Genomic DNA, 110,615 nt, shown 5'->3' with positions numbered 1-110,615 from the left:
CCAGAGACTGAGATGAAGGAACGAATTAAAGACAACCGAGTGCACTTTGGAAGTGATCACACTACGATTCCGAAAAACAAAACATATCTAAAAGACACAGAATATCAAAGCCTTACCAGCATGCGATTCGTTGACGGCAGGTCTGCATCAAACAGGCTTCAAGACTTATTCGGCAGTAAGGTTTTTACAAATCCCAAAGATGAGTTTCTGTTGGCGGATCTATTCAAAGCTATAGGACTAAAAGGGGAAGATATTGTCTTGGATTTCTTTGCGGGGTCAGGTTCTACGGCCCACGCGGTCCTCGAACTTAATCGAATCCAAGGAAGTAATTGCAGAATAATAACCGTACAAATCGCAGAAAATTTGGCTGACTTGCTTACCACGGCAACTGGTGGGACCAAGAAGGTTATCCAGAATGCCATTGAATTTCTTCGGAGCAAGCAACTCCCGAATACGATAGCCGAGATTTGCAAGGAACGCGTTAGGCGTGTTGGGCAAAGAATTAAAGAGGCTCAATCGCACGAGGGCTGGAGTGGCGACGTGGGTTTTCGCGTTCTGAAAATAGATACGTCAAGCATGGCTGACGTCTTCTATGCGCCTGATTCGCTGGACAAAGGCAAATTCGACCTGTTTGTTGACAACATCAAACCCGACCGCACGCCCGAAGACTTGTTGTTCCAGGTGATGCTTGACTGGGGCGTCGATCTGACTCTACCAATTAGTAAGGAGTCTGTTCAAGGCAAGGACGTGCTATTTGTCGATGGCAATGCACTTGCTGCTTGCTTCGATGCCAGCGGCAGCGTAGACGAAGCCCTCGTGAAGGAGCTGGCCAAGCAGCAGCCGCTTCGTGTGGTTTTCCGCGACGCAGGCTACAAGGACAGCTCCGTCAAGATCAACGTCGAGCAGATTTTCAAGCTGTTGTCGCCGGCCACCGAAGTGAAGTGCATCTAGAAGGCCTTAGATGAAGCTCAAATTCAAAACACAGGCCTACCAGTCCGCAGCAGTACAAGCTGTGATTGACTGCTTCAATGGGCAGCCACATGCTTCTGCCGAGGCCACCACTTATCGAATCGACCCAGGCAAAGCTAGGAAAGGGATGGAAGACCTGTTTTCCGAGTCCGGATTTAAGAACTCAGATTTGGCACTAACCGACCTGCACTTGCTCGACAACATTCAGCAGGTCCAGCGTGGCCAGAACCTGCCTGTGGATAACGCGCTGTGCAAGACCAAAGTCGCCCGCATTAATCTCGATGTAGAGATGGAAACAGGCACTGGCAAGACTTATTGCTACATCAAGTCAATCTTTGAACTGAACCGGCGCTACGGTTGGAGCAAGTTCATCATCGTTGTGCCCAGCATTGCCATTCGTGAGGGTGTTGCCAAGTCGCTGGAGATCACCGCCGAGCACTTCTTGGAGACCTACCAGAAGAAAGCGCGCTTCTTCATCTACAACTCCAAGCAGTTGCACCATCTGGAGAGCTTTTCCTCTGACGCTGGAATCAATGTCATGGTCATCAACGTGCAGGCCTTCGCCGCCCGTGGTGCCGACAACCGTCGCATTTACGAGGTGCTGGACGACTTCCAGTCGCGCCGCCCGATTGATGTCATCAGCGCCAATCGCCCTATCCTGATCCTGGACGAACCCCAGAAGATGGAAGGCGCGCAAACCTTGAAGTCTCTGGAGGAGTTCAAGGCTTTGATGGTGCTGCGCTACTCCGCCACCCACAAGACGACGCACAATAAGATTCACCGCTTGGATGCACTGGACGCCTACAACCAGAAGCTGGTGAAGAAGATCGCGGTGCGCGGCATTGCTGTCAAAGGCCTGGCTGGCACAGCGGGCTACCTGTATTTGCAGTCCATCGAGATTTCGAGCAAAAAGCCGCCCGAGGCCCGCGTCGAGTACGAACAGAAGCTGGCGGGCGGCAACATCAAACGGATCGTCAAGAAGCTGTCCAAGGGCGACAACCTCTTTGACCTGTCCAACCAACTGGACCAGTACCGCGACGGCTTCGTGGTGTCTGAAATCAACGCCAACACCGACACCTTGAGCTTCACCAACGGGCTTGAGCTGACTGTGGGCGACGCCACTGGCGATGTAAACGAGGCCGCGCTACGCCGCATCCAGATTCGTGAGGCCATCAAGGCTCACTTCGACAAGGAACAGGCACTGTTCCAGCAAGGCGTGAAGGTCTTGACGCTGTACTTCATTGACGAGGTGGCGAAGTACCGTGACTACACCTCGGCCGACGAGAAGGGCGACTATGCACGCATCTTCGAAGAGGAATACAACCAGTACCTGAACGAGGTGCTGGACCTGGACGAGACGCCATACATCAAGTACCTCAAGGGCATTCCCGCTGAGCAGACGCACAGCGGTTACTTCTCCATCGACAAAAGAACCAAACGCCTGGCTGATCCAGCCGTGGCTGCACGCGGTGAAAACGCGGGGCTGTCAGATGACGTAGACGCCTACGACCTCATCTTGAAAGACAAGGAACGCCTGCTGTCCTTTGCAGAACCTGTGCGCTTCATCTTTTCGCACTCTGCCCTGCGCGAAGGCTGGGACAACCCCAACGTGTTCGTGATCTGCGCCCTAAAGCACAGCGACAACACCGTTTCACGCCGCCAAGAAGTGGGGCGTGGCTTGCGTCTGTCCGTAAACCAGCACGGCGACCGCATGGATCACCCCGCCATCGTCCACGACGTGAACGTGCTGACCGTGGTGGCCAGCGAGAGCTACAAAGACTTCGTAGCGGCATTACAGAAGGACATCAGCGATTCGCTGTCTGCACGCCCGAAGGTGGCCGACGCAGAATTCTTCACCGGCAAGGTGCTAAAGACTGCGGCTGGCGATGTGGCGGTCACGCCGCAACTGGCCAAGCAAATCTACAAGTACCTGCTCAAGAACGACTACACCGACGATGCAGACCGCATCACCGGCACCTATCACGATGCCAAGAAGGCCGAGACATTGGCTGACCTGCCCCAAGATCTGAAGCCCTACGCCACGCAGGTCTACCAACTGATTGACAGCGTGTTCAGTGCGAGCCAGCTCCCCGACATCAGCGACGACCGGCGCCCAAAGAAGAATCCGCTCAATGCCAACTTCGACAAGCAAGAGTTCAAGGCGCTGTGGAGCCGCATCAATCGCAAGGCAGCCTACAGCGTGGCCTTCGACTCTGACGAGCTGGTTCAGAAGGCAGTCGCGGTAATGAACGACAAGGATGCTGGCCTGCGCGTCACGCCCTTGCAGTACACCATCCAACATGGTGAACAGGCCGAAGCCGTCACCTACGACGGCATCAAGGAAGGTAACGCCTTCAAGCTCAAGGCCACGGAAACCGAAACCAATCGGCAGTCGGTACATTCGGCAGTCAAGTACGACCTGATCGGCAAGCTAGCGGAAGGCACTCAACTGACGCGCAGGACGGTGGCCGACATCCTGAAGGGGCTGAGCGCTGCTGTCTTCGCCCAGTTCAAGACCAACCCCGAGAGCTTCATTGCCGAGGCCACCCGCTTGATTAACGAGCAGAAGGCCACGGTCATCATCGAGCACTTGGCCTATGACCCCGTGGAGGATAAGTTCGACCTCGACATTTTCACGGCCGGCCTGACCAAGCAGGACTTCAGCAAGGCCGGTGACAAGCTGCACCATCACATCTACGACTACCTGCTGACAGACTCCAACGTCGAACGCCAGTTCGTCAAGGAACTGGACACCAGCAGCGATGTCGTGGTCTACGCCAAGCTGCCGCGCGGCTTCCTCATTCCGACACCGGTAGGCGACTACAACCCCGACTGGGCCATCTCGTTCAAAGAGGGCTCCGTCAAGCACGTCTACTTCGTGGCGGAAACCAAAGGCTCCATGTCATCCATGGAACTGCGCGAGATTGAGAAAACCAAGATCAAGTGCGCCCGCAAGTTCTTCGATGAAATCAACCAGCGCTTTGCGCCCGAGGCCGTCAAGTACGACGTGGTAGACAGCTTCGGAAAGCTGATGGAGTTGGTGAAGTAGCGTGGCTCGCACGACTTCACATCACAAACAGCAGGGGCTGAAAACCAAGGCTGGAACACCATGCAAATGCGACTGATCCCAGCCTTGATCCTGTTTCTAGGCTCCTACTTCCCGCTGAGCCTGATATTGCTGATCCAGGACATCAAGGAATCGTCGTGGAAAGCTCCGCTGTGCAGGTTTTCGGCGGAATATTCGTGCTTCTTGCCTGAACTGACCAACCCATGGCGGGCCGTTGGATTGCTGTTTATCTGCGCGGTGAGTTTGGTTGCCTTCATGGTGATGATGAAGCGGCTATCGGCGTATTCGAGTCTTGATGTCGTGGACTCCAAGTCCGTCCCAAACGACCTCATTAACTACGTCTTCCCTTACGTGGTCTCCTTCATGGGACTCGACTTGGGTGCCGATGGAAAGTTCTATGGGTTCATGCTCTTCATCGTCCTGATGTTCATCATCACTTACCGATCAGGGCAGATTCTCATGAATCCGTTCCTGTTGGTTGCTGGTTGGCAGCTCTACGAGCTGAATATTGTGACCGAAGGGCACAAGCGTTGCGTTAAGGCGCTTTCCAAAGATCAGATCAAAGCGGGCGATCATCTTGAATCCTGCTTGGTTCATGGGATTTACGTTTTGCATCGGGGAGAAAGATGACAGTTGCGCAAGACTTGCAGGCCTTTGGTGAATTCAATGTCGACCAGGCCGTGGCATCGCTGTGGGTGTTCAAGAAGCGCCCAGCCACAGGACAGATGAACCCATTCACGGCTGTGTCCGTGGTGATGAGTGACACCTTGCGAGATCAATTGAAGGCCCTCGCCTCTGGGTATCAAGCCAGCCACACGGCGTTTGACGAGTACAGCCTGCTCAGTCAGCCCGGCGAAGGTAGCTTTCTCGCCATGGCCAGCGAACAGACTCTTTTCCAACCCCTTAAAGGGCTGATCGACCAGCCTTTGGAAGAGTGCTTGGTCAAGAACGTGAAGCAATTGAACAACGCTGCTGGATACATCCTTCGCCTGCGCCACGGTGAAGCCATCGTTTACTGCGTGAAGAAGGCCAATTCCGACTGGGCCACCCGTAAGAAAAAAGGGATGATGAACATTGTCTTCAACGGGGCCGGGCTGGACATCGTGGAGAACCCATCGTTCAGCATCTCTCGCAGCTTTGACTTCTTCGTTGCGGGCGTCAGTGTCCTGATGGTGAATAAGGCAGCATTCGAATCGGTTCTAAGCCACAAGGACACTTACGAGGAAGCCTACGCCGAACTTAAACAAGAACAGGGGTTCGTAGCAGCAATTGCCGACTTTGCGGTCTTTGATACCTTCATCGGACGGAATGCCACTCACTTGCGGAGAATGGCCGTTATCAAGGCCCGTGGCTATTACCAGAACCCGAATTACATGGCCCGGCTGCGTGAGATCAATGGCTTGCGCAACTGGGGCATCCAGTTCGACGCGGAAGGTCGAGTCGTGGCTACACCGGAGACCATGAGCGACATCTTGCATGTGCTGTTAGACCATCGTCTGCGTTCAGAGCTGTCCGACAACGACTACGACGTGCCATCGACTACGCCTGTTGGTCAGTAGAGTTCGGCGGCGTCGGGACGCATTGAGCCGGCCCTGATGGGACGCGTTTTAGCAGCTGCAAGCGTGCTCGCAGGTGCTGATGGTTCACACAGAATGGAGAGGAGACGCCCCTCGAAACACCTCGTTGAAGGCGTGCTCTGAGGTGGGGGTGGCGGGCTCGTTTTGAGCGTGGTTTAAGGCCGCTTTTGGCTCATGCGGGGCGTCTCAAGTTGACGGCAAAGTGCGCCCAAGTGCGACGTCAAATTCGTATCGCATCTGTAGCTCAGTTCCCGGAAAATAGGCCAAAAAGTGCGCTTTACAGGGGGAAGCTTCTTGTCACCTACATGATGCGCCATCATCGGCGTGTGGGGGGAGGCTGCCGGCTTCACCATGTCCTTGGCGAGGTCCCTGGCTTTGCCCGAATTCTTGTCATCAGCCATGGATTGGTGGGGTATTTTTCTGGCCTGTCAGCGGTTGCGTCCTGCATTATCGATGGCAAGCCAGATGCGGGAATCCGCGACCCGTGCGGGACGGGTCAACCCATGTGGACCCGCCGTCTTTCGGTCACCAAAACGGCCTCAACGGCGCGCACGCCGCTTCATCCAGACGCGAAGGCGCCAGACCAGTTTGACCACGACGTAGCCGACGGCGGCGCCGCCGACCGCAAACAGGCCCATGCCCAGCACGGTGGGCCAGCCAAACTCTGCCAGCCACGATGGTGCGCCCTCACTGACTTGCACGGAAGGGCCCACAAACAGCGAGCCAGCCTGGTAGGCAAGCCAGAGCCAGAAGCCGATGGTGAATGGGTTGGTCACCATGGTCATGGCGGCAGCGACCGGGATGTTGGCGCGCCACAAGCTGCAATGGGCCGCTGCCGCCAGAATTTGTGCGAACGGAATCACAAAGGCCCAGAAGATGCCCACGGCGACGCCACGGGCCACGGCCTCGTGCTGGAGCCGCCACAGCTGGGGATGAAGCAGCCGGTTCGCGACTGGCTTGAGCCACGGGTGTGCGGCCAATGCGTCGCGATTGGGCATGGCCTCGTTGAGCCGGGCCCGCCAATCCTTGGGTTGACCTGTCATGCCAGGCAGCCTTTCTGTTTCAAATCCATGCCGTATTGTCGCCTGCGGCGGAATACCAGAGTCAGGAAAAAGCTCAAAAATATTCTTGTTTTTTCGAAGTTAAATGATAAATCAATCAGCATAAACATGGTGTTATTTGATTAAACTTGCGGCAACGCGTGCAGCGAGCCTTAGGCTGCTGCACACATGCGCACCCCCGCACGGCGGGTGACTGATTTCAAACTTGCAAGGCTGATCATGGAAACAATTGCTCCCCTTTGGCTTTGGGCCATCTTTGTCGTGATCGTACTGGTGTCGCTCTTCATCGACTTTGTGGTGCTCAAAAAACAGGGCGCACAGGGTGTTGGCGTGAAACAGGCGCTCAACTGGTCGCTGGTCTGGATTGCGCTCAGCTTCCTGTTCAACTGCCTGTTCTGGTGGGCGGTCAGAGACACCACCGGCTCGGTCGAAATCGCCAACACCAAATCGCTGGAGTTCCTCACGGGCTACCTGATCGAGAAGTCGCTGGCGGTCGACAACATCTTCGTCTTCCTGTTGATCTTCACCTACTTCGCTGTCCCTCCGGAGTTCCAGAAACGGGTGCTGATGATCGGGATCGTCGGCGCCATCGTCCTGCGCACCATCATGATTCTGGTGGGTGGCTGGCTGCTGGCCGAGTTCCACTGGATCCTGTATGTGTTCGGCGGTTTCCTGATCCTCACGGGTGTGAAGATGTGGCTGGCTGCCGGCCAGGAGCCCGACCTGGATGACAACCCGGCCCTGAAACTGCTGCGCAAGGTGCTGCCGGTGAGCAAGAACTACGATGGCGAGAAGTTCTGGACGGTTGAAAACGGCAAGAAAATCGCCACCCCGCTGTTCATGGTGATCTGCCTGATTGCGCTCACCGATGTGATCTTCGCGGTCGACTCTATCCCTGCCATTTTTGCCATCACCAGCGACCCGTTCATTGTTCTGACCAGCAACGTGTTTGCCATCCTGGGCTTGCGGGCCATGTACTTCCTGCTGGCTGCGGTCGCCGAGAAGTTCCACCTGCTCAACTACGGACTGGCCATCATTCTGGTGTTCATCGGCACCAAGATGTGCCTGATCGATGTGTACAAGATTCCAGTGGGCGTATCGCTGGGCGTGGTGGTGGGCATCCTGGCAGCAACCATGTGGCTGAGCGTTCGCAGCGCAAAGCCCCAGTCTGGAGCCGAGGTCACTGCCGCGTCCAAAGACCCAGTTCAGTGACGCAGCGCCTGACTGGCCTCTCAGAGCGCTGGTTGCAGCAGGCGCTGCACCAGCGGATGGAGCACTTTCTTTTCGGTGCCAATCGCAAAGAAGAACTCTGTCACCCCAGGGCAGGAGCCCAGCCGCTGCACCGCATAGTGGGCCAGCAGATCGTCATGCACCCACTCTGCCGCCGGGAACAGGCCCATACCGCTGGCGCCAAAGGTCTTGAGCAGCGCGCTGTCTTCAAACTCGCCCACGATGCGCGGCCGGATGGCATGCTGCTCGAACCAGTGGTCGATGCGCGTGCGCACGGCCGTCTGCGCGGTGGGCAACAGCAGGGGCATCCTGGAAAGGCTGTGGGGGAAATCTTCCGCGGCGGCCTTGACCATGTCGGCGGTGCCGTACCAGGCGATGTTGGATGAGCCCATGCGATGGCTGTAGAGCTTGATGTTCGGGTTGGCTGGCGCAGGGCGGTCGGACAGCACGAGGTCCAGCCGATGCAGGGCCAGATCGCCCAGCAGGTCGTCGAACTCCCCTTCATGGCACAACAGGCGCAGGTGCTGTTCGGTCACGACAGGCTGCATCAGGCGGCGCACCACCAGCTTCGGAAGGCCATCTGAGATGCCGACCGCTAGGCGCACAGCCGGTGTACTTTCTGCATCGCGAACCAGGTCCGGAAGCTTTTCGCCCAGCTGGAAAATCAGATCGGCCTGCTGCAGAGCGACCAGCCCTGCATCGGTCAGGGCTAGCCCGCGACCGGCCGGTTTGAGCAGTGAATGGCCGAGCGAGCGTTCCAGCTCACGCACCTGTGCGCTGACCGTCTGGACAGCCATGTCCAGCTTGTCGGCCGCACGCGAGATGCCGCCTTCCTTCGCCACGACCCAGAAATAGTAGAGGTGCTTGTAGTTGAAGGGCGTGCTCATGGTCAGATACGTTGAATCAGGTTTTCTGTGACTGCATTGAGCAAATTATCTGTTTTTCCGGAGGTGGTCTTTTTCCGGATCCTGCATCGCCGTGCGGGCCGTGAGGTCGACAAGTGATTGCGGCAGATGCGCCACAGCTGACAACATCCAATGAACTTACGGCCCCTCAAGCACTCAGTAAGAGGTACTTTGCAACACATCTCAAGGAGGTTTTCATGAAATGTCCCACCTGTCCCGACACCACCCTGACGATGAGTGAGCGGCAAGGCGTCGAAATTGACTACTGCCCCAGTTGCCGCGGGATCTGGCTTGACAGAGGCGAGCTGGACAAATTGCTGGAGCGGGCGACTTCCGCCGCCGCTGCGCCTGCCCCACAGGCACCCGCAGCGGTACAGGCGCCTGCGGGCTCCATGGCCCCCAGAGGCCGGCACCCTGACTTCGAGGATTCGGATTACCGCAGTGGGCAGCGCTACTACCAGAGTCGCAAGCGCTCCTGGCTGCACGATATCTTCGACTGAAGCGCGCCTGGTGTTATCCGGCGCGATGATTGTTCACGATAACTGTTCGCGGTGACTGCGCACCGCTGGTGCCCGGCAGAGGGTCAGAACGGCGCGTCGGGCAGCGGTGTTTCGGGTGCGTTGGGCGACTCCGGTGAGTCAGCCTTCACGCGACGGGACTTCAACGTTGCTTTAGCTGGCGGTGCGGATTCGGCATCGGCAGCAGGCGCGTTGTGGCTGTCCTGCACGGCCTGCCGCACCACGGCCTTGTCGCCAGCGCCGGCAAACTTGCTGTACTTGCCCAGGCTGGCCACCATCTGGCCGTAAATGCGCGGGTTGGCGGCGAGGCACTCGCCGTGGTCCATGAAATCGGCTTCACCAGTGAAGTTGCCAATCAGGCCACCTGCTTCGGTGACCAGCAGCGAGCCGGCGGCGACGTCCCAAGGCTTGAGGCCGCTCTCAAAAAATCCGTCGCTGTAGCCTGCGGCCACGTAGGCCAGATCGAGTGCGGCCGCGCCCGGTCGGCGCACGCCGGCGCACTGGCTCATCACTTCGCCCAGCATGTTCAGATAGGTCTTGAGTTTGTCGCCCGGCCGGTAGGGAAAGCCGGTGGAGATCAGGCATTCCTGCAGGCGGGTGCGTTTGGCCACGCGGATGCGGCGGTCGTTCAGGTAGGCGCCGCGCCCTTTGGTGGCGCAGAAGATGTCGTTGCGGGTGGGGTCGTACACCACGGCCTGTTCGATCTTGCCCTTCACGCTCAGCGCAATGCTGACGCAATAGACCGGAAAGCCGTGGATGAAGTTGGTGGTGCCGTCCAGCGGATCGATGATCCACACGAAGTCGGAATCCTTGGCGCCATGCTCGCTGCCGGATTCTTCGGCCAGGATGCCGTGGCCGGGGTAGGCGGTGAGCAGCGTTTCGATGATGGCGGCTTCTGCGGCCTGGTCGATCTCGGTGACGAAATCGTTGGTCTGCTTGACCGAGATGCGGACCGACTCCACATCCAGCGCGGCGCGGTTGATGATGGCGCCTGCGGCGCGCGCAGCCTTGATGGCCACGTTGAGCATGGGGTGGAGATTGCTGGACATAAAAGATAAGAAAGAGCGGGCAGAGCTGCGTGGCCGCTCAATAGCGGGGCAGGACGGTGTCAAGCGACAATAACGCCATTTTACCGGCTCCGCGCTGCCTGCCACCCGCTCAGTGGCCCCGGCCAGAAATCCCGTATGAATCCCGCATGAAAACCCGTTTTGTCCTGATCCACACCAGCCATGCCGGCAATGTGGGCGCCACCGCCCGCGCCATGAAAACCATGGGTTTTGATGATCTGGTGCTGGTGGCGCCGCGCTGGGCCAATGTGCTCAACCGGGAGGAAACCATCCAGCGGGCCAGCGGCGCGCTCGATGTGCTGAAAAACGCCCGCATCGTGCCCACGCTGGATGAGGCGCTGGACGGCATGACGCATCTTTGCGCTACCGCGATGACGCCGCGTGATTTTGGTCCTCCGACACGCGCGCCGCGGGATCACTTCGCGCAGTTGCTGTCAGCGCCTGAAGGGCCGGACGCCGCTGCCCGGCCGGAGTCTGTGGCTTTCCTGTTCGGCTCCGAGCGCTTCGGCATGCAGAACGACGATGTCTACCGCTGCCATGTAGCGCTCAGCATCCCGACCGATCCGTGTTTTGGCTCGCTCAATCTGGCGGCAGCTGTGCAGCTGATTGCCTATGACTGGCGGCAGGCGCTGGGCGGGTTCGCGGTGCAGTCGGCGACCTCCCCACCCGCGCAGGCCGATGCGGCTGCAGTGGCGGCCATGCTGCGCCACTGGGAAGAGGCGCTGGTCGCAGTGGATTTTCTGGACCCTGCGGCTCCCAAGAAACTGATGCCGCGCCTGAACCAGCTGTTCAACCGCGCCAGCCTGAGCCCGGAGGAGATTCACATCCTGCGGGGCGTGGCCAAGGCCATGCTGCAGAAAGCGGCTGTTGCCGAGCCGCCCAAAGCGTGACGGCCTGCGGGATACTGCCAGCCGGTGGTGTCAGAGCATCACCGACTCAGAACATCAACGGGTTGTCAGGCAGCGCAGGTGCAGCAGGCCGCGACGGCGCGCCGGCAGGTGTCATGCCAAGTTCCTCTTCCAGCTTGAGGTTGACCTGCGCCATCAGGCGAAGCTTGCGGTTGCTGGCACGCAGACGGCGTGAGGTGCGTTGCAGCAGCGTCACCAGCAGCTTGCAGGCCGCCGCCGGCTCGTGGGCGATGAGTTGAGTCAGGGCGTCCTTGTCGAGCACCGCGACATCCATGTCGGTCGACGCGGTGACGGTGGCTGAACGCATTTCGCCGTCCAGCAGCCCCATCTCGCCGATGATCTGGCCCGCCGACACCATGCCAAACACCAGCGCATCGGCGCGCTTGAGGCCTTCACTGTGCACCACGCCTTCGCCGCGCAGCACCAGCAGCATGTAGTTGCTGTTCGACGCCCCTTCCTGAACCAGTACTGCGTCCCGTTTGACCGAGACGGTGTGCATGCGCCGCACGATGATGAGGGCCTCTTCCAGCCCCAGCTCGACCAGGCCGTTGTGTGAAACCAGCAGCCTGGCGACATCCGTGTGACTCCATTTCGCCTGGTCAGTGGAACGGGCATCCATCGTGGTTTCCTTTGGTGAGAATTCCGAAATCGGCAATTCCTTCGTTATAGCCCAAAAGAATGGCCGCGAATGGCTGCAGTTGTCAGTTCTGTCTGACTTTCATGAGTGTCAATAGGGCGGTGATCCGGGCGTCGGCAGAACACGCCCCGTGCCGGTAGACTCTGCGCATGTTCTCCCGACTCCGCTCTGACATTCAATGCATTCTTGACCGGGATCCGGCCGCGCGCACGGCGTGGGAAGTGCTGACCTGCTACCCCGGTCTGCATGCGGTGGTGCTGCACCGCCGCGCCCACTGGTGCTGGAACCATGGCTTCAAGTGGCTGGGGCGATTCATCTCGCACGTCACGCGTGGACTGACCGGCATTGAAATTCACCCGGGCGCGAAGATTGGCGAGCGGGTGTTTTTCGACCATGCAATGGGTGTCGTGGTCGGCGAAACCGCCGAGATCGGCGACGGCTGCACGATTTACCAGGGTGTGACGCTGGGCGGTACCTCGCTCTACAAGGGCGCCAAACGCCACCCGACGCTGGGCCGTGATGTGGTGGTGGGCGCCGGTGCGCAGGTGCTGGGTGGCTTCACTGTCGGCGACGGCGCGCGCGTGGGGTCGAACGCGGTTGTGGTCAAGCCGGTGCCAGCAGGCGCCACGGCGGTGGGCAATCCGGCGCGCATCATCCAGGCCGATGCGGACGTGAAGCGCGAAGAGGCGGCCAGCCAGATGGGCTTTTCGGCCTACGGTATCACCCAGAACGACGACCCGCTGTCGCAGGCCATGCGCGGCCTGATTGACAACGCGGCCGGGCAGGAACACCAGATTTCGCTGCTCTGGCAGGCGATTGAAAAGCTTTCCAGCCAGCAGGCCCACAGCACCAAAGATTGCGTGCCGACCGATGCCGCGCTGAAAGAGACCTTTCAGGCCGACAAACTGAATCAGCTGGTGGGTAAGTAGCAGGCCGCAGGCACCTCAATGCGGGTGCCCGGCCGTCGTAGCGTCAACGCTTCAGTGCGGCTTCGAGAAACGCAGCGACTTGAAGGCACATCGCATCGGTGCGCACACCGGTGATGACCTGCAGCCCCATCGGCAAACCGTTCACACCCACTGCTCCGGGCACATTGATGCAGGGCACGCCCAGCAGTGTCCAGGCCCGGTTGAAGCTGGATGCCCCCGTGCTGCCATAGCCGGCCGGTGCTTCGTCAGGTGCGCTGGGCGTCATCACGGCATCCCACGGCGCCATCCATGCCAGCAGATCGTGACGCGCCTGGGTGGCCAGTTGATGAGCGGCCTCGTAGGCCTGTGGCGTGATGTCGCGTGCAGCCAGCAGGTAGTTGCGCAGGATGGGTGACAAGGCCTCGGCATGCTCGTCCACCTCGCGCGAGAGCGCGCGCCAGACTTCATAGCCCTGAATGACGTCCTGCGCCTCGAAAACGTCCCGCATCCAGCCAGGCAGCGTGATGCGCTGGACTGTTGCGCCAGCTACTTCCAGTGCGCGGCAACCCTGGTCCAGTGCCTTGCGCGCACTGGGTGTGACTTCGCCCCAAGGGTAGGCATCCGGCACGCCGATCACCCAGGGCCTGGTGCGGGGTGTGGCGCCATCCAGTTGCAGTGTGTGACCGCTGACCGCTTCGGAAAACCAAGCCACGTCGTCCACGCTGTTGGCAAACAGCCCCACGGTGTCGAGCGACCACGAGAAGCATTTGAAGCCGGGCGTGGGCAGCAGGCCAAAGCTGGGTTTGAACCCGACCACGCCGCAGTAAGACGCGGGGCGCACGATGGAGCCACCGGTCTGGGTGCCAATCGCCAGCGGTACCAGGCCTGCCGCCACAGCGGCCGCCGAGCCGGCCGACGAACCACCGGGCGTATGGCCCGGTGCGCGGGGGTTGTGGGTGGCTGTCGGGTTCAGAAAAGCGAACTCGGTGGTGGTGGTCTTCCCAATGACGAGACCGCCCGCACGGCGGATGGCACTGACCATGGCGGCATCGCTGCGTGCCGGGCCGGTGTACAGCGCCGAGCCATAGACAGTGGGCAGGTCGCGAGTGTCGAAGATGTCCTTGACGCCCACTGGCACACCTTGCAGCGGCCCGATGCCGCTGGCCTGCATGGCGCCCAGTTGCTGGAGCGCTGTGGGCAGCTCCAGGCAGGCGGTGAATGCACCCACGCTGGATTGGCTGGCCTGAATGCGGTCCAGCGTCTGGCGAATTTCATCGCTGGCCTGCAGGCTGCCTTCAGCGATCCGGGCTGCAGTGTTTCTGGCGGAGTTTGCAGCGGTGTTCATGCGGGAAAGGTGCGAATCGCTGTCTTGGGGCGGAAGGCCTTGCAAACGGCGGCATCGGTTTCAAGGTAGGGGCCGCCAATCAGATCGATGCAGTACGGCACGGCGGCGAAGATGCCGGGCACCACAGATTCGCCGGCCTCGTTCTTAAGGCCTTCCAGCGTTTCTGCAATCGACTTCGGCTGGCCGGGCAGGTTGAGGATCAGGCTCTTGTCCCGGATCACCGCGCACTGGCGCGAAAGAATGGCCGTGGGCACAAACTTCAAGCTGATCTGGCGCATCTGCTCACCGAAGCCGGGCATTTCCTTGTGGGCCACAGCCTGCGTGGCTTCGGGCGTCACGTCGCGCAGGGCGGGGCCGGTGCCGCCGGTGGTGAGTACTAGCGAACAGCCGGCGTCGACCAGCTCGATCAGTGTGGCGCTGATGCGCGCCTGTTCGTCGGGGATCAGGCGTTCTTCAAAAGTGAGCGGATTGCGCAAGGCGCGGGTCAACCATTCCTTGAGGGCGGGCAGGCCTTTGTCCACATACACACCGGTAGAGGCGCGGTCGCTCACTGAGACGATGCCGATTCTGACGGCATCAAACGGGTTGTTGTTCATCGTTGCAGTCATGCCGGGTCTGGTGGCTCTGTTGGTTCGCGGGTGTCGGTGTCCTGCATGGCGTGGCGGACCAGCTGGAAGATTTCGCGGTAGGACTTGCCGTGGCGCGGTGCCTCGCCCGGCTTCTCGGGCTTGGCATCCTTGCGGGCCTGCCGGATCAGCGCGCGCAGCTGCTGCGAGTCGGTGTCGGGGTGTTCTGCAAGCCAGGCACTGAGAGCGTCGTCGTCAGCAATCAGTCTGTCGCGCCACTGCTCGGCCAAGTGCAGGGCCAGCGTCAGTTCTGCCGAACCGTTGAGCTGTTCGTTGATGGCCTCGCGGATCGGCTCCGGGTCGAGCGGGCGCATCAGCTTGCCGATGTACTGCATCTGGCGGCGTTTGCCTTCAAAGTTGGTGATGCGTTTCGCATCGGCAATCGCATCGCGCAGTTTTTCAGGCAGATCGAGGCGCGCCATCAGGTCGGCGCGCAGGGTCAGTAGCGCTTCGCCGAGCGCCTGTTTTTCGTCGGCCTCTGCCTTGAGCTGGGTCTTGCTGGGCGGGCCTACCGACTCCAGTGCGATTTCCTCTGGCTTGATGAATCGGCCGTTGGACCAATAGCCCTTGATGGCCTTGGGAATCGCCTTCGTGGTTTTGTTGTTCATGTCAGTCAGTATCATAGCTACCCATATGACCTCCAAAGCGACCTCCCCAGAGACATCCCGCGTGTCCCCGCGTTCGGCCAGCACCTCACACGCCGCACCACGGACCGTGTCACGCCAGCCGGAGTCCGGCTTCAGCTACCACCGCGATTTCTTTGAGGACCTCGTTGACACCGCGCTCAACCACGCGAAGAAGCTCGGCGCCACCGATGCGGCCGCTGAAGCGTCTGAAGGCTGCGGCCTGTCGGTGAGCGTGCGCAAGGGCGAGTTGGAGAATGTCGAGCGAAACCGCGACAAGTCGCTGGGCATCACCGTGTACATCGGCAAGAAGCGCGGTAATGCGGCCACCAGTGATTTCTCCACCGCCGCCATTCAACAGACCGTCAAGGCTGCGTACGACATCGCCCGCTTCACGGCGGAAGACGACACCTCCGGCCTGCCCGATGACCGCGATATTGCCCGCCAGCACCCGGCGCTGGATTTGTTTCACCCTTGGGCCATCACCTCTGAAGAGGCCGCCCAACTGGCGCTGCAATGCGAGTCGGCAGCCCTGGGCACCAGCCGCCTGATCACCAACAGCGAAGGTGCGGGCGTGTCGGCCCAGCAAAGCCATTTTTTCAGTGCTCACACCAAAGGCTTTCGCGGTGGCTATGCCAGCTCGCGCCACAGCATCTCGGTGGCACCGATAGCCGGCAAGGGCGACCAGATGCAGCGCGACGCCTGGTACAGCTCCATGCGCGATGCGACCGAGCTGGCACGGCCTGAAGCCGTGGGCCGCTACGCCGCAGAGCGTGCACTGGCACGGCTCAAGAGCCGCAAGATCCCGACGACCGAATGCCCGGTACTGTTCGAGTCCCCACTGGCTGCTGGCCTGCTGGGCGGCTTTGTGCAGGCGGTGAGCGGTGGGGCGCTGTACCGCAAAAGCACCTTTTTGCTGAACAGCCTGGGCAAGCCGGCGTTTCCGAAGCACATCGACATCGTGGAGGACCCGCACCTGCGCAAAGGCAAGGGCAGTGCGCCGTTTGACGAAGAGGGCGTGAAAACCCAGGCGCGCAAGGTGGTGGACGCTGGCCGGGTGGCAGGCTACTTCCTCAGCACCTATTCAGCCCGCAAGCTGGGTATGCGCACCACCGGCAATGCTGGTGGTTCGCACAATCTCACGCTCACCAGCCGGCACACCCGCGCCGGCGACGATCTTGAAGCCATGCTGCGCAAACTGGGTCGCGGCCTGTTCGTCACCGAGCTGATGGGGCAGGGCGTGAACTACGTGACGGGCGACTACTCGCGCGGCGCGTCGGGCTTCTGGGTCGAGAACGGCCGCATCGCTTTCCCGGTGGAGGAAATCACGATTGCTGGCAACCTCAAAGACATGCTGATGGGCATTGAGGCGGTGGGCGCTGATGCCTACAACTATGGCGCGAAGACCGTCGGGTCCATCCTGGTGAACCGGATGAAGGTGGCGGGGTCTTGATCTGACCCCCACGGTCGTTCGCTTCGCGTAACTCCCTGCCCCCAGAGGGGACCGTCCGCCTGTGGTCCGGCTAAGCCGGTTTCACGGCTCCGCTGGTGCAGACACAGGCCACTGCAATCCGCCGTGGGGGCGGGCGGCGCTTGGGTTTCGCTTTTTCAGCCAGCCAGAGCAGCCTTTACCGCAGCGGATACCTGCCCCATGTCGGCTTTGCCAGCCAACTTGGCCTTGACGGCGCCCATCACCTTGCCCATGTCGCCCGGACCGCTGGCGCCTACTTCTGCGACGATGGCCTTGACGGCGGCGGTGACTTCTTCGGCGCTCAGGCGTGCTGGCAGGTAGGCCTGCAGCACCGTGAGTTCGGCGGCTTCCTTGTCGGCCAGGTCCTTGCGCTCGGCTTTCTGGAAGGCTTCGAGCGAGTCCTTGCGCTGCTTGATCAGCTTGTCGACGATGGCGACGACGGCCGCGTCGTCCAGCACCACGCGTTCATCAACCTCTTTTTGCTTCAGGGCGGCGAGCAGCAGGCGGATGGTGCCCAGGCGCTCCGAGTCCTTGGCGCGCATGGCGGTTTTCATGTCTTCGGTGATCTGGTCTTTGAGGGACATTGCGTGCTCCTGAGGCGGCGGATGGGTGTGGAAAGAAGAGGTCTGAAAAATGAAAAAGCCCGCAGAGCGTCCTCGTGCGGGCTTTTTGTTGCCGTGAGGCAGGACTGAAAATCAGTACAGCTTCTTGGGCAACTGCATCGAGCGGATACGCTTGTAGTTGCGCTTGACGGCGGCTGCCTTCTTGCGCTTGCGCTCGGCGGTGGGCTTCTCGTAGAACTCGCGCGCACGCAGGTCTGTCAGCAGGCCGAGTTTTTCGATGGTGCGCTTGAAGCGGCGCAGAGCCACATCAAATGGCTCGTTGTCTTTTACACGAATGGTGGTCATTGATGAATTGATCCAAAAGGGTGCGCCGTTGATGATCTGATCAGGATCAGGCCAGACGCGGGTTTGCTAGCAAAGCCTGAGATTATAGCACCCCCACGCTCCCCACTTCGTGTGGTTCGCTGCCCCCCGAGGGGGCCGTCCGCCTGTGGCCCGGCAAAGCCGGGTCCACGGCTCCGCTGGTGAGGGCAAAGCCGCTGCCTCTCCCGAGGTGCCCCTGCTTGTGTGAAGGGTCCGGATTGCGCAAACCAGCAGGTGCCGCGGGGCTGGCTTTGCCAGACCGCAGGCGCCGCCCCCCGAGGGGGGAACAGGCTACACGCAGTGAGCCTAGACGGGGGTGGTGGTTAAAGCCTGGGCGCAGGCGTGTGCACTTGCCCACGCCCACTGGAAGTTGTAACCGCCCAGCCAGCCGGTCACGTCGACCACTTCGCCGATGAAATAGAGGCCTTTTTGCTTCGATTCCATCGTCTGTGAAGATAAATCGCGCGTATCGACCCCGCCCACCGTGACTTCGGCCTTGCGGTAGCCTTCGGAGCCATTTGGCAGCAGCGTCCAGTCGGCCAGTTGCCCGGCCAGGCTTTGCAGGGACTTGTCGGTCGCGTCGCAGATCGGGCGTTGCAGTGCCGGGTTTTGCGCTGTCCAGGTGTCTGCCAGCCGGTTGGGCACCAGGCTGGCCAGCTCGTTGGCGATCAGCTTTTTGGAGGTGGCCTTGGCCCGCAGCAGCAGGGTGGGCAGGTCCACCCCCGGCGCCAAGTTGATGTGGATGGGCTGGCCTTCCTGCCAGAAGCTGGAAATCTGCAGCACCGCCGGCCCGCTGAGGCCGCGATGGGTGAAGAGCAGGTCTTCCGCGAACACCACCGCCTTCTTGCGGTGTTTGGGCGTGGCGTCAGCCGGACAGGTGTCGATCAGCACCGGCAGGGCGAGCCCGGCCAACTGGGCGTAAGGCAGCCAGGCTTCGGCGTCGAAGGTGAGCGGCACCAGCGCAGGGCGGGGTGTGACCATGCGCAGCCCGAACTGCTGAGCAATGCGGTAGCCGAAATCAGTGGCGCCGATCTTGGGGATCGAAAGGCCTCCCGTGGCAATCACCAGTTGCGGTGTGCTGATGAGGCCGCGGTCGCTGTCGATGCGGTAGAGCGGCGCGTCGGCATCGCTGGTACTGGACACATCCCGCACCTGGCAGGGCTGCCAGCGGGTGACCCCTCCGGTATCGCACTCTGCCAGCAGCATGTTGATGATGTCCTCCGCCGAGCGGTCGCAAAACAGCTGCCCCTTGTGCTTTTCATGAAACGGAATCTGGTGCCGTTGCAGCAGGGCGATGAAGTCCTGCGGTGTGTAGCGCGACAGGGCCGAGCGGCAAAAGTGCGGGTTCTCGCCAAGAAAGTTGACCGGCGTGGTGCCGATGTTGGTGAAGTTGCAGCGCCCGCCGCCCGAGATACGGATTTTCTCGGCCACCTTCTCGCTGTGGTCGAGCAGCAGCACCTTCAGCCCGCGCTGACCCGCCTGCGCGGCACAAAAAAGACCGGCCGCACCAGCGCCGATGACCACGGCGTCAAAGTGATGGGTCAAGCACGGCTCCAGTGTGGCCCGATGGCCATTTCGCGGTGCTGTTCAGCAGGGAGTGGGGTGTCCGCGACAAGCTTCATGGCGGGGTGTTTCTTCGGCGTGGCAAAGCCGAAAGTGTAGCCCCGCGTTTGATGCCGGCCCTGTGGCTGGCATGCTCCGGATTCAGGCGACCCGCGCGTTCTTTGAGGCGTCAGGATGTGCTGCAGCCAGCGCCACGCCGCTGATGACATCACCCACGACGATCACCGAGGGGCTGGCCAAGCCTGCCTGCTTGATGGCTTGCGCGAGTTCACCCAGCGTGGTGGTGATGTGACGCTGCGACGGCAGCGATGCGCTCTGGACCACCGCCACCAGGGTGGTGGCGGGCAGCCCGGTCAGCAGATCGGACTGAATGCGCTCGGCACCGCTCACGCCCATGTAGATCACCAGCGTCAAACGGGCGCTGTGTGCTGTGGCGGCCAGTGCGCGCCAGTCGGTGCCTTCGTCGCCGGGTTTGGCGTGGCCAGTGACGAAGACTACGCCGTGGGCATGTTCACGGTGGGTGAGCGGCACGCCGAGCGACGTGACGGCCGCCAGCCCGGAGGTGATGCCGTTGATGACCTCCACCGCAATGCCTGCAGCGCGCAGGTGTTCGACTTCTTCGCCGCCCCGGCCAAAGATGAACGGGTCGCCGCCCTTGAGGCGCACCACCGATTCGCCTTCGCGGGCGGCCATCAGCATGAGTTTTTCAATGAAGGCCTGCGGCGTGGATTTGCAGCCACCGCGCTTGCCCACATGCACGATGCGCGCACCGGCCGGCGCGAAGGCCACGATCTCGTCGCTCACGAGATCATCGACCAGCAGCACCGAGGCGCTCTGGATTGCCTTGAGCGCCTTGAGTGTGAGTAGTTCCGGGTCGCCGGGACCTGCACCGACGAGAGTGACTTTTCCGTGGTTCATGGTGTGATTGTGATCTGCGATGCGAGATGCAAGATGTGTTCCACCTGCCTTGCAATCGGGGCGGGTACGGGCTGCTCGCCGGCCAGCACATCCTGAATGTAAGCCGCTGTGACAGCGGCGTCCACGGTGCGAGGCAGGTCGGGCACCGATGCGAGTGTGCCCGACTGTGTCTCTTGCAACAGGGTGCGTTGACCTGCCAGAAAACCGTCCATCTGCGGCATGCGGCGCGCATCGGCTACCACCTCGCCTTCGGTGCCGCGCAGCAGCAGGGCATCTGCACCGATTTGCTCGAAGGTGTGTGCCATCGACACCGCATATTCGGGGTGGGTGTAGCTGCTGACGATCAGGCTGCGGCCTGCGCAGGGGTTCATGATTTTCACCAGGCTGTGCGCCGGGTTGCGCAGGCCTACGGCGCGGCGCACGTCCAGCAGCCGTTTCAGCGCGGGCAGCAGCACTTCGGTGGGGACAAACTGCGCGGTGCCCGGCGCAATGGGCTGCACCGTGGTCTGCGCCGGAATGCCCAGTGCCAGCAGCACCTCGGAGGCAAACACCCGTGTCGATTCGGTGGGTGTGCCGTGCACCAGCACTGGCATGCCTTCACGTGCCAGCAGCAGGGCGAGCAGCGGTGTCAGCACAGGCAGCTTGCGCGCACCGTTGTAGCTGGGCAGCACTACAACAGGCTTGTCGCCAGCCGGCACTCTCTGAAGGCGCTGATGGATGGCATCGAGAAAGCCGGCCATTTCCTGCGGCGTCTCGCCCTTGATGCGCATGGCAAGACAAAAGCCGCCGATTTCGAGGTCGGTGACCTGGCCGTCAAGCACCTGGCCCAGCAGGTCTGCTGCCTGCTCGCGCGACAGGGCCCGTGCGCCGTCTTTGCCGCGGCCGATTTCCTTGATGTACTGACTGATTCCCATAAACAGATTATCGACTCCACGCTCCCCCCACTTCGTGTGGCTCCCTGTACGTGCCCACGCCTGAGGCGTGGGCTCTTCCTCCCGTCCAAACCTGCGCAGGCAGGTTTGGAGCCGCGGTCGTCAGCCCCTCGGGGGCCGTCCGCCTGTGGCCCGGCGAAGCCGGTTCCACGGCTCCACTGGTAAAGACACCGCCCCTGCGGTTGCCGAAAGGGTCCCCGCCTGTGGCCTAGCCCTTCAACAAGCTCGGGACTGGCCAAGGCCGGTTCCACGGCTCCGCTGGTGAAGACAAGATTCGTGGATGCCGCATAACATCCGTTCGCCCTGAGGTATGGAAGGGCATTTTCAAAGCAGGGGCCTGGCTGAGCCTCACGCCAGTTGCTTGATCGGAATCACCGTGCGCTCAGGTGTACCGGCCGTCTGGCCAGATGCGCTGCTGGCGGAGCGAATGCGGCGTTTCAGTTCAGGCACGCAGGAGCCGCAATTGGTGCCGCACTTCAATGCGTCTTGCAGTGAGGTGAGGCGTTCTTCGTCGGTGTCGAGATTACCTGCGCCACCCCCGCCTGTGCTGACTGTTGCCAGGTGCGCATCGATGGCGGTGTCACTGACGTTGAAGCAGGTGCATACCAGTTTGCCGCGCTCCTTCATGGAATCTGTCACCGCTGCCGGTGGCTTGGCGCCGGGCAGCAGCAGCAGGCGGCCGTAGGTCTGGGCGGGCAGCTCGTCCTTCAATAGCGTTTTGATCCAGGCCTGTGCGCTGGTGTCGCCGGCGAGCACAAAGCCGGCCAGCCGGGCTTGGTCGCTCTGGTCTTTGTTGCGCACCAGGCGCACGGTGCGCCGCTGGCCTTTCTTGTGGTCCACATAGCGCAGCGCATCGGCACCGTCCAGCCCCAGTACCTTCTCCAGCGACTGCAGCAGTGCATCGTCGGGGGCATCGTGGGCGGCCGCGCGGAAAAGCACGCCGGTGCGTTCCCGGTGGTGATCGTTCAAGGCGGTGTTGCTGGAAAAAGGCACGCAGCTGGTGAAGGGAAAAGCGGTCATCAGCGACTTGAGCTGTTCGCGTGCGGCCAAGGCGTCGCTGCCCGGCAGCCAGGCCATCGCCGTCAAGGTCCAGGGCATTTCAGCCTTGAGGATTTTCACTGCCGCATGTTTGAGCTCGGGCTGCTTGGAGGTCGGGCAGTAGGCCGATGTGGTGATGGCATTCACACCCGCCAAAGGCAGGCCGGTGCTGGATTGCCCGGCGAGGTACTCCGCGCCCCAGTGCATCGCGATGAAGGCCTGGCTGGCCGCCACTTCGGGCGACGACTGCACCGGCACCACGATGGAGCCGCGCTTGGACGTGACGTGCACCAGGTCGCCGTCCTTGAGCAGGCGGCGCGCCATGTCCTGCGCGTTCATCTGCACCGAAGGCTCGGGCACGTGGCCGAACAGGCGGCCCAGCGTGCCGGTGCGGCTCATGCCGTGCCACTGGTCGCGCAGACGGCCGGTGGTGAGCGAGAAGGGGAAACGCGATTCGCGTGGCTCGGCGACGGGCTTGTAGACCGTGTTCGCAAAGCGGGCCTTGCCGTCGGCAGTCGGAAACACGCCGTCTTCGTAGAGCCGCACCTTGCCCGCGGTCTCGCCGGATCTCATCGGCCACTGCAGCGGTGCCTGCTCCAGCAGCGTGTAGCTCATGCCGGTGATGTCGAGGTCGCGCCCGCGAGTCGATTCACGGTGCTCGTTCCAGATGACCTCGACGCCAGCGGTTTCGTCTTCGATCGGGTAGGGGAACAGCGTCTTGCTCGATGTGCTGCGAGAAGGCAGTTGCTTTTCCAGTCGCCGGGCGAAGTCCACTGCAATCGCCCAGTCGTGGCGCGTGGCGCCGGGGGCGGCGACAGCAGGGCGAACACGGCTGATGCGGCGTTCGCTGTTGGTCACGGTGCCGGTCTTTTCACCCCAAGTGGTGGCGGGCAGCAGCAGGTCGGCGTAGTCGCAGCTGGAGGTGGTGGCAAAGGCCTCCTGCACGATGACCAGCTCGGCACGCTCCATCGCGCGGCGCACCGTGGTCTGGTCGGGCATCGATTGCGCCGGGTTGGTGCAGGCGATCCACAGTGCCTTGATCTCGCCATCTGCAGCGGCCTGGAACATTTCCACTGCGGTTTTACCTGGCTTTTCCGGCACCGAGTCGACGCCCCACAGTGAAGCGATTTCTGCGCGGTGATCCGGATTGGCCATGTCACGGTGCGCGCTCAGCAGGCTGGCCAGGCCACCGACCTCGCGGCCGCCCATGGCGTTGGGTTGCCCGGTGAGCGAGAACGGGCCCGCGCCGGGTTTGCCAATCTGCGCGGTCGCCAGGTGCAGGTTGATCAACGCCGCATTTTTGGCGGTGCCGCTGCTCGACTGGTTCAGGCCCTGGCAATACAGGCTGAGTGTGGCCTTGGACGTGGCGAACATTTTTGCGGCGGCAAACAGATCGTCTTTTTTGATGCCGCAGGTCTCAGCCACCAGGTCGGGCGTGTAGTCGCGCACCGTGGCCTTCAGCGCCTCAAAGCCGGTGGTGTGGGCGGCGATCCAGGCGTTGTCGGTCCAGCCTTCCCACAGCATGATGTGCAGCAGGCCATTGAAGAGCGACACATCGGTGCCGGGCTGGATGGGCAGGTAGAGGTCGGCAATCTCGGCCGTGTCGGTGCGGCGCGGGTCGCAGAAGATGATCTGCAGGGCCGGGTTGGCAGCTTTGGCGTCTTCAATGCGGCGGAACAGTACCGGGTGCGCATAGGCGGTGTTGCTGCCGACGATGAAGATGCACTGCGCGTGGTTGACATCGTCATAGCAATTCGGCGGCGCGTCGGCGCCCAGCGTCTGTTTGTAGCCGGCCACCGCGCTGCTCATGCACAGGCGCGAGTTGGTGTCGACGTTGTTGGTGCCGATCAGCCCCTTGGCGAGCTTGTTGAAGACGTAATAGTCTTCGGTCAGCAACTGGCCGGAGATGTAGAAACCCACCGCATCAGGGCCGTGCTCGGTGATGATGCTGGCAAAGCGCTCGCTGGCAAAGCCGAGCGCGTGGTCCCAGCTGACGGGCTGCGGCGCTTCATGCCGCTTCAGCCGCTGCATCGGCTGCAGCAAGCGTGTGTGGCGAGTCACCTCGGCCGAGGCGGTGAGCGCCAGTGTCGAGCCCTTGGTGCACAGCCGGCCGAAGTTGGCCGGGTGGTCCGGGTCACCGCGCACACCGGTGATCTGGTCGCCCTGCGATTCGATGATCACGCCACAGCCCACACCGCAGTAGGGGCAGGTTGAGCGTGTTTCAGCCATGACCGACGCGCTCCGGGAAGGATGGGTCATGCACCTGAAGGGGGTTGAGGGTCATGCCGTATGCGGGGTCTGCACGTCGAAGGTCTGATCGTCCGCAGCGCCATGCGTGGCACCAGGGCCTGCGCGGGGTCGGGTCAGGTCGAGCGCCAGCGCGTTCAGCTCTGAGGCATCCAGAAACACCTGCCCGGCTTCCACCTTGCAGCTGAACTTCGGCGTGCAGCCCTCGTCGGGTGCCTTGGCGCAGCCGCCTTCCAGGTCAATCGTCCAGTTGTGCAGCGGGCAGGCCACGCTGTTGCCGAACACAATGCCCTGCGACAGCGGGCCGCCCTTGTGCGGGCAGCGGTCCAGCAGGGCGAACACGCCATCCTGGTCGTTGCGGAACACCGCCACATCCAGGCCCCGCGGGCGTGCCACGCGGCGCGAGCCGAGCACGGGGATGTCGGTCACCAGACAGATTTTTTTCCATTCACTCATGGTGGGCTCCTGTTTCAGCCGAGCACGCGGGCGTACATGCCGGTGACCCGGTCCATGACCTGCAGCAGGTTTTCACTGGTCACGAAGACATCGTTGGCGGCTTTGGCGCTGTTGACGCGGGCCTTCAGTGCGTTGTCGAAAAACATCCACTGGTGGTCGGCCAGCGCCAGCTCCTGCTTGATCTCCGGAGTGGCCTCCGGCGCATTGCGCAGCAGCTCCAGCGCTGGCACAAACTCGTCGCGGGCCTTGTTGATCTCGCGCTGACTCACGGCGCTGTCCACATTCCAGTTGCTGGCCAGATAGAACTGCGCCATGCGCTGCGACAACATGCGCTGGCGACCGGCCACGTTGACGAGCTTGGCGCCCGGCTTGCCGGCCTGCTGCTCAAACAGGCCGGTGCCCTTGTGCGCCAGGGCCAGTACCTTGCCGGCCTGGTCGAGCACTGCCTTGGCTTTGTCCTGCGAGGGTGCGGAGCCGACCAGCAGGCTTTTGTAGTCGGACCAGGCGGACTCCAGTAGCACATAGGTGTCGCGGGTGTCGCCGGGCGGTGCAAAGCTCTTGAGCTCCACTTGCTGCCGGTCAAACAGCGCCATCGACTGGTCCAGTACACGGCGGGCCGACTCGGTCTGGATGCCCTGGCCCATACCGAACCAGGCCTTGCCCATGCGCTGCGACAACATGCGCTGGCGCCCGGCCTTGTTGATGGCGTCGCCCAGCCCGGCCACCTGGGCATGGACCGGGGCCAGCGTGGCCAGTGCGAATCCGCAGAAGACGCGGCGTGAAAAGGAGGGGGTCATCGGTAGTTTCATGGTTGGAATACGGACTACGTTCAGGCTAAGTTCAGGCGGTGAGGGTGGAGAACTGCCGCGTGTCCACAGCCGCCTCTTTCAGCTCAAACCATGGATCGGGCTCACCGTCGAGCGCAAACTGCAGCCTCTCCCACAGCGCCTTGCGGCCTTCGTGGTCTTCGAGAATACGCTTCTTCACATAGTCGAGGCCGACGCGGTTCACGTAGTGCACGGTGCGCTCCAGGTACCAGCCCTCCTGGCGGTAAAGTTCGCAGAACGCGCCGGTGTACTCCAGCACTTCTGCCGCAGTCTTCAGCTTGGTCAGGAAGTGGGCCACCTCGGTCTTGATGCCGCCGTTGCCGGCGATGTACATCTCCCAGCCGCTGTCCACGCCGATGATGCCCACGTCCTTGATGCCTGACTCGGCACAGTTGCGCGGGCAGCCGCTCACGGCGAACTTCACCTTGTGCGGGGCGTACATGCGCCACATCGCGCGCTCCAGATCCTTGCCCATCTGCGTGCTGTCCTGCGTGCCCATGCGGCACCACTCGCTGCCCACACAAGTCTTCACGGTGCGCAGCGCCTTGGCGTAGGCGTGGCCGGAAGGCATGCCGATGTCCTTCCAGACGTTCTGCAGGTCTTCCTTTTTCACGCCCAGCAGGTCGATGCGCTGGCCGCCGGTGACCTTGACGGTCGGAATCTTGTACTTGTCGACGGCATCCGCAATGCGGCGCAGCTCGCTGGCCGTGGTTTCGCCGCCCCACATGCGCGGAATCACGCTGTAGGTGCCGTCTTTCTGGATGTTGGCGTGGCTGCGTTCGTTGATGAAGCGGCTTTGCGGGTCGTCCTTGGCTTCTTTGGGCCAGGTGCTGATGAGGTAATAGTTGACGGCCGGGCGACAGCTCGCGCAGCCGTTGAGCGTGCGCCAGTCCATGAACTTGTAGACCTCGGCAATGGTCAGCAGCTTGTTGGCGCGGATCGCATCGCGCACCGCCTGGTGGCCGTGGTCGGTGCAGCCGCACATGGCTTTCAGCTTGGGCGTGGCGGAGTAGTCACCGCCGGCGGTGAACATCAGAATCTGTTCAACCAGCCCGGTGCAGGAACCACACGACGCGCTGGCCTTGGTGTGCTTGCGGACCTCGTCCAGCGTGAACAGGCCTTTCTCCTTGATGGCCTTGCAGATGGTGCCCTTGTTCACCCCGTTACAGCCGCACACTTCGGCGTTGTCGGGCATGGATGCGGCCTTGTTGTGGCCCTCGTGGCCAGCGTCACCGATGTTGGACTCGCCAAACATCAGCTTGTCGCGGATGTCGGCCACGTTGCGGCCATCGCGCAGCAGCTTGAAGTAATAGCTGCCATCGACCGTGTCGCCGTAGAGGCAGGCGCCCACTAGCTTGTCGTCCTTGATGACCAGTTTTTTGTATACGCCGCCGAAGGGGTCGCTCATCACGATTTCCTCGGCGCCCTCGCTGCCCAGGAAGTCGCCGGCGCTGAACAGGTCGATGCCCGTGACCTTGAGCTTGGTCGAGGTCAGCGAGCCCTGGTAGCGGCCGATGCCGAACTGCGCCAGGTGGTTGGCTGCCACCTTGGCTTGCTCGAACAGCGGCGCCACCAGGCCGTAGGCAATGCCGCGGTGCGCGGCGCATTCGCCGACGCTGTAGATGCGCGCATCGGTCACGGTCTGCATGGTGTCGGTGACCACAATGCCCTTGTTGCAATGCAGGCGCATCGACTCGGCCAGCTGCGTGTTGGGGCGGATGCCGACCGCCATCACCACCAGGTCGGCGGGCAGCTCGGTGCCGTCCTTGAACTTGATGGCTTTCACGCGACCGTCCTCGCCACCGACAAGCTCTTGCGTTTGCGCGCCCATCAGGAACTTCAGGCCGCGGTCTTCGAGGGACTTCTGCAGCAGCTTGCCGGCGACGCTGTCGAGCTGGCGCTCCATCAGCGTGGGCATCACGTGGACCACGCTGACGTCCATGCCGCGCAGCATCAGGCCGTTGGCTGCTTCAAGGCCCAGCAGGCCACCGCCGATGACAACGGCCTTCTTGTATTTCTTGGCCGTTTCGATCATCTCGTTGGTGTCGGCGATGTCGCGGTAGGCAATCACGCCCTTCAGGTCCTTGCCCGGAATCGGCAATATGAAGGGGTTGGAGCCGGTGCACATCAGCAGGCGGTCGTATTCCGCTTCGGTGACGGCGCCTTCAGCGTCCACGGCGCGCACGATGCGTTTGATGCGGTCCACCTCCACCACCTTCTTGCCGGCGTGCAGGGTGATGTGGTTGTCGGTGTACCAGTCCCAGCTGTTGAGCACGATCTCGTCAAGCGTCTGCTCGCCTGCGAGCACCGGCGACAGCAGGATGCGGTTGTAGTTCGGGTGCGGCTCCGCACCGAACACGGTGATGTCGTACAGCTCGGGAGCGACCTTGAGTAGTTCCTCCAGCGTGCGGACGCCGGCCATGCCGTTGCCAATCATCACCAGTCTGGATTTCTTCATCATCAACCCCTCAAGCCGTTTGCAGAAACAAAAAAGGCGTCCGCACGGGGGAACAAACCGATTGAGCTTGTTCCTGCGTGGGGACGCCATCGTCCTGAAGATCCGATCCGTCATTGCACCGGATCTTCATGCTGCCAGCAACGGCAGCAATCAAAATAAAGCAAGGGATGTGCCAGTTGAGCTGGCTGGTATGGAATCAGAGGAAAAGTCTGTTCGCTCCCGGAGGAAGGTGATTAGCAGCTATCAAAAAAGAAGCATGCCAGATGCCGCAGGGTGCCTCTGTGGTGCACCTGTGCATCGATGTTGTGCGCTGCAGCAGCAAGCGCCTGGGCGCCTTCATGAAACCGGCCCCTCATTGCGTGCAGCGATGAGGGGCCGGTGTGTAGTTTCAAAGTCGGGTGATCAGACCTTGAGGGTCTGTTCAGCATCAGGCGCAGCTGGTTCAGATGAATTCAGTAGCAGCCATGCCGGTGTAGCGCATCACGCAGATGGCGACTGCCATGCCATCACCACGCCTGCGCTCAGGCGGCGTTCTCAGGGGACTTTTTTCAGGCCACTTTTTCGACGTGTGCCTGGCGTGTGTACAGGAAGTCGATGACGGCCTTGCGGTAGCCCAAATACCGGGTGCTTTCGGCCAGTGCCACGCGGTCACGCGGGCGAGGCAGGTCCACGCTCAGAATTTCGCCGATGGTCGCTGCCGGGCCGTTGGTCATCATCACGATGCGGTCTGACAGCAGCACGGCTTCGTCCACATCGTGGGTCACCATCACCACCGTGCTTTGGGTGGTGGCCACGATCTGTAGCAGCTCGTCCTGCAGCTTGGCGCGGGTCAGCGCGTCCAGCGCGCCGAAGGGCTCGTCGAGCAGCAGCACCTTGGGCTCCATCGACAGGGCGCGGGCAATGCCCACGCGCTGCTTCATGCCGCCCGAAATCTCGCCGGGGCGTTTCTGTGCGGCGGGGGTCAGGCCCACCATGGCCAGTGCGGCGTCGGTGCGGGCTTTGAGCTGGGCCTTGGTCTCGGTGGCGGAAAAAACCCGCTCCACCGCGAGGTAGACGTTTTCAAAGCAGGTCAGCCAGGGCAGCAGTGAGTGGTTCTGGAACACCACCGCGCGCTCCGGGCCGGGGCCCGAGATTTCACGATTGGCGCAGAGCAGGGTGCCTTGCGTCGGCGTGGTCAGGCCGGCGATCAGGTTCAGCAGGGTCGATTTTCCGCAACCGGAGTGCCCGATCAGCGCCACGAATTCCCCCTTGGCCACGCTCAGATCGATGTTGCGCAGTGCGCAGAACGGCCCCTTCTTGGTCTTGAAGGTCTGCTCGACGCCCTGGATCTCGATGTACTTGGTGCTGAAAGACTCGCTCATGATTGACTCCAGTTTTTTCAAGGACCACCGCGGAGCCGGCTTTGCCGGGCCGCTGGTGGTGCCCCCCTCGAGGGGGAGGCGCCGAAGGCGCTTCGGGGGGAATTCAGTTCTTGACTTCTTCGAAGGTGAAGGCGGTAGCCAGCTTGATCAGTGCAAACTCCAGCAGCAGGCCCACGATGCCGATCACAAAGATTGCGATGATGATGTTCTTGACGTTCAGGTTGTTCCACTCGTCCCACACCCAGAAGCCGATGCCGACGCCCCCCGTCAGCATCTCGGCCGCCACGATCACCAGCCATGCGGTGCCCACGGCCAGCCGCACGCCGGTCAGCATGTACGGCAGCACAGCGGGGAAGAGAATCTTGGTGACGATTTTCCATTCGCTCAGGTTCAGCACGCGGGCCACGTTCATGTAGTCCTGCGGCACACGCTGTACCCCTACTGCGGTGTTGATGATCATGGGCCAGATCGAGCAGATGAAGATGGTCCAGATGGCGGCCGGGTTGGCACCCTTGAACACCAGCAGGCCGATCGGCAGCCAGGCCAGCGGCGACACCGGACGCAGCAGGCTGATCAGCGGGTTGAACATGCGGCTGAGGAAAGTGAAGCGGCCGATCATGAAACCCAGCGGAATGCCGACCACTGCGGCCAGACCAAAACCCATGGCCACGCGTTGCAGCGAGCTCAGCACGTTCCACCCCACGCCCTGGTCATTGGGGCCCTTGCTGTAGAAGGGGTCGCTGAAGATGTCGACAGCCTGGATGAAGGTGTCCTTGGGTGAAGGGATGCTGGCCCCAGTGCCCATGGAAACCAGCTCCCACACCAGCACCAGCAGGCCGATGCCGAGAAGCGGTGGCAACAAGGCCAGCCAGAGGAATGAAACGTCTCGCGCAGGCCTTACCACCACCGGCGCTGCAGCAGCAGGCGTGGCGACGGCCTTCACGGGCTCGCCAACGTCGCCAATCGCAGATGCACCCTTCGCCAGGGCACTGGCGCTCACGGTGCTCATCGTGGCGCGCTCGTTGGTACGCTCGTCGATGCGTGCCGCCGGCAAAGCGGCTTCAAGCGGGGAGTGAAACACAGCACTGACCATGGCGTCACCTCTTTCATAAAACGATTCATCACTGAGGGGCGGGGGCTCAGGCGCGAACCTTGAAGCCGTCGGCGTACTTCCTGGGGTCCTTGCCGTCCCACACCACGCCGTCGATCATCTTGCTGGTGCGCATCACGTCCTTTGGTACCGGCGTTTTGCTAGCGGTGGCGGCCTGTTTGTAGATGTCGATCTGGTTGATCTGCTTGGCGATGCCCAGGTAGTCGGGGTGGTCCTTGATCAGGCCCCAGCGCTTGTGCTGCGTCAGGAACCACATGCCGTCGGACAGGTAGGGGAAGGTGGCCGCGCCATCGTTGTAGAACTTCATGTGGTTCGGGTCGTCCCAGGTCTTGCCCAGACCGTTCTGATAGCGGCCCAGGATACGCTGGTTGATGGCGTCCACGCTGGTGTTCACATAGCTCTTGTCGGCCACGGTTTCGGCCATCTTCATCTTGTTCTGCAGGCCGGTGTCAATCCAGCGGCCGGCTTCCAGAATGGCGGCGGTCACGGCGCGTGCCGTGTTGGGGTATTTCTTGACGAACTCGGCCGTCGTGCCCAGGGTCTTCTCAGGGTGGTCTTTCCAGATGTCCTGCGTGGTCACCGCGGTGATGCCGATGCCGTCCATGATGGCGCGGTGGCCCCAGGGCTCGCCGACGCAGAAGCCGTCCATGTTGCCCACGCGCATGTTGGCCACCATCTGCGGCGGAGGCACCACGATGGCCTTGGCGTCCTTGAAGGGGTTGATGCCAGCGCTGGCCAGCCAGTAGTAGAGCCACATGGCGTGCGTGCCGGTGGGGAAGGTCTGCGCAAAGGTGTACTCACGCTTTTCCTTGGCCATCAGGGTGGCTAGAGAGGCCGCATCCACAGCGCCCTTGTCTGCCAGCTTCTTGCTCAGGGTAATGGCCTGACCGTTGTTGTTCAGGCTCATCAGCACGGCCATGTCCTTCTTGGGGCCGCTGGTGCCCATGTGGACACCGTAGATCAGGCCGTACAGCACATGGGCCATGTCTAGTTCGCCATTGACCAGCTTGTCGCGCACGCCAGCCCACGAGGCTTCTTTCGACGGAATGATCTTCACGCCGTATTTCTGGTCAATGCCCAGCACGGAAGCCATCACCACGCTGGCGCAGTCGGTCAGCGGAATGAAGCCGATCTTCACTTCCTTCTTTTCCGGTGCATCCGAGCCGGCTGCCCAGGCGCCGCCGGAGCCCGCGCTGGTGAGCAGCGTGGCGGCACTGACAGCGCCAGCTTTTTTGATGAAGTCGCGGCGGGCGGGTGCCAAAGGACCTGAAGACTGCAATGCCATGTTGAACTCCCTGATTGACGAAATGACAAGCTGAAAAACAAAAACGGCGACCATCTTTCACCCGCGCAGGCAGGTAACTGATGGACGCCGTTGTCCGGAGAAGTCCCCGAGAGGACTCGTTGCTGAACCGCCATTGGTTCTGCTTGAGCTCCGAGTAAGCAGAAACCGTGCCACTAATTTTTAGTCTCTTGAGCTACAACTTTTTCTTTTCAAATCAAGGGTTTGGGATTTCCTCGGGTGCAGGATGGCGGGGCCGGTGATCGGTTGCGATTCGGGTTTCCACCATGCTGGTGCGTGAATTGGCCGGATGCGCACCGGAGAGCACGGAATTTGTGCGGTGCAACACCGCTAGAGGCGCAGCGCCGCCTCAACTCCCCAGTTTTTATCTGCGGGGTTGTTACAGATAGTCGGACATCGCCAGCACCGACTCGGCCACATCCAGCAAGCGGCGGTTCTGGCTCATGGCGGTCTGCCTGAGCATTTTGTAGGCCTCGTCTTCGCTCAGCTTGCGGGTGGCCATCAGAAGGCCCTTGGCGCGTTCGACCACCTTGCGCTCGTTCAGTGCAGAGCGGGCCGTCTCCAGTTCATCGCCCATGGCCTGCAGGCGCTGGGCTTGCTCCTGCACCATGCCCAGAATGGAGCGCTCCAGTTGGCGTCCATACGGTGTGGACGCATCGAGGCTGGCGGCCTGCGCCTGATCCGAGAACTGCTCCAGAATGGCGCGCTGGTCGCGCAGCACATTGCGAGCCTCAGCAATCTTGCCTTCGCACAGCGTGCGCAGGCTGTTGGACAGCAGGTCTTCGACTGCCCGCATCGCGTCCATGCGCCGGGTGCAGCAGTCAAACCAGACCTGGCTGAGATTCGGGTCCAGCTGGCCGCCGTCGTTGGGCACGCAGCCGACACGGCGCAGTCGCTCGACCTCGGCCAAGGTTTCTGGCTTCTGGCTGGCGTGCCACGCACTCACGGCAGCGGGCTCGGAGAAGTCGCGGAACACCTGGAAGCAGCGCTCCTGCGACTCGATCAGGTGCTGCCACTGCTGCTGGTGGCTGGTGTCGCTGCGGCCGGCGGCGAACACAGCTGCACCAAAAGCGCGCTCCTGCCCGGTGAACTCCTTGCCCTGCATGAAGTTGAACATCGCCACCAGCGCACGCGAGATTTCCGGGTCGGTGGCGCTGTCGGCCGCTTCAAACACCACCACCAGCAGCCCCGAAACCAGTCGCACAAACTGGGCTGTGGATTCGGCCGGCGAGATCGACATGCTGGCCACCCGCTCGCGCAGGGCAGGCAAATCATCTAGTGCGTGCAGCACGAAGGCGATGCGGCTGAACAGGCGCGCGCCGTTGCGCACATGGTGGGCGTCGGTGTCCAGCGCATCGAAGTGGGCGCGCACCTGCTGCTCGGTTTCGGTACACACCAGCACCTGCTGCAGCCGCTGGTCAGCAAACCGGCTGCCCTGGGAGCCGAGATAAACATTGGACAGCCCGCGCTCGCGCTGCAGGGCGTGGATGAGCCGGCCAATGGCGCTGACCAGTTCGCAGGTGAGTGCCAGCTGTTCGAGCTCGACGATCTCGCACTGTCGGGCGGCGATGAGGAAACTGAGTCCGGATTTCATGGTGGTGGCGGGGAAGTCGCAACAACCGTGCCGATGCTCTAGTTGGCCCGGCCGGGTTCTGCGCGCGTCCGAGTGTACAAACACTTTAAACTCGTTCGCATGCTTGTATTGGGAATTGAATCGTCATGCGACGAAACCGGCGTCGCACTGGTGAATGCGGCGGGCACTGGCGTGCCCCGCTTGCTATCGCACGCGCTGTTCAGCCAGATTGACATGCACCAGGCCTATGGCGGGGTGGTGCCTGAACTGGCCAGCCGCGACCACATCCGTCGCGTGTTGCCGCTCACGCAGCAAGTGATGACTGAAGCGGGCCGCAGTCTGTCCGAGGTGGATGTGGTGGCCTACACCCGCGGCCCGGGTCTTGCTGGTGCCTTGCTGGTGGGTGCGGGCGTGGCCTGCTCGCTCGCGGCGGCGCTGGGCAAGCCGGTGATGGGCGTGCATCACCTCGAAGGGCACCTGCTGTCGCCCTTTCTCAGTGCGGACCCGCCCGAATTTCCGTTTGTCGCGCTGCTGGTGTCTGGCGGGCATACGCAGTTGATGCGGGTGGATCGTGTGGGCAGCTACGAACTGCTGGGCGAGACCATCGACGACGCCGCCGGTGAAGCCTTCGACAAGTCGGCCAAGCTGATGGGTCTGCCTTACCCGGGTGGTCCGCATCTGGCGCGGCTGGCGCTCAAGGGCGACAGCGCCGCGTTCAAGCTGCCCCGGCCGCTGCTGCACAGCGGCGACCTCGATTTTTCCTTTGCCGGTCTCAAGACGGCGGTGCTGACGCAGGCGAAAAAACTCGGCGACGAACTGGAGCAGCGCAAGGCCGATCTGGCTGCGTCAACCCAGGCCGCCATCGTCGAGGTGCTGGTCAAGAAGTCGCTGGCTGCCATGGCCCAGACCGGCCTGAAGCGACTGGTGGTGGCGGGTGGGGTGGGGGCCAACGCCTTGCTGCGCAGCCAGCTCAATGAGGCCTGCAGCAAGCGCAACATCCGGGTGCACTACCCCGAGCTTCACCTGTGCACCGACAACGGCGCCATGATTGCGCTGGCAGCAGGCATGCGACTGCAGGCGCGGCTTGACACCCTACAGAGCCACTACACGTTCGACGTCAAGCCTCGTTGGCCGTTGGCGGAGCTGGCTGCCGAATCGCTTGAGCCGACTTGATCAGGCCCGTCTGACTCAGGCTTTCCGGGGAAGTCACGGTCCCGCAAAGACAATGCGCTGCACCGCATGATGCGAAGCAGCGCATGGTGCGTGGCGTAGGAACGCTTACAGAATCTCGAGGCGCGCCACGTTGCTGACCGGAATGCGCTTGGCCAGACGCAGGCTCAGCACGCCATGCTCCAGCGAAGCCGAGCTGCCAGCCACGTCGATTTCGAGCGGGAAGCGCCAGGCGGCTTTCACGCTGCGGGGGGCGTCTGCCTTGCTGGTCACGCGCACCACATCGCCTTCGATGCCGATGTCCAGCTGGTCTTTGGCCAGACCGGGCACGTCGATCTGCAGGGTGTAGTGGGTGTCGCCGTCATTGACCTCGGCCGAGCGGGGTGCGGCGGGGGCTGTGAAGGACGACAGGGTGTCGCTCAGGAACTGGTCGAGTGCGCCGTTGTTCACGATGGGCGCGTAGTTGCGACGCAGGGTGCTGGCGGGACGGGTAGCGAGCGAATAAAACATGTGAACTCCTTGGTGGGTGGATCAATCAAGGGGAGGTTTCCCCTTACACTGCGCGGCGCTCACCATGATTGCCGCATGGCTCACAACTAGGCCTGACGCCATCCTTTTCAAGTCATTTCAGGGATTTTCCGGACATGTTTTTTTTGCTGCCACGACTCTTGAAACGCGCTGCACTGGCCCTACTGTCAGCCGCTTGCCTGCTCGCAACCGTACCGGCCCTGGCCCAGTCGGCGTCTGCGCCACCGATCCGCATCGCGCTGATCGAGGGTCTCTCCGGGCCGTTCGCCAATGCGGGCGAGGCGGTGTTCCGCAACCTCGTCTGGGCGACTGAGCGTGTCAATGCGCGGGGCGGTGTGAAGCTGCCGGGCGGCGCCCGCAACCTGGTGGTGGAGCGCTACGACAGCAAGGGCCAGAACGAAGAAGCCCTGGCGGCGCTGCGTTCCGCCATCGATGATGGCGTGACATTCATCGCCCAGGGCAACTCCTCGGCGGTCGCCGCCGTGCTGGTGGACGCCATCAACAAACACAACGAGCGTGAGCCGGGCCGACGCGTGCTGTTTCTGAACTACTCGGCGGTGGACCCGATTCTCACCAATGAGAAGTGCAGCTACTGGCATTTCCGCTTTGACGCGCACGCCGACATGCGCATGGCCGGCCTGATGGAAGTGCTGCGCGATGACAAGGCCCTCAAAAGCATCTACCTGATCGGTCAGGACTACAGCTTCGGCCAGGCCGTGCTGCGCGAAGGGCGCAGGCAACTGGCAGCCCAGCGCCCCGATGTGCAGATCGTCGGCGAAGAACTCCACCCCATCGGCCGTGTGAAGGACTTCATCCCCTACGCAGTGAAGATCAAGACCAGCGGCGCGCAGGCGGTACTCACTGGCAACTGGGGCAATGACCTGACGCTGCTCATCAAGGCGGCCCGGGAAGTGGGTTACGAGGGCAAGTTCTACACCTTTTATGGCAATGCGCTGGGTGTGCCCGGTGCGCTGGGCGAATCGGGTGTTGGCAAGGTGATCGCCGTGGCCGACTGGTTTCCGAATCAGGCGGGCGCCGCATCGGAAGCGTTTTACCAGTCATTCCGGCAGCGTTTCCCCCGGCCGCAGGACGACTATGTCCACATGCGCATGCAGCTGATGGTGGAGGCCTTGGCCCAGAGCGTCGAGAAAGCTGGGGGTACCGATGCCCTGCCGGTGGCCGCGCAGCTGGAGCGCGTGACCGTCAATTTCGCTGGTCATAAGGGCGCGATGCGCGCCGCCGATCACCAGTTCCAGCAAACGCTGGTGGTGGCCTTGATGGACAAGCAGGGCAGCCCGGGCGTGCGCTTTGATGTGGAAGGCTCAGGCTACGGCTTTCGCGTGGTGAAAACCATCGCCGCCGAACGCGCCGAGCAGCCGACTAGCTGCAAGATGGTGCGGCCCTGAGCCCGCAGGCTTCCGAATTCCTTGACTCCACGCCAGCAGGCGGATTGATATTTCCATGCGACAAGCCGTCCTGAACCTTGAAGAGTCCATGATCCGCCAGGTGGCTAACGCCGGCATGGGGCGCAGCGATGTGCTGAAGTTCTGGTTTGGCGAGAGCGACGAAGTCACGCCCGCCTTCATCCGCGAGGCGGCCGTGCAGTCGCTGCATCAAGGCGAGACCTTTTACGCCCACAACCTCGGCCTGCCCGAGTTGCGCGAAGCGATTGGCCGTTACGCCACCGGCCTGCGCACGGCCGGTGCAGCTGCCATTGGCGCTGACCGCGTGGCGGTCACTTCGGGCGGTGTCAATGCGCTGATGCTGGCCGTTCAGGCGCTGGTGGACACCGGCGACGAGGTGGTGGCCGTCACGCCGGTGTGGCCTAACCTGACGGCGCAGCCCGCCATCATGGGTGGCGTGGTGAAGTGCGTCAGCCTGCGGCCAGTAGCGGGCCAGTGGCAGCTCGACATGGACGAGCTGCTGGCGGCCATCACCCCCAAAACCAAGCTGCTGATCGTCAACGCGCCGAACAACCCGACCGGCTGGACGCTCAGCCGCCCTGAGCAGCAAGCCATCCTGGCGCACTGCCGGCAGACCGGCACCTGGATTCTGGCTGACGAGGTGTACGAGCGCCTTTACTTCGAGCCGACGCCCAACAGCGCTGCGCCCAGTTTTCTTGATATTGCTTCGCCGGATGACCGGCTGGTGGTGGCCCACAGCTTTTCCAAAAGCTTTTTGATGACCGGCTGGCGTCTGGGCTGGCTGGTGATGCCGCCCGGCATGACGCCGCACATGGGCAAGCTGGTTGAGTTCAATACCTCCTGCGCCCCCGTGTTTGTGCAGCGTGCGGCGCTGGCGGCCATCGAAGGCACTGCTGACATCACCCCGCGGGTGGTTGCGCACCTCAAAAACTGCCGCGACACCCTGGTTCCGCTGCTGCAGGCCGTGCCCGGCGTGCAGGTGGCACCGGCCAAGGGCGGCATGTATGCCTTCTTCCGGCTGGAAGACCAGCACCGTTTTGGGGATTCCCTGGAAACAGCCAAACGGCTGGTGGTGGAGGCCGGGCTAGGGCTGGCCCCGGGCAACGCTTTCATGGTCAACCCCGGGCCTGAGGCGCAGGGCTGGCTGCGCTGGTGTTTCGCCAGCCAGGACCTGTCCCGCCTGAAGGACGGGGTAGGACGGCTGGAACGCTGGCTTGGGCTATAATCTGAGGCTTCGCGTCTGGCGGCCTGCTTGGGTTGCCAGCACGAAGATCACGACGAAAGCGGTCAACTCCCATGTCGGGAACGCTGCTTCGATCGCAAGTGCACCGAGGTGCGAAAGGAAACCCATGATCGAGAAATCCATCAAGGCCGAGATTGTCAAGGCCAACGCACGTGCTGCCAACGACACTGGCAGCCCCGAAGTTCAAGTGGCGCTGCTGACCGGCCGCATCAATGAACTGACCCCCCATTTCAAGGCCAACGCCAAGGACCACCACGGTCGCCGCGGTCTGCTGCGCATGGTGAGCCGTCGCCGCAAGCTGCTGGATTACCTGAAGTCCAAGGATGCTGACCGTTACACCGCGCTGATTGCCAAACTTGGCCTGCGCAAATAAGCGGTAGAACCCCATGAAAGCGCCTGAGTTAGTTCACTAGCTCAGGCGCTTTGCACTTTAAAGACGCAAAAAAGACGTCAAAACCCAGTTCAGATGCACTTTTCCCGCTCGGGCAAAGGGCAGAAGAAGCAAATCGGAGCAAGGCAAAAAGAGCACGCGCTGTGTCATTCCACAAGAAAAGTCCTGAAGCCGAACAGCCGGCGAACAGACAGGCGTTTTGTGGAATGGCATCGTGTTCAGCCGGCCAGACCTTCGGGCCTCCCGCACTGCCTCAAGTGCGAAAACATCAACAAGGCAAAGAACATGAGCATTTTCAACAAAGTCACCAAATCATTCCAGTGGGGCCAGCACAAGGTCACGATGGAAACCGGCGAAGTCGCACGCCAGTCGAGCGGCGCCGTCATCGTTGACATGGACGGCACCGTGGTGCTGGCCACCGTGGTCGCCAAGACCGACGCCAAGCCTGGCCAGGATTTCTTCCCCCTGACCGTTGACTACCTGGAAAAAACCTATGCTGCGGGCCGCATTCCCGGCAGCTTCTTCAAGCGGGAAGGCCGTCCGAGCGAATTCGAGACGCTAACCTCGCGCCTGATTGACCGCCCGATCCGCCCGCTGTTCCCTGAAGGCTTCTTCAATGAAGTGCAGGTCGTCATCCACGTGCTGTCGCTGAACCCCGAAGTCGAAGGCGATATCCCTGCGCTGATTGCCTCCAGCGCGGCCCTGTCGATTTCTGGCATTCCGTTCAACGGCCCCATCGGCGCCGCCCGCGTGGCCTACATCGACGGCCAGTACGTGCTGAACCCCGGCAAGACCCAGCTCAAGGATTCCAAGATGGATCTGGTGGTGGCCGGTACCGAAGCCGCCGTGCTGATGGTCGAGTCCGAAGCGCAGCAGCTGTCGGAAGAAATCATGCTCGGCGCCGTGGTGTTTGGCCACGAGCAGGGCAACATCGCCATCAACGCGATCCACGAACTCGTGCGCGATGCCGGTAAACCGGTCTGGGACTGGAAGGCTCCTGCCAAGAACGAGCCGCTGATCGCCAAGGTCAACGAACTCGCCGCTGCCAAGCTGCAGGCCGCTTACCAGATCCGCGCCAAGCAGGCTCGCACCCAGGCTTGCCGCGTGGTGACGTCTGAAGTGATGGCCGCGCTGAAGGCCGACGGTGTCGAATTCGACGCCGTGGCGGTTGAAGGCATGTTGTTCGACATCGAGGCGAAGATCGTCCGTAGCCAGATCCTGGCTGGCGAGCCCCGCATCGACGGCCGCGACACCCGCACCGTGCGTGCCATCGAAATCCGCAACAGCGTGCTGCCCCGCACCCACGGTTCGGCCCTGTTCACCCGCGGTGAAACCCAGGCGCTGGTCGTGACCACGCTGGGCACCGAGCGTGACGCGCAGCGCATCGACGCGCTGAGTGGCGACTACGAAGACCGCTTCATGCTGCACTACAACATGCCTCCGTTCGCCACCGGTGAAACCGGCCGTGTCGGCAGCCCCAAGCGCCGCGAAATCGGCCACGGCCGTCTGGCCAAGCGTGCGCTGGTCGCCGTGCTGCCCACCAAGGAAGAGTTCCCGTACACCATGCGCGTGGTGTCGGAGATCACCGAGTCGAACGGCTCCTCGTCGATGGCTTCGGTCTGCGGCGGCTGCCTGTCGCTGATGGACGCCGGCGTGCCGATGAAAGCCCACGTGGCCGGTATCGCCATGGGCCTGATCAAGGAAGACAACCGCTTCGCTGTGCTGACCGATATCCTGGGTGACGAAGATCATCTGGGCGACATGGACTTCAAGGTGGCAGGTACCACCTTCGGTATCACTGCGCTGCAGATGGACATCAAGATCCAGGGCATCACCAAGGAAATCATGCAGGTCGCGCTGGCTCAGGCCAAGGAAGCCCGCATGCACATTCTGGGCAAGATGCAGGAAGCCATGGGCGAAGCCAAGGCCGAAGTGTCTGACTTCGCACCGCGCCTGTATGTCATGAAGATCAACCCCGAGAAGATCCGCGACGTGATCGGCAAGGGCGGCGCCGTGATCCGTGCGCTGACCGAAGAGACCGGCACGCAGATCAACATCGAGGAAGACGGCACCATCACCATCGCTTCGAACGACAGCGCCAAGGCCGATGAAGCCAAGCGCCGCATCGCCGAGATCACCGCTGAAGTCGAAATCGGCAAGGTCTACGAAGGCCCGGTCACCAAGATCCTCGACTTCGGCGCACTGATCAACCTGCTGCCCGGCAAGGACGGCCTTCTGCACATCAGCCAGATCGCCCACGAGCGCGTCGAGAAAGTCACCGACTATCTGAGCGAAGGCCAGATCGTCAAGGTCAAGGTGCTGGAGACCGACGAGAAGGGTCGCGTCAAGCTGTCCATGAAGGCGCTGCTTGACCGTCCTTCGATGAACCAGGACCAGGGCTGATCGACAGTACCCGTGACTTCAAGGTGTGCGGTGCCCACGGGTGTGGGCATCGCCGCCTGACATCACCCCATCGTCACGCCAGATCACACGCGCCAAGCCATGAGAGCGGTTGAAATCACTTCCTACGGAGCACCGGACGTTCTGCGTCTGGGTGACCGGCCTGCGCCTGTCGAAGGCACAGGGGAGGTGCTGATCCGCGTGAGCGCCAGCGGCGTGAACCGCCCCGACGTTCTGCAGCGGACCGGCAACTACCCGGTGCCGCCGGGTGCCTCGGACATTCCCGGTCTGGAAGTGGCGGGCGTCATCGTGTCGGGCGACGCACAGGCCATGGCGGCCGCCGGCTTCAGCGTGGGTGATCGTGTCTGTGCGCTGGTCGCTGGCGGTGGTTATGCCGAGCTGTGCGTGGCCCCGGTCGGCCAGTGCCTGCCGGTGCCGGCGCGCCTGTCGGACGTGGAGGCCGCTTCGCTGCCTGAGACCTTCTTCACAGTGTGGAGCAATGTGTTCGAGCGTGCCTGTTTGCAGAAGGGCGAAACCCTGCTGATACAGGGTGGCTCCAGCGGCATCGGTGTCACGGCCATCCAACTGGCCAAGGCCATGGGCGCGACAGTCATCGTGACAGCCGGCAGCGATGCCAAGTGTGCGGCCTGCCTCGCACTCGGCGCTGACCATGCCATCAATTACAAGACGACTGATTTTGCGGCCGAGGTGCAAAAGCTCACCGGCGGCAAGGGTGTCAACGTCATCCTCGACATGGTCGCGGGCAGTTACGTGGCACGCGAAGTGGAAAGCCTGGCCGAAGACGGCCGGCTGGTCATCATCGCGGTGCAGGGCGGCGTCAAGGCGGAGTTCAACGCGGGTCTGGTGCTTCGGCGCCGGCTCACGGTGACGGGCTCCACCTTGCGACCACGCCCGCTGGCATTCAAGACGGCAATTGCCCAGGCACTGAAACAGCACGTGTGGCCGCTGATTGCCAGTGGCACCATCAAGCCCGTGATCCACAGCACTTTTGCGGCGGTCGATGCGGCGCAGGCTCACACGCTGATGGAATCCAATCAGAACGTGGGCAAGATAGTGCTGACCTGGTGAGCCTGACGCCCTGACGCACACGACCCACACGAACCATCAAGACGCAAGATGAACAAGCTGATTGCCGGAAACTGGAAGATGAATGGCAGCCTGGCTGCCAATGAGGCCCTGCTGGCCGCCTTGGCGCAGGGACTGGGCCAGCCGGGCTGCGACGTGGCCGTGTGTGTGCCGGCGCCGTATCTGGCGCAGGTGCAGGCGCTTTGTGCTGCCACGCCTTCGCTGGCGGCATTGACCTGGGGGGCGCAGGATGTCTCGGCCCACGCGTCGGGCGCCTACACCGGGGAAATCAGCGCAGCCATGCTGAAGGATTTTGGCTGCCGTTACGCCATCGTCGGCCACTCGGAGCGCCGTCAGTACCACGGTGAAACCGATGCGCAGGTGGCTGACAAGGCCAAGGCGGCGCTGGCCGCAGGCATCACGCCCATCGTCTGTGTGGGGGAGACGCTGGCCGAGCGGGAAGCGGGTCACACCGAAGAGGTGGTCAAGCGCCAGCTCGCGGCGGTGATTCACACCAACGGCCATTGCATCAGCGAGATCGTGGTGGCGTATGAACCCGTGTGGGCGATTGGCACGGGCAAGACCGCCACGCCAGAGCAGGCACAGGCCGTGCACGCCGTGCTGCGTGCTCAGATCAAGGCGGCAACGGAACATTTTTCACGGGTGAAAATCCTGTACGGTGGCAGCATGAACGCTGCCAATGCTGCCAGCTTGCTGGTGCAGCCCGACATTGACGGTGGCCTGATCGGAGGGGCAGCCCTCAAGGCCGCAGACTTTTTGACCATCATTGCTGCCGCCCGTGGGTGATCGTGGGCAATCGCGAGTAAAGCGCGCAGCAGGCTATCCAGTTGCGAATTAGGACAAATAGGAATTAGGAGTTGATATGAACGTGTTACTGACTGTGGTTCTCGCCGTGCAGATGATTTCGGCGCTGGTCATGATTGGCCTGATTCTGGTGCAGCATGGCAAGGGTGCCGACATGGGTGCCGCATTCGGCAGCGGCGGCTCCGGCAGCCTGTTCGGCGCCAGCGGCAGTGCGAACTTCCTGTCACGCAGCACCGGCGTGCTGGCTGCGGTGTTCTTTGCGTGTACCTTGCTGCTTGCTTACTTCGGCAATGCCCAGCCGCGCACGACCGGCTCCAGCGTTCTGGAAGGCGCAGCCGTCACGGCGCCAGCCCCGGCCGTGCCGGCTTCGGGCGCAGCGCAGATTCCCGGATCTGCAGCGCCTGCTTCGCCTGCAGCCGCAGTGCCGGTGGCCCCTACGACTACTGCGCCTGGTGCCGTACCCGGCCCTGCGCAAATCCCGACGAAATAACACGACTCGCCCTCTTTCTCAACCGGGAAAAAGGGTCATTTCAGGTTAAACTCTAAAGCTGTCTGGAAAGCAAGAACCCGTCGTCAAAGCGCCTGTTTTGATGCACCGGTTTTCCTCATGCCATCCAGGCAGCTAGATACCGCGGACGTGGTGAAATTGGTAGACACGCTATCTTGAGGGGGTAGTGCCGAAAGGTGTGCGAGTTCGAGTCTCGCCGTCCGCACCAGATTGACATTCATTGGCGGCATCGTTGTTGACGGTGCCGACGGCCCACAAGGCTGTCGGGAATGCTTGCCAGTGGCACTCACACATTCAGTCTACGATGAACCTCGATCAGTACCTCCCCGTTTTCCTGTTCATTCTGGTCGGCGTGGGTGTTGGTGTGGTTCCCCAGGTGCTGGGACGTCTTCTTGGCCCCGTGCGGCCTGACAGCGAAAAAAACTCCCCCTATGAATGCGGCTTCGAGGCCTTCGAAGATGCCCGCATGAAATTCGATGTGCGCTACTACCTGGTCGCCATCCTCTTCATCCTGTTCGACCTTGAAATTGCGTTCCTGTTTCCGTGGGCCGTAGCGCTCAAGGAAATCGGTGCTGTCGGTTTCTGGTCTGTCATGGTTTTCCTCGCCATCCTCGTCGTGGGCTTTGTCTACGAGTGGAAAAAAGGTGCGCTGGACTGGGAATAAGAAAAAATCCCGAGGGTTTTGCGACGCGCTCGCCATCCAATCCACCAAATAAGGTACGGGTATGTCACTTGAAGGTGTTTTCAACGAAGGCTTCATGACGACGAGCTACGACTCGGTTGTCAATTGGGCCAAGACCGGCTCGCTGTGGCCAATGACGTTCGGTCTGGCCTGCTGCGCAGTGGAGATGATGCACGCCGGTGCGGCCCGCTACGACCTGGATCGTTTCGGCATGTTGTTCCGCCCCAGCCCGCGTCAGTCTGACCTTATGATCGTGGCCGGCACGCTGTGCAACAAGATGGGCCCGGCACTGCGCAAGGTCTACGACCAGATGTCCGAGCCGCGCTGGGTGCTGTCGATGGGTTCGTGCGCCAACGGTGGTGGCTACTACCACTACAGCTACTCGGTGGTACGCGGCTGTGACCGTATCGTGCCGGTGGATGTGTACGTGCCCGGCTGCCCACCCACGGCTGAAGCGCTGATGTACGGCATCATCCAGCTGCAGCAGAAGATCCGCCGCACCAACACGATTGCGAGGGCGTGATGACTGTGGTGTCCCCCGTTCCTGTTTCTCCCGTTCCTGTTTCCGACCTGGCGGCAACGCTCTCGACCACCCTGGGCGGCATGGTCAAAAGCATCCAGCAGGCGCTTGGCGAAATCACGGTCACGGTGTCGGCCGCCGATTACCGCGCCGCTGCCGTGCTGCTGCGTGATGCCCCCGGCTGCCGTTTCGAGCAATTGATTGACCTGTGCGGCGTGGACTACTCCGAGTACCGTGACGGCCAGTACGAAGGCCCGCGTTATTGCGTGGTGTCGCACCTGCTTTCGGTGAGTCTGAACCAGCGTGTGCGGCTCAAGGTGTTCTGCGCCGATGACGACTTCCCGGTGGTGGATTCGCTCAACGAAGTCTGGAACTCCGCCAATTGGTTTGAGCGCGAGGCATTCGACCTCTTCGGCATCATCTTCGAGGGTCACAACGACCTGCGCCGCATCCTCACCGACTACGGCTTCATCGGTCATCCGTTCCGCAAGGACTTCCCGACCACCGGCCATGTCGAGATGCGCTACGACCCAGAACAGAAACGCGTGATTTACCAGCCGGTCACCATCGAGCCGCGCGAAATCACTCCGCGCGTGATCCGCGAAGACAACTACGGTGGCATCCAGTAATGGCCGAGATCAAGAACTACACACTGAACTTCGGGCCCCAGCACCCGGCCGCCCACGGCGTGCTGCGCCTGGTGCTGGAACTCGACGGCGAAGTCATCCAGCGCGCTGACCCGCACATCGGCCTGCTGCACCGTGCCACCGAGAAGCTGGCAGAAAGCAAGACCTACATCCAGTCGCTGCCGTACATGGATCGCCTGGACTATGTGTCCATGATGTCCAACGAGCATGCCTATTGCCTGGCCATCGAAAAGTTGCTGGGTGTCGATGTGCCCGTCCGCGCGCAGTACATCCGTGTGATGTACGCCGAGATCACGCGCCTGCTCAACCACCTGCTGTGGCTGGGCGCGCACGGTTTTGACTGCGGCGCGATGAACATCCTGATTTACTGCTTCCGCGAGCGCGAAGCGCTGTTTGACATGTACGAGGCCGTCTCCGGCGCGCGCATGCATGCGGCCTACTTCCGGCCGGGTGGCGTGTACCGCGACCTGCCTGAAACCATGCCGCAGTACAAGGTGAGCAAGGTCAAGAACGCCAAGGCCATCGAGGCGCTGAACGAGAACCGCCAGGGTTCTCTGCTTGACTTCATCGATGACTTCGTGAGCAAGTTCCCCGGCTACGTCGATGAGTATGAAACCCTGCTGACGGACAACCGCATCTGGAAGCAGCGTACGGTCGGTGTGGGCGTGGTGTCGCCAGAGCGTGCGCTCAACCTCGGCTTCACCGGCCCCATGCTGCGCGGCTCCGGCCTGGCGTGGGACCTGCGCAAGCAACAGCCCTACGACGTGTATGCCCAGATGGATTTCGACATCCCTGTCGGCAAGACGGGCGACTGCTATGACCGCTACCTCGTCCGTATCGAAGAAATGCGTCAGTCCAACCGCATCATCAAGCAGTGCGTGGACTGGCTGCGCGCCAACCCCGGCCCGGTGATCACCAGCAACCACAAGGTTGCTGCGCCGGACCGCGAATCCATGAAGAGCAACATGGAAGAGTTGATCCACCACTTCAAGCTCTTCACCGAAGGCTTCCATGTGCCCGAGGGCGAGGCCTATGCCGCCGTCGAGCATCCGAAGGGCGAATTTGGCATCTACATCGTGAGCGATGGTGCCAACAAGCCTTACCGCCTGAAGATTCGCCCGCCGGGCTTTTCGCATCTGGCGGCGATGGACGAGATGTCGCGCGGCCACATGATTGCCGACGCGGTGGCCGTGATCGGCACCATGGACATTGTGTTCGGTGAGATTGACCGATGAAGATGGCTCCCCCCCGTGGCGCCTGCGGCGCCTCCCCCCTCAAGAGGGCAACGCCAGTGGCCCGGCGAAGCCGGTTCCACGGCGTTCGCTTGGCCTGTTCATCTCTGTCGTCAGAGGTCGGAGTATGGAAATGAGTTTAAGCGCACAAACGCTGGCGTCCTTCGCCAAGGAAGTCGCCAAGTACCCCGCCGACCAGAAGCAGTCGGCAGTGATGGCCTGCCTCACCATCCTGCAGGAAGAGCACGGTTTTGTAAGCGCCGAGAGCGAGAAGCTTGTGGCCGACTACCTCGGCATGGCGCCGATTGCCGTGCATGAAGTCACCACCTTCTACAACATGTACAACCAGCGCCCGGTGGGCAAGTACAAGCTCAACGTCTGCACCAACCTGCCGTGCCAGTTGCGTGATGGCGCGAAGGCGCTGCACCACCTCGAACGCAGGCTGGGCATCACCATGGGTGAAACCACCGCTGACGGCCTGTTCACGCTGCAACAGTCCGAATGCCTGGGCGCCTGCGCCGATTCGCCGGTCATGCTGGTCAACGACCTGACGATGTGCAGCTTCATGAGCAATGACAAGCTGGATCAGCTGATCGACGGTCTTCAATCTGCCGAGGCGAAACAACCATGACGCTCGCAACCCCCACACCCTCTACGCCCGTCAGCGCCGCGGCGAAAAGCGTGCTGTCGCAGTTTGTTGCGACCGGCGTGCAGAGCTGTTTTCATGGCCGTCACATCAATCCGCAGATTCTGGCCGACCTCAACGGCAGCAACTGGCGCCTGAAAGACTACGAGGCGCGCGGCGGTTATCAGGCCCTGCGCAAGATACTGGGCAAGGACGGTTCTGAAGGCATGACGCCTGACCAGGTGATTGCCGAGGTCAAGGCCGGCAGCCTGCGCGGCCGCGGCGGCGCCGGTTTCCCGACCGGGCTGAAGTGGAGCTTCATGCCGCGCCAGTTCCCGGGCCAGAAATACCTCGTCTGCAATTCAGACGAAGGCGAGCCGGGCACCTGCAAAGACCGCGACATCATGCAGTACAACCCGCACAGCGTGATTGAAGGTATGGCGATTGCCGCCTATGCCATGGGCATCAGCGTCGGCTACAACTACATTCACGGCGAGATTTTTGCCACCTACCAGCGCTTTGAAGAGGCGCTGGAAGAGGCCCGGGCAGCCGGCCTGCTCGGCAACGGTATCCTGGGCAGCAGCTTCAACTTCCAGTTGCATGCCACCCATGGTTTCGGTGCCTACATCTGCGGCGAGGAAACCGCCTTGCTCGAATCACTGGAAGGCAAGAAGGGCCAGCCCCGCTTCAAGCCACCGTTTCCTGCGAGCTTCGGCCTCTACGGCAAGCCCACTACCATCAACAACACCGAGACCTTCGCCGCCGTGCCCTGGATCATCCGCAACGGCGGTCAGGCCTATCTGGAGTGTGGCAAGCCCAACAACGGTGGCACCAAGATTTACTCTGTTTCTGGCGACGTCGAACTGCCGGGCAACTACGAAGTGCCAATGGGCACGCCATTTGCCAAGCTGCTGGAACTGGCCGGCGGCGTGCGCAATGCCAAGGAAGGCCGCACGCTCAAGGCCGTGATTCCGGGGGGCTCTTCTTCCCCTGTGTTGCCTGCATCCATCATGATGGAGTGCACCATGGATTACGACTCCATCGCCAAGGCCGGCTCCATGCTGGGCTCGGGCGCGGTGATCGTGATGGACGACACCCGCTGCATGGTCGAGTCGCTCAAGCGGCTTTCGTACTTCTACATGCACGAGTCCTGCGGCCAGTGCACGCCCTGCCGCGAAGGCACGGGTTGGCTCTGGCGCGTGGTGGACCGCATTCACCGCGGTGAAGGCCGCCCCGGCGACATGGACCTGCTGAACTCCGTGGCTGACAACATCCAGGGCCGTACCATCTGCGCGCTGGGCGACGCGGCCGCCATGCCAGTGCGCGCCATGATCAAGCACTTCCGCCACGAATTCGAGGCCATGATCAAGCCCGCCGGCGCTGAAGCCCACACCCCGGCTGATGCCGTGCAAGCCTGAGTCCCGGAAAGAAAGCAACATGGTTGAAATAGAACTCGACGGCCAGAAAGTGGAGGTGCTCGAAGGCAGCACCGTGATGCACGCTGCCGAAAAAGCCGGCACCTACATTCCGCACTTTTGCTATCACAAGAAACTGAGCATCGCGGCCAACTGCCGTATGTGCCTGGTCGACGTGGAAAAAGCCCCAAAACCCATGCCCGCCTGCGCAACGCCAGTCACGCAAGGCATGGTGGTGCGCACCAAGAACGACAAAGCCATCAAGGCCCAGAAGGGCGTGATGGAGTTTCTGCTGATCAACCACCCGCTGGATTGCCCCATCTGCGACCAGGGCGGTGAGTGCCAGCTGCAGGACCTGGCTGTCGGCTACGGCGGCAGCGAATCGCGCTATCAGGAAGAAAAGCGCGTGGTGTTCCACAAGAACGTCGGCCCGCTGATCTCGATGGAAGAGATGAGCCGGTGCATCCACTGCACCCGCTGCGTGCGTTTCGGGCAGGAAGTCGCCGGTGTGATGGAACTCGGCATGTCCCACCGCGGCGAGCATGCAGAGATCGAGACCTTTGTCGGCATGTCGGTGGACTCAGAACTCTCTGGCAACATGATCGACATCTGCCCGGTGGGCGCGCTCACCAGCAAGCCTTTCCGTTACAGCGCACGTACCTGGGAGCTGTCGCGCCGCAAGTCGGTCAGCCCGCACGACTCGACCGGTGCTAATCTGATTGTCCAGGTCAAGAACAACAAGGTCATGCGCGTGGTCCCGCTGGAGAACGAAGAGGTCAACGAGTGCTGGATCGCCGACCGCGACCGCTTCTCGTACGAGGCCCTGAACAGCGACGAGCGCCTGACCCGCCCCATGCTCAAGCAGGGCGGTGAGTGGAAAACTGTCGACTGGCAGACCGCGCTGGAGTACGTGGCCAACGGCCTGAAGCAGATCAAGGCCGACCATGGCGCTGCCAGTATCGGCACGCTCGCCAGCCCGCACAGCACGCTGGAAGAGCTGTTCCTCGCTGCCTCGCTGATGCGGGGCCTGGGCAGTGACAACATTGACTACCGCCTGCGTAACGCGGAGTTTGCGGCACCGGCCGATATCCGCTGGCTGGGCACGTCGATTGCATCCCTGTCGCAGCTGCAGCGCGCGCTGGTGGTGGGCTCCAACCTGCGCAAGGACCACCCGCTGTTCGCGCAGCGCATTCGCCAGTCGGTACGCAAGGGCTGTGCACTCAGCTCGGTCAACTCGGCTGCCGAACTGGCAACGGCCGATGCCTGGGCGATGCCGGTGGCCCATGCGGTCACTGCCGAGCCTTCAAACTGGGCTCAGGCCCTCGCAGACATCGCGACCGCCATTGCTGCTGAAAAAGGTGTGGCCGCGCCAGCCGCCGGTCAAGCGACCGAAGCCGCCCAAAAGATCGCCAAGTCCCTGCTCGGTGGCGAGCGTAAGGCCGTGCTGCTGGGCAACGCCGCCGCCCACCACGCGCAGGCCTCGACGCTGCTGGCATTGGCGCAGTGGATCGCTGCACAAACCGGTGCAACCGTTGGCTACCTGACGGAAGCCGCCAACACCGTGGGTGCCCAACTGGCCGGCGCATGGCCTGGTGCCAAAGGACTGAATGCATCCGACATGCTGAGCGGCAAGCTCAAGGCGGCCATCCTGCTGAACACCGAACCCGAGTTCGACTCTGCTGCGGGTCGTCAGGCCCTGACCGGCCTGAACGCTGCGCAGATGGTCGTGACCTTGAGCCCGTTCAAGGCGAACATGGCGATCAGCGATGTGCTGCTGCCGATTGCGCCGTTCACCGAAACCTCAGGCACCTTCGTCAATGCCGAAGGCCGCATCCAGGGCTTCCATGCCGTGGTCAAGCCTTTGGGCGAGACCCGTCCCGCATGGAAAGTGCTTCGCGTGCTGGCCAACCTGCTGGGTTTACCAAGCTTCGAATTTGAATCCTCGCAAGAGGTGTTGCAGCAGATTCCGGGCGCGAGTGCGAGCCATGTGCCTGCCGAGCGTCTGGACAACAGCAGCCAGGTCGCTATGGCCGTGTCCAGTGCGCCCGTGGCGGCCCCGGCAGTGGCTGCGATCTATCAACTCGACGGATTGGTGCGCCGCGCCAGTTCACTCCAGATGACGGCTGATGCGCGTTCTGCTGTAGCGTCGGGCCGCGAAGGGGTGGCCGCATGATTGACACCATTTACGGCTTCGGCCAGGGGCTGATGGGCGGCATCTGGCCCGCGACTGTCTGGCCGGTGCTCTGGACGCTGATCAAAATCGTCTGCGTGTTGCTGCCGCTGATGGGCTGCGTGGCCTACCTCACGCTGTGGGAGCGCAAAGCGATTGGCTTCACCCAGATTCGTCTGGGCCCCAACCGGGTGGGCCCCTTCGGTCTGTTGCAGCCGATTGCCGACGCGCTCAAGCTGCTGACCAAGGAAATCATCATCCCCACGGCGGCCAGCAAAGGCCTCTTTGTGATGGGTCCCATCATGACCATCATGCCAGCGCTCGCCGCATGGGCGGTAGTACCGTTCGGGCCTGAGGTGGCGTTGGCCAACATCAACGCCGGCCTGCTGTTCCTGATGGCCATCACTTCGCTCGAAGTCTACGGCGTGATCATTGCCGGCTGGGCCTCCAACTCGAAATACGCATTCCTTGGCGCCATGCGTGCCTCGGCACAAATGGTGAGCTACGAGATCGCCATGGGTTTTTGCCTGGTGGTGGTGCTGATGGTGTCCGGCAGCCTGAACATGACCGACATCGTCATGGGGCAGGGGCAGGGCATGGCCGCGAGCCAGGGCCTGAATTTCCTGTCGTGGAACTGGTTGCCGCTGCTGCCGATCTTCGTGGTGTATTTCATCTCCGGTCTGGCCGAGACCAACCGTCACCCGTTTGACGTGGTGGAAGGCGAGTCCGAGATCGTGGCCGGCCACATGGTCGAGTACTCCGGCATGGCGTTCGCCATGTTCTTCCTGGCCGAGTACGCCAACATGATTCTGGTGTCGGTGCTGTGCGTGATCCTGTTCCTGGGCGGCTGGTTGCCACCGATCGACAGCGCGCTGTTCAACTGGATTCCCGGCTGGATCTGGCTCGGCATCAAATCCTTCATCGTGGTCACCCTGTTCCTGTGGGTGCGCGCCACCTTCCCGCGCTTCCGCTATGACCAGATCATGCGTTTGGGCTGGAAGATTTTCATCCCCGTGACCCTGGTCTGGCTGGTCGTCGTCGGCGCGTGGATGCAGACCCCGTATTCACTCTGGAAATAACTGGAAAAGTCATGACTGCAGTTGCTTCTGTCAAAGATTTTGTGTCGAGCTTCATGCTCACCGAGCTGTTCAAGGGCATGGCCCTGACCGGCAAGTACATGTTCCGCCGCAAGATCACCGTCCAGTTCCCGGAAGAAAAGACGCCCCAGAGCCCGCGTTTTCGTGGCCTGCACGCCTTGCGTCGTTACGAGAACGGCGAAGAGCGCTGCATCGCCTGCAAACTCTGCGAAGCCGTATGCCCGGCCATGGCCATCACCATTGAATCCGACGTTCGTGAAGACGGCAGCCGCCGCACCTCGCGCTACGACATCGACCTGACCAAGTGCATCTTCTGCGGCTTCTGTGAAGAGAGCTGCCCGGTCGACTCGATTGTGGAAACCCATATCTTCGAGTACCACGGCGAGAAGCGGGGCGACCTCTACTTCACCAAGGAAATGCTGCTGGCCGTGGGCGACCGCTACGAGACGGAGATTGCGGCCAACCGGGCTGCTGATGCCAAATACCGCTGATCGGGCCGCAGGGTGCGCCGACTCAGGCGTTGCCCTTGATGCCACCAGAAAGAACTCACAAGAACATGGACGCTAAAACAGGGCTTTTCTATCTTTTCTCGGCGGTGCTGCTGTTTGCGGCCTTCCGGGTGATCACCGCGCGCAATCCGGTGCATGCGGCGCTGTACCTTGTGCTCGCGTTTTTTCAGGCGGCAGCGGTTTGGATTCTGCTGAAGGCCGAGTTCCTGGCCATCACGCTGGTGCTGGTGTATGTCGGCGCGGTGATGGTGCTATTCCTCTTCGTGGTCATGATGCTGGACATCAACCTCGACAGCGTACGCAAGGGCTTCTGGAAACACTTCCCCTTGGCAGGCAGTGTGGGCGCCATCATTGCGCTGGAGATGTCCTATGTCTTGATGGGTGGCTTTCGCGAGCCGCCGAAGATTGCTCCGGGTGTCGAGCAGATCGGTGCGCAGGTCTCCAACACCAAGGAACTGGGCAAGCTGCTGTATTCCGAATACATCTATCCGCTCGAAGTGGCGGCTGTGATCCTGCTGGTGGCCATCATTGCCGCCATCGCGCTGACCCTGCGCGAGCGCAAGGACTCCAAGTACCAGAACCCGTCTGACCAGATCCGCGTGAAGCGCGCCGACCGTGTCAGCCTGGTCAAGATGAAATCGGTCGTGGCGGCACCTGCTGTCGTTGAAGACGCTTCGGAGGAGAAGAAACCATGACGCTGACCCTCGGACATTTTCTTTCGCTGGGCGCGATGCTGTTCGCGTTGTCGGTCATCGGCATCTTCCTCAACCGCAAGAACCTGATCGTGCTGCTGATGGCCATCGAATTGATGCTGCTCGCCGTCAACATGAACTTCGTGGCCTTCTCCTACTACCTGAACGACATGGCAGGCCAGATCTTCGTGTTTTTCATTCTGACGGTCGCGGCAGCCGAGTCGGCGATCGGTCTGGCCATTCTGGTGCTTTTGTTCCGTAACAAGTCCAGCATCAATGTCGATGAACTCAACACGCTCCAGGGATAAAGATGAGCGCAACACTTTCTGCATCGACCCTGCTGGCCGTTCCGCTGGCGCCACTGGCGGGCGCTTTGGCAGCCGGCATTCTGGGCACTTCTTTCGGTGGCAACTGGATTGGCCGGCGGCTCTCGCACACCCTGACCATTCTGGGCGTGCTGGTGGCGTTCATCCTCTCGGCGATGACGCTCAAGAGCGTGGCGATCGATGGCGCCCGCTTCAACGAGACGCTCTACACCTGGATGGTGGTCGGCGGCCTCAAGATGGAAATCGGCTTCCTGGTGGACGGCCTCACGGCCATGATGATGTGCGTGGTGACCTTCGTGTCGCTGATGGTCCACATCTACACCATCGGCTACATGGAAGAGGACGACGGCTATAACCGTTTCTTTGCCTACATATCCCTGTTCACTTTCTCCATGTTGATGCTGGTGATGAGCAACAACATGCTGCAACTGTTCTTCGGCTGGGAGGCTGTGGGTCTGGTGTCCTATCTGCTGATCGGCTTCTGGTTCAACAAGCCGACGGCGATTTTTGCCAACATGAAGGCCTTTCTGGTCAACCGCGTCGGTGACTTCGGCTTCATCCTGGGCATTGGCCTGATCGCCGCGTACGCTGGCACGCTGAACTATGGCGAGGCGTTTGCCAAGGCGGATGAATTGGCAAAAATAACCTTCCCCGGTACCGGCTGGATGCTGATCACCGTGGTCTGCATTTGCCTCTTCATTGGCGCCATGGGCAAATCGGCCCAGTTCCCGCTGCATGTGTGGCTGCCCGATTCGATGGAAGGCCCCACACCGATCTCGGCGCTGATCCACGCGGCCACCATGGTCACGGCCGGCATCTTCATGGTGGCGCGCATGTCTCCGCTGTTCGAGCTCAGCGATACAGCGCTCAGCTTCATCATGGTGATTGGTGCGATCACCGCGCTGTTCATGGGCTTTCTGGGCATCATCCAGAACGACATCAAGCGCGTGGTGGCGTATTCGACGCTCTCGCAGCTGGGCTACATGACGGTTGCGCTGGGCGCGTCGGCGTATTCCGTGGCGGTGTTCCACCTGATGACGCACGCTTTCTTCAAAGCGCTGCTGTTCCTCGCGGCGGGCTCCGTGATCATCGGCATGCACCACAACCAGGACATCCGCTGGATGGGTGGCGTGCGCAAGTACATGCCGATCACCTGGATCACGTCGCTGCTGGGTTCGCTGGCGCTGATTGGGACGCCCCTATTCGCCGGTTTTTACTCCAAAGACAGCATCATCGAGGCGGTGCACTTCAGCACCTTGCCGGGTGCCGGGTTTGCCTACTTCGCCGTGATGGCAGGCGTGTTCGTGACTGCCTTCTACTCCTTCCGGCTGTACTTCCTTGTTTTCCATGGCAAGGAGCGCTACGACCAGAACCCCGATGCGCACCACGATGACCACGGGCACCACGGCGATCACCATGGTGACCACCATCCGCACGAGTCTCCCTGGGTGGTCACGGTGCCGCTGATCCTGCTGGCGATCCCCTCGGTGGTGATTGGATTCATCACCCTGCAGCCGATGCTGTTCGGCGAGTTCTTCAAGGATGCGATCTTTGTCGATGCCGCCCGGCACCCGGCCATGGCCGAATTGGCCAAATTGATCCACGGCCCGCTGCAGATGGCTGGCCACGCATTCTTCACGCTGCCGCTGTATCTGGCACTCGCCGGCGTGGCGCTCTCCTACTACATGTACATGGTCAACCCGGCATTGCCAGCCGCCATCCAGCGCAAGTTCCAGCCGCTGCACACGCTGCTGGACAATAAGTACTACCTCGACTGGTTCAATGAGAACGTGCTGGCGCGCGGCGCGCGGGGGCTGGGTACGGCTCTGTGGAAGGGGGGCGATCAGGCCTTGATCGACGGCGCGGTGGTGAACGGATCGTGGAAGCTGGTGGGATTCATCTCCGGCATGGTGCGCAAGCTGCAGTCCGGCTTCATCTACCACTACGCGTTCGGCATGATCATCGGCGTGTTTGTGCTGATGACGTACTTCGTCTGGTTCAACCGCTGATCCGTTCAACAATAACCAAGAATATCAAGGAAGAACAAGAATGGGTTTGTTGAGTCTTGCCATCTGGATGCCAATCGCCTTCGGCGTGGTGTTGCTGGCACTGGGTCGTGACGAGCAGGCGCGCAGCGTCCGCTGGATCGCGCTGATCGGTGCAGTTGCCAGCTTTCTGGTGACCTTGCCGCTGTACAGCGGTTTTCAGGCAGACACCTCGGCCATGCAGTTCGTGGAAAAGGCCGAGTGGATTGATCGTTTCAACGTCAACTACCACCTCGGTGTGGACGGCATCTCGCTGTGGTTCGTGCTGCTCACCGCCTTCATCAATGTGGTGGTCATCATCGCCAGCTGGGAGGCGATCACCACACGTGTGAACCAGTACATGGCCTCGTTCCTGATCCTCAGCGGCCTGATGATCGGCGTGTTCGCAGCACTCGACGGCATCCTGTTCTACGTGTTCTTCGAGGCCACGCTGATCCCAATGTACCTCATCATCGGCATCTGGGGCGGACCGAACAAGATCTACGCAGCGTTCAAGTTCTTCCTCTACACACTGCTCGGCTCGCTGCTGATGCTGGTCGCGCTGATCTTTCTCTATAACAAGTCCGGCGGGAGCTTCGACATCCTGACCTGGCACAAGCTGCCGATGGGCAGCACGGTGCAGACGCTGCTGTTCTTCGCTTTCTTTGCCGCCTTCGCCGTGAAGGTGCCGATGTGGCCGGTACACACCTGGCTGCCAGACGTGCACGTCGAAGCACCCACCGGCGGCTCGGCCGTGCTGGCTGCCATCATGCTGAAGCTGGGTGCTTACGGCTTCCTGCGGTTTTCCATGCCGATTGCCCCAGACGCATCGCGTGAATGGGCCTGGCTGATGATCGCCTTGTCGCTGATCGCCGTGATCTATGTGGGTCTGGTCGCGATGGTTCAGCGCGACATGAAGAAGCTGGTGGCTTACTCGTCGGTGGCCCACATGGGCTTTGTGACGCTGGGCTTCTTCATCTTCAACGACCTTGGCGTGTCTGGCGGCCTGGTGCAGATGATTGCGCACGGCTTCGTGTCGGGCGCCATGTTTCTGTGCATCGGCGTGCTGTATGACCGGGTGCATTCGCGCGAGATTGCCAGCTATGGCGGCGTGGTCAACACCATGCCCAAGTTCGCTGCCTTTGCACTGTTGTTTGCGATGGCCAACTGCGGCCTGCCGGGCACTGCCGGTTTTGTCGGCGAGTGGATGGTGATCCTCGGCGCCGTGAAATTCAATTTCTGGATCGGCGCCGCAGCGGCAACCGCCCTGATTTTTGGCGCAGCTTACACCCTGTGGATGTTCAAGCGGGTGTACCTCGGCCCGGTGGCTAATGATGACGTGCGCGCACTGAAAGACATCAATAGCCGCGAGTTCCTGGTGCTCGCGATTCTGGCAGTGGCCGTTCTTTACATGGGCATCTACCCCAAGCCTTTCACAGACGTGATGGACACCTCGGTGGCGGACCTGCTCAAGCATGTGGCAGCGTCCAAACTGAACTGACGCACAACAAAGTATTCCGATGATTGACAAACTTTCCTGGATTGCGGTCTACCCCGAGCTCGTGCTATTGGTCATGGGCTGCGTGATTGCGCTGGTAGATCTGTGGGTGAAGTCTCCGCAGCGCACGCTGACGTACGTGCTGACGCTGGCCACCCTTGCCGTAGTGGCTGTGATGGAAGCCTTTTACGCCAGCAGTGGCCAGACCTACTATGGCTTCGGCAACATGGTGGTGGTGGACCCGATGGGCGGCTGGCTCAAATGCTTTGCCACCGTGGCCCTGATGGTGACGCTGGTCTACGGCCGGCCCTATGCCGCCCAACGTGACATGCTGCGCGGCGGCGAATTCTTCACGCTGAGCCTGTTTGCGCTGCTGGGCATGTTCGTGATGATCTCGGGTCACAACTTCCTGGTGATCTACATGGGTCTGGAGCTGATGACGCTCTCCAGCTACGCGCTGGTGGCCCTGCGCCGCGACAACGCCACCGCCACCGAAGCGGCCATGAAGTACTTCGTGCTGGGTGCGCTGGCGTCCGGTTTTCTGCTCTATGGCCTGTCGATGCTCTACGGTGCGACCGGTTCGCTCGATCTGAACGAAGTGTTCAACGCCATTGCCAGCCGTCAGGTCAAGCATCAGGTGCTGGTATTCGGTCTGGTCTTCATCGTCGCGGGTCTGGCGTTCAAACTGGGTGCAGTGCCCTTCCACATGTGGCTGCCCGATGTGTACCAGGGCGCCCCGACAGCCATCACGCTGCTGATCGGTGCTGCACCGCAGCTTGCAGCGTTCGCCATCTGCATCCGCCTGTTGGTCGAGGGCATGCTGCCGCTGGCCATCGATTGGCAGCAAATGCTGGCGTTGATGGCGATCGGCTCTCTGCTGGTGGGCAATCTGGCCGCCGTCGCGCAGTCCAACCTCAAGCGCATGCTCGCCTTCTCGACGATCTCCCAGATGGGTTTTCTGCTGCTTGGTTTGCTGGCTGGCGTCGTCAATGGCAACCAGATCAACACCGAGTCGGCCTACAGTGCCTCGATGTTCTACGCCATCACCTACGTGCTGACCACGCTGGGTGCGTTCGGTATCATCCTGCTGCTTTCGCGTGCCGGTCATGAGTCTGAAGAGATCAGCGATCTGGCCGGTCTGAACCAGCGCAGCCCGCTCTACGCTGGCGTGATGGCCATCAGCATGTTCTCTCTGGCGGGTCTGCCGCCGCTGGTCGGCTTTTATGCCAAGCTGGCGGTGCTGCAGGCGCTGGTGTCGTCGCAGCAGACCACCTATGTGGTGCTGGCCGTGTTCGCGGTGCTGATGTCGTTGGTAGGCGCGTTCTACTACCTGCGCGTCGTGAAGGTCATGTATTTCGATGCACCCCAGGGCGCCAACACTGGCGCGATTTCGGGTCCAGCCGATGCCAAGGTGGTGCTGTCAATCAACGGCGCGCTGATCCTGATCCTTGGCCTGGCGCCCGGCGGTCTGATGACGCTGTGCTCGCAGGCGATGAGCAGCGTCGTGAAGTCACTGGGCAGCTGAGCGCCGCCATGACCCAAACAACGTCCGTCTGGGCGGTGGTGCTGCTGGCTCTGGTGCTGGCCAACCTGCCTTTCCTCAATGACCGGTTGTTCGCGGTGATCCGTCTTTCCGCGCCCAAGAACCTGGCCGTGCGCCTTGGCGAGATGGTAGTCGGTTACTTTCTGGCGGGTGCTGTGGGCCTCGGGCTGGAGCAGCGACTGGGCCAGATCGCGCCGCAGGGATGGGAGTTCTATGCCATCACCAGCACGCTCTTCATCACCTTTGCCTTTCCCGGTTTCACCTGGCGCTACCTGTTCAAGCCTCGCGGGTGAGCGCTGTGGTGCCTGCGGACGAATCCCCTGACCAGCATCTGCGGGAAACCACCACCGAGTCAGCCGAACTTTTCACCGGCCATTTTCTGAAAGCCCGGCGCGACACCGTTCGCCTGCCAGATGGGGCCAGCGCCACGCGTGAATACATCGTTCATCCGGGCGCCGTGATGATCATTGCGCAGCTCGATGACGGCCGCCTCGTGCTGGAGCGCCAGTACCGCTACCCGGTGGGGCAGGTGATGATCGAATTCCCCGCCGGCAAACTCGATCCGGGCGAAGACTCTCTGGCTTGCGCCCGCCGCGAACTGCTGGAAGAAACCGGCTATACCGCACGCCAGTGGGCCCGGGCCGGGGTGTTGCACCCGGTGATTTCCTATTCCACCGAGTTCATCGACATCTGGTTTGCCCGTGGGCTGACGGCGGGTGCCCGCCAGCTGGACGATGGCGAGTTCCTCGATGTGTTCACGGCCACGCCCGCCGAAGTGCTGGCCTGGTGCGCCAGCGGCGCCGTGACCGACGCCAAGACCCTGACCGGCATGCTGTGGCTGCAAAACGTGGCCACAGGCGCATGGGTACTGGACTGGCAGGGCGCCGCCAGCTGACGCCACTGCGATAATCGGGGCATGAAGGTCCTCAATCTCCAGTGCGCGCACCAGCATGCCTTTGAAGGCTGGTTTGCGTCCGAAGATGACTTCCAGAGCCAGCGTACCCGCGGCCTGATTGCCTGCCCCCTGTGCGCCGACACGGCAATACGCAAGCTGCCCAGCGCACCCCGGCTCAATCTGGGCTCATCACCACCCGTGACTGAAACGGTATCGCAGCCAGCAGCTGACGCCCCAGGAACCGCTCTGGCTGTCACCAACGGGCAGAATGCGCCGCTGGTCCCTGGCATGTCGCCGGCGCAGCAGGCCGCCTTTCTTCAGGCCTTGCGCCAGGTGGTGGCGCAGACCGAAGACGTGGGTGAGAAATTCGCCGAGGAGGCGCGCCGCATGCATTACGGTGATGCCGAGGCCCGCAACATTCGTGGACAGACCAGCGCGCGCGAGGCCATGGAGCTGCTGGACGAAGGCATTGAAGTGCTGCCGCTACCACTGCCCGCCCTGCTCAAAGAAACACTGCAGTGAACAGGGCCCCCGCAGTCACCCACTGCGTCTGACCCTCTGCACCATGCGGCTGGCGGCCAGCAGCCCTGCTGGCAAGGCCACAAAATGCGGCCATATGAAATACGCCGGGTTGTAAAACACCCAGCTGAACGTGTCCTCGCCCAGGGCCACTGACTCCATCGTTCCGGTGACCACCACATACAGCCACCAGGGTGCCGCCGCCGCGAGCACTGTGGCTGCGGCAGTCTTGCTGACAACGCGGAAGATCACCTGACCCGCCGCAACGGCCAGCAGGAAGATCGGCAGGTGGCGAATGGCAATCAGTGCAAAGGCGGCGCGGGCGTGTTCTTCGTCCTGCATCTGAACCGTCCAGCGGACCAGTGCCGGGTCATTTAGCAGTGGCCCCAGGGTGGCAGCCAGCAGCGCCAACAAGCTGCCCCCGGCAATGGCCATCAGGAGCGGGTAACGGTCGGTCATGCAGCACTGTAACCGTGCCGATCAACGGGCGGATCAGCATGCCGACACGCCCTTCGCAGATCAGGGGTACAGGCCGCGCAACTCGCGGGTGTGCAGAATGCGCTTGCAGGCCACGATGAAGGTGGCGGTGCGCAGGCTTACCTTCTGGTCCTGTGCGACTTGCCACACGCCGGCAAAAGCCTCGCGCATGATCTTCACCAGGCGGGCATTGATTTCGTCTTCATCCCAGAAGAAGCTCGAAAAGTCCTGCACCCACTCGAAGTAACTCACCGTCACGCCGCCGGCGTTGGCAATCACGTCGGGCAGCACCAGCACATTGCGATCCTGCAGGATGTCGTCTGCTGCTGGCGTGGTGGGGCCGTTCGCGCCCTCGATCACCATGCGTGCCTTGATGCGGTGGGCGTTGGCGGCCGTGATCTGCTGCTCCAGCGCGGCGGGGATCAGGATGTCGCATTCAACATCCCAGAACGCATCGTTGGCAATCACTTCAGCCTGCGCAAAGCCGCCGACGCTGCCGGTCTCGGCCACATGGCGCAGCAGGGCGGGTACGTCCAGACCGGCTTCGCGGTAAATCGTGCCGCCATGGTCCTGCACCGCCACCACGCGGGCGCCAGCTTCGGCAAACAGCTTGCCGGCCACACCGCCCACATTGCCAAAGCCTTGTACCGCCACGCGTGCGCGTGAGATATCCATGCCAATGTGCTTGGCGGCTTCCACGCCCACGGTGAACACGCCGCGGCCAGTGGCCTCGCGGCGGCCGAGTGAGCCACCCAGGTCCACCGGCTTGCCGGTGACCACGCCGGTCGACGTGGAGCCGGTGTTCATGGAGTAGGTGTCCATCATCCACGCCATGATCTGGTCATTGGTGTTGACGTCGGGTGCAGGGATGTCCTTGGTGGGGCCGATGATGATGCCGATCTCGCTGGTGTAGCGGCGCGTCATGCGCTCGAGTTCGCCGCGCGAGAGCTTCTTCGGGTCCACGCGAATGCCGCCTTTGGCGCCGCCGTATGGCACATTCACCGCCGCGTTCTTGATCGACATCCAGGCCGACAGCGCCATCACTTCAGAGAGCGTCACGTCCTGGTGAAAACGCACACCGCCCTTGCCGGGGCCACGCGAGACGTTGTGTTGCACGCGGTAGCCTTCAAAGTGCGCCACGGTGCCGTCGTCCATGTGGATGGGCACATCGACAATCAGCACCCGCTTCGGGCGCTTCAGTGTCTCGGCCCAGCGGGCCAGGCTGCCCAGGTGCGGAATGACCCGGTCGACCTGCTGCAGGTAGTTGCCCCAGGGGCCGAGGTTGTCGGCCTGCAGATACGAGGGGAGGGAATGGGCGCCAGCCACTGGCGGGCTTTGCGTGGCGGTGTTTGCGTGTGACATGAATTGGACTCCTTGTGGGATAAAACTCGGTGCGTGGAGCTTACGAGTCGGCGCCCAAATAGTCCAAGGCATTTGAACCGCCCTATCTATGCATTAAATGCATAGATAGGCAAAAGAGGTATAAAACTCAGGTCGTGAACTGCAGCGCCGCCAGCCGCGCGTACACACCGCCGCGGCTCACCAGCTCGGCGTGCGTGCCTTGCTCCACCAGCTGGCCATGGTCCAGCACCACAATGCGGTCAGCCTTTTGCACCGTGGCCAGTCGGTGCGCAATGACCAGCGTGGTGCGGTCTTTCATCGCGTATTCCAGTGCGGCCTGCACCATGCGCTCGCTTTCGGCGTCGAGTGCGCTGGTGGCTTCATCCAGCAGCAGCAGTGGCGCATTTTTCAGCATGGCGCGGGCAATGGCGATGCGCTGGCGCTGTCCACCCGACAGGCGCACACCACGCTCGCCCAGAAAGGTCGCATAGCCCTCGGGCAAGGCCGTGATGAAGTCGTGCGCAAACGCCGCCTTTGCCGCCGCATGCACCGCGTCGTCGGTCGCCTCGGGCTTGCCGTAGCGGATGTTCTCCAGCGCGCTGGTTGAAAAAATCACCGCGTCCTGCGGCACGATGCCGATGCGCTGGCGCAGGTCGGTCAGCGCCATATCGCGCGTGGCCACACCGTCAAGCTCAATGCTGCCGCTGCTCGGGTCATAAAACCGCATTAGCAACTGGAACACCGTGCTCTTGCCAGCACCGCTGGGGCCCACAATCGCCACGGTTTCGCCGGGCGCGACGTGCAGGTTGAAGTCTGTCAGCGCCGCCTGAGTGGGGCGCGACGGATAGCGGAAGGTCAAGTTTTTGAACTGTACCGCGCTGCCCGCGCTGGTGATGCGCGCCGGCACCGGGTGCGCCGGTGATGTGACCGGTGAGCGCGAGGCCAGCAGTTCCATCAGCCGCTCGGTGGCGCCAGCGGCGCGCAGCAGGTCGCCATAGACCTCGCTCAACACGGCCGCGGCGCTGGCCAGAATGATCACGTACACCACCGTCTGGCCCAAGTGGCCGGCGGTGATGTCGCCGCGCGTCACCGCCTGCGTGCCCTGGTACAGCCCCCACAGCAGCCCGGCAGAGGTGGCAATGATGATGAAGGCCACCAGCACGGTGCGTGCCCGCGTCCGCCGGACGGCGGTGTGAAAAGCGTTGGTGGTCGACTGGTTGAAGCGCTCCGCCTCGCGCCCTTCGGCGGTGTAGCTTTGCACCACCGGAATCGCATTCAGCACCTCGGCCGCAATCGCACTGGAGTCGGCCACGCGGTCCTGGCTGGCACGCGACAGCTTGCGTACCCTGCGCCCAAACCACACCGAAGGCGCAACGATCAGCACCAGGCCGCCCAGCACCTGCACCATCAGGTAGGGGTTGGTCACCACCAGCATGGTCAGTGCACCCGCGCCCATCACCGCGTTGCGCAGCCCCATGCTGAGCGACGACCCCACCACGGTCTGCACCAGCGTGGTGTCACCGGTCAGGCGCGACAGCACTTCACCAGTCTGCGTGGTTTCAAAAAACTCCGGGCTTTGCCTCACCACATGTGAATACACCGCGTTGCGCAAGTCGGCGGTGACCCGTTCTCCCAGCCAGCTCACGGTGTAGAAGCGACCGGCTGAAAACAGCCCCAGCGCGGCAGCCACTGCAAACAGCTCAAAGAAGTGCCGGCGCAGCGCGAGCATCTGCTCACCTTTGTCACTCACGCTCAGGCCACCATCAATCAGACTGCGCAGCGCCAGCGGGAACACCAGCGTTGCCACCGCCGCCATCACCAGAAAGAACACCGCCAGCAGGATGTGCCCACGGTAGGGCTTGAGAAAAGGAACCAGTCCGGAGAGGGAGCGCGGAGCGCCTTTGGGTGCGTCAGAGCGCGGTGATTGAGCCATTCACAGAGTTTAGGGCTTGTGAGTGCTTGGGAGTCTGGCCTGAATATCGAAGACGTCGCCAGACGCATGGGCGCTACTTGCTTATAGCGAACGCGGTGCCAGCAACCACTTTCCACCCAGCGGAAGTTCGCTGCCAAACGCGAAGATACCGAAAGTGCCCTTCAAATGCATGGCCCTTGAACACGCCAGAGACGAAAGCCAGGACGGTGACGGAGGCGACTGCTTCCCTAATTCTGATCTGCCGATCTTGAAACTCGACCGCCAGGATTCGCTGTTCACCTGACCTGTAAAGGTTGAGATCGCCGTCCTTTGACAGAACGCTTCCGTCCGGACCGATAAAGAGGAGAGAGTCGTCAATCAATGCGTCGAGTATCGTGACGTCGCCTGCAAGCATTGCAGCTCGAAGTCCGTCCTCTGCGGCTTCGATCTCGGAAATTCGGTTGTTCATCTAGTGTCGAACTCGTGATAGATGCAGATGAAGTGCAGGAGCGTTGGTTACGACGCTCAACGCCCAGGTTCAGGCGAGGACGTCGCATTAGAACCTGTTGTTAGGCCAGCACACCCTCGATCTACTCTTTTGCTGTCATCAAGCGAACCATTTCTTCGCGGCCTTTGGCCTCGACCCACATGAACTCCATTGTCCCTGAGCTGTTGACGTACTTTGCTTTGATAGCGAGATCGCGGGCGTAGTCGAATAGGAGCTTAGATGCGCCCATCGCCTGCCGCACTCTTTCGGTTTTAATTGCACCGCTCTCGAAGCTGCCTTCGTACACTTTCGATAGCGCAATCATGAATTGCGTCACCGGACTCGCCTGGGTTGGAGTGGGTGTCGAATGAGGAAGAAGCGTGGGAGTGTTCCCTATTGGCGGCTTCACAAAGAGCGGTGCGCCGAGGAGCTCGCGTAGCAACTGATCGAATCCGGTCTCGAAGTAGTCCTGCTTGGAGAGATCGATGTAGAGCTTGGAGCCGAGGAACGTTGGAAGCGCGCCCATTTGCCGTAGAACTGGGATCACTTTTGCAGAATCTATTCGCGTCATTAGTTCTGCGGTGACGATCATCTTTTCGTATCCGACGCCGCCCATCCCAGCATTCGCCTTCTCCACGTACCTGTTGGTGCAGATCATCAGAATTCGAACGGACTCCGAGATTCCCCTCTCCATAAAGTGGGGTAGATCGCCGCCTGGTCCGATGTCCCATTGGTCTAGGATCACGTCGATCCCAGAAGTCCTCAGCCGTGTTGCCAACTCCAACACCCACAGCTTGTGCTCTGGCGAATCATGGGAGTAGGAGATGAATACTTTCGGGGCTGACATTTTTGTGTTGACCTCACAGAGTCCTCGGGGCCTAACGTAATGTATGGAGCAACACCTGCTGGATAAACTGGCCGGTGCTCGATATCCTGGAAATGAAATCACCTTGAAAGTGGCTTGCAACCTTGATTCTGGCGCTTGTCCTTGCCAGTTTATACGGGCATAGAAATTCCGACGAAGCCCGCAGCGAAAATTGTGGTGCTGCCTCATGACGCAGGTAATTCAAGGAAGTCATCGGTCTTTTGATAACTTCTGCTGCAAATCCGTTCGGGCTGAGGTATCGAAGCCCTTCGATACCTCAGGGCGAACGGTCATGGTTACTGCCGCAACCTTGCCACCAACCTACATCCGCAAAGGCTGCGCATACCCCGTCATCTCCAGATACCCACGCGCCACCTTCTTGCCATTGCTGTCGTACATGTCGCTCAACCCTTCCCAGTAGATCGCACCAGTGGAGTTGCGGCTGTCCATTTCCTGGTTGTCGATGACGGCCTTGACGGTGTAGAAATCGGCCGGTGTGCGCACGATCCATTCCACCGGGTAGATGGCCTGTGAGAGCGGGCTCTTCCAACTGCGTTGCGGTCTGAATTCGTTCTCGCCGCGGCTGGCGGTGTAAAGCAGGCCGTTGCCGGTGCGGAAGGAGCCGCCGTCCCACAGGGTGCTGCCGTCCTTGCGCCGCAGGCGAAAGGCGGTGAGTGCGCTGCCGTCGTAGTAGTTCATGCCGATCCAGTCCCAGCCGGTGGCTTCGGGGTGCAGCAGCTCTTCGCTCCATTCGTGGTCCAGCCATGCCACGCCCTTGACTGCCAGCTTTTGATTGCCAACGGTCAGCGTTCCGCTGGTGGCCAGCTGCGGCTGGCTGTAGTAGTAGCTGGCCTGTTTTTCCTCTGGCCCCTTGCGCGACAGGCCTTGCCGGCCTTGCAGCAGCACCGCCTGGGTTTCATCAAACTGCAGCGAGAGACCAAAGCCGGTGGCGGGCAGCTCTGCGGTGTAGCGTTTGCCGTCTGCCGTCAAGGACCAGTCGCGCAGCCGGATGGCCATGTCCTGCTGGCCCGTGCTGGCGATGTCAAAACCCTCGCGGGCAATGCGCTGGTCGTGCCAGAGTTTCTTGCCCTGCACATCGGTGATGGCGGCATGCGCAAACACCAGTTGTTTGGCGGCAAAGGCTGAACCCATGCCCTGCGTGGCATCGACCCGCGAACGGAAAAACGTGAGCTGAAAGCCGAAGCGGCGCGGCACGGCTTCGGTGGTGAAGGCCTCGCCGGTGATGTACCACCACTCGGTGCGAAAGTCAGGGTGAGCGCCGCGGTCGCGCGGGAACACCAGCGCCTTCGCGGGCAGTGCGTGGGCCGCGTCGTGCGGCAGCGCGGCGGCGCCTGCCGCGATACCCATCCACTGCAGTGCCTGCCGGCGCCGGATCGGGCTCATGTTGATATTCATGCTCATGTCCCTGATGTGAGCGCGGGGCGCATCAGGCGGACTATGCCTTCGTGCGCGGTGCTGCAGTCGCCCAGCTTGTCGGCCACCCAGCCGTCGTCGTGATAAGTGGGCAGGTAGCGCTCGCCAGAGTCGCACAGCAGCGAGAGGATGGAACCCTGTTCGCCGCGGGCCAGCATCTCGTGGGCCAGTGTGAGCATGCCAACAAAGTTGGTACCGGTCGAAGGGCCGACCTTGCGGCCCAGCAGGCGCGACAGTGCGCGCATGGCGGCCAGCGAATCGGCATCGGGCACCTCGATCATGCGGTCGATCACACTGCGGATAAAGCTGGCCTCCACCTGCGGCCGGCCAATGCCTTCGATGCGTGAGCCGGGACCAGTGAGAGTGGCGTCGCCGGTGCGGTGATAGGCCGCAAACACCGAACCCACCGGATCGGCCACACACAGCTGGCTCGCATGCTGCTGGTAGCGCACATAGCGGCCAATGGTGGCGCTGGTGCCACCGGTGCCTGCACCGACCACGATCCAGCGCGGCACGGGAAAGCGCTCGCGCGCCATCTGGTGAAACATGCTCTCGGCAATGTTGTTGTTGCCGCGCCAGTCGGTGGCGCGCTCGGCGTAGGTGAACTGGTCCATGTAGTGGCCGCCGGTCTCCAGCTCCAGCTGGCGTGCTTCGTCGTACACCGCGCTGGCGCTTTCCACCCAGTGGCAGCGACCGCCATAGAACTCGATCTGCGCGATTTTTTCCGGTGAGGTGCTGCGCGGCATCACGGCGATGAAGGGCAGGCCCAGCAGTCGGGCAAAGTAGGCCTCGCTCACGGCGGTGGAGCCGCTCGATGCTTCCACGATGGTGGAGCCTTCGTGAATCAGCCCGTTGCACAGCGCGTAAAGGAACAGCGATCGCGCCAGGCGGTGCTTGAGGCTGCCGGTGGGGTGGGTGGACTCGTCTTTCAGGTACAGGTCAATCCCGCGCGCCGCGAAATCCGGCAGGGGCAGTGCGATCAGGTGCGTATCAGCGCTACGCTGAAAGTCGGCCTCGATGCGGGCCACGGCCGCATGCAGCCAGGCATGGCCTGTGGCCCCGGTGGTGTGGGGGCCGGGAAGGACAAGAGGGGGCGCAGACGTCATGCCCCGGATTCTCGCAGCATGGCCACCTGTTGTGAAAGTGGCCTGCACCCTGGCTGGCGGCTGCGTGCAGATTGCTGCAGAAGCTGATTCCGTTGCGTCAGGCGTGCGCCGTGGCGGTGCTGTGATCCGCAAGACGATGCGAGATCTCTGTGTCGCGTCGCCGCAGAAATGCTTCCAGCTCGCGGGCGTAGTGGGGGCTGACGGCGCGCTGCATCGATGGCCGTTGTGCGAGCGCCGCACGCCAGGCGTGGACACGGGGCGCACGGTCAGGGTCAGGCAGAAAGCCGGATTCGCCCAGGCCTTCCAGCACGTCAAAGTAGCGAAATACCGGGCCGAACACGGCATCAACCAGGGTGAAGGCAGCGCCTGAAAAATACGGCCCACTGGGGTGAAGGGCTTGCTCGACTTGCAGGAACTTGCCGGCAATCGCCTGGCGCCGCGCTTCCAGCGCACCAGCGTCTGCAGCGTTGTAAAACGCGGCGATATCGTCCACCACGCTGGAGCCGAACTCCATCCATCCGCGGTGCTGTGCGCGCTGCAAGGCGTCTGCCGGGTGCAGCCGGGGCAGCAGGGTGTCGTCGAGGTATTCGCAGATGGCGGCCGATTCAAAGATGGGCTGGCCATCGACCAGCAGGACCGGCGTTTTACCCAGGGGCGAAATCGCCAGAAACCACGCGGGTTTGTTGGCGAGGTCGATGTCGCGCCGCTCGAAGGCGACGCCCTTTTCCATCAGGGCGATGGCGGCGCGCTGCACGTAGGGGCACAGCGTGTGACTGATGAGGGTGAGTTGCATGGATGTCTCCCGGGAAGTGTTCAGGCGACTATGAGCACACGGCTGCGGCGCAGCGCCCATTTGCCGTCACCCAGCAGCCAGTGCACCAGCGAGGCGACCAGCAGAAACAGGGGGTATTCCCAGCCGCCCTGCGGGTTGGAGAACGCCCAGCCATTCGGCCAATGCACCCATGTGGCCACGACCAGGATGGGGGTGAGCAGCAGCGACGTCTGCCGCGCGTAAAAGCCCAGCAGGAGCGCGGTGCCGCCAGCCAGCTCCATCGCCACCACCGGATAGGCCATGAAGCCGGGCAGGCCCACGCCGTCGAAGAACTGCGCCGTGCCGGGCAGGGTGAACACCAGCACCTTGAGCAGTGCGTGGGTGATCCACATGATGCCCAGTGCAACGCGGAGCAAGGTGGCGGCAAGGGCCTGACTGTGGGACTCGGGGGCGAGTTGTGTTTGGTGCGTTGACATGAAACCTCCAGAAAATTCGATACAGATGAAAGGACGCACAAGGCTTCAGGGCACTTGCGAGAGCGGACTTTACGATTGCGATAAAGCAATGTAAATTGGCACTGATGAAACCATCGATTGCAAAAACGCAATATGAGCTGACAGCACAAGACCTGCACGTGCTGCTGGCGCTGACGCGCGGGACGACGCTGTCCGAGGCCGCACGCCGGGTGGGAGCCGATGCCTCGACGGTGTTTCGCAGCGTGCAGCGCATTGAAAAAAATCTGGGTCAACGGCTGTTCGAGCGTTCACGCCGTGGCTATCTCCCGACCGAGGGCATGATCGTGCTGGCAGGGCATGCTGAACGCATTGAGGCGGAGCTCGAAGCCGCGCGAAGCAAGGCGCGCGGCCCGGAGGCTGATTCAGCCGGTGTGGCCGGTCTGGTGCGACTGACCACCACCGATGCCGTGCTGCGCGGCCTGGTGTTGCCCTGCCTGCCGCCGCTGCTGTCTGCCCATCCGATGCTGCAACTGGACTTTCGCGCTGGCAATGAACTGGCCAGCCTCAGCCGCCGCGATGCCGACCTCGCGGTGCGCGCCACGCGCAAGCCACCCGATCATCTGGTGGGGCGCCAACTCGGCACAGTGCGTTTTGTGTTGTGCGGAACCGCTGAACACGCGGAACATGCCGAGCCTTCGCGGGGGCGCAAGGCGAAGCGCGCAGACCTAGCCGGTTCAGTGAAGGCCCAGTGGGGCGAGTGGGACTGGATTGGTCCGGACGAGTCATTGCCAGAGCACCCCTCTGTGCTGTGGCGGCGCAGACATCTGCCGCGCGTGGTGCCGCGCCATCAGGCCGACGGCATCGTGGCGCTCACCGACATGATCAAGGCCGGGTTGGGGGTGGGCATCGTGCCCGCGTTCATGCTGGCCGTTGAGCCGGCGCTGGTGCCACTTTCGCCGGTGCTGCAAGACTGCGAGTCAGACCTGTGGCTGCTGGCGCACCCCGAGTCGCGTCACCTGCGCCGGATTGCGGTGGTGTATGACCACCTTGCCGCGACACTGCGGCTGGCATAACGGCGGCCGGCCTCGGAGCTCGTTAAAGAGGAGCCGGCCCGGTGGACTGGAAAACAATCTCGCCGCTGGGCACATGCACCACACGCACTTGCTGGCGGGTGGGGTCGGCCACACTCTTCACCGCCACGGCGACTGCCAGCGACGGATCGGCGTACAGGTGGTTGAGTGCGCCGCGGGGCAGCAGCCGGCCGGACAGTGTGTCGCGGCATTCAATGCGGTAGTCGTGAGACTGGGGTCTGTGGGAAGTAGGTCGCGCGGATGTCATGGTGAAAACCTCGCTGCAAAAGCTTTGTATAAGAGCTTTGCCTGACAAAACAGTTCCAGAAAAATTGCTGGAAGGCGTTTTCATTGTGGACCTGTCGTGCGTCAGCAGGGTGACAAATCGCTTGCAAAACGTAAGGAAACGCAAACTTCACCGTCAGCCAGGTTGCAAGCTGGGCCGCACACTCAGAGCAGGTTTACCAGTCTTCCTTGACGGCCAGCACCGCATCGCGACCTGCTGCTGCGCGGCCGGCAATCCACGCGGTCAATGTGCCGGCCGCCACCACGGCAGCGCACAGCAGCGCCAGCCGCAGCCACGGCACCATCAGGTCCATGGTCCAGTGAAAGCTCTGCGGGTTCACCACATGCACCAGTACGGTAGACACACCCAGCCCCAGGCCCGCGCCTGCGACTGCGCCGATCACCGTCCACGCCGCGCCTTCACCGGCGACCACCGCCAGAATCTGCCGCCGCGTCAGCCCCAGATGCGCCAGCAGGCCGAACTCCTTGCGGCGCGCCAGCACCTGCGCGCTGAAGCTGGCCGCTACGCCGAACAGGCCAATCGCAATCGCCACGCCCTGTAGCCAGTAGGTCACGGCAAAGCTGCGGTCGAAGATCCGGAGTGATGTGGCGCGGATCTGGCTGACCGATGCGATATCGATCAGTGCTGCCGAGCCGGACTGCGTGGCAGTCAGTTGCCGCACGCTCGCCTGCACGTCGGCATCCGAAGCGCCCGGCGACAGCCACAGGGCCAGATCGTTCACGCGGGTGTCGCCCGTCAGGCGTTCGAAGTCCTGTTGGCGCATCGTGATGGCGCCGAACTGCCGCGCGTAGTCGCGCCAGACACCCACAACGAAGAATGTCGCTGGAGCACTTGCAGCGGTACTTTGCAGGGTGGCTGACGACGGCAAGGCACCGAGTGCGCTCGACAACGGCGTAAACACTTTGCCGGGCTGCGCGCCATACAGGTCCACCATGGCTTCGCTGACGTAGATGGGGATCTGGCCGGCCGGAACCGGGCGCAGCTCGCCCACCAGTGGCAGTGCGGTGGCGGGGTCGTCCATCGGCCGGGCAATCAGCGCCACGGCGGGCCGGCCCGGGTCCAGTTGCAGCGAGGTGGTGCGCAGCGTGTTCACGCGTTCCACGCCCTGCAGCCTTGCCAGCGCGGCAACGAACTCAGGCGAGAAGTAAGCCGACTCGGTGGCGCTGCCACCCAGCGCGGTGCGTACGTACAGGTCTGCTGGCAGCACCACGTCCAGCCAGCGCGTGACGGATTCGCGAAAGCTCGCCACCATCACCGTCAGTGCCACCGCCAGACTGAGCGAGGCCACCACACCGCTCACGGCCACCGCCGCGCTCTCGCGCACACGCCGTGCCCGCTCCACCGCCAGCAGCGGCAGCAGGCGGTGGGCCACCCAGGGGCTGATGCGGTCGTACAGCAGCGCGATCAGCCAAGGCAGCGCAGTGATGCCACCGACCAGCAGCAGGGCCACCGAAACATAAGCCGCCAGCGGGATACCGCCCAGGGGTGGCATCAGCGCCAGCACCGCGCCCGTGACGATGATGGCGACGCTCAACCAGCGCGCGGCATGGCTGTGGTGGGCCATCCCGAGGCCTTTGAGGGTTTGCGCGGTTGGCAGCTTTTGCGCAGCACGCGCCGGCCACCAGCCGCCCACGCCCGCCGCCACCACCCCCAGCGCGCCGTAGATCAATGCCGCGCCAGCGCTCCACTGCAGTGCAGGTGCCACGCCTGAGAAATAGCCACCGCCCAGATCGCCACCCAGGAGCCGCAGCGCCAGCCCTGCCAGCAGGCTGCCAAGTGCAATGCCCAGCAGACTGCCCACCAGCCCCAGCAGCAATGATTCGGCCAGTACCAGCCGCAGCCGTTCGCGGCCGGTCAGCCCGAGCACACCGAGCAGTGCAAACTGCTGCGCGCGCTTGGCCACACTGAGTGACAGCACCGAAAACACAAGGAAGGCGCCAGTGAACAGCGCCACCAGTGCCAGCACCGTGAGGTTGACCCGATAGGCGCGCGAGAGATTGCTCACGCGCTCGGCCGCATCGCCCGGTGCATTCGCAGTGATCTGGGGCGGCAACTGCAGCGCGGCAATCAGTGCCTGGGCATCGGTGCCGGCGCGCAGACGCAGGTCAATGCGGGTGAGCTGCCCGCGCCGGTCGAACAAATCCTGCGCGGCGCCGATGTCCATCACCGCCAGCGGGCCGCCGCCGCTGGCCACGCTGCCAGCCACCTCTGCGGTGCGCAGTTGCAGGCCCACCTGCAGCTGCAGCGTGTCACCGGGCAGCGCCTGCTGCGCTGCCGGGTTCAGAAACACTATGCCCGGGCTGAACAGTGCAAAGCGGTCGGCTTCGGCAGCCGGCACCGGCATCAGCGCGGGTGCCACACCCGCCACGACCAGTGCGTCAACGCCCAGCACGCGAAGGGGCTGGCGCTCGCCTTTGGCGTTGAGCGCATAGGTGCTGATTTCCAGCACCGGGCTGGCGAGCGCCACCCCGGGGTTGTTGGCGACCCGGGCGTAGAGCGTTTCGTCAAAGCTGCCCTGTACAGCACGCAGCTCCAGGTCGGGCTGGCCGTTGACAGCGCGTACCGCCTGCGAGAACTCACTCAGCGCCGAGGCGTTGATCAGCTGCACCGAGAACGCCAGTGCCACACCCAGCATCACCGCCACCACAGCCGCAGCGCTGCGCCACGGGTGGTGGCGCAGTTCCTGCCAGGAAAAACTCGAGAGAAGGGCCCACATGAGCGGATTGTGCCCGCCGTGCCAGGTCAAGCGGGCGCCAGTGGTTTATCGTTGGGGGTGGCGCTGCCTTGCAGCAATTCATCGACCACTCACTGACCTGTCATCCAGAAGTCTTCACCATGCAATTGCCCACCTATGACGATGTGATCGCCGCCGCCGCGCGGCTGGAAGGCCACGCCCACCGCACGCCGGTGCTGCGCTCGGCCACAGCAGACGCGCGCTGGGGCGCGCAGTTTTTCTTCAAGTGCGAGAACTTCCAGCGCATGGGGGCGTTCAAGTTCCGCGGGGCGTTCAATGCGTTGTCCAAATTCGATGCGGCGCAGCGCAAGGCCGGCGCGATTGCGTTTTCGTCGGGCAACCATGCGCAGGCGATGGCGCTCTCGGCACGCCTGCTGGGTATGCCGGCCGTGATCGTGATGCCCAAGGATGCACCCGCAGCCAAGCTGGCCGCCACGCGTGGCTACGGCGCCGAAGTGGTGCTGTACGACCGTTTCACCGAAGATCGCGAGGCCGTGACTCGGCAACTCGCCACCGAGCGTGGCATGACCATGATCCCGCCGTACGACCACCCCGACGTGATTGCCGGACAGGGCACGGCAGCGAAAGAACTGTTTGAAGACGTCGGGCCGCTCGACCGGCTCTATGTGTGCATGGGCGGTGGCGGCCTGACCAGCGGATCGGCCCTGGCTGCGCGCGCGCTATCGCCGCAGTGCGAGGTCTACGGCGTCGAGCCAGAGGCGGGCAACGACGGGCAGCAGTCGCTGCGTGCGGGAAAGATCATCACCATTCCCACGCCGCAGACCATCGCCGATGGCGCGCAGACGCAGCATCTGGGCGAGTACACCTTTGCCATCATCCGCCGCGACGTGAAGGACGTGGTGACGGTGAGCGATGCCCAACTGGTGGAAGCCATGCGCTTTTTTGCCGAGCGCATGAAGATGGTGGTTGAACCGACCGGGGGCCTGGCCTTCGCGGCGGCCTGCGAAGCCGCTTCAGGCGAAGTGAACAGCCTGAAGGGTCAGCGCGTGGGCGTGCTGATCAGTGGCGGCAACGTGGACCTGGCGCGCTACGCCCAGCTGCTCACGGGCTGAAGCGGAGGGGTGCCGATCAGGCAAAGGCCTCCAGCCAGTTGAGCCCTGACGAGGTGCCGCCGGCGACGGCGCCCTTGCGGGGCCGGTACTCGCAGCCCACCCAGCCCTTCCAGCCGCAGGCGGCCGACACCTCGTCGATCACCTTGAACAGGTAGGCGTAGTTCAGCTCGCCGACATCGGGTTCGTGTCGCTCCGGCACGCCGGCAATCTGGAAATGGCCCACCGAGCCGGTCGGCAGGTACTTGCGGATTTTCATCGCCACATCGCCTTCGACGATCTGACAGTGGTACAGGTCCATCTGTACCTTGACGTTGGGGGCGCCCACTTCGGCGATCAGCTCATGCGCGTGGTCCTGGCGGTTCAGGAAGAAGCGCGAAATGTCGCGCGTGTTGATGGGCTCGATCAGCACGTCCCGGCCGCGCTGTGCGGCCTCGGCTGCGGCCCAGCGCAGGTTGGCAATATAGGTGGGCTGCACGGCTTCCCGCGTGAGGTCTGCGGGGATCAGGCCAGCCATCAGGTGAATGCGCGGGCAGTCGAGTGCCTCGGCGTAGTCCAGTGCCATCGTCACGCCAGCGCGGAACTCGGCTTCACGGCCCGGCACGCAGGCGGTGCCGCGGTCACCTGCCTTGTCCCAGGCATTCGCGATGGACGTGGCATCAGTGCCACCGGGCGGCGCGTTGAAGAGCACTTGCTGAAGCTTGAGGTCTTTCAGCCTGGCTGCGAGCTCGTGTTTCGGGAATGCGTAGGGAAAAAGAAACTCAACCGCCTGAAAACCGTCCCTGGCCGCCGCTTCAAAGCGCTCGGTGAAAGACAGCTCGGGGTACAACATCGAAAGATTCGCAGCAAATTGGGGCATGGAGAACGATCGGTAGGGGGAATGAGGTGATAAATCAACTTGAACCGACGGGATTTTCTTCAAAGCCCCGCATCGGTTCAAGGCTTGCGGGGCAGGGTTTACCAGCGGGCGCCAAAGGTCTGTCGCAGCTCGGTCAGTTGTTCGTCAGTCAGTGGCGGTACCTTGTCTGAGAGCATGGCCAGTCGCGCGGTTTCTTCCAGTTCTTCCAGCACCGCCATCGCGGCAGCCGGGCTGCTGTGCCACACATTCGGCCCCAGCCGGCTGAGCATCACGGCGCGCAACGGTATGCCCTGATCACCATAGCGCGTGATGGTCTGCGCCACCAGTGCGGCCGCTGCAGGGTCTCCGGGCCGGTGATAGGGAATCAGCGGCACGTGGCCGACCTTCATCACGAAATAGGGTGTGATGGCGGTCAGTAATTCCTCGCCCTGCGCTTTCAGGCTCAGCGCCACGCAATGCGTGCTGTGGGTGTGAATCACGCATGCCGTGGCTGGCTCGAACGCCGCGCTGGCCGCATAGATGTGCCGGTGCAGGGCCAGCGTCTTGCTGGCGGGCAGGCCACTCAGTTGCTGGCCTTGCTCGTCAACGCGCGCCAGTTGTACCGGGTCCAGAAAACCCAGGCAGGCATCGGTGGGTGTGATGAGGTAACCGCCGCCAGCCGATGCGTGAAGACGCACACTAATGTTGCCGGCGGTGGCATGCACATAGCCGCGCTCAAACAGGCTTCGGCCAACGCGGCAGATTTCCTCGCGAGCGGCCTGTTCGCTCAGTGGCGCGTTCGCGGTTGGAGTCAGCGGTGAAGTGGATGAGCTCATGCGTGCATGGTAAGGGCTTTGGCGCGGATGCCGGTGAAATCAGGGCGCTGCGCTCGCACCCGCGTTGGAGCGGACGCCGGTGGCATCAAGATGCAGGATGCGGTCAGCGCGCGCGGCGGCGGCTTCCGAATGGGTGACCAGCACCATGGACGCACCGTGCGCGCGCGTCTGGCTGACCAGCGCATCCATCACGCGTGCGGCGGTGGTCGGGTCGAGGTTGCCGGTGGGCTCGTCGGCCAGCAGCAGGCTGGGCCGGTGCACCAGTGCCCGCGCTATCGCCACACGTTGCAGTTGCCCGCCGCTCAATTGCTGCGGCAGCCTGGCGCCCAGCCCCGCCAGACCGACAGCATCGAGCATGGCGGCCACGCGCAAGTCGGTTTGTGCGGCATCCCGCTCGCCGAGCAGCAGCAGGGGCAGGGCGATGTTCTGCGCCACATCCAGATGCGGCAGTACATGGAAAGCCTGAAACACAAAGCCCACCTTCTGCCGGCGCAGCAGCGCACGCCCGTCGTCGCCCAGCTGGCCGAGGTCCACACCGTCCAGTTGTACCGTGCCCTGGTCCCACTGGTCGAGGCCCGCCATGCAGTTGAGCAGCGTGGATTTGCCGACGCCCGACTCGCCGATGATGGCCACGAATTCGCCCGGTGCAACCGTCAGAGAGACACCGCTGAAGACGGCCACGCCGTCATAGCGCTTGGCAAGGCTTTGGACAACGAGACTCATCGCATTCACCACGTCTTTTCGCAAGTTTGATCGGTCACGCCCTGCATTGCAGCCGCCAGATGCTGCCGGACCAGCGCCAGTACGCGGACCTGTGCGTCGCTGGCGTCACACGGCACCGTGTGACGCTGCGGCATGCTGCGCAGCCAGGTGATTTGCCGCTTGGCCAGCTGGCGGGTGGCGAAGATGCCCCGGTCACGCAGCTCGTTCATCGGGAATGCGCCGTCGAGCGCCTCCCAGGCCTGCCGATAGCCGACGCAGCGCATCGACGGCAGGTCTGCATGCAGGTCGCCGCGCGCGCGCAGGGCTTTGACTTCCTCCAGCAATCCGGCGGCGAGCATGGCGTCAAAGCGCTGTGCGATGCGCTCGTGGAGCCAGGCACGGTCAGACGGCTCCAGTGAAATCAGGGTCATGGATGCGCTGGGGACTGGTTGTGCATCGTTGCCGGCACGGGCTGCATCTTCGGCGTGGAAAGAGGACAACGTGCGCCCCGAGGCCCGGTACACCTCCAGCGCACGCGAGATGCGCTGCGAGTCATTGGGCGCCAGACGTGCGGCGGTCACCGGGTCGATCCTGGCCAGGTCAGCGTGCAGGGCAGGCCAGCCGCGCACAGCCGCATCGGCGGCGATATCGGCGCGCAGCGCGGCGTCGGCCTTGGGCAGGCTGCGTTCTTGGCCGAAGAGGCCATCAAACAAGGCCTTGAAATACAGCATGGTGCCGCCCACCAGCAGCGGGAAATGGCCGCGCGCCTGAATCTCGCCGATCAGCCGTGTGGCGTCGCTCACAAACTCAGCTGCGCTGTAGGCGTGCAGCGGGTCGCGGATGTCGATCAGGTGGTGCGGCGCGGAGCGGAGTTCTTCTGCGGTCGGCTTGGCGGTGCCGATGTCCATGCTGCGGTAGACCAGTGCGGAATCGACGCTGATGATTTCCACCGGATGCGTGTCAGCCAGCTCACGCGCAATCGCCAGTGCGGCGGCTGTTTTGCCCGAAGCGGTGGGGCCGGCCAATGCCAGGGGCGGCAGGGGGCTGACAGGGGACGGGGTCATGGCGTGCCGGGCACCTGAACGGCCGGTCTGGTGACGGGCTCGCCGTGGCGGCGCACCAGCGTCCAGGCCACGGCGGCTATCACCGTGCTCCACAGCCACAGCCCATTGGTCAGGGGCAGCACCGTGCCATCGAGCCGCTGGCCCAGCCAGCCGCCCATGCCAAACGCGGCCACCATCATCAGGAAACCGTTCATCGCCGACGCCGCGCCTGCTGACTGCGGGAATGGCCCGACGGCACCGCTCTGCCCGCAGGGCTGGTGCACGCCGTGGCCCAGCATGAACAGCATGTGCGGCACCATGATGGCCCACACGGAATGCACCCCGGCCATCGCCAGCACGCCCATCACTGTGCCGCCAGTCACACTCAGTACGGCGGCCATGGCCACCGTCTTGCGCACACCGTGCCGTGGCAGCAGGTGGCGGCAGATGAAGGTGCCGATGATGTAGGCCAGCGACGACGCCAGCATGATGAGGCCGTAGACCGTCTTGCTCACGCCCAGCACCTCGATGAACACGAACGAAGACGACGCCAGAAAAGTGAACAGGCCCGCATACGACGCGGTGGACAGCGCCGAGAAGGCGATGAAGGTCGGGTGGCGAAACAGCGTGATCCACGTGCCGACCAGTTTGCGTGGGCGCAGTGCATCCATGCTTTTCTGCGGCAGGGTTTCCTCAAAGCGCAGGGCGATGAGCAGCAGCGCGCCGCCGCCAAATACTGCCAGCGCGGTGAGTGCTGCCCGCCAGCCATAGAGTTCCGACAGCAAACCGCCCAGCGGCGCGCTGATGCAGGCCAGCACACCCAGGCCGGTGAGGCCCTTGGACATCACGCGTGCACCTTCCAGCGGCATGTAGAGGTCGCGCACAATGGCACGGGCGCACATGACCACCGCGCCCATGGCAGCGCCCTGCACCACACGCCAGACGATCAGCAACGCCATGGACGGCGCCAGCGTGCAGGCCACCGAGGCCAGGGTGTAAGCCGACAAACCCCACAGCAGCACCGGGCGCCGCCCGAAGCGGTCAGACAGCGGGCCCCAGATCAGCTGCGACAGCCCGAAGGCCAGCAGCAGCGCGCTCAGGGTGAGTTGCGCTTGCGACATGGGAGCGCCGAAGCCAGTCGTCATCGCTGGCAGGGCGGGCAGATAGAGATCAGTGGTGACGGGCTGGATACCCAGCAGGGTGGCCAGAATCAGGACGATCAGCGCACCAGGCATTCGGGTGACCGGACCACGCGTGAGGTCGGGGCGATGCACCGCAGTGGCGCTGTGGGTCGGTGGCGAAGCGGGCATCCCTCAGAGGTTAGCAGATTGCTTTTTTGCGGGCTGCCGGTTCGCAGGCACTGCTCTAAACTTTGCGAATGACTGAAAACGCTTCGCCCTCCAAGCCATCGCCCGTCTTGCAGGGCTCTGCCGCGCCGGCCCTCACGCCACCGCCTTATGCCCGCTGGCTGGGTTATGCCGGATTGCTTCCGTTTGTCGGGGCAGCAGCCGGTGCATGGCTGCTGCAGGCGCCCGGGCTGCAGGCCTGGGCCGGTGTGGCGTTGCTGGCTTATGGCGCCTTGATCGCCACATTTTTAGGTGGCATCCACTGGGGGCTGGCGATGCGGGGTGCTGATCCGGTCACGACGCGGCTGCTGTGGGGCGTGGTGCCCAGCCTGGTGGCGTGGGTCGCGCTGATGCTTCCACTCGGCGCCGGGCTGCTGGTGGTGGCGGCGTTGCTGGCGACTTGCTATGCCGTGGACCGGGCGCTCTACGCCAGTGCCGGTCTGGCCGGATGGTTGACGCTGCGTCTGCAGCTCACCGCCGTGGCGACGGCCAGTTGTGTGGCGGGGGCCTGGGCGCTTTACTGATCTGCGTTGACAGGCGGATCAGCCGACGATTGGCCCCTCAGCGGCCGCGCATGAACAGCGCATCCAGCTCGCGCACGCTCAGCTGACGCCAGGTGGGGCGGCCGTGGTTGCACTGGTCGGATCGCTCGGTCGCTTCCATTTGCCGCAGCAGCGCATTCATTTCTTCCAGCGTGAGCTTGCGGTTGGCGCGCACGGCGCCGTGGCAGGCCATGGTGCCCAGCAGTTCATTCTGGGCGCGCTGGATCACGGTGGAGGCGTCGTGCTGCGCCAGCTCGGCCAGCACGCTGCGGGCCAGTTCGACCACGTCGCCCTGGGCCAGCGTCACCGGCACCGCGCGCACGGCGAGTGTCTTGGGCGAGAAGGGCACGATTTCAAGCCCCAGGGTCGCCAGTACGTCCGCGCTGCTTTCGGCGGTGGCCACTTCCTGCGGGCTGGCAGCAAAAGTGGCGGGAATCAGCAGCGGCTGGCTGGCGATGCGGGAGGTGTCCAGCTGCGCCTTCAGGCGCTCGTAAACGATGCGCTCGTGGGCCGCGTGCATGTCCACAATCACCAGACCCTGGGCGTTCTCGGCCAGTACGTAAATGCCCTGCAACTGGGCAATGGCCCGGCCCAGCGGCCAGTCGCCTTCGGGTAAGGCGGGAGTGTCTGCAGGGCGGCTGTTGCTGATGACGGCTGGATGGGAAGGCGTTGGGCCGTCGCCTGACGACTGGGGCCACATCGCCTCGAAATCCGACGCGCGTGAAGCGGCGGGTGCTGAAAACCCCATTGATGGTTGTGCCCAGCCCTGCTGGGAGAAAACGACGGGCCCGCCTGCCATGCCAGAGGCAACATCGGACGCCGCTGCGTGCGACAACCCCTCGGCGACACTGGTCGAATCGCCCTCAGTGGCTGAGGAGCGCGGCACCGCCAGTGCGTTCTCGGCCGCGTGGCGCACGGCCTGATGCACTTCCCGGCCATCGCGAAAGCGCACCTCAATCTTGGTCGGGTGCACATTCACATCCACCCGCGCCGGGTCCATCTCGACGTACAGCGCATACACCGGCTGGCGGTGGCCATGCAACACGTCTTCGTAGGCGCTGCGTGCTGCGTGCGTCAATACCTTGTCCCGCACATAGCGGCCGTTGACATAGGCGAACTGCTGGTCGGCGCGCGAGCGGGCGGCATCTGGAATACCAGCGCGGCCCCACACCCGCACTGCTGGCGAGCCATCGGCACGGCGGGCGCTGCTTTCATAGTGCACAGCGACAGATTGCTCGACGAAGGCGCTGCCCAGCACGTCGGCCATGCGTTGCGAGTGGGCCTGCAGCGACTCGCCTGCGCATGCGCGCCACTGCTCCACGAGCTTGCCTTCATGCCAGATCGCAAAGCCCACATCGGGCCGCGCCAGCGCATGGCGGCGCACCGCCTCTATGCAGTGCGCCAGCTCAGTGGCATCGGTCTTGAGAAACTTGCGACGTGCTGGCGTGGCGTAAAACAGCTCGCGCACATCCACGGTGGTGCCCTGGCTGCGCGCCGCGGGCTTGAGCTCGCCGGTGCGCCCATCCAGCTGCCAGGCGTGCTCTGCGCCGGCCGTGCGCGAGATGACACTCATGTCGGCAATCGAGTTGATGGCCGCCAGCGCCTCGCCGCGAAATCCCATGGTGCCGACCGATTCCAGATCCTGCAGAGAGGCGATCTTGCTGGTGGCGTGGCGGCGCAGCGCCACCGGCAGTTCCTCGCGGGGGATGCCAGCGCCGTCGTCCTCGACGCTGATCTGGCGCACACCGCCGGCCAGCAGACGCACGGTGACCTGGCGGGCACCGGCATCCAATGCGTTGTCGACCAGCTCGCGAACCACCGAGGCGGGTCGCTCGACCACCTCTCCCGCGGCAATCTGGCTGATCAGTTCGTCGGGCAGTTCGCGGATGGGACGCCGGGTGGCGGGTGGCATGAGGCTCATTGGGAATTGATTCTAGGCGCAGTACCCCGCGCCGCCGTGGGCGTTTTGACTGGGCCGGCGCGGGGACCTGTCAGAATGCCGGTCATGGAATTTTTCGCCCTCCTCATTGACTTCATCGTCCACGTCGACAAACACCTCGAAGCTTTCGTTACTTCTTATGGCGCCTGGGTTTATGCCCTTCTGTTCCTGATTATTTTTGTGGAAACAGGTGTTGTGGTGATGCCTTTTCTCCCCGGAGATTCGCTGCTGTTTGTGGTGGGCGCCCTGTGCGGTGCCGGGTTAATGAGCTTGCCGCTGGCCGTGGGGCTGTTGTTCACGGCTGCCGTGCTGGGAGACCAATGCAACTACAGCATCGGGCGTTATTTCGGGCCCAAGGTGTTTCAGTGGGAGCAGTCGCGGTTTTTCAACAAGCGGGCGTTTGACCGCACCCATGCTTTCTACGAGCAGTACGGCGGCGTCACCATCATCGTTGCGCGCTTCATGCCCTTCCTGCGCACGTTCGCGCCGTTTGTGGCTGGCGTGGCTGAAATGAACCGCCCGAAGTTCATTGCCTTCAACATCGCCGGCGCATTCCTGTGGGTGGTGGGTCTGTGCGTGGCGGGTTACCTGTTCGGCAATCTGCCCTGGGTCAAGGAGAACCTCAGCAAGATCATCTGGGCCATGATCCTGATTCCGGGCCTGTTCGTGCTATTCGGCGCCTGGAAAGCCAGCCGGAGCCAGCCCGCCAAAATCTGATTCCCAACGATACGTGGGCGTATCATTCCGGTCCACCCTGAGACATTTGAACCTGCTGTCATGAACGCACCCACAGAAGGCGGCTCCGCGCTCTCCCGCTGGAGTACTCCGGGTTCCAGCCGCGTGCCGTTCTGGGCCTACACCGACGAGCAGCTGTACCAGCGTGAGCTGGAGCGGATTTTTTACGGGGCGCACTGGTCCTATGTGGGGCTGCTGGCTGAAATCCCGAACATCGGCGACTACAAGCTGACCCACATCGGTGAGCGGCAGGTGCTGATGGTGCGTGACCGCGTAGCCCCCAAAGACCGGGGTACAGACCATGGCATTCGCGTCGTTGAAAACCGCTGTGCCCACCGGGGTGTGCGCTTTTGTCAGAACCCGCAGGGCAATGCCCGCAGCTTTGTCTGCCCCTACCACCAGTGGACCTACAAGCTCAACGGCGACCTGGCGGGTCTGCCGTTCAAGGACGGGGTGAAAGAGGGCGATTGCATCAACGGCGGCATGCCCGAAGGTTTTGACCTGAAGGACCATGGGCTGACCAGGCTGCGCGTGGCCGTGCTGCATGGGCTGGTGTTCGCCACCTTCGGCCACGAGGTGGAGCCGCTGGAAGACTACCTCGGCCCGGACGTCATGCCGTGGCTGGACCGCATCTTCAAAGGCCGCGAACTCACCTTGCTGGGCTACAACCGCCAGCGCATTCCGGGCAACTGGAAGCTGATGATGGAGAACATCAAGGACCCATATCACCCCGGGCTGCTGCACACCTGGTTCGTGACTTTCGGGCTCTGGCGCGCCGACCAGAAAAGCCGCATGGTGATGGATGCCAAGGGTCGCCACGCGGTGATGATTTCAAGGCGCAACGAGGGTGGCGCCAACGCGGCGGTGACCGAGGGCGTGACATCCTTCAAAGCCAACATGACCTTGCATGACGACCGTCTGCTCGACGTGGTGCCGGAGCCGTGGTGGAAGGTGGACGATCCGTCCAAACCGGGCACCGACATCATGCCCACGGTGACCATGATCACCCTGTTTCCCAGCCTCATCATCCAGCAGCAGGTCAACTCGCTGAGCACGCGCCACATCGTGCCGCGCGGGCAAGGCGAGTTCGATTTCGTCTGGACCCATTTCGGCTTTGCCGACGACACGCCCGAGATGACGCAGCGGCGCCTGCGGCAGGCCAACCTGTTCGGTCCTGCCGGATTCGTCAGTGCCGACGATGGGGAGGTGATCGAATTCAGCCAGGCCGGTTTTGAGCAGGGTGACGAGAACACCACCACGCTGTGCGAACTTGGCGGCACCGGGACCGAAGCCACGGAACACATGGTCACTGAAACCCTGATCCGCAGCATGTACGGCTACTGGAAGAAAGTCATGGGGCTATGACGGTCAGCGATCAGAACTTGCAGCGCATGCTGCTGCAGCAGTCGCTGGACCAGCTCAATGCCGAGTACGCTGCGGCGCTGGACGAAAAGCGCTTTGATGACTGGCCGGAATTTTTCGTGGAAGATGGCTGCTACAAAGTCCAGGCGCGCGAGAATTTTGACCGCAGCTTGCCTCTTGCACTGATCGCGCTGGAAAGCCGGGGCATGATGAAAGACCGGGTCTACGGCGTGACCCAGACGATTTACCACGGCCCTTACTACATGCGCCATGTGATCAGCCCGGCGCGTGTGCTGGCGGTGGAGGGCGAGGTGATCCGTGCCCAGGCCAACTACGCGGTGTTTCGCACCAAGCCCGGCAGTGTGAGCGAGGTGTACAACGTTGGTCGCTATGTGGACGAGATCGTTTGCACCGAAGCCGGGCTGAAGTTCAAAAGCCGCCTGTGTGTCTACGACAGCGAGATGATCCTCAACTCACTGATCTATCCGATCTGAGCGCCCCTGCGCCAGATCGTCACGTCCCCATATCGCGTGCACCACGAAAAACGGGGGACCGAAGTCCCCCGCTGGAGTGAATAGCCCTGCAACGGCAGGAGGGCGATACACCCTCCCGCTTCGCGCGGGGTTTTCAGTTCCTTATTTCTTGCCGATTTCGTTACCGATCAGCGCACCGGCTGCGGCGCCACCCACGGTGCCGAGCGTGCCGCCGAAGACGGCGTTACCGACGACACCACCGGCCACGGCGCCGACGCCGGTACCGATTTGTGCGCGTGTCGGGTTGGTTCCGCAACCGGTCAGGGCGATCAGGCTGGCGGCGGCGACAGAAATCAAAATTTTCGTATTCATGGTGTGTTCCTTTGCATGTGGTTTCAGGCCTCGGGCCGTAGACGTTCACAAAGTGACAGTCAGGCGATTCCTGTGAATGAACTGTAGTTGGCACACCAGCCGCCACCTGTAGGACAAAACCGTCCGGCTGCGTCGGTGCGTCGCCGCACATTCAGGGCGTGTTGGAGACGCTGGTGGCCGGCCTGCGGAGAAGCCTCAGGTGGCGCGGTTGCGGGCCAGCGGTGGGTTGCGTGCGAAGTAACGCGAGATACCGCGCATCAGGGCGTCGGCCAGTTGCACCTGGTACTCCTCACTGCGCAGGCGTGCTTCTTCTTCAGGGTTGCTGATGAATGCGGTTTCCACCAGCACACTGGGAATGTCGGGCGCTTTGAGCACCGCAAAGCCGGCCTGCTCGACGCGCGGCTTGTGAAGTCTGCCAACGCTTCCGATTTCGCCGAGCATCGCGGTGCCGAGCTTCAGGCTGTCATTGATCTGCGCCGTGGTGCTCATGTCGAGCAGCGCCTTGGCCACCTGCGCGTCCTTGGCCTTGACGTTCACGCCACCGACCAGATCGGCCGAGTTCTCCTTGTCGGCGATCCAGCGTGCAGCGCTGCTGGAGGCGCCTTTTTCGCTGAGCGCGAACACGCTGGCGCCTCTTGGTCTGGCCGTGAAGAAGGCGTCAGCGTGGATGCTGATGAAGAGGTCGGCCTTCACGCGGCGGGCTTTTTGCACGCGCACATGCAGGGGCACAAAAAAATCGGCATCGCGAGTGAGGTAAGCCCGCATGTTGGGCTGGCGGTTGATGCGGTCGCGCAGCCGCTGCGCAATCTGCAGCACCACGTCTTTCTCGCGCGTGCCCCCAGGGCCGATAGCGCCCGGGTCTTCGCCGCCGTGACCCGGGTCCAGCGCCACGATGACGAGCCGGTCGGTTTTGCCGTCGGGCTCTGTGGCTGCATCAGGCTGCGGCTTTCTGTCGGGGCTGCGTGCCGCAGACGGTTGTACGGGCGGTGCGGGGGCTGGGGATGCGGGTGCAGCGGGTTTGCCGGATTGCCGTGCGATCAATTCCCCGAGGGGATCGGCCGCAGGTGTTTCTGCGGGCGCCGGTGCGGGGGACTGGCCCAATGGTCTGGTCTCGGACAGCCGCTCGGCGATCAGGGCCTCCAGCGGATCGACTGCCTGCGCCGGGTAGAGGTCGAACACCAGCCGGTGCTGGTAGGCGGCCACCGGTTGTAGCGTGAACACCTGCGGCAGCATGGGCCGCTTGAGGTCGATCACCAGCCGCACCACACCCGGTGCGTTCTGGCCGACGCGCATGCCGGCGATGTAGGGGTCGTCGGGCTTGACCTTGGCGACCAGTTCGCGCAAGGCGGGAATCAGGTCAATGCCTTCAATGTCCACCGCCAGCCGGGGCGGCTCGGCAATGAAGAACTGCCTGGCCTTGAGTTCGGTGTCCGATTCGATCGTCAGCCGCGTGTAGTCTTTCGATGGCCAGACCCGCACCGCCACGATGCTGGCGCCATGCGCAAGGTGCTGCACCCCGAGCAACAGCACCAGGCTTCCCCTCTTCAGGATATCCCGCCGGCTGGCCTCGGCGGCCGCCAGAAAGCTGCGCTGCGCAAGCGTGGTGTCTTTCATGCGATCAGTTCCGCACCGATGGGTGTGTGGGCAGTGAGCGTGACTGAGCGGGCTTCATTGGCCTGCAGGTCGATTTGTATCAGCAGGTCGGGCGACGGCAGATGCTCGCCCGCTTTTTCGGGCCACTCCACCAGTTTCAAACCGGGGCTCGCAAAAATGTCGCGAAAACCGGCGTCCTCCCACTCCCTGGGGTCGTTGAAGCGGTAGAAGTCAAAGTGCCAGATGCTGAGGCCTCCGCTAAGGTCTCCGTTGTGTGCTGGCTGCCCTGATGCCGCCGCCAGCGTGTAGGGCTCCACCACCGCATAGGTCGGGCTTTTGATGCGGCCCTGCACGCCCAGGCTGTGCAGCAGGTGACGCACAAAGGTGGTCTTGCCTGCGCCCAGATCGCCTTGCAGCTCAATCAATGCATTGTTGATGGCCGGTTGCCCTGCAAGTGACCGCGCGAACGCCTCTGTCTGGCCTTCACTCTGCCAGACAATGTTTTTTACAATCAGCGGGTGCCGGTCAGCAACTCTTTGGGCAGTCATCAATTCGTTTCTCAAATTCAAACTTGGGCGCGCGAGCTTGGATTTTCGCAAATTGGGGTGGCAGGCGTCGATCTGACCTCAGCAGAGCCTGGATTATCGGCTTGGCTGGCGGCCGGCTTTCATGGTGACATGCATTACATGGCGGCGCATGGCCTCAAACGTGCCCGGCCGGCCGAGCTGGTACCCGGCACGGTGAGCGTGATCACTGCCCGCATGGACTATCTGCCTGCCACCACGGTCACTGACGCAGGCCAATGGCAGGCCGTGGAGCTGGGCCGCTTGCAGCGTCCCGCAGAAGGCGTGGTGTCCATTTATGCGCGAGGCCGTGACTACCACAAGGTGATGCGTCAGCGGCTGCAGAAGCTGGCTTTGCGCCTGGCGGAAGCCGTGGGGCCGATGGGCCATCGCGTCTTCACCGACTCCGCCCCCGTACTGGAAGCTGAACTGGCCGCGCGTTCCGGACAGGGTTGGCGTGGCAAGCACACCTTGCTGCTCAACCGCGAGGCCGGTTCGATGTTTTTCCTTGGGGAAATCTATGTCGACGTGGCGCTTCCTCCGAGCGAGCCCATCACGCCGCACTGCGGCACCTGCAGCGCCTGCATTGACATCTGCCCGACACAGGCCATCGTGGCGCCGCACCGGCTGGATGCGCGTCGCTGCATCTCCTACCTGACCATTGAGCACGCGGGGCCTATTCCGCTGGAACTGCGTCCGCTGATCGGAAACCGCATTTACGGCTGTGACGACTGCCAGCTGGTCTGCCCGTGGAACAAGTTCGCGCAGCGCAGCGCCTTGCCTGATTTTGATGAACGCACTGGCCTGTCGGGTCAGCAACTGGTGACGCTGTTCGAATGGAGCGAAGCCGATTTCTTGGCGATGACCGAGGGCAGTGCCATCCGCCGCATCGGCCACGAGCGCTGGCTGCGCAACATCGCGGTGGCCATGGGCAATGCGCTGCGGGCTTCGTCAGCAAGCGACCCGCAGACTGCGCTGGCCATTCGCACCAGCCTGCAGTTGCGCCAGCCGGGCAGTTCGCCGCTGGTGGCTGAACACATCGATTGGGCTTTGGCGCAGCAGGGCAGCGCGTGAAGAACCCGAGCTGTCAGCGCAGAATGCCCAGCGCAAACGGCAGGCTGACCACACCCAGCAGGGTGGACAAGGTCACCAGCCCGGCGACATAGCCGCCGTTGTAGCCCATGCGCGCGGCCAGCACGTAAGCGCTAGAGGCGGTGGGCAAGGCCGAAAAGGCCAGCAGCATGGTGGTTTGGGTCGGCGGCAATGTGAACGCCTTGGCCAGCCCCAGCGCCGCCAGCGGCAGCAACAGGTGCTTGATGGTCAACACACTGACCGCCAGCAGCTTGGCCTGCGACAGCTGGCTGAACTGCATGCCGGCGCCGGCCGCCATCAGGCCCAGCGCGAGGGAGGCCGCGCCCAGCCGGGTCACTGTGGGCTCCAGCCACACCGGCAGCACGAAGCCGAGCAGGTTGGCGGTCAGACCGGTGGCGGTGGCCAGAATCAGCGGGTTGCGCACCAGCTCGCGGGCAAAACCGCGCTGGGCGTGCCGCGCCATCGGCCAGACGGCGCCCACGTTGAACAGCGGCACACACACGCCAATCAGCACGGCAATCAACTGCAGGCCCTCAGGCCCCGCCAGACGCTCGGCCAGCGCCAGCCCGATGAAGGAATTGAAGCGAAAGGCGACCTGCGCGCTGGCGGCGTGTTCCCGGCGGTCAATGTGCCGGCCCAGCCACGGCCAATGCGGCAGGCTGTAGGCCAGCGCAATGCCGGTCACACCCAGCAGCAGGCCGGCGCCAATCAGGCTGGACGCCGCCACCACGTCGAGTGGGCTTTTCACGATCGAGTGAAACAGCAGCACTGGAAAGAGGAAGTAATACACCAGACTTTCCACCTGCTCCCAGACGGTGCGGTTCAGTGCGGTGTAGCGGCAGACGAGGTAGCCGCAGAGGATGAGCGAGAAGTCGGGGAAAAGAAGTTGCGCGTAATTCACCCACTGAGAATAACGCGAATCACAGCCTATCCCCGGGTTTGCCCTTATGCGTAATCCACAATCGAGCTTCTTGAATCTTGGCTTTACGATTCCATCTGATTTCATTCAGGAAGGATCTCTCCATGCAACGACGCTATCTCCTCGCTCTTTCGACGCTGGCTCTGGCTGCGGCCTCCGGTGCTGCGCTCGCCCAGGGCTACCCGAACAAGGTCATCAAGCTGCAGGTGCCATTTGCACCGGGCGGTACCACCGACATCGTGGCCCGCGTGATTTCAGAGCCGCTGGGCAAGGCGCTGGGCCAGTCCGTGGTGGTTGAGAACAAGGCGGGTGGCGGCGGTGTGGTGGGTGCGCTGGAGACGGCGCGCGCCACGCCAGACGGTTACTCGCTGGGCATGGCCACGGTCTCGACCACGGCAGCCAACCCGGCCATCAACCCCAAGATTCCGTACGATGTGCTGACCGACTTCACGCCCATCATCAACATCGCGGCCACGCCCAACATCATTGCGGTGCACCCCAGCTTCCCGGCCCGCAACTACCGTGAGTTTCTGGCCGAGATCAAGAAGAACCCCGGCAAGTACTCTTACGCCTCTTCCGGCACTGGCGGCATTGGCCACCTGCAGACCGAGCTGTTCAAAAGCCTGAGCGGTACCTTCATCACCCACATCCCCTACCGTGGTGCAGGTCCGGCACTGAACGACACGGTGGCTGGCCAGGTGCAGATCATTTTTGACAACATTCCGTCTGCCTTGCCCTTCATCCAGCAAAAGCGCCTGATCCCCATCGTGGTCGCTGCGCCGCAGCGCCTGTCGGTGCTGCCGGATGTGCCGACCTTCAAGGAAGTCGGGCTGGAGCCGGTGAACCGCATGGCCTACTACGGCATTCTGGGTCCCAAGGGCTTGTCCAAGGAAGTCGTCGACAAGGTCAGCGCGGCCACGCTCAAGGCCTTGCAGGATCCTGCGGTGCGCAAGCGCATCGAGGACACCGGCTCGCTGATCATCGGCAATACGCCAGAGCAGTTCGCGGTGCAAATGAAAGCTGAATACGACGTGTACAAGAAAGTGGTGGAGTCGGCCAAGCTCAAGCTCGAATAAGCTGACTGGCTAAGTCTGCCCTTTCAGACCAGCCGCTGCGCACTCAGGTGTCCAGCGGCTTTTTTGTGTCCGGGGCTTTCTGTCGGTCCTGTTTTTGTTATGGTCTGAGCATGCACGAGCACAGCCAGTCCCGTATCGACAGCTTCATCGACGCCCTGTGGCTGGAAGACGGGCTGAGCAAAAACACGCTGGCGGCGTACCGGCGCGATCTGTCGCTGTTTGCCGGCTGGCTGGGCGCAGCCGCGCAGGGCGTGCGGCACCTCGATGAGGTCTCAGAGACCGATCTGCACGGTTACTTTGCCGCGCGCCACGCGGCAACGCGGGCCACTTCTGCGAACCGGCGTCTGACGGTGTTCAAGCGCTATTTCCGCTGGGCGCTACGCGAACGAATGATCGTGGCTGACCCCACCCTCAAGCTGCAATCGGCCAAACAGGCGCTGCGGGTACCCAAGACCATGAGCGAGGCGCAGGTCGAATCGCTGCTGGCGGCGCCGGATGAGGGCACCCCACTGGGCCTGCGTGACCGTGCGATGCTGGAGCTGATGTACGCCAGTGGCTTGCGGGTGAGTGAACTGGTGCGGCTCAAGACCTTCCAGCTCGGCCTCAATGAAGGCGTGCTGCGGGTCATGGGCAAGGGCAGCAAGGAGCGCCTGGTGCCCTTCGGACAGGTGGCGCGCGACTGCGTGGTGCGCTACATGGCCGAGGCGCGGCAGTCCATTCTGGGCGGGCAGCAGACCGACGACCTGTTTGTCACCAGCCATGGCAAGGGCATGAGCCGCGTGATGTTCTGGATGCTGGTCAGGAAATACGCCAAGCGCGCCCACATCACCTCACCGCTGTCGCCGCACACCCTGCGGCATGCCTTTGCGACGCACCTGCTGAACCACGGCGCCGACCTGCGGGCGGTGCAGATGCTGCTTGGGCATTCGGACATTTCGACCACTACGATCTACACCCATGTGGCGCGCGAACGGCTCAAGGCCCTGCATGCGCAGCATCACCCGCGCGGCTGAACTCAGTCGGCGGTAATGCCTGCCGCCTTGATGGTCTTGGCCCAGAACTCGGTCTCGGTCTTGACCAGTGCGTCGAGTGCTTCGGGTGGCAGGTAGCGGATCTCAATGCCAGCGGTGTTGGCACGGGTTTTGGTCTCGGGCTGCTCCATCGCCTGCTTGATGGAACTGCTGAGTTTGGCAATCACGTCCGGCGGTGTGCCGGCCGGTGCAAAGATGCCCACCCAGGCTTCCAGTTCAAAGCCCTTGAGGCCGGCTTCGGTGGTGGTCGGCACATTGGGCAGACCGGGGTGACGGGTTTTGCCGGTGACGGCAAAGCCCTTGAGCTTGCCCGCCTGCACATGGCCCATCACCGAGGGCGGTGTGGTCATGAACACCTGCACCTGGCCTGACAACACATCCTGCACCGCCGGCCCGGAGCCACGGTAGGGGATGTGCACCATGCTCGTGCGTGTCTGTCCCTTGAACATCTCGGTGCCGATGTGCGACAGCGAGCCATTGCCCTGCGATGCATAGCTCAGCTTGCCCGGGTTCTTCTTGAGGAAGTCAATGAACTCGGCCAGCGTGTTGGCTGGCACCGACGGATGCGCCGCGATCACATTGGTGGCCACGGTAATCAGCGCCACCGGGGCCAGGTCTTTCTGCGTCCATGGCAGCTTGGGGCTGAGCGCCGGGTTGCCCACATGGTAGGCCGAATAAGAGGTGAGCAGCGTGTAGCCGTCGGGGGTGGCGCGCGCCACCTGGCCATAGGCCACGTTGCCGCTGCCGCCGCCTTTGTTGTCGACCACCACCGACTGGCCCAGGACTCTTGCGAGCGGCTCGCTCAGCAGGCGGGCTGAACCATCAACCAGGCCGCCGGGCGGGTTAGGCACGATCAGGGTGATGGGCTTGGTCGGAAAGCCCTGCGCCATCGTGATGCCGGCAGTCAGGCTCAGCGCGAGCGCTAGCAGCGTCTGGCGCGGGCTGTGCGAGAAAGGGAATTTGAAAGCAGGGGATATGAAAGTGTGGCTCACGGTGGCTCCGGTGTGGTCTTGGTTCCGACGGCAGGGCCGGCTGCTTTGCGCCGACTTCGTTGTGCTGCGGAATGATTGCTTCCCCTGAGGGCATTGTCAGTGATGCACGCCGCTTGTCCATTGCCGTTTTCACGCATGGCCGGCATCCACTGTGACGCTCTGGAGTGCGGCCAGCTCGTCTGCAGTGAAGCCTGCGCGGGCACGGGCTGGCAGGTTGAAGGGTGGCCGTAACCGGGGTGCAGCATAGTGGTCCAGCAGCACGGCGTAGTGCGCCAGGGGATCCACACCGCGCTGTGCGCACAGCCATTGGTACCAGCGGTTGCCGATGGCGACATGGCCTATTTCGTCACGCAAGATCACGTCGAGGATGTCCACCGCGCGCAGTGCCTCGGGCGAGCTGACCTTGCGCAGCTTGGCCTGCATGGGCGGCGTGGCGTCCAGCCCGCGGGCTTCCAGCGTGCGTGGCACCAGCGCCATGCGCGCCACGATGTCGCCGCGGGTTTTATCGGTCATGTCCCACAGCCCGGTGTGGGCCGGGAAATCGCCGTAGTCATGGCCCAGGGTCTGCAGATGGGCGCGCAGCAGGCTGAAGTGCAGCGCCTCTTCCGATGCCACCTGCATCCAGTCGATGTAATACGCGCGGGGCATGTCGCCAAATCGCCAGACGGCATCCAGTGCCAGGTTGATGGCATTGAACTCGATGTGGGTCACGGCATGCAGGAGCGCCGCCAGTCCTTCGGCCGTGAAGGGCGAGCGTTTGGGGACCTTGAGGTGCGAGCGCAATTCCGGACGTGCAGGGCAGCCGGGCAGCGGAGCGTCGGGCGCGGCAAGCGGACCGGTGGCGACCCTTGCAGTGCCGGATTGGGCCCATGCAGCCTGCGTCAGCGCCACCTTTTGCGCGGGGTCTGGCGTCAGCAGGGCCTCCAGCGCAAGCTGGCGCAGCTCTGGCGCCTCATCGGGCCGGTATGGATCAGGAGGGCAGGAGGGCATTGGCAGATTGTCAGTGATGGATGCATGAATACGATGACGACCAATGGCCCAAAATGGGCGCGTTGGCGACCTCCTGCTCGCGCACGATGCAAGAAGGTCTTTCAGGGGCGGCCGTTGTGCTTGGCGCTGGCAGCAGGTACCATGATTCATTATCAATTCGTTACAGAATGATCACTCCACCCTGCAGTTCCATCTGGCCACGTCACAGCCGGACCCCGCGTCGCGCTGTGAGCCTGCGGGGTGTGGCACTTGCTGCAGTCGGTACCGACGGTGTGTGGGTACCGGTTCAGTCGGCCGTCCACCACTGAGGACCGCATGAACAAAAGCATCCTGCTGATCGAGGACAACGAGGAAAACCGCTACCTGGCGACCTTCTTGCTCGCCGGACGGGGATGGCATGTGACCCATGCACCAGACGGGCCGCGCGGCCTGGAGCTGGCGGCCCAGATGCAGCCGGCGGTGATCCTGCTGGACATCCAGCTTCCCGGCATGGACGGCTATGCGGTGGCCACCGCGCTACGGCAGAATGCGAGCCTCGATGCGGTGCCCATCGTTGCTGTCACGTCGTATGCCATGCCCGGTGATCGCGAACGCTGCATGCAGTCCGGCTGTGACGGCTACCTCGAAAAGCCGATTGACCCGCTGACGTTTGTGCAGGATGTCGAGTCCTTCATCAAGACCGACAAGGAACAGGCCGCCTCATGACACGTGCGCTGTTGGTGGACGACAAGCCTGAAAACCTCTACATGCTGCGCATGCTGATGCAGGGCCATGGCTTCGAGGTGGAAGAGGCGCTCAATGGTGTCGAGGCGCTGATCAAGGCCAGGCACAAGCGGCCGGAACTCATCATCAGCGACCTGCTGATGCCCGAGATGGATGGCTACACGCTGCTGCGCGAATGGAAGGCGGATGCTGGCCTGCGCGAGATTCCTTTCGTGGTGTACACCGCCACCTACACCGAGCCCAACGACGAACGGCTGGCGCTGGAGCTGGGGGCTGACGCTTTCATCGTCAAGCCGCAGGAGCCTGAGGCCCTGATGAAGCGGGTGTTCCAGGTGGTCGATGCCACCCGGCGCATTGCCTGGCCGGCGAGGAAGCCGGTGGCCGGCGAAGAAGTCACGCTGCGGCTTTACAACGAAGTGCTGGTCCGCCAGCTCGAAAAGAAGAGCGAGCAGCTGGAGCGGCGCATTGAGGAGCTCACCCGCTCGGATGCGAGCCTGAAGCGGCTGAACCGGATTTATGCGGCGCTGACGGAGACCAACCAGGCCATCGTGCACAGCAAGAGCCGTGACGCGCTGTTCAGCAACCTCTGCCGCATCGCCGTCGAGCGTGGTGGTTTTGCTGTTGCCTGGGTGGGAACCATGGACGCCGCCTCGGGCAAGGCGGTTCCCATCGCCTCATTCGGTGCGGAGCCCGCGTGGCTCACGCAACACATCGACGAGCTGCATGAACTGGTGCCGGGTCAGTCGCCCATCGAGATCGCGCTCAATGAGGGGCGCATTTGCCTGTACACCGACGCGGACACCGATGCTGCATTGAAGCCGATTCAGGAGGGGCTTCGCCGCCGGGGTCTGCATTCTGCGGTGGCGTATCCGCTGCGCATTGGTCCGCATGTGGTCGCCGCGCTGAAACTGTATTCCGCTGAGAAAGAGCATTTTGACGACCAGCTTCAGGCGCTGGTGACCGGCATGGCGTCTGACGTTTCATTTGCGCTAGAAGTCTATGAAATGGAAGAGGTGCGCAGGGAGGCCGAGGAAGAGTTGAGCCAGCTCAGTGCCGAGCTGTCGCGCCGTGTGGAGTCGCGCACATCGGAGCTGCAGGCGGCCTATCGTGAGCTCGAGACTTTCAGCTATTCCGTGTCGCATGACCTGCGCTCGCCGCTGAGCACCATTCACGGTTTTACCAGCATGGTGCTGAAGAAAAACACCGACAAGCTGGACACCGGTTCGATCTCGATGCTGGAGCGCGTGAAGACCAGCGCCGAGCGCATGGCGCAACTGATTGACGAACTGCTTCGGCTGTCCGGCGTGTCGCGGCAGGAGCTGCACCTGCAGGAGGTGGACCTGAGTGAAGTGGCCGGCAGGGTGGTCGATGCGCTGCGCCAGGCCGACCCGGGCAGACAGATCGAGGTCAGGGTGGCCCCCGGCCTGCGGCAGATGGCCGACCCGGGGCTGGTTCGCATCGTGCTCGACAACCTGCTGGGCAACGCCTGGAAATACACCGGCAGGACAGAGCGACCCGTGGTCGATTTCAGTGCCGAGCGCATGGGTTCACAGAATGTTTATGTGGTGCGTGACAACGGCGCTGGTTTTGACATGCAGCACGCCGACAAGCTCTTCAGGCCATTCCAGCGCTTGCACGGGGCAGAAGAATTCGCTGGCTCAGGCATTGGCCTGAGCATCGTCGAGCGTATCGTGACCCGACACGGCGGGCGTATCTGGGCCGAGTCCATGCCGGGGCAGGGCGCGGTTTTCCGGTTCACCCTGTCGGCCTGACCCGGCGGCTGCCGGCACAGCCACCGGCTCTGCGGGTGTGCGGGTGTTCCTTACAATCAAGCCGTTCCCCGCAGTGCCGCATACATGGCCCTGCTGACCCTCCCAACAAACCTTTTGTACACGCCCATGGCCATCCTTCAGCTTGACGCCCTCCAGCCCACGATTCACGGATCTGCGTGGGTCGCAGACAACGCCCAGGTCATCGGCGACGTGGTCCTGTCGGAAGACAGCAGCGTCTGGTTTGGCGTGGTGATTCGCGGTGACACCGAAACCATCACCGTGGGCAAAGGCACCAACATCCAGGACAATAGCGTGCTGCACGCCGACCATGGCATGCCGCTCGTGATTGGCGAGAACGTCACCGTCGGCCACCAGGTCATGCTGCACGGTTGCAGCGTCGGCGACGGCTCACTCATCGGCATTCAGGCGGTGGTACTCAACGGCGCGAAGATCGGCAAGAACTGCCTGGTCGGTGCTGGGTCCTTGGTGACCGAGGGCAAGGAGTTTCCGGATGGCTCCATGATCCTCGGCAGCCCGGCCAAGGCCGTGCGCCAGCTGTCACCCGAGCAGATCGAAGGGCTGAAAAAAAGCGCCCAGCATTACATCGACAATGCTCGGCGCTACAAGGCTGGGCTCAAGAAGATTGCATGAATAACGAAGTGAAAAGCGGCGGAGCGTGATGTCAGAACTTCACAAATTCCTCTTTGATGGTTTGCCCGTTCGCGGCATGCTGGTTCGTCTCACGGACTCCTGGCAGGAAATCCTCAAGCGCCGGCATGCCGCTGGCGGGTACCCGGTCGAGGTGATGCATCTGCTCGGCGAGATGACGGCTGCGGGTGCGCTGATGCAAAGCAACATCAAGTTCAACGGTGCACTGATCCTGCAGATCTTTGGCGACGGGCCTGTCAAGCTCGCGGTGGCCGAGGTGCAACCTGACCTGAGCCTGCGCGCTACGGCCACCGTCACCGGTGTGGTGGACCCGGGCAGCTCGCTGAGCCAGCTTGTCAATGTGGACAACAAGGGGCGCTGCGCCATCACGCTGGACCCGAAAGACAAGTTTCCTGGTCAGCAACCCTACCAGGGCGTGGTGCCGCTGTATGGCGATCAGCACGAGAAGATCGAGAATCTCGGCGAGGTGCTGGAGCACTACATGCTGCAGAGCGAGCAGCTGGACACCCGGCTGATCCTGGCGGCCGATGGCCATGTGGCAGCGGGGCTGTTGATTCAGCGCTTGCCGGTCAAGGGTGAGGGCAACCTTGAAGGTCAGATCGACCGCGATGCGAATGAAGACGAAATCGGCCGCAACGAAGACTACAAGCGCATCGCCATGCTGGCCGGCACGCTCAAGCGCGAGGAGTTGCTGACGCTGGACGCCGACACGATTTTGCGCCGCCTGTTCTGGGAAGAGCGCATCACCCGCTACGAGCCGGCTGCGCCCACATTTGCCTGCAACTGCTCACGCGAGCGGGTGGGTGGCATGCTGCGCAGCCTGGGTGTGGAAGAAATCGAGAGCATTCTCGCGGAGTGTGGTGATGTGTCCGTCGATTGCGAGTTCTGCGGTGCCAACTACACCTTCGACCCGGTGGACGCCGCCCAGCTGTTCACCAGCCAGACGCAGCAACCGCCGCCGCCTTCGACGGTGCAATGAAGGCGACCGAACTCCGGCGGTGATTCAGCCGGTGCTTTGGCGCTTCTGGATCAGATCGGTCAGCAGGCGGTGCTCGCATTGCGGGTCACTGCATTTGTCGCAGGCCCACACCCATGGCGATCGCGCGCTTTTTCTTGAAGGCATTTGCCGACTCTGTACGACGGCCATGTTGAAGGCAATCAGCTCAACCAGCTGATCCTCGTCCAGGCTGTAGACCACCTGATAGGGCAGGCTCGCCTGCGAGAGTGCATCGCGAAACCGTGTATGCCCTGCCATGGCTGCTGCTGTGCCGCTTGCCAGACCGATCAGAAGCACTGAGTCGCACAGTGCCAGTTGCGCTGGCTGTGCGGGAACGGCGAGTGGAAGTAGCCTTCCTTCAAAGCCTGCCTTCTGCGCGGCCGACTGGAGGCGCATGTGGGTATCAGGACGGGTTGGCGCTGGTGCGGTATCGGCCACGCCGATGGTAAGGGGCCGCATCAGCGTCCGCTCAGCCACTCAGGGCGTGATCTGGACGAAGATTTCATTCGGCTTGACCATGCCCAACTCACTGCGCGCCTTTTCTTCCACCATTTCCAGCCCTTCCTTGAGGTCGCGAACCTCCGCGGAGAGCTGGTCGTTGGCGGCCTGCGCCTGGGCGTTCAGCCGGAGCTGCTCGTCGAGCTTGTGCTGCATCTCCCGCACGCTGGGAATGCTGCCTCGTCCAATCCACAGCTGCGCCTGTACCAATGCCAGCAGCACGATCAGGATGGCGGGAACGATGCGTGGCCCCATGTCTAGGCCCAATTACAGTTTTTCGCTACCGAGCCCGTGAAGACCAAGGTGTTTCCGCCGGGCCGCTCAAGCGAAAAATGCGCACCATTCCGAATGAAAGGGGCAGCGCGCCGTAGGCTCGCAGTGGCGAGCATGGGAGCCACAGTTTTTCCGCAGGGCCGCCCCAAGGAAAAATGCGCCCCCCGGGGGGGCAGCGCAGCACGCGGAGCGACAAGCGTGGGGGCCAACAATTTACTTGAGGTTATAAAACGCCGCCCGACCTGGGTAAGTGGCGATATCGCCCAGGTCTTCCTCGATGCGCAGCAGCTGGTTGTACTTGGCCATGCGGTCCGAGCGCGACAGCGAGCCGGTCTTGATCTGGCCTGCGTTGGTGCCCACGGCGATGTCGGCGATCGTGGAGTCCTCGGTCTCGCCCGAGCGGTGGCTGATCACGGCGGTGTAGCCAGCACGCTTGGCCATCTCGATGGCGGCGAAAGTCTCGGTCAGCGTGCCGATCTGGTTGATCTTGATCAGGATGGAATTGGCAATGCGCTTGTCGATACCTTCCTTGAGAATTTTGGTGTTGGTGACGAACAGGTCGTCGCCGACCAGCTGCACTTTCTGGCCCAGGCGCTCGGTAAGGATCTTCCAGCCGTCCCAGTCGCCTTCGGCCATGCCGTCTTCGATGCTGATGATGGGGTACTTGTCCACCCAGGTGGCGAGGATGTTGGTCCATTCGGTGGAATCGAGCGTCAGCCCTTCCGCGCCCAGAACGTATTTGCCGTCCTTGTAAAACTCCGAAGCCGCGCAGTCCAGGCCCAGTGCGATCTGCTCGCCCGCCACAAAGCCCGCTGCATCGATGGCTTCCAGAATCATCTGAATGGCCGCTTCGTGGTTGGTCACGTTGGGGGCAAAGCCTCCTTCGTCACCCACCGCCACGCTCATGCCCTTGTCGTGCAGGATTTTCTTGAGTGCGTGGAACACCTCGGCGCCGTAGCGAACCGCTTCGCGAAAGCTCGGTGCACCCACCGGAATGATCATCAGCTCCTGCAGATCAAGGTTGTTGTTGGCATGTGCGCCGCCATTGACCACGTTCATCATGGGCACGGGCATCTGCATGGCGCCGCTGCCACCAAAGTAGCGGTACAGCGGCAGACCGGCTTCTTCTGCTGCGGCGCGGGCCACAGCCATGCTAACGGCCAGCATGGCGTTGGCGCCCAGGCGCGACTTGTTGTCGGTGCCGTCGAGGTCGATCATCGTGCGGTCAAGGAAGGCCTGCTCGCTGGCATCGAGGCCCAGCACGGCTTCGGAGATTTCGGTGTTGATGTGCTCAACGGCCTTGAGCACGCCCTTGCCGAGGTAACGGGATTTGTCGCCGTCGCGCAGCTCAATGGCTTCGCGGGAGCCGGTCGAGGCGCCTGACGGCACCGCTGCACGGCCCATGACACCGGACTCCAGCAGCACGTCGCATTCGACGGTAGGGTTGCCCCGGCTGTCGAGAATTTCGCGGCCAACGATATCAACAATTGCGCTCATTTATTCAATCTCTCTTTAGTTTCGAATTCGCTTTTACTCCCTCCCCGTGAGGGGAGGGTTGGGGAGGGGCGAACACATTCACCCCAAAGGGGAGGGCGTTAGCCCACCCCTTCGACCAGAACCATATTGAAAAACTCGGTGGCACCAGCCCGCTTGGCACGGGCTGCGCGGTACATCTCGCCGTCATAAAAGGCTTTCGCCGCGTCATAGCTGGGAAAGCGCAGCATGGCAATGCGCGCCGGCTGCCACCGGCCTTCCAACGTCTCAAACCGGCCACCACGCACCAGATACTCACCGCCTGCCGCAGCCACCGATGCGGGGGCTTCCGCCATGTATTTTTTGTACTGCTCCATGTCGGAGATCTGCATGTCAACAATGATGTAGCCAGCGGCCATGTGAGCTCCGTGAAGGGGACGTTTACGGTTCAGTTGAAGTTGGTTTCGAGGAAACCGTTTTTCTTGGTCACGCGATCCAGCGCCAGCAGCGTTTCCAGCAGCGCCTTCATGTGCTTCAGTGGCACGGCATTGGGGCCGTCGCTCATGGCCTTGGACGGGTCGGGATGCGTTTCCATGAAGAGGCCAGCTACGCCCACTGCTACAGCGGCGCGTGCCAGCACGGGCACCATCTCGCGCTGACCGCCTGAGGTGGTGCCCTGCCCGCCGGGCAGCTGCACCGAGTGGGTGGCGTCAAACACCACTGGCGCGCCGGTTTCCCGCATGATCGCCAGACTGCGCATGTCAGACACCAGGTTGTTGTAACCGAAGCTCGCCCCCCGCTCGCAGGCCATGAAGTTGTTCTCGTTCAGGCCCTTTTCCCGCGCGGCGGCGCGGGCCTTGTCGATGACGTTCTTCATGTCTCCCGGGGCGAGGAACTGGCCTTTCTTGATGTTGACCGGCTTGCCCGACTGTGCCACTGCGTGGATAAAGTCCGTCTGGCGGCACAGGAAGGCGGGTGTCTGCAACACATCGACCACCGCAGCCACCGGCGCGATGTCGGCTTCCGAGTGCACGTCGGTCAGGATGGGCAGGCCCAGTTCGCGCTTGACCTTGGCCAGAATGTCGAGCCCCTTGGTCATGCCGGGACCACGAAAGCTGGTGCCACTGGAGCGGTTGGCCTTGTCGTAGCTGGATTTGAAGATGAAAGGAATGCCCAGCGAGGTGGTGATTTCCTTCAGCGTGCCTGCCGTGTCCATCTGCAGCTGCTCGGACTCGACCACGCAGGGGCCGGCAATCAGGAAGAAGGGCTGGTCAAGACCAATATCGAATCCACACAGTTTCATGCTCATGCCACCGCCTTGAGCGGCTTGCCCGCGTTCTGATCCTGACCGGCAGTACGGCGGTGTTCCAGCGAGGCGGCAATGTAGGCATTGAACAGCGGGTGGCCGTTCCACGGCGTGGACTTGAACTCGGGGTGGAACTGCACGCCCACGAACCACGGGTGGATGTCCTGCGGCAGTTCCACAATTTCGGTGAGCTGCTCGCGCTGCGTCAGGGCGGAAATCACCAGCCCGGATTTGCGCAGGGCGTCAAGGTAATTCACATTGGCCTCATAGCGGTGGCGATGCCGCTCGGTGACCACGTCGCCATAAATCTTGTGCGCCAGCGTGCCCTTGGCGACGTCGGAGCTCTGCGCACCCAAGCGCATGGTGCCACCCATGTCGGACTTGGCGTCACGCGTCTTGATGGTGCCGTCGGCGTCTTTCCACTCGGTGATGAGTGCAATCACCGGATGCGGGGTGTCGGGTGCAAATTCCGTGCTGTTGGCGTCCTTGAAGCCCGACACATGGCGTGCGAATTCAATGGTGGCCACCTGCATGCCCAGGCAGATGCCGAGGTAGGGGAGCTTGTTCTCGCGGGCAAAGCGTGCGGCGCAGATTTTTCCTTCCACGCCACGCACACCAAAGCCGCCGGGCACCAGAATGCCGTCAAACTTGGCGAGCTGTGAGACGTTGTCGGGCGTGATGGTTTCCGAGTCGATGTACTGGATCACCACCTTGGCATGGTTCTTCATGCCGGCGTGGCGCAGCGCTTCGTTGAGTGACTTGTAGCTGTCGCTCAGGTCCACATATTTGCCGACCATGGCGATATTCACTTCCGAGCGTGGATGCTCGGTCTCGTACACCAGATCGTCCCAGCGCTTGAGGTTGGCGGGCGGCGTGTTCAGGCGCAGCTTGTCGCAGATCAGGCCGTCGAGCCCCTGCTCGTGCAGCATGCGGGGCACCTTGTAGATGGTGTCCACGTCCCACATCGAAATGACGCCCCATTCCGGCACATTGGAAAAGAGCGAGATTTTTTCGCGCTCCTCGTCAGGAATGCGGCGGTCGGCACGGCACAGCAGCACGTCGGCCTGGATACCGATTTCGCGCAGTTTCTGGGCGGTGTGCTGGGTGGGTTTGGTCTTCAGTTCGCCCGCTGCGGCGATCCACGGCACATAGCTCAGGTGCACAAACGCGGTGTTGTTGGCGCCCATGCGCAGGCTCATCTGGCGCACGGCTTCGAGGAAGGGCAGGGACTCGATGTCACCGACCGTGCCACCAATCTCGACGATGGCCACATCGACGGCTTCTGGGGTGTCGTAGCGTGCACCGCGTTTTATGAAGTCCTGGATTTCGTTGGTGACATGCGGGATCACCTGCACGGTTTTGCCCAGATAGTCACCGCGGCGTTCTTTTTCGAGCACGCTCTTGTAGATCTGGCCGGTGGTGAAGTTGTTGGGCTTGCGCATGCGCGTTTCGATGAAACGCTCGTAGTGGCCCAGGTCCAGATCGGTCTCGGCGCCGTCGTCGGTCACGAAGACTTCACCGTGCTGAAAGGGGGACATCGTGCCCGGATCCACGTTGATGTACGGGTCCAGCTTGATCAAAGTGACTTTGAGGCCTCGCGATTCAAGGATCGCTGCTAAGGAGGCTGAGGCGATTCCCTTGCCGAGGGAAGACACCACACCGCCGGTGACGAAGACAAATTTGGTCATGTCAGTACGAACCGCAAGTTCGCAGAGGTGGTAAACGGGAATTATACGGGTGGGCGACTTTGCGCCGGTAAATCGTCTCCCGTCGTCTCCTGTCGCCTTCTGCCGCATGTTGCATGCCTGCGGCGCACGCGTTGGAAATGCTACATTGCCCACCATGACGAACCAGGCAAATCCGGAGCAGGGCGACGCGGCGCAGGACCTCGCAGGCAAGCACATCGTGCTGGGTCTGTCGGGCGGTATTGCATGCTACAAATCCGCCGAGCTGTGCCGGGCCCTGATCAAGGCTGGCGCCACCGTGCAGGTGGTCATGACCGAGGCCGCCGCGCAGTTCATTACGCCGGTGACCTTGCAGGCCTTGAGTGGGCGGCCGGTCTACACCAGCCAGTGGGATGCACGCGAGCCCAACAGCATGGCGCACATCAACCTCTCGCGCGAAGCCGACGCGATTGTGATTGCACCGATGAGCGCGGACTTCATGGCCAAACTGCTGCACGGCCGTGCCGACGACCTGCTGAGCCTGATGTGCCTTGCACGACCGATTGCCAGCGTGCCCCTGCTGGTTGCGCCTGCCATGAACCGCGAGATGTACGCCCACCCTGCCACGCAGCGCAACTTCCTGCAGCTTGAGGCTGATGGTGCGACCGTGCTGGGTGTGGGCACGGGCTTCCAGGCCTGCGGGGAAACCGGTGATGGCCGCATGCTGGAGCCCGATCAGCTGCTCGAAGACATCATTGCCTTCTTCACACCCAAGGTGCTGGCAGGCCAGCGTGTGCTGATCACTGCAGGCCCGACCTATGAGGCGATGGACCCGGTGCGCGGCATCACCAACCGCTCCAGCGGCAAGATGGGTTTTGCCATCGCCCGTGCGGCCCGCGAGGCAGGTGCCGATGTCACGCTGGTGGCGGGCCCGGTGGCGCTGCCCACCCCGCGCGGTGTCACCCGGGTGGACGTGCGCTCGGCTGTTGAGATGCACGAGGCTGTCATGGCGCGGGCGTCTCAGGCCGGCATTTTCATCGCTACTGCGGCCGTGGCCGACTGGCGCCCCGCGTCGCCCGCCGACCGCAAAATCAAGAAAGACGGCAGCAAGTCCACGCCGCAACTGGAGTTCGTCGAAAACCCCGACATTCTGGCGGCAGTGGCATCCGATGCAGCGACTCGCGGCACCCCGTACTGCGTGGGCTTTGCCGCCGAGAGCCACGATCTGGTGGAGAACGCCAGTGCCAAGCGACTGCGAAAAAAGGTGCCTCTGCTGGTCGGCAATGTGGGGCCAGACACTTTCGGGCAGGATCACAACGCGCTGCTGTTGATTGACGCCAATGGACACCTTGAGCTGCCGCTGGCGCCCAAGCGGGTACTGGCCCGCCGGCTGGTGCAGGAAATCGCCAGCCGCGTCCGCAGCGTCCGCAGCGTCGGCAGTGCGAAGGCTCTGCCATGAACCATCCGTCCGACACGCCCCCCAACGGTGACTTCGCCAGATACGTGGAGCAGCTGACCAGCCGGCCGGCTGTCGTGCGTCCGCCGATGGATGGCTCCGCTGGTTCTGCGCCATCGGGCGACGGTACGTTTGCAGCCAGCGCCGGTATTCCGTCAGTGGACGAGCAGCTTCGGCCTGCGGTGATGCCGTCGTTCGGCACGCACGTGAAGTGGGTGGTGGTCCTCTGGATCGCAGCCCAGGTACTGGACGCCTGGGTACCCGGCCTCGGATATGCCTTTGTGCCTCTCCTGGTCGTCTACATCGCCTGGGTGATTTTCCGGTTTGTGCGGCAGTCGCCCGAAGGGCTCGCCACGCGGGCGCGCACCCTTGCAGAGTGTGCGATGACAGACCTGACCCGCAGGGCTGGGGCTCAGAAGTCAGCCGAGTCGTTCAATGCCCCTGAAAAGACACGAAAAAAGTCGCCATGAAAATTGATGTGAAGATTCTGGATTCCCGCATGGTGGGGAATCTGCCAGCCTACGCCACACCGGGTAGCGCCGGGCTAGACCTGCGCGCGTGTCTGGATGCGCCAGTCACGCTGGCGGCCAACGCCTGGCAGCTGGTACCGACTGGTATCGCCATCTACCTGCACGACCCCGGCTATGCGGCCTTGATCCTGCCGCGCTCGGGGCTGGGGCACAAGCATGGCATCGTGCTGGGCAACCTCGTGGGCTTGATCGACAGCGACTACCAGGGCCAGCTCATGGTCAGCGCCTGGAACCGCAGCGATGTGCCATTCACCATCGAGCCGATGGAGCGTATCGCCCAGTTGATGATCGTTCCTGTGATGCAGGCGCAGTTCAATGTGGTGACCGACTTTCCTGCCACGCAGCGGGGCGAGGGCGGGTACGGCTCTACCGGCAAGGCCTGATACGCGCTGAATCTGAAGCGCCCGAAAGCGCCGAGAAGCGCCCAAAAGCGCTGTTAAGGGGGGCGACGTCAGGCTTTTCCTACGGCCGGTGGCGCGGGCTTCTCACTCCCAAGCAGCATGGGCGCTCGCCAGTCGCGTGCGCCAACTGGCCTGTAATGAGTGCATGAGACACGCCATGCGAAAAGTGGCAGACAACAGTTCGGTTGCCTGCCGCCGTCATGCCGGATCTCATGCGTTCACTCACAGGAGAGCCTCATGCGCAACTTTTCACGCCTTTCACGTCTTGTCCCCGCTGTTTCATCCGTTCTTTTGCTGGCGCTGACGGCCGCCTGTGCACCCATGAACACGCAGGGTGATTCGGCCTACCCGACATCGTCTTACCCTACACAGACCCAGCAATACCCGTCACAGCAGTACCCTGCAGCGACCTACCCCAATACACAGGGCAACTATGCCGAATATGGCCGCGTGAGCAATGTGGAAGTGCTTCGTTCGCAGCAGCCAGCACAGGGTACTGGTGTGGGCGCCGTGCTCGGTGGTGTTGCTGGCGCCGTGATCGGTAGCCAGATCGGCGGCGGAACCGGCAAGAGCGTCGCCACGGTGGCAGGTGCTGTCGGCGGCGCGTTCGCCGGCAACGCCATCGAGAAAAGCCGCAACACCACGGTGCAGGAAAGCTTCCGTGTTTCCATTCGAATGGACAACGGCTCGATGCGTTCCTATGACGTGCCAGCGATGGGCGAACTTCGCATCGGTGATCGCGTGCGGGTTGAAAACAACCAGCTCTATCGTGTGATGTAACGTGTCGTGTAACACGTCATGTAACGCTTGACGTGACACCTCTGCAGCGGTGCCTCCCGGCATCGCTGCGCCAAGGTCATCGCCAAGTGCGGATCAGGATATCGCTGCTCAGTGCAGCGTGTCCTGGTCCGTTTTTCCTGGGGTGAGAGGTTCCAGTTTGAAGAAGCCGGTGCCCAGCGTGCCCTGACCGACTTCATCGGCAGTGGCCTCGCGCACAGACTCCACCTTCGCGGTGAGCCGTATCGCGATACCGGCCAGTGGATGGTTGCCATCCAGCACCACGTGGTCAGGGTAGATGTCCGTGACCGTGTAAATGTGCTCTGCGGGGATCTGTGCGCTGGCGCCCGCAGGCAGCGCGGCACCGTCAAAAGTCATGCCTTCTTCGAGCTCTGCCGGAAACAGTGTCCGTGCCTCAAGGAACACACGGTTTTCGTCGTAGTCGCCAAACGCATTCTCCGGCTCGAGGTGCAGCTCGATCTTGTCGCCGACTCCATGGCCTTGCAGCGACTCCTCGATTTTGGCCAGCAGGTCATCACCACCCAGCAGAAATTCGATGGGCTCGTCCAGTTCGTCGAGCACTTCGCCCAGAGTGTCTTTCAGGACCCATGTCAGGGCAACAACGCATTGCGGTGTGATTTTCATCCGACAATTGTCCCATGGATGTCCACCAACCCCTTCCCCTGCTCGCTGGTCTCAGCCCGGCGCAATTCATGCGCCGCCATTGGCAAAAAAAGCCTTTGCTGGTGCGCCAGGCCATCCCCGGCTTTCAGCCACTGCTCAGCCGGACGGCCCTTTTCAGGCTTGCCGCGCAGGCCAGTGTGGAGTCCCGGCTGATTGTTCATGAAGCACGCAAGTGGCGAATGACGCAAGGTCCGCTGCCGGCAAAGTCGCTGCCGCCCTTGAACCAGAAAGCGTGGACCCTGCTGGTGCAGGGCGTTGACCTGCACGATGCCAGCGCCCACGCACTGCTGCAGAACTTCCGCTTCGTGCCAGACGCCAGGATGGATGATCTGATGATTTCCTTTGCCACCCCGGGTGGCGGGGTGGGTCCGCACTTCGACAGCTACGACGTGTTCCTGCTGCAAGCCAGCGGGCGTCGTCGCTGGCAGATCGGACGCCAGCAGGACCTGAGCCTGCAATCGGGTGTCCCTTTGAAGATCCTGAAACACTTTGAACCCGAAGAAGAGTTCGTTCTGGAAGCGGGCGACATGCTCTATCTGCCGCCTCGCTACGCGCACGATGGTGTGGCGCTGGCGGGTGCCAAGGGCCAGGCGGACGATTGCATGACGTACTCGATTGGATTTCGCGCGCCTGCCAAGCATGAACTGGCGGCCGAGTTGCTTCATCGCCTCGCCGAGTTCAGCGAAGAGGCTGGCGGCGATCTGGCGTCAGGACAGAGTCCCCCCGAGCCTGCGCTCTATCGGGACAAGACGCAGGTGGCGACGGATACGCCCGCTGCACTTCCCTCAGGCCTGGTCGAGTTTGCCGGCCAGGCCGTGCTGCAGGCCTTGAAGGATCCGCTGGCAGTCGCTTGCGCCCTCGGTGAGTACATGACCGAACCCAAGCCGTCGGTCTGGTTTGATGAGCCACAAGGCGAGTGGGATGCGGAAGCGGTCCGGTCGGGCCGGAGCCAAGTGAGGCTGGATGCACGCACTCGGATGATGTACGACGCCGCCCATGTGTTCATCAACGGTGACAGCTACCGCGCCAAGGGCGCCGATGCCACTTTGATGCGTCAACTGGCGGATGGCCGTGGCCTTGATGGCGCCCGATTGCGCGCGGCCAGTCCGGCAGCGCTCGGTTTGCTGGCCGAGTGGCACGATGCCGGGTGGCTGCACCAACTTTCCTGAGGGCAGACTGCGGAGCGACCATGGACACCAACAACCCGTCGATGACTGCTACCCCCGGGGATGCCGGGGCGTTGCTGGAGGGGCGTTTTTCAGGGCGACAGGCGTTCACTGACCTGATACGTCAGGCGCTGGTCGTGGCGGCTGCCGAGGGCTGGCGTGAAATCATGGTGTCGGACCCGGGGTTTGAGGACTGGCCGCTGGGCGAACGGGCGGTGGCGCAGGCGCTCGGCGACTGGGCGCAGAGCGGCCGAAAGTTCACCATGCTCGCGCAGAACTACAGTGAACTGGCCAGGCGGCATGCCCGCTTCGTGACCTGGCGACGGACCTGGGCGCACATTGTCGAATGCCGGGGCTTGTCTTCGGTCTCGGCGGATGACATTCCCAGCGCTTTGTATGGGCCCGGCTGGGTGTTCGAGCGGCTCGACCGGGAGCGCTGCCTCGGCATCGCTGGCAGCGAGCCCGCGCGGCGCGTGGCCTTGCGGGAACGCCTGAACGAACGGTTGCTCAAGAGCTCACCGGCCTTTCCGGCCACGACTTTGGGGCTTTAGGGGTGGCTGCGGTGCCGCATGGCTTGGGGGCTCGATGACCACAGCCCGCCAGCGATGGAATCCCGGCTCACTGGGCGTTGACAGCGTAGTCAAAAGTCACCAATTCGGTGGCCATGCATGCAATGGTGTTCAAACCTAGGGTTTTCAGGGTTGCAATATCCGGCATATAATTTGCGGCTGGGTAGAAAGAGCTCGAGTCCTTTCCCCGGTCAAAACATGACCTGAATGTCCATTCGGCTTTTTTGACAATTTCCGGAAATTGTTTTCTTCAATATCACCAAGGATCTTAAAAATGAACAAATCCCTCGCTCTGGCAGCCATCATCGCTGCAGTCGCCCTGGCTGCTTGCGGCAAGAAAGAAGAAGCTGCCGCTCCTGCGCCAGCTCCTGCCGCTGCTGCCCCAGCGCCTGCTGCTGAGCCAGCTGCTGCTGCCAGCGCTCCTTCCGCTACTGATGCTGCTGCCGCTGGCGCTGCTGCTGCCGCTGGTGCCGCTGCCGGCGCTGCTGCTGGTGCCGCCGCTGGTGCTGCTACCGGCGCCGCTGCTGGTGCCGCTGCTGCTACCCCAGCTCCTGCAAAGTAATCACTTCGGTGATCAAGAAAGCCGCCTCCGGGCGGCTTTTTTTTCGTCCGCAAGCCCCACCGTGTTGATCGTAAGGCTGGTTCAAACACTCAGCCAGCCCGTTCCCTCATCTGCACTTGCAACAACAATGTCATCGTCCGCACATGACAGCGTAGCGGCCATGATCGTCCGCACCAGGGCTGGCTGATTGTTCTGCGCGCTGAGGTGAGCTGCCACCAGATGCCTGAGCTGGCTGTGTCGTACGGCGCTGAGTATTTCCGCTGCAACGGTGTTGGACAGATGTCCGTGAGGCCCGGCAATCCGCTGCTTCAAGAAGGCGGGGTAAGCCGATTTCGACAGCAGGTCTTCATCATGGTTGCATTCAAGCAGCAGGCTGTCACATGCTGCGAGATGCGACAGCACATGCGGTGTGGCGTGGCCCAGATCGGTCAGCACGCCGAGCTTGCTGTTGCCGTCGGTGCAGCTCAGCTGCAGCGGTTCCCGTGCGTCGTGAGGCACCGTGAAGGGCAGAATCTGAACGGCGCCGAGATCAATGGCTTCTCCGTCTCTTGCGATGTGCAGATGTCCTTCGAAGTCCGGGGATCCGATGGCGACGTGGGTTCCATGGCTCATCCAGACCGGGATGCGGTAACCCAGCGACAGCCCCCTGGCGCATCCAATGTGGTCGCCATGCTCGTGCGTGACGAAGACTGCATCAATGTCGTGAGGGGTCAGATGGGCCAGCGCCAGTCTGTGCGTCAGCTGCTTCAGTCCAAACCCGCAATCGACCAGCAACCGGAAGGGTTGAGGACCATGCGCCTCTATCAAGGTGGCGTTGCCAGTACTCCCGCTACCGAGGCTCCTGAATCTCAGCACCACGGCCTCATCGCTACAGGCAAATGATGCCCCGGATCACCGGCCGTGGGTTCAACAACCGGTCAACGCAGGTCGTCAGCAATCACCTGGACGATACGCTGCGCGTTGGCAGAGCCTTCCGGAGCGCCTTGTGCGTTGAGCACAGAAACGACGGTTTTTTCGCCTTCGCTCTTGACCACGATGCGGTATTTCAGCGGTGGCACTGCAGCAGGCGTGCCGCTGAAGAGTTTGCTGAAGAAGCCTGGCTCCGTCCTGTTCGTGATGGGTTCAACGTAACGCACGAAGTAAGTGCCCTGGCTGCGGTCACGGTCTTCCACCGTGAAGCCCGTCCGGTCCAGTGCCAGACCCACGCGGCGCCACGAACGGTCAAAGCCCTCGTCGATCTGCACCACTGGAACGTTGTTGATGTTGGCCACCCGCGATGACTGGGTCGGGGTACCGCCAGCCAGAAGTGCCTTGGATTGCTCCTGCGTGACGCCGAGTTTCACCATCATCCGGCGAAGGAATTCGGCTTCCAGTTCGGGGTCGGCGGGGCGTGGCTGCCAGACCGAGCTGTCGCCACTGGAGGCCACACCGCTCTTGGCGCCGGTGATGATCTCCACCATGCCGCGGTGGCTCACATAGATCTCGGTGCCGCCATCGGTACGGCGCTCGAAGCGGGTGCGGAACTTGTCACGCTCGCCGGTGGAGTAGAGGCTGTCAAAGAGCTTGCCAATCGCGCTACGGATGAAGTCCTGTGGAATCTTGGCGCGGTTCTCGGCGTAGTCCGTTTCCATGATGCCCAGGTTTTCCTGGTCCTGGGACAACAGGAAGCCACTCTCCAGCCAGAAGTCGCGTACCGGTCCCCAGAGCTTGTCGGCAGGGCGGTTGACCACCAGCCAGCGCTGGCTGCCGGCGCGTTCGATCCGCACGTCACCCACTGCCGCAGCAGCGGTGGGCAGCACGGGGGCGGACTGTCCGACCTGATAGGCGCTGGCCGTCACGGCACTGCCGGGCACCACATAGCGGGTTTCGCGGCTCAGTTGCGTGAGGTCTGGTGGCACGTCAAGGGAAGGTCCTTTCGCACCAGCGGACTTGTAGTCCACGCGATCACCGTCCATCATTTCCTTGATGGAAGAGCAGCCGGCCAGCAGGCTCAAGGCCAGAACCGCGGAGACGGTAGCGGCCTTTTTGGCATTCAGGTAAGCAGCACTTGGGGGCAATGTCTTCACTTGGGTTCCCTTAAAAATCAGATCAGGCCGCAGGCGCGCAGGGCGCCTTCGACCACGGCCTCGTTGGATGTCTCCAGCGGCGTCATGGGCAGGCGCAGCGTACCGCCGCACAGGCCCATCCGGGCCATGGCCCATTTGACGGGGATTGGATTGGCCTCGATGAACAGGTTGCGGTGCAAGGGCAGAAGCTTCAACTGCAGCTCCATGGCGCGTCGCGCGTCGCCGGCGACTGCTGCCACGCACAGCTCGTGCATCAGCCGCGGCGCCACGTTGGCCGTCACGCTGACGTTGCCTTGTCCACCGCAGAGCATCAACGCCACGGCGGTCGGGTCGTCGCCGGAATAAACGGCGAAGCCCTTGGGCACTTCCTTGATGAGCCACTGGGCACGTTCGATGTTGCCTGTGGCTTCCTTGATGCCGACGATGCCGGGGATCTGCGCCAGGCGCAGCACCGTGGCATGGGCCATATCGGCCACCGTCCGGCCCGGCACGTTGTAGAGCACGGTGGGCAGGTCGCCGACAGCCTCGGCGATGGCCTTGAAGTGCCGGTACTGGCCTTCCTGCGTGGGCTTGTTGTAGTAGGGGACCACCTGCAGCTGGCAGTCGGCACCGACCTGCCTGGCGAATTTGGCCAGCTCGATGGCTTCGGCCGTCGAGTTGGCGCCGCAACCCGCCATGATGGGCACGCGCTTGTCGCCGTGGGTTTTCGCCTGCTCCACCGACACGCGGATGATTTCGCAGTGCTCTTCGACATTGACCGTGGGCGATTCGCCGGTGGTGCCCACCACGCCGATGCAGTCGGTGCCTTCGGCAATGTGCCAATCCACGAGTTTGCGCAATGCGGGGTAATCAACGCTGCCGTCTTCGTGCAAGGGCGTTGCCAACGCAACGATGCTGCCGGTAATGGGTTTCATGCTGTCTTTTGTAAACATTCGTGGCCGGATGGCCTGCCCGGTATCCC

General features: G+C 62.6%; 109 protein-coding genes and 1 tRNA gene (1 of these 110 only partly in view). 55 read left to right on the top strand and 55 right to left on the bottom strand.

All coding sequences use genetic code 11. The features are described from left to right. The 4 genes from AAG793_RS06700 to AAG793_RS06685 form a co-directional block, all read left to right on the top strand. A protein-coding gene (locus tag AAG793_RS06700; RefSeq protein WP_341905889.1) for a site-specific DNA-methyltransferase crosses the window boundary here: on the top strand, nt 1–951 show its final stretch. The gene continues 1,068 nt to the left of window position 1, outside the view; only the last 951 of its 2,019 coding nucleotides appear in the window; its start codon lies beyond the left edge, outside the window; its stop codon occupies nt 949–951. A gap of 187 nt (nt 952–1,138) precedes the next feature. Beyond that, the gene (locus AAG793_RS06695) at nt 1,139–4,018 is read left to right on the top strand and encodes a DEAD/DEAH box helicase family protein (RefSeq protein WP_341905886.1); all 2,880 of its coding nucleotides are present in this window, start codon (nt 1,139–1,141) and stop codon (nt 4,016–4,018) included. 60 nt (nt 4,019–4,078) lie between these two features. Continuing rightward, nucleotides 4,079–4,666 (top strand): hypothetical protein, encoded by a 588-nt coding sequence (locus tag AAG793_RS06690; protein WP_341905884.1) that lies wholly within the window; start codon nt 4,079–4,081, stop codon nt 4,664–4,666. Next, nucleotides 4,663–5,595, top strand: a complete 933-nt coding sequence (locus AAG793_RS06685) for a Kiwa anti-phage protein KwaB-like domain-containing protein (RefSeq protein ID WP_341905882.1) — start codon at nt 4,663–4,665, stop codon at nt 5,593–5,595. The genes AAG793_RS06690 and AAG793_RS06685 overlap by 4 nt, the downstream gene beginning before the upstream one ends. A gap of 557 nt (nt 5,596–6,152) precedes the next feature. Here the strand turns inward: AAG793_RS06685 and AAG793_RS06680 are convergent. Continuing rightward, entirely contained in the window at nt 6,153–6,656 is a 504-nt protein-coding gene (locus tag AAG793_RS06680; protein ID WP_341905877.1) for a DUF2062 domain-containing protein, read from the bottom strand. Continuing rightward, nucleotides 6,653–6,784: a hypothetical protein gene (locus AAG793_RS06675; protein WP_341905874.1), complete on the bottom strand. Its 132-nt coding sequence runs from the start codon at nt 6,782–6,784 to the stop codon at nt 6,653–6,655. The genes AAG793_RS06680 and AAG793_RS06675 overlap by 4 nt, the downstream gene beginning before the upstream one ends. A gap of 109 nt (nt 6,785–6,893) precedes the next feature. On the opposite strand from AAG793_RS06675, the gene AAG793_RS06670 reads away from it, so the two are divergent. Further along, nucleotides 6,894–7,886 carry a TerC family protein gene (locus AAG793_RS06670; RefSeq protein WP_341905870.1) on the top strand — a complete coding sequence of 331 codons (993 nt, stop codon included), beginning with the start codon at nt 6,894–6,896 and terminating at the stop codon, nt 7,884–7,886. Between the two features lie 20 nt (nt 7,887–7,906). Here the strand turns inward: AAG793_RS06670 and AAG793_RS06665 are convergent, their stop codons facing one another. After that, the gene (locus AAG793_RS06665) at nt 7,907–8,791 is read right to left on the bottom strand and encodes a LysR family transcriptional regulator (RefSeq protein ID WP_341905866.1); all 885 of its coding nucleotides are present in this window, start codon (nt 8,789–8,791) and stop codon (nt 7,907–7,909) included. Between the two features lie 215 nt (nt 8,792–9,006). Between AAG793_RS06665 and AAG793_RS06660 the strand changes: the two genes are divergently transcribed. Next, on the top strand, nt 9,007–9,309 hold the full coding sequence (locus AAG793_RS06660; protein ID WP_341905863.1) for a zf-TFIIB domain-containing protein: 303 nt from the start codon (nt 9,007–9,009) through the stop codon (nt 9,307–9,309). A gap of 83 nt (nt 9,310–9,392) precedes the next feature. Here AAG793_RS06660 and AAG793_RS06655 read toward each other — a convergent pair whose 3' ends face one another. Beyond that, nucleotides 9,393–10,376 (bottom strand): inositol monophosphatase family protein, encoded by a 984-nt coding sequence (locus AAG793_RS06655; RefSeq protein WP_341905860.1) that lies wholly within the window; start codon nt 10,374–10,376, stop codon nt 9,393–9,395. Nucleotides 10,377–10,522: 146 nt separating this feature from the next. Between AAG793_RS06655 and AAG793_RS06650 the strand changes: the two genes are divergently transcribed. Next, complete coding sequence (locus AAG793_RS06650) at nt 10,523–11,284, top strand: RNA methyltransferase (protein WP_341905857.1); 762 nt, start codon at nt 10,523–10,525, stop codon at nt 11,282–11,284. Between the two features lie 46 nt (nt 11,285–11,330). Here the strand turns inward: AAG793_RS06650 and AAG793_RS06645 are convergent, their stop codons facing one another. Continuing rightward, nucleotides 11,331–11,921 carry a cyclic nucleotide-binding domain-containing protein gene (locus tag AAG793_RS06645; RefSeq protein ID WP_341905855.1) on the bottom strand — a complete coding sequence of 197 codons (591 nt, stop codon included), beginning with the start codon at nt 11,919–11,921 and terminating at the stop codon, nt 11,331–11,333. Between the two features lie 167 nt (nt 11,922–12,088). Here AAG793_RS06645 and cysE point away from each other — a divergent pair, with 167 nt between their 5' ends. After that, nucleotides 12,089–12,868: a serine O-acetyltransferase gene (cysE, locus tag AAG793_RS06640; protein WP_341905852.1), complete on the top strand. Its 780-nt coding sequence runs from the start codon at nt 12,089–12,091 to the stop codon at nt 12,866–12,868. 43 nt (nt 12,869–12,911) lie between these two features. On the opposite strand, the gene AAG793_RS06635 is transcribed toward cysE, so the two are convergent. The 3 genes from AAG793_RS06635 to yjgA are packed head-to-tail and all read right to left on the bottom strand — an operon-like array spanning nt 12,912 to nt 15,426. Beyond that, nucleotides 12,912–14,192 carry an amidase gene (locus tag AAG793_RS06635; protein WP_341905851.1) on the bottom strand — a complete coding sequence of 427 codons (1,281 nt, stop codon included), beginning with the start codon at nt 14,190–14,192 and terminating at the stop codon, nt 12,912–12,914. Beyond that, nucleotides 14,189–14,800, bottom strand: a complete 612-nt coding sequence (mog, locus tag AAG793_RS06630) for a molybdopterin adenylyltransferase (RefSeq protein WP_341905849.1) — start codon at nt 14,798–14,800, stop codon at nt 14,189–14,191. The genes AAG793_RS06635 and mog overlap by 4 nt, the downstream gene beginning before the upstream one ends. Beyond that, a complete protein-coding gene (gene yjgA, locus AAG793_RS06625; RefSeq protein ID WP_341905847.1) occupies nt 14,797–15,426 on the bottom strand; it encodes a ribosome biogenesis factor YjgA in 630 nt (209 codons plus the stop codon). The genes mog and yjgA overlap by 4 nt, the downstream gene beginning before the upstream one ends. A 106-nt stretch (nt 15,427–15,532) precedes the next feature. On the opposite strand from yjgA, the gene pmbA reads away from it, so the two are divergent. Beyond that, the gene (gene pmbA / locus AAG793_RS06620) at nt 15,533–16,894 is read left to right on the top strand and encodes a metalloprotease PmbA (protein ID WP_341907631.1); all 1,362 of its coding nucleotides are present in this window, start codon (nt 15,533–15,535) and stop codon (nt 16,892–16,894) included. Between the two features lie 155 nt (nt 16,895–17,049). Here pmbA and AAG793_RS06615 read toward each other — a convergent pair whose 3' ends face one another. From AAG793_RS06615 to AAG793_RS06555, 13 genes are all read right to left on the bottom strand, one after another. Next, the gene (locus AAG793_RS06615) at nt 17,050–17,496 is read right to left on the bottom strand and encodes a GatB/YqeY domain-containing protein (protein WP_341905844.1); all 447 of its coding nucleotides are present in this window, start codon (nt 17,494–17,496) and stop codon (nt 17,050–17,052) included. A 111-nt stretch (nt 17,497–17,607) separates the two neighbouring features. Continuing rightward, nucleotides 17,608–17,820 (bottom strand): 30S ribosomal protein S21, encoded by a 213-nt coding sequence (rpsU, locus tag AAG793_RS06610; RefSeq protein ID WP_007872347.1) that lies wholly within the window; start codon nt 17,818–17,820, stop codon nt 17,608–17,610. A gap of 324 nt (nt 17,821–18,144) precedes the next feature. Next, nucleotides 18,145–19,383: an NAD(P)/FAD-dependent oxidoreductase gene (locus AAG793_RS06605; RefSeq protein ID WP_341905842.1), complete on the bottom strand. Its 1,239-nt coding sequence runs from the start codon at nt 19,381–19,383 to the stop codon at nt 18,145–18,147. A 159-nt stretch (nt 19,384–19,542) separates the two neighbouring features. Next, entirely contained in the window at nt 19,543–20,319 is a 777-nt protein-coding gene (gene cobA / locus AAG793_RS06600) for a uroporphyrinogen-III C-methyltransferase (RefSeq protein ID WP_341905839.1), read from the bottom strand. After that, entirely contained in the window at nt 20,316–21,233 is a 918-nt protein-coding gene (ybiB, locus tag AAG793_RS06595; protein WP_341905836.1) for a DNA-binding protein YbiB, read from the bottom strand. The genes cobA and ybiB overlap by 4 nt, the downstream gene beginning before the upstream one ends. A gap of 366 nt (nt 21,234–21,599) precedes the next feature. Next, nucleotides 21,600–24,518, bottom strand: coding sequence for a molybdopterin-dependent oxidoreductase (locus tag AAG793_RS06590; RefSeq protein WP_341905833.1), 2,919 nt, complete (start codon nt 24,516–24,518; stop codon nt 21,600–21,602). 51 nt (nt 24,519–24,569) lie between these two features. Beyond that, entirely contained in the window at nt 24,570–24,992 is a 423-nt protein-coding gene (gene nirD / locus AAG793_RS06585) for a nitrite reductase small subunit NirD (RefSeq protein ID WP_341905830.1), read from the bottom strand. Between the two features lie 14 nt (nt 24,993–25,006). Then, nucleotides 25,007–25,789, bottom strand: a complete 783-nt coding sequence (locus tag AAG793_RS06580) for a type IV pili methyl-accepting chemotaxis transducer N-terminal domain-containing protein (RefSeq protein WP_341905826.1) — start codon at nt 25,787–25,789, stop codon at nt 25,007–25,009. Between the two features lie 43 nt (nt 25,790–25,832). Next, the gene (gene nirB, locus AAG793_RS06575; RefSeq protein WP_341905823.1) at nt 25,833–28,277 is read right to left on the bottom strand and encodes a nitrite reductase large subunit NirB; all 2,445 of its coding nucleotides are present in this window, start codon (nt 28,275–28,277) and stop codon (nt 25,833–25,835) included. A gap of 548 nt (nt 28,278–28,825) precedes the next feature. Beyond that, a complete protein-coding gene (locus tag AAG793_RS06570) occupies nt 28,826–29,638 on the bottom strand; it encodes an ABC transporter ATP-binding protein (protein ID WP_341905820.1) in 813 nt (270 codons plus the stop codon). A gap of 103 nt (nt 29,639–29,741) precedes the next feature. After that, nucleotides 29,742–30,731: a nitrate ABC transporter permease gene (gene ntrB / locus AAG793_RS06565; RefSeq protein WP_341905817.1), complete on the bottom strand. Its 990-nt coding sequence runs from the start codon at nt 30,729–30,731 to the stop codon at nt 29,742–29,744. A gap of 46 nt (nt 30,732–30,777) precedes the next feature. After that, nucleotides 30,778–32,034 carry a CmpA/NrtA family ABC transporter substrate-binding protein gene (locus tag AAG793_RS06560; protein WP_341905814.1) on the bottom strand — a complete coding sequence of 419 codons (1,257 nt, stop codon included), beginning with the start codon at nt 32,032–32,034 and terminating at the stop codon, nt 30,778–30,780. Between the two features lie 397 nt (nt 32,035–32,431). Further along, nucleotides 32,432–33,646, bottom strand: coding sequence for a nitrate- and nitrite sensing domain-containing protein (locus AAG793_RS06555; protein WP_341905811.1), 1,215 nt, complete (start codon nt 33,644–33,646; stop codon nt 32,432–32,434). Between the two features lie 99 nt (nt 33,647–33,745). Here AAG793_RS06555 and tsaD point away from each other — a divergent pair, with 99 nt between their 5' ends. Continuing rightward, nucleotides 33,746–34,798 (top strand): tRNA (adenosine(37)-N6)-threonylcarbamoyltransferase complex transferase subunit TsaD, encoded by a 1,053-nt coding sequence (gene tsaD / locus AAG793_RS06550; protein WP_341905809.1) that lies wholly within the window; start codon nt 33,746–33,748, stop codon nt 34,796–34,798. Nucleotides 34,799–34,903: 105 nt separating this feature from the next. Here tsaD and AAG793_RS06545 read toward each other — a convergent pair whose 3' ends face one another. Continuing rightward, nucleotides 34,904–35,305: an Hsp20/alpha crystallin family protein gene (locus tag AAG793_RS06545; RefSeq protein WP_341905805.1), complete on the bottom strand. Its 402-nt coding sequence runs from the start codon at nt 35,303–35,305 to the stop codon at nt 34,904–34,906. A 134-nt stretch (nt 35,306–35,439) separates the two neighbouring features. On the opposite strand from AAG793_RS06545, the gene AAG793_RS06540 reads away from it, so the two are divergent. From AAG793_RS06540 to AAG793_RS06420, 25 genes are all read left to right on the top strand, one after another. Continuing rightward, a complete protein-coding gene (locus AAG793_RS06540; RefSeq protein WP_341905802.1) occupies nt 35,440–36,729 on the top strand; it encodes a branched-chain amino acid ABC transporter substrate-binding protein in 1,290 nt (429 codons plus the stop codon). Between the two features lie 55 nt (nt 36,730–36,784). Continuing rightward, the gene (locus tag AAG793_RS06535; RefSeq protein WP_341905800.1) at nt 36,785–37,972 is read left to right on the top strand and encodes a pyridoxal phosphate-dependent aminotransferase; all 1,188 of its coding nucleotides are present in this window, start codon (nt 36,785–36,787) and stop codon (nt 37,970–37,972) included. 124 nt (nt 37,973–38,096) lie between these two features. Next, the gene (gene rpsO / locus AAG793_RS06530) at nt 38,097–38,363 is read left to right on the top strand and encodes a 30S ribosomal protein S15 (protein WP_011484170.1); all 267 of its coding nucleotides are present in this window, start codon (nt 38,097–38,099) and stop codon (nt 38,361–38,363) included. Between the two features lie 303 nt (nt 38,364–38,666). Next, nucleotides 38,667–40,784, top strand: coding sequence for a polyribonucleotide nucleotidyltransferase (pnp, locus tag AAG793_RS06525; protein WP_341905795.1), 2,118 nt, complete (start codon nt 38,667–38,669; stop codon nt 40,782–40,784). Between the two features lie 99 nt (nt 40,785–40,883). Further along, the gene (locus tag AAG793_RS06520; RefSeq protein ID WP_341905792.1) at nt 40,884–41,870 is read left to right on the top strand and encodes an NAD(P)H-quinone oxidoreductase; all 987 of its coding nucleotides are present in this window, start codon (nt 40,884–40,886) and stop codon (nt 41,868–41,870) included. A gap of 48 nt (nt 41,871–41,918) precedes the next feature. Continuing rightward, complete coding sequence (tpiA, locus tag AAG793_RS06515) at nt 41,919–42,674, top strand: triose-phosphate isomerase (protein WP_341905789.1); 756 nt, start codon at nt 41,919–41,921, stop codon at nt 42,672–42,674. A gap of 76 nt (nt 42,675–42,750) precedes the next feature. Continuing rightward, on the top strand, nt 42,751–43,182 hold the full coding sequence (gene secG / locus AAG793_RS06510; protein ID WP_341905784.1) for a preprotein translocase subunit SecG: 432 nt from the start codon (nt 42,751–42,753) through the stop codon (nt 43,180–43,182). 141 nt (nt 43,183–43,323) lie between these two features. After that, nucleotides 43,324–43,408, top strand: a tRNA-Leu gene (locus tag AAG793_RS06505). A 96-nt stretch (nt 43,409–43,504) separates the two neighbouring features. Then, a complete protein-coding gene (locus AAG793_RS06500; protein ID WP_341905781.1) occupies nt 43,505–43,864 on the top strand; it encodes an NADH-quinone oxidoreductase subunit A in 360 nt (119 codons plus the stop codon). Nucleotides 43,865–43,925: 61 nt separating this feature from the next. Then, nucleotides 43,926–44,405 (top strand): NADH-quinone oxidoreductase subunit B, encoded by a 480-nt coding sequence (locus tag AAG793_RS06495; RefSeq protein WP_007864469.1) that lies wholly within the window; start codon nt 43,926–43,928, stop codon nt 44,403–44,405. Beyond that, entirely contained in the window at nt 44,405–45,031 is a 627-nt protein-coding gene (locus AAG793_RS06490; RefSeq protein ID WP_341905778.1) for an NADH-quinone oxidoreductase subunit C, read from the top strand. Before AAG793_RS06495 ends, AAG793_RS06490 begins: the two co-directional genes overlap by 1 nt. Then, entirely contained in the window at nt 45,031–46,284 is a 1,254-nt protein-coding gene (locus tag AAG793_RS06485) for an NADH-quinone oxidoreductase subunit D (protein ID WP_341905775.1), read from the top strand. The genes AAG793_RS06490 and AAG793_RS06485 overlap by 1 nt, the downstream gene beginning before the upstream one ends. Before the next feature lie 124 nt (nt 46,285–46,408). Then, entirely contained in the window at nt 46,409–46,912 is a 504-nt protein-coding gene (nuoE, locus tag AAG793_RS06480; protein ID WP_341905772.1) for an NADH-quinone oxidoreductase subunit NuoE, read from the top strand. Continuing rightward, entirely contained in the window at nt 46,909–48,324 is a 1,416-nt protein-coding gene (nuoF, locus tag AAG793_RS06475) for an NADH-quinone oxidoreductase subunit NuoF (protein WP_341905768.1), read from the top strand. Before nuoE ends, nuoF begins: the two co-directional genes overlap by 4 nt. A gap of 19 nt (nt 48,325–48,343) precedes the next feature. Further along, the gene (nuoG, locus tag AAG793_RS06470) at nt 48,344–50,494 is read left to right on the top strand and encodes an NADH-quinone oxidoreductase subunit NuoG (RefSeq protein WP_341905763.1); all 2,151 of its coding nucleotides are present in this window, start codon (nt 48,344–48,346) and stop codon (nt 50,492–50,494) included. Further along, nucleotides 50,491–51,570, top strand: a complete 1,080-nt coding sequence (nuoH, locus tag AAG793_RS06465) for an NADH-quinone oxidoreductase subunit NuoH (protein ID WP_341905762.1) — start codon at nt 50,491–50,493, stop codon at nt 51,568–51,570. Before nuoG ends, nuoH begins: the two co-directional genes overlap by 4 nt. An 11-nt stretch (nt 51,571–51,581) precedes the next feature. Continuing rightward, nucleotides 51,582–52,079, top strand: a complete 498-nt coding sequence (nuoI, locus tag AAG793_RS06460; protein WP_341905759.1) for an NADH-quinone oxidoreductase subunit NuoI — start codon at nt 51,582–51,584, stop codon at nt 52,077–52,079. Nucleotides 52,080–52,144: 65 nt separating this feature from the next. Then, entirely contained in the window at nt 52,145–52,792 is a 648-nt protein-coding gene (locus AAG793_RS06455) for an NADH-quinone oxidoreductase subunit J (RefSeq protein ID WP_341905758.1), read from the top strand. After that, the gene (gene nuoK, locus AAG793_RS06450) at nt 52,789–53,097 is read left to right on the top strand and encodes an NADH-quinone oxidoreductase subunit NuoK (protein WP_341905755.1); all 309 of its coding nucleotides are present in this window, start codon (nt 52,789–52,791) and stop codon (nt 53,095–53,097) included. The genes AAG793_RS06455 and nuoK overlap by 4 nt, the downstream gene beginning before the upstream one ends. 2 nt (nt 53,098–53,099) lie before the next feature. Beyond that, on the top strand, nt 53,100–55,124 hold the full coding sequence (gene nuoL, locus AAG793_RS06445; RefSeq protein WP_341905753.1) for an NADH-quinone oxidoreductase subunit L: 2,025 nt from the start codon (nt 53,100–53,102) through the stop codon (nt 55,122–55,124). Between the two features lie 40 nt (nt 55,125–55,164). Beyond that, nucleotides 55,165–56,640: an NADH-quinone oxidoreductase subunit M gene (locus AAG793_RS06440; RefSeq protein ID WP_341905750.1), complete on the top strand. Its 1,476-nt coding sequence runs from the start codon at nt 55,165–55,167 to the stop codon at nt 56,638–56,640. A 19-nt stretch (nt 56,641–56,659) separates the two neighbouring features. Beyond that, the gene (nuoN, locus tag AAG793_RS06435; protein WP_341905748.1) at nt 56,660–58,162 is read left to right on the top strand and encodes an NADH-quinone oxidoreductase subunit NuoN; all 1,503 of its coding nucleotides are present in this window, start codon (nt 56,660–56,662) and stop codon (nt 58,160–58,162) included. 8 nt (nt 58,163–58,170) lie between these two features. Beyond that, entirely contained in the window at nt 58,171–58,473 is a 303-nt protein-coding gene (locus AAG793_RS06430) for a DUF2818 family protein (RefSeq protein ID WP_341905745.1), read from the top strand. 5 nt (nt 58,474–58,478) lie between these two features. Beyond that, nucleotides 58,479–59,075: an NUDIX hydrolase gene (locus AAG793_RS06425; protein WP_341907628.1), complete on the top strand. Its 597-nt coding sequence runs from the start codon at nt 58,479–58,481 to the stop codon at nt 59,073–59,075. A 21-nt stretch (nt 59,076–59,096) separates the two neighbouring features. After that, nucleotides 59,097–59,597: a DUF1178 family protein gene (locus AAG793_RS06420; RefSeq protein WP_341905743.1), complete on the top strand. Its 501-nt coding sequence runs from the start codon at nt 59,097–59,099 to the stop codon at nt 59,595–59,597. A 15-nt stretch (nt 59,598–59,612) separates the two neighbouring features. Here the strand turns inward: AAG793_RS06420 and AAG793_RS06415 are convergent, their stop codons facing one another. From AAG793_RS06415 to AAG793_RS06375, 9 genes are all read right to left on the bottom strand, one after another. Continuing rightward, nucleotides 59,613–60,053, bottom strand: coding sequence for a hypothetical protein (locus tag AAG793_RS06415; protein WP_341905741.1), 441 nt, complete (start codon nt 60,051–60,053; stop codon nt 59,613–59,615). Nucleotides 60,054–60,113: 60 nt separating this feature from the next. Then, nucleotides 60,114–61,433 (bottom strand): Glu/Leu/Phe/Val dehydrogenase, encoded by a 1,320-nt coding sequence (locus AAG793_RS06410; protein WP_341905738.1) that lies wholly within the window; start codon nt 61,431–61,433, stop codon nt 60,114–60,116. A gap of 127 nt (nt 61,434–61,560) precedes the next feature. Beyond that, nucleotides 61,561–63,345: an ABC transporter transmembrane domain-containing protein gene (locus AAG793_RS06405; protein ID WP_341905734.1), complete on the bottom strand. Its 1,785-nt coding sequence runs from the start codon at nt 63,343–63,345 to the stop codon at nt 61,561–61,563. Between the two features lie 73 nt (nt 63,346–63,418). Continuing rightward, nucleotides 63,419–63,793, bottom strand: coding sequence for a nuclear transport factor 2 family protein (locus tag AAG793_RS06400; RefSeq protein WP_341905732.1), 375 nt, complete (start codon nt 63,791–63,793; stop codon nt 63,419–63,421). A 121-nt stretch (nt 63,794–63,914) separates the two neighbouring features. Beyond that, a complete protein-coding gene (locus AAG793_RS06395; protein ID WP_341905729.1) occupies nt 63,915–64,658 on the bottom strand; it encodes a toll/interleukin-1 receptor domain-containing protein in 744 nt (247 codons plus the stop codon). Between the two features lie 339 nt (nt 64,659–64,997). Beyond that, the gene (locus AAG793_RS06390) at nt 64,998–66,044 is read right to left on the bottom strand and encodes a carotenoid 1,2-hydratase (RefSeq protein ID WP_341907625.1); all 1,047 of its coding nucleotides are present in this window, start codon (nt 66,042–66,044) and stop codon (nt 64,998–65,000) included. 50 nt (nt 66,045–66,094) lie between these two features. Next, nucleotides 66,095–67,216 (bottom strand): PLP-dependent cysteine synthase family protein, encoded by a 1,122-nt coding sequence (locus AAG793_RS06385; protein ID WP_341905726.1) that lies wholly within the window; start codon nt 67,214–67,216, stop codon nt 66,095–66,097. Between the two features lie 97 nt (nt 67,217–67,313). Continuing rightward, complete coding sequence (locus AAG793_RS06380) at nt 67,314–68,009, bottom strand: glutathione S-transferase family protein (protein WP_341905724.1); 696 nt, start codon at nt 68,007–68,009, stop codon at nt 67,314–67,316. Between the two features lie 20 nt (nt 68,010–68,029). Further along, nucleotides 68,030–68,464 (bottom strand): DoxX family protein, encoded by a 435-nt coding sequence (locus AAG793_RS06375; RefSeq protein WP_341905722.1) that lies wholly within the window; start codon nt 68,462–68,464, stop codon nt 68,030–68,032. 104 nt (nt 68,465–68,568) lie between these two features. Between AAG793_RS06375 and AAG793_RS06370 the strand changes: the two genes are divergently transcribed. After that, nucleotides 68,569–69,516, top strand: coding sequence for a LysR family transcriptional regulator (locus AAG793_RS06370; RefSeq protein WP_341905720.1), 948 nt, complete (start codon nt 68,569–68,571; stop codon nt 69,514–69,516). A 22-nt stretch (nt 69,517–69,538) separates the two neighbouring features. Here the strand turns inward: AAG793_RS06370 and AAG793_RS06365 are convergent, their stop codons facing one another. Both AAG793_RS06365 and AAG793_RS06360 read right to left on the bottom strand, forming a co-directional pair. Next, complete coding sequence (locus AAG793_RS06365; RefSeq protein WP_341905717.1) at nt 69,539–69,781, bottom strand: hypothetical protein; 243 nt, start codon at nt 69,779–69,781, stop codon at nt 69,539–69,541. A 193-nt stretch (nt 69,782–69,974) separates the two neighbouring features. Continuing rightward, nucleotides 69,975–72,536 (bottom strand): FtsX-like permease family protein, encoded by a 2,562-nt coding sequence (locus tag AAG793_RS06360; RefSeq protein ID WP_341905714.1) that lies wholly within the window; start codon nt 72,534–72,536, stop codon nt 69,975–69,977. A gap of 119 nt (nt 72,537–72,655) precedes the next feature. Between AAG793_RS06360 and AAG793_RS06355 the strand changes: the two genes are divergently transcribed. Then, entirely contained in the window at nt 72,656–73,627 is a 972-nt protein-coding gene (locus AAG793_RS06355; protein WP_341905712.1) for a threo-3-hydroxy-L-aspartate ammonia-lyase, read from the top strand. A gap of 16 nt (nt 73,628–73,643) precedes the next feature. Here AAG793_RS06355 and otnI read toward each other — a convergent pair whose 3' ends face one another. From otnI to AAG793_RS06330, 5 genes are all read right to left on the bottom strand, one after another. Beyond that, on the bottom strand, nt 73,644–74,483 hold the full coding sequence (gene otnI, locus AAG793_RS06350; RefSeq protein ID WP_341905710.1) for a 2-oxo-tetronate isomerase: 840 nt from the start codon (nt 74,481–74,483) through the stop codon (nt 73,644–73,646). Between the two features lie 98 nt (nt 74,484–74,581). After that, nucleotides 74,582–75,253 (bottom strand): aldolase, encoded by a 672-nt coding sequence (locus AAG793_RS06345; protein ID WP_341907622.1) that lies wholly within the window; start codon nt 75,251–75,253, stop codon nt 74,582–74,584. Nucleotides 75,254–75,337: 84 nt separating this feature from the next. Further along, nucleotides 75,338–76,021: an ABC transporter ATP-binding protein gene (locus AAG793_RS06340; protein ID WP_341905707.1), complete on the bottom strand. Its 684-nt coding sequence runs from the start codon at nt 76,019–76,021 to the stop codon at nt 75,338–75,340. Nucleotides 76,022–76,026: 5 nt separating this feature from the next. Continuing rightward, nucleotides 76,027–77,064, bottom strand: coding sequence for a tRNA (adenosine(37)-N6)-dimethylallyltransferase MiaA (gene miaA / locus AAG793_RS06335; protein ID WP_341905704.1), 1,038 nt, complete (start codon nt 77,062–77,064; stop codon nt 76,027–76,029). Beyond that, nucleotides 77,061–78,278: a multidrug effflux MFS transporter gene (locus tag AAG793_RS06330; RefSeq protein WP_341907619.1), complete on the bottom strand. Its 1,218-nt coding sequence runs from the start codon at nt 78,276–78,278 to the stop codon at nt 77,061–77,063. Before AAG793_RS06330 ends, miaA begins: the two co-directional genes overlap by 4 nt. 143 nt (nt 78,279–78,421) lie before the next feature. On the opposite strand from AAG793_RS06330, the gene AAG793_RS06325 reads away from it, so the two are divergent. Further along, on the top strand, nt 78,422–78,913 hold the full coding sequence (locus AAG793_RS06325) for a DUF3429 domain-containing protein (protein WP_341905699.1): 492 nt from the start codon (nt 78,422–78,424) through the stop codon (nt 78,911–78,913). A 37-nt stretch (nt 78,914–78,950) separates the two neighbouring features. Here AAG793_RS06325 and mutL read toward each other — a convergent pair whose 3' ends face one another. Next, entirely contained in the window at nt 78,951–80,852 is a 1,902-nt protein-coding gene (gene mutL / locus AAG793_RS06320) for a DNA mismatch repair endonuclease MutL (protein WP_341905697.1), read from the bottom strand. 84 nt (nt 80,853–80,936) lie between these two features. Between mutL and AAG793_RS06315 the strand changes: the two genes are divergently transcribed. Genes AAG793_RS06315 through AAG793_RS06305 form a run of 3 tightly spaced genes read left to right on the top strand, consistent with a single transcriptional unit; the run spans nt 80,937 to nt 83,461 of the window. Further along, on the top strand, nt 80,937–81,587 hold the full coding sequence (locus AAG793_RS06315) for a DedA family protein (protein ID WP_341905694.1): 651 nt from the start codon (nt 80,937–80,939) through the stop codon (nt 81,585–81,587). A 60-nt stretch (nt 81,588–81,647) separates the two neighbouring features. Then, complete coding sequence (locus AAG793_RS06310) at nt 81,648–82,970, top strand: aromatic ring-hydroxylating dioxygenase subunit alpha (RefSeq protein ID WP_341905690.1); 1,323 nt, start codon at nt 81,648–81,650, stop codon at nt 82,968–82,970. Nucleotides 82,971–82,996: 26 nt separating this feature from the next. Next, nucleotides 82,997–83,461: an aromatic-ring-hydroxylating dioxygenase subunit beta gene (locus tag AAG793_RS06305; protein ID WP_341907616.1), complete on the top strand. Its 465-nt coding sequence runs from the start codon at nt 82,997–82,999 to the stop codon at nt 83,459–83,461. Nucleotides 83,462–83,602: 141 nt separating this feature from the next. Here AAG793_RS06305 and AAG793_RS06300 read toward each other — a convergent pair whose 3' ends face one another. The 3 genes from AAG793_RS06300 to tsaE all read right to left on the bottom strand — a co-directional run bounded on the left by AAG793_RS06300 (nt 83,603) and on the right by tsaE (nt 85,953). Then, nucleotides 83,603–83,812 carry a glycine zipper 2TM domain-containing protein gene (locus AAG793_RS06300; RefSeq protein ID WP_341905688.1) on the bottom strand — a complete coding sequence of 70 codons (210 nt, stop codon included), beginning with the start codon at nt 83,810–83,812 and terminating at the stop codon, nt 83,603–83,605. 195 nt (nt 83,813–84,007) lie between these two features. Continuing rightward, on the bottom strand, nt 84,008–85,426 hold the full coding sequence (locus AAG793_RS06295) for an N-acetylmuramoyl-L-alanine amidase (protein ID WP_341905686.1): 1,419 nt from the start codon (nt 85,424–85,426) through the stop codon (nt 84,008–84,010). Beyond that, nucleotides 85,423–85,953, bottom strand: coding sequence for a tRNA (adenosine(37)-N6)-threonylcarbamoyltransferase complex ATPase subunit type 1 TsaE (gene tsaE / locus AAG793_RS06290; protein ID WP_341905682.1), 531 nt, complete (start codon nt 85,951–85,953; stop codon nt 85,423–85,425). The genes AAG793_RS06295 and tsaE overlap by 4 nt, the downstream gene beginning before the upstream one ends. Before the next feature lie 15 nt (nt 85,954–85,968). On the opposite strand from tsaE, the gene queG reads away from it, so the two are divergent. Then, the gene (gene queG / locus AAG793_RS06285; RefSeq protein ID WP_341907613.1) at nt 85,969–87,042 is read left to right on the top strand and encodes a tRNA epoxyqueuosine(34) reductase QueG; all 1,074 of its coding nucleotides are present in this window, start codon (nt 85,969–85,971) and stop codon (nt 87,040–87,042) included. A gap of 13 nt (nt 87,043–87,055) precedes the next feature. Here queG and AAG793_RS06280 read toward each other — a convergent pair whose 3' ends face one another. Beyond that, nucleotides 87,056–87,961, bottom strand: a complete 906-nt coding sequence (locus AAG793_RS06280) for an AEC family transporter (RefSeq protein WP_341905680.1) — start codon at nt 87,959–87,961, stop codon at nt 87,056–87,058. Between the two features lie 122 nt (nt 87,962–88,083). Between AAG793_RS06280 and AAG793_RS06275 the strand changes: the two genes are divergently transcribed. Further along, nucleotides 88,084–89,055 (top strand): tripartite tricarboxylate transporter substrate binding protein BugE, encoded by a 972-nt coding sequence (locus AAG793_RS06275; RefSeq protein ID WP_341905678.1) that lies wholly within the window; start codon nt 88,084–88,086, stop codon nt 89,053–89,055. A 110-nt stretch (nt 89,056–89,165) separates the two neighbouring features. Continuing rightward, on the top strand, nt 89,166–90,068 hold the full coding sequence (gene xerD / locus AAG793_RS06270) for a site-specific tyrosine recombinase XerD (protein WP_341905674.1): 903 nt from the start codon (nt 89,166–89,168) through the stop codon (nt 90,066–90,068). A 2-nt stretch (nt 90,069–90,070) separates the two neighbouring features. On the opposite strand, the gene AAG793_RS06265 is transcribed toward xerD, so the two are convergent. Then, complete coding sequence (locus AAG793_RS06265; protein WP_341907610.1) at nt 90,071–90,976, bottom strand: tripartite tricarboxylate transporter substrate binding protein; 906 nt, start codon at nt 90,974–90,976, stop codon at nt 90,071–90,073. Between the two features lie 231 nt (nt 90,977–91,207). Continuing rightward, entirely contained in the window at nt 91,208–92,068 is an 861-nt protein-coding gene (locus AAG793_RS06260; protein WP_341905669.1) for a ferritin-like domain-containing protein, read from the bottom strand. 315 nt (nt 92,069–92,383) lie between these two features. On the opposite strand from AAG793_RS06260, the gene AAG793_RS06255 reads away from it, so the two are divergent. From AAG793_RS06255 to AAG793_RS06240, 4 genes are all read left to right on the top strand, one after another. Beyond that, the gene (locus tag AAG793_RS06255; protein ID WP_341905666.1) at nt 92,384–92,773 is read left to right on the top strand and encodes a response regulator; all 390 of its coding nucleotides are present in this window, start codon (nt 92,384–92,386) and stop codon (nt 92,771–92,773) included. Beyond that, nucleotides 92,770–94,563, top strand: a complete 1,794-nt coding sequence (locus AAG793_RS06250) for an ATP-binding protein (RefSeq protein ID WP_341905661.1) — start codon at nt 92,770–92,772, stop codon at nt 94,561–94,563. The genes AAG793_RS06255 and AAG793_RS06250 overlap by 4 nt, the downstream gene beginning before the upstream one ends. Nucleotides 94,564–94,689: 126 nt before the next feature. Next, a complete protein-coding gene (locus tag AAG793_RS06245; RefSeq protein ID WP_341905656.1) occupies nt 94,690–95,214 on the top strand; it encodes a gamma carbonic anhydrase family protein in 525 nt (174 codons plus the stop codon). Nucleotides 95,215–95,242: 28 nt separating this feature from the next. Continuing rightward, the gene (locus tag AAG793_RS06240) at nt 95,243–96,211 is read left to right on the top strand and encodes an Hsp33 family molecular chaperone HslO (RefSeq protein ID WP_341905654.1); all 969 of its coding nucleotides are present in this window, start codon (nt 95,243–95,245) and stop codon (nt 96,209–96,211) included. A gap of 24 nt (nt 96,212–96,235) precedes the next feature. On the opposite strand, the gene AAG793_RS06235 is transcribed toward AAG793_RS06240, so the two are convergent. The 6 genes from AAG793_RS06235 to AAG793_RS06210 all read right to left on the bottom strand — a co-directional run bounded on the left by AAG793_RS06235 (nt 96,236) and on the right by AAG793_RS06210 (nt 101,467). Continuing rightward, on the bottom strand, nt 96,236–96,688 hold the full coding sequence (locus AAG793_RS06235) for a hypothetical protein (protein WP_341905652.1): 453 nt from the start codon (nt 96,686–96,688) through the stop codon (nt 96,236–96,238). Between the two features lie 18 nt (nt 96,689–96,706). Then, nucleotides 96,707–96,982, bottom strand: a complete 276-nt coding sequence (locus tag AAG793_RS06230) for a septum formation initiator family protein (RefSeq protein WP_341905651.1) — start codon at nt 96,980–96,982, stop codon at nt 96,707–96,709. 231 nt (nt 96,983–97,213) lie between these two features. Continuing rightward, entirely contained in the window at nt 97,214–98,497 is a 1,284-nt protein-coding gene (gene eno / locus AAG793_RS06225) for a phosphopyruvate hydratase (protein WP_341905647.1), read from the bottom strand. Nucleotides 98,498–98,595: 98 nt separating this feature from the next. Beyond that, nucleotides 98,596–98,892 (bottom strand): DUF1330 domain-containing protein, encoded by a 297-nt coding sequence (locus tag AAG793_RS06220; RefSeq protein WP_341905643.1) that lies wholly within the window; start codon nt 98,890–98,892, stop codon nt 98,596–98,598. A gap of 29 nt (nt 98,893–98,921) precedes the next feature. Further along, nucleotides 98,922–99,776, bottom strand: a complete 855-nt coding sequence (gene kdsA, locus AAG793_RS06215) for a 3-deoxy-8-phosphooctulonate synthase (RefSeq protein WP_341907606.1) — start codon at nt 99,774–99,776, stop codon at nt 98,922–98,924. A 2-nt stretch (nt 99,777–99,778) separates the two neighbouring features. Continuing rightward, nucleotides 99,779–101,467: a CTP synthase gene (locus tag AAG793_RS06210; RefSeq protein WP_341905641.1), complete on the bottom strand. Its 1,689-nt coding sequence runs from the start codon at nt 101,465–101,467 to the stop codon at nt 99,779–99,781. Between the two features lie 154 nt (nt 101,468–101,621). Between AAG793_RS06210 and coaBC the strand changes: the two genes are divergently transcribed. The 4 genes from coaBC (at nt 101,622) to AAG793_RS06190 (ending at nt 104,610) form a co-directional block, all read left to right on the top strand. Continuing rightward, a complete protein-coding gene (coaBC, locus tag AAG793_RS06205) occupies nt 101,622–102,902 on the top strand; it encodes a bifunctional phosphopantothenoylcysteine decarboxylase/phosphopantothenate--cysteine ligase CoaBC (protein WP_341905637.1) in 1,281 nt (426 codons plus the stop codon). Next, a complete protein-coding gene (locus tag AAG793_RS06200) occupies nt 102,899–103,369 on the top strand; it encodes a hypothetical protein (protein ID WP_341905633.1) in 471 nt (156 codons plus the stop codon). The genes coaBC and AAG793_RS06200 overlap by 4 nt, the downstream gene beginning before the upstream one ends. Next, nucleotides 103,366–103,812 (top strand): dUTP diphosphatase, encoded by a 447-nt coding sequence (dut, locus tag AAG793_RS06195; RefSeq protein WP_341905628.1) that lies wholly within the window; start codon nt 103,366–103,368, stop codon nt 103,810–103,812. Before AAG793_RS06200 ends, dut begins: the two co-directional genes overlap by 4 nt. 255 nt (nt 103,813–104,067) lie before the next feature. Then, on the top strand, nt 104,068–104,610 hold the full coding sequence (locus AAG793_RS06190; RefSeq protein WP_341905623.1) for a glycine zipper 2TM domain-containing protein: 543 nt from the start codon (nt 104,068–104,070) through the stop codon (nt 104,608–104,610). 108 nt (nt 104,611–104,718) lie between these two features. Here the strand turns inward: AAG793_RS06190 and AAG793_RS06185 are convergent, their stop codons facing one another. Beyond that, nucleotides 104,719–105,252 (bottom strand): FKBP-type peptidyl-prolyl cis-trans isomerase, encoded by a 534-nt coding sequence (locus tag AAG793_RS06185; RefSeq protein ID WP_341905619.1) that lies wholly within the window; start codon nt 105,250–105,252, stop codon nt 104,719–104,721. A gap of 14 nt (nt 105,253–105,266) precedes the next feature. On the opposite strand from AAG793_RS06185, the gene AAG793_RS06180 reads away from it, so the two are divergent. From AAG793_RS06180 to AAG793_RS06170, 3 genes are all read left to right on the top strand, one after another. Next, a complete protein-coding gene (locus AAG793_RS06180) occupies nt 105,267–106,460 on the top strand; it encodes a cupin domain-containing protein (protein ID WP_341905617.1) in 1,194 nt (397 codons plus the stop codon). A 20-nt stretch (nt 106,461–106,480) separates the two neighbouring features. After that, nucleotides 106,481–107,008 (top strand): hypothetical protein, encoded by a 528-nt coding sequence (locus tag AAG793_RS06175; RefSeq protein ID WP_341905613.1) that lies wholly within the window; start codon nt 106,481–106,483, stop codon nt 107,006–107,008. Nucleotides 107,009–107,300: 292 nt separating this feature from the next. Continuing rightward, nucleotides 107,301–107,588, top strand: a complete 288-nt coding sequence (locus AAG793_RS06170) for a hypothetical protein (protein ID WP_341905611.1) — start codon at nt 107,301–107,303, stop codon at nt 107,586–107,588. An 81-nt stretch (nt 107,589–107,669) separates the two neighbouring features. On the opposite strand, the gene AAG793_RS06165 is transcribed toward AAG793_RS06170, so the two are convergent. The 3 genes from AAG793_RS06165 to dapA all read right to left on the bottom strand — a co-directional run bounded on the left by AAG793_RS06165 (nt 107,670) and on the right by dapA (nt 110,568). After that, on the bottom strand, nt 107,670–108,443 hold the full coding sequence (locus AAG793_RS06165; protein WP_341907603.1) for an MBL fold metallo-hydrolase: 774 nt from the start codon (nt 108,441–108,443) through the stop codon (nt 107,670–107,672). Between the two features lie 62 nt (nt 108,444–108,505). Continuing rightward, nucleotides 108,506–109,546: an outer membrane protein assembly factor BamC gene (gene bamC / locus AAG793_RS06160; RefSeq protein WP_341907600.1), complete on the bottom strand. Its 1,041-nt coding sequence runs from the start codon at nt 109,544–109,546 to the stop codon at nt 108,506–108,508. Between the two features lie 125 nt (nt 109,547–109,671). Beyond that, nucleotides 109,672–110,568 (bottom strand): 4-hydroxy-tetrahydrodipicolinate synthase, encoded by an 897-nt coding sequence (dapA, locus tag AAG793_RS06155; RefSeq protein WP_341905609.1) that lies wholly within the window; start codon nt 110,566–110,568, stop codon nt 109,672–109,674. Between the last annotated feature and the right edge of the window lie 47 nt (nt 110,569–110,615).

The sequence above is a fragment of the Polaromonas sp. YR568 genome (genome assembly GCF_943372955.1).
GTDB lineage: Bacteria > Pseudomonadota > Gammaproteobacteria > Burkholderiales > Burkholderiaceae_C > Polaromonas.
Note: the sequence above shows the minus strand (reverse complement) of the source record. Positions and strands in the feature narration are given on the sequence as shown.

What these genes read in the sequence shown, in the direction of transcription:
- AAG793_RS06690 (WP_341905884.1), top strand. Translation starts at nt 4,079, where the DNA reads ATGCAAATGCGACTGATCCCAGCCTTGATCCTGTTTCTAGGCTCCTAC.
- AAG793_RS06685 (WP_341905882.1), top strand. Translation starts at nt 4,663, where the DNA reads ATGACAGTTGCGCAAGACTTGCAGGCCTTTGGTGAATTCAATGTCGAC.
- AAG793_RS06680 (WP_341905877.1), bottom strand. Translation starts at nt 6,656, where the DNA reads ATGACAGGTCAACCCAAGGATTGGCGGGCCCGGCTCAACGAGGCCATG.
- AAG793_RS06675 (WP_341905874.1), bottom strand. Translation starts at nt 6,784, where the DNA reads ATGTTTATGCTGATTGATTTATCATTTAACTTCGAAAAAACAAGAATA.
- AAG793_RS06670 (WP_341905870.1), top strand. Translation starts at nt 6,894, where the DNA reads ATGGAAACAATTGCTCCCCTTTGGCTTTGGGCCATCTTTGTCGTGATC.
- AAG793_RS06665 (WP_341905866.1), bottom strand. Translation starts at nt 8,791, where the DNA reads ATGAGCACGCCCTTCAACTACAAGCACCTCTACTATTTCTGGGTCGTG.
- AAG793_RS06660 (WP_341905863.1), top strand. Translation starts at nt 9,007, where the DNA reads ATGAAATGTCCCACCTGTCCCGACACCACCCTGACGATGAGTGAGCGG.
- AAG793_RS06655 (WP_341905860.1), bottom strand. Translation starts at nt 10,376, where the DNA reads ATGTCCAGCAATCTCCACCCCATGCTCAACGTGGCCATCAAGGCTGCG.
- AAG793_RS06650 (WP_341905857.1), top strand. Translation starts at nt 10,523, where the DNA reads ATGAAAACCCGTTTTGTCCTGATCCACACCAGCCATGCCGGCAATGTG.
- AAG793_RS06645 (WP_341905855.1), bottom strand. Translation starts at nt 11,921, where the DNA reads ATGGATGCCCGTTCCACTGACCAGGCGAAATGGAGTCACACGGATGTC.
- cysE (WP_341905852.1), top strand. Translation starts at nt 12,089, where the DNA reads ATGTTCTCCCGACTCCGCTCTGACATTCAATGCATTCTTGACCGGGAT.
- AAG793_RS06635 (WP_341905851.1), bottom strand. Translation starts at nt 14,192, where the DNA reads ATGAACACCGCTGCAAACTCCGCCAGAAACACTGCAGCCCGGATCGCT.
- mog (WP_341905849.1), bottom strand. Translation starts at nt 14,800, where the DNA reads ATGACTGCAACGATGAACAACAACCCGTTTGATGCCGTCAGAATCGGC.
- yjgA (WP_341905847.1), bottom strand. Translation starts at nt 15,426, where the DNA reads ATGAACAACAAAACCACGAAGGCGATTCCCAAGGCCATCAAGGGCTAT.
- AAG793_RS06615 (WP_341905844.1), bottom strand. Translation starts at nt 17,496, where the DNA reads ATGTCCCTCAAAGACCAGATCACCGAAGACATGAAAACCGCCATGCGC.
- rpsU (WP_007872347.1), bottom strand. Translation starts at nt 17,820, where the DNA reads ATGACCACCATTCGTGTAAAAGACAACGAGCCATTTGATGTGGCTCTG.
- cobA (WP_341905839.1), bottom strand. Translation starts at nt 20,319, where the DNA reads ATGAACCACGGAAAAGTCACTCTCGTCGGTGCAGGTCCCGGCGACCCG.
- ybiB (WP_341905836.1), bottom strand. Translation starts at nt 21,233, where the DNA reads ATGGGAATCAGTCAGTACATCAAGGAAATCGGCCGCGGCAAAGACGGC.
- AAG793_RS06590 (WP_341905833.1), bottom strand. Translation starts at nt 24,518, where the DNA reads ATGGCTGAAACACGCTCAACCTGCCCCTACTGCGGTGTGGGCTGTGGC.
- nirD (WP_341905830.1), bottom strand. Translation starts at nt 24,992, where the DNA reads ATGAGTGAATGGAAAAAAATCTGTCTGGTGACCGACATCCCCGTGCTC.
- AAG793_RS06580 (WP_341905826.1), bottom strand. Translation starts at nt 25,789, where the DNA reads ATGACCCCCTCCTTTTCACGCCGCGTCTTCTGCGGATTCGCACTGGCC.
- nirB (WP_341905823.1), bottom strand. Translation starts at nt 28,277, where the DNA reads ATGAAGAAATCCAGACTGGTGATGATTGGCAACGGCATGGCCGGCGTC.
- AAG793_RS06570 (WP_341905820.1), bottom strand. Translation starts at nt 29,638, where the DNA reads ATGAGCGAGTCTTTCAGCACCAAGTACATCGAGATCCAGGGCGTCGAG.
- ntrB (WP_341905817.1), bottom strand. Translation starts at nt 30,731, where the DNA reads ATGGTCAGTGCTGTGTTTCACTCCCCGCTTGAAGCCGCTTTGCCGGCG.
- AAG793_RS06560 (WP_341905814.1), bottom strand. Translation starts at nt 32,034, where the DNA reads ATGGCATTGCAGTCTTCAGGTCCTTTGGCACCCGCCCGCCGCGACTTC.
- AAG793_RS06555 (WP_341905811.1), bottom strand. Translation starts at nt 33,646, where the DNA reads ATGAAATCCGGACTCAGTTTCCTCATCGCCGCCCGACAGTGCGAGATC.
- tsaD (WP_341905809.1), top strand. Translation starts at nt 33,746, where the DNA reads ATGCTTGTATTGGGAATTGAATCGTCATGCGACGAAACCGGCGTCGCA.
- AAG793_RS06545 (WP_341905805.1), bottom strand. Translation starts at nt 35,305, where the DNA reads ATGTTTTATTCGCTCGCTACCCGTCCCGCCAGCACCCTGCGTCGCAAC.
- AAG793_RS06540 (WP_341905802.1), top strand. Translation starts at nt 35,440, where the DNA reads ATGTTTTTTTTGCTGCCACGACTCTTGAAACGCGCTGCACTGGCCCTA.
- AAG793_RS06535 (WP_341905800.1), top strand. Translation starts at nt 36,785, where the DNA reads ATGCGACAAGCCGTCCTGAACCTTGAAGAGTCCATGATCCGCCAGGTG.
- rpsO (WP_011484170.1), top strand. Translation starts at nt 38,097, where the DNA reads ATGATCGAGAAATCCATCAAGGCCGAGATTGTCAAGGCCAACGCACGT.
- pnp (WP_341905795.1), top strand. Translation starts at nt 38,667, where the DNA reads ATGAGCATTTTCAACAAAGTCACCAAATCATTCCAGTGGGGCCAGCAC.
- AAG793_RS06520 (WP_341905792.1), top strand. Translation starts at nt 40,884, where the DNA reads ATGAGAGCGGTTGAAATCACTTCCTACGGAGCACCGGACGTTCTGCGT.
- tpiA (WP_341905789.1), top strand. Translation starts at nt 41,919, where the DNA reads ATGAACAAGCTGATTGCCGGAAACTGGAAGATGAATGGCAGCCTGGCT.
- secG (WP_341905784.1), top strand. Translation starts at nt 42,751, where the DNA reads ATGAACGTGTTACTGACTGTGGTTCTCGCCGTGCAGATGATTTCGGCG.
- AAG793_RS06500 (WP_341905781.1), top strand. Translation starts at nt 43,505, where the DNA reads ATGAACCTCGATCAGTACCTCCCCGTTTTCCTGTTCATTCTGGTCGGC.
- AAG793_RS06495 (WP_007864469.1), top strand. Translation starts at nt 43,926, where the DNA reads ATGTCACTTGAAGGTGTTTTCAACGAAGGCTTCATGACGACGAGCTAC.
- AAG793_RS06490 (WP_341905778.1), top strand. Translation starts at nt 44,405, where the DNA reads ATGACTGTGGTGTCCCCCGTTCCTGTTTCTCCCGTTCCTGTTTCCGAC.
- AAG793_RS06485 (WP_341905775.1), top strand. Translation starts at nt 45,031, where the DNA reads ATGGCCGAGATCAAGAACTACACACTGAACTTCGGGCCCCAGCACCCG.
- nuoE (WP_341905772.1), top strand. Translation starts at nt 46,409, where the DNA reads ATGGAAATGAGTTTAAGCGCACAAACGCTGGCGTCCTTCGCCAAGGAA.
- nuoF (WP_341905768.1), top strand. Translation starts at nt 46,909, where the DNA reads ATGACGCTCGCAACCCCCACACCCTCTACGCCCGTCAGCGCCGCGGCG.
- nuoG (WP_341905763.1), top strand. Translation starts at nt 48,344, where the DNA reads ATGGTTGAAATAGAACTCGACGGCCAGAAAGTGGAGGTGCTCGAAGGC.
- nuoH (WP_341905762.1), top strand. Translation starts at nt 50,491, where the DNA reads ATGATTGACACCATTTACGGCTTCGGCCAGGGGCTGATGGGCGGCATC.
- nuoI (WP_341905759.1), top strand. Translation starts at nt 51,582, where the DNA reads ATGACTGCAGTTGCTTCTGTCAAAGATTTTGTGTCGAGCTTCATGCTC.
- AAG793_RS06455 (WP_341905758.1), top strand. Translation starts at nt 52,145, where the DNA reads ATGGACGCTAAAACAGGGCTTTTCTATCTTTTCTCGGCGGTGCTGCTG.
- nuoK (WP_341905755.1), top strand. Translation starts at nt 52,789, where the DNA reads ATGACGCTGACCCTCGGACATTTTCTTTCGCTGGGCGCGATGCTGTTC.
- nuoL (WP_341905753.1), top strand. Translation starts at nt 53,100, where the DNA reads ATGAGCGCAACACTTTCTGCATCGACCCTGCTGGCCGTTCCGCTGGCG.
- AAG793_RS06440 (WP_341905750.1), top strand. Translation starts at nt 55,165, where the DNA reads ATGGGTTTGTTGAGTCTTGCCATCTGGATGCCAATCGCCTTCGGCGTG.
- nuoN (WP_341905748.1), top strand. Translation starts at nt 56,660, where the DNA reads ATGATTGACAAACTTTCCTGGATTGCGGTCTACCCCGAGCTCGTGCTA.
- AAG793_RS06430 (WP_341905745.1), top strand. Translation starts at nt 58,171, where the DNA reads ATGACCCAAACAACGTCCGTCTGGGCGGTGGTGCTGCTGGCTCTGGTG.
- AAG793_RS06420 (WP_341905743.1), top strand. Translation starts at nt 59,097, where the DNA reads ATGAAGGTCCTCAATCTCCAGTGCGCGCACCAGCATGCCTTTGAAGGC.
- AAG793_RS06415 (WP_341905741.1), bottom strand. Translation starts at nt 60,053, where the DNA reads ATGACCGACCGTTACCCGCTCCTGATGGCCATTGCCGGGGGCAGCTTG.
- AAG793_RS06410 (WP_341905738.1), bottom strand. Translation starts at nt 61,433, where the DNA reads ATGTCACACGCAAACACCGCCACGCAAAGCCCGCCAGTGGCTGGCGCC.
- AAG793_RS06405 (WP_341905734.1), bottom strand. Translation starts at nt 63,345, where the DNA reads ATGGCTCAATCACCGCGCTCTGACGCACCCAAAGGCGCTCCGCGCTCC.
- AAG793_RS06400 (WP_341905732.1), bottom strand. Translation starts at nt 63,793, where the DNA reads ATGAACAACCGAATTTCCGAGATCGAAGCCGCAGAGGACGGACTTCGA.
- AAG793_RS06395 (WP_341905729.1), bottom strand. Translation starts at nt 64,658, where the DNA reads ATGTCAGCCCCGAAAGTATTCATCTCCTACTCCCATGATTCGCCAGAG.
- AAG793_RS06390 (WP_341907625.1), bottom strand. Translation starts at nt 66,044, where the DNA reads ATGGGTATCGCGGCAGGCGCCGCCGCGCTGCCGCACGACGCGGCCCAC.
- AAG793_RS06385 (WP_341905726.1), bottom strand. Translation starts at nt 67,216, where the DNA reads ATGACGTCTGCGCCCCCTCTTGTCCTTCCCGGCCCCCACACCACCGGG.
- AAG793_RS06380 (WP_341905724.1), bottom strand. Translation starts at nt 68,009, where the DNA reads ATGCAACTCACCCTCATCAGTCACACGCTGTGCCCCTACGTGCAGCGC.
- AAG793_RS06375 (WP_341905722.1), bottom strand. Translation starts at nt 68,464, where the DNA reads ATGTCAACGCACCAAACACAACTCGCCCCCGAGTCCCACAGTCAGGCC.
- AAG793_RS06370 (WP_341905720.1), top strand. Translation starts at nt 68,569, where the DNA reads ATGAAACCATCGATTGCAAAAACGCAATATGAGCTGACAGCACAAGAC.
- AAG793_RS06365 (WP_341905717.1), bottom strand. Translation starts at nt 69,781, where the DNA reads ATGACATCCGCGCGACCTACTTCCCACAGACCCCAGTCTCACGACTAC.
- AAG793_RS06360 (WP_341905714.1), bottom strand. Translation starts at nt 72,536, where the DNA reads ATGTGGGCCCTTCTCTCGAGTTTTTCCTGGCAGGAACTGCGCCACCAC.
- AAG793_RS06355 (WP_341905712.1), top strand. Translation starts at nt 72,656, where the DNA reads ATGCAATTGCCCACCTATGACGATGTGATCGCCGCCGCCGCGCGGCTG.
- otnI (WP_341905710.1), bottom strand. Translation starts at nt 74,483, where the DNA reads ATGCCCCAATTTGCTGCGAATCTTTCGATGTTGTACCCCGAGCTGTCT.
- AAG793_RS06340 (WP_341905707.1), bottom strand. Translation starts at nt 76,021, where the DNA reads ATGAGTCTCGTTGTCCAAAGCCTTGCCAAGCGCTATGACGGCGTGGCC.
- miaA (WP_341905704.1), bottom strand. Translation starts at nt 77,064, where the DNA reads ATGACCCCGTCCCCTGTCAGCCCCCTGCCGCCCCTGGCATTGGCCGGC.
- AAG793_RS06330 (WP_341907619.1), bottom strand. Translation starts at nt 78,278, where the DNA reads ATGCCTGGTGCGCTGATCGTCCTGATTCTGGCCACCCTGCTGGGTATC.
- AAG793_RS06325 (WP_341905699.1), top strand. Translation starts at nt 78,422, where the DNA reads ATGACTGAAAACGCTTCGCCCTCCAAGCCATCGCCCGTCTTGCAGGGC.
- mutL (WP_341905697.1), bottom strand. Translation starts at nt 80,852, where the DNA reads ATGAGCCTCATGCCACCCGCCACCCGGCGTCCCATCCGCGAACTGCCC.
- AAG793_RS06315 (WP_341905694.1), top strand. Translation starts at nt 80,937, where the DNA reads ATGGAATTTTTCGCCCTCCTCATTGACTTCATCGTCCACGTCGACAAA.
- AAG793_RS06310 (WP_341905690.1), top strand. Translation starts at nt 81,648, where the DNA reads ATGAACGCACCCACAGAAGGCGGCTCCGCGCTCTCCCGCTGGAGTACT.
- AAG793_RS06305 (WP_341907616.1), top strand. Translation starts at nt 82,997, where the DNA reads ATGCTGCTGCAGCAGTCGCTGGACCAGCTCAATGCCGAGTACGCTGCG.
- AAG793_RS06300 (WP_341905688.1), bottom strand. Translation starts at nt 83,812, where the DNA reads ATGAATACGAAAATTTTGATTTCTGTCGCCGCCGCCAGCCTGATCGCC.
- AAG793_RS06295 (WP_341905686.1), bottom strand. Translation starts at nt 85,426, where the DNA reads ATGAAAGACACCACGCTTGCGCAGCGCAGCTTTCTGGCGGCCGCCGAG.
- tsaE (WP_341905682.1), bottom strand. Translation starts at nt 85,953, where the DNA reads ATGACTGCCCAAAGAGTTGCTGACCGGCACCCGCTGATTGTAAAAAAC.
- AAG793_RS06275 (WP_341905678.1), top strand. Translation starts at nt 88,084, where the DNA reads ATGCAACGACGCTATCTCCTCGCTCTTTCGACGCTGGCTCTGGCTGCG.
- xerD (WP_341905674.1), top strand. Translation starts at nt 89,166, where the DNA reads ATGCACGAGCACAGCCAGTCCCGTATCGACAGCTTCATCGACGCCCTG.
- AAG793_RS06265 (WP_341907610.1), bottom strand. Translation starts at nt 90,976, where the DNA reads ATGGCGCAGGGCTTTCCGACCAAGCCCATCACCCTGATCGTGCCTAAC.
- AAG793_RS06260 (WP_341905669.1), bottom strand. Translation starts at nt 92,068, where the DNA reads ATGCCCTCCTGCCCTCCTGATCCATACCGGCCCGATGAGGCGCCAGAG.
- AAG793_RS06255 (WP_341905666.1), top strand. Translation starts at nt 92,384, where the DNA reads ATGAACAAAAGCATCCTGCTGATCGAGGACAACGAGGAAAACCGCTAC.
- AAG793_RS06250 (WP_341905661.1), top strand. Translation starts at nt 92,770, where the DNA reads ATGACACGTGCGCTGTTGGTGGACGACAAGCCTGAAAACCTCTACATG.
- AAG793_RS06245 (WP_341905656.1), top strand. Translation starts at nt 94,690, where the DNA reads ATGGCCATCCTTCAGCTTGACGCCCTCCAGCCCACGATTCACGGATCT.
- AAG793_RS06240 (WP_341905654.1), top strand. Translation starts at nt 95,243, where the DNA reads ATGTCAGAACTTCACAAATTCCTCTTTGATGGTTTGCCCGTTCGCGGC.
- AAG793_RS06235 (WP_341905652.1), bottom strand. Translation starts at nt 96,688, where the DNA reads ATGCGGCCCCTTACCATCGGCGTGGCCGATACCGCACCAGCGCCAACC.
- AAG793_RS06230 (WP_341905651.1), bottom strand. Translation starts at nt 96,982, where the DNA reads ATGGGGCCACGCATCGTTCCCGCCATCCTGATCGTGCTGCTGGCATTG.
- eno (WP_341905647.1), bottom strand. Translation starts at nt 98,497, where the DNA reads ATGAGCGCAATTGTTGATATCGTTGGCCGCGAAATTCTCGACAGCCGG.
- AAG793_RS06220 (WP_341905643.1), bottom strand. Translation starts at nt 98,892, where the DNA reads ATGGCCGCTGGCTACATCATTGTTGACATGCAGATCTCCGACATGGAG.
- kdsA (WP_341907606.1), bottom strand. Translation starts at nt 99,776, where the DNA reads ATGAAACTGTGTGGATTCGATATTGGTCTTGACCAGCCCTTCTTCCTG.
- AAG793_RS06210 (WP_341905641.1), bottom strand. Translation starts at nt 101,467, where the DNA reads ATGACCAAATTTGTCTTCGTCACCGGCGGTGTGGTGTCTTCCCTCGGC.
- coaBC (WP_341905637.1), top strand. Translation starts at nt 101,622, where the DNA reads ATGACGAACCAGGCAAATCCGGAGCAGGGCGACGCGGCGCAGGACCTC.
- AAG793_RS06200 (WP_341905633.1), top strand. Translation starts at nt 102,899, where the DNA reads ATGAACCATCCGTCCGACACGCCCCCCAACGGTGACTTCGCCAGATAC.
- dut (WP_341905628.1), top strand. Translation starts at nt 103,366, where the DNA reads ATGAAAATTGATGTGAAGATTCTGGATTCCCGCATGGTGGGGAATCTG.
- AAG793_RS06190 (WP_341905623.1), top strand. Translation starts at nt 104,068, where the DNA reads ATGCGCAACTTTTCACGCCTTTCACGTCTTGTCCCCGCTGTTTCATCC.
- AAG793_RS06185 (WP_341905619.1), bottom strand. Translation starts at nt 105,252, where the DNA reads ATGAAAATCACACCGCAATGCGTTGTTGCCCTGACATGGGTCCTGAAA.
- AAG793_RS06180 (WP_341905617.1), top strand. Translation starts at nt 105,267, where the DNA reads ATGGATGTCCACCAACCCCTTCCCCTGCTCGCTGGTCTCAGCCCGGCG.
- AAG793_RS06175 (WP_341905613.1), top strand. Translation starts at nt 106,481, where the DNA reads ATGGACACCAACAACCCGTCGATGACTGCTACCCCCGGGGATGCCGGG.
- AAG793_RS06170 (WP_341905611.1), top strand. Translation starts at nt 107,301, where the DNA reads ATGAACAAATCCCTCGCTCTGGCAGCCATCATCGCTGCAGTCGCCCTG.
- bamC (WP_341907600.1), bottom strand. Translation starts at nt 109,546, where the DNA reads ATGATGGACGGTGATCGCGTGGACTACAAGTCCGCTGGTGCGAAAGGA.
- dapA (WP_341905609.1), bottom strand. Translation starts at nt 110,568, where the DNA reads ATGAAACCCATTACCGGCAGCATCGTTGCGTTGGCAACGCCCTTGCAC.